The sequence below is a fragment of the Streptomyces sp. NPDC028722 genome (genome assembly GCF_040637655.1).
In the GTDB taxonomy this organism is placed as follows: Bacteria; Actinomycetota; Actinomycetes; order Streptomycetales; family Streptomycetaceae; genus Streptomyces.
Window position 1 is genome coordinate 1 of record NZ_JBEZWU010000015.1, and the last position, 113,334, is coordinate 113,334.

At 73.2% G+C, this 113,334-nt stretch carries 101 protein-coding genes and 1 pseudogene (1 of these 102 only partly in view); 60 read left to right on the forward strand and 42 right to left on the reverse strand.

From position 1 onward, the window contains the following. Positions 1–156, forward strand: a 156-nt coding sequence (locus AB0F03_RS22460; protein ID WP_361995132.1) for a hypothetical protein, incomplete at its 5' end; no start/stop codon positions are given. 49 nt (positions 157–205) lie between these two features. Here the strand turns inward: AB0F03_RS22460 and AB0F03_RS22465 are convergent. The 3 genes from AB0F03_RS22465 to AB0F03_RS22475 form a co-directional block, all read right to left on the reverse strand. After that, the gene (locus tag AB0F03_RS22465) at positions 206–2,488 is read right to left on the reverse strand and encodes an FtsX-like permease family protein (protein ID WP_361994752.1); all 2,283 of its coding nucleotides are present in this window, start codon (positions 2,486–2,488) and stop codon (positions 206–208) included. Positions 2,489–2,591: 103 nt separating this feature from the next. Further along, positions 2,592–3,344 carry an ABC transporter ATP-binding protein gene (locus AB0F03_RS22470; protein WP_361994755.1) on the reverse strand — a complete coding sequence of 251 codons (753 nt, stop codon included), beginning with the start codon at positions 3,342–3,344 and terminating at the stop codon, positions 2,592–2,594. Beyond that, on the reverse strand, positions 3,341–3,847 hold the full coding sequence (locus AB0F03_RS22475) for a PadR family transcriptional regulator (RefSeq protein ID WP_361994758.1): 507 nt from the start codon (positions 3,845–3,847) through the stop codon (positions 3,341–3,343). Before AB0F03_RS22475 ends, AB0F03_RS22470 begins: the two co-directional genes overlap by 4 nt. A 123-nt stretch (positions 3,848–3,970) precedes the next feature. On the opposite strand from AB0F03_RS22475, the gene AB0F03_RS22480 reads away from it, so the two are divergent. The 6 genes from AB0F03_RS22480 to AB0F03_RS22505 all read left to right on the forward strand — a co-directional run bounded on the left by AB0F03_RS22480 (position 3,971) and on the right by AB0F03_RS22505 (position 11,905). Further along, the gene (locus AB0F03_RS22480) at positions 3,971–5,242 is read left to right on the forward strand and encodes an ABC transporter substrate-binding protein (RefSeq protein WP_361994761.1); all 1,272 of its coding nucleotides are present in this window, start codon (positions 3,971–3,973) and stop codon (positions 5,240–5,242) included. Positions 5,243–5,411: 169 nt separating this feature from the next. Further along, the gene (locus AB0F03_RS22485; protein ID WP_361994764.1) at positions 5,412–7,037 is read left to right on the forward strand and encodes a glycoside hydrolase family 13 protein; all 1,626 of its coding nucleotides are present in this window, start codon (positions 5,412–5,414) and stop codon (positions 7,035–7,037) included. A gap of 36 nt (positions 7,038–7,073) precedes the next feature. Next, positions 7,074–8,399 (forward strand): ABC transporter substrate-binding protein, encoded by a 1,326-nt coding sequence (locus AB0F03_RS22490; protein ID WP_361994767.1) that lies wholly within the window; start codon positions 7,074–7,076, stop codon positions 8,397–8,399. 8 nt (positions 8,400–8,407) lie between these two features. Beyond that, positions 8,408–9,769, forward strand: a complete 1,362-nt coding sequence (locus AB0F03_RS22495; RefSeq protein WP_361994770.1) for an ABC transporter permease subunit — start codon at positions 8,408–8,410, stop codon at positions 9,767–9,769. Next, positions 9,766–10,605 carry a carbohydrate ABC transporter permease gene (locus AB0F03_RS22500; protein WP_361994773.1) on the forward strand — a complete coding sequence of 280 codons (840 nt, stop codon included), beginning with the start codon at positions 9,766–9,768 and terminating at the stop codon, positions 10,603–10,605. The genes AB0F03_RS22495 and AB0F03_RS22500 overlap by 4 nt, the downstream gene beginning before the upstream one ends. Positions 10,606–10,813: 208 nt before the next feature. Beyond that, positions 10,814–11,905, forward strand: coding sequence for an LLM class flavin-dependent oxidoreductase (locus AB0F03_RS22505; protein ID WP_361994776.1), 1,092 nt, complete (start codon positions 10,814–10,816; stop codon positions 11,903–11,905). A gap of 108 nt (positions 11,906–12,013) precedes the next feature. Here the strand turns inward: AB0F03_RS22505 and AB0F03_RS22510 are convergent, their stop codons facing one another. Further along, positions 12,014–13,120 carry a prephenate dehydrogenase gene (locus AB0F03_RS22510; protein WP_361994779.1) on the reverse strand — a complete coding sequence of 369 codons (1,107 nt, stop codon included), beginning with the start codon at positions 13,118–13,120 and terminating at the stop codon, positions 12,014–12,016. Between the two features lie 319 nt (positions 13,121–13,439). On the opposite strand from AB0F03_RS22510, the gene AB0F03_RS22515 reads away from it, so the two are divergent. The 7 genes from AB0F03_RS22515 to AB0F03_RS22545 all read left to right on the forward strand — a co-directional run bounded on the left by AB0F03_RS22515 (position 13,440) and on the right by AB0F03_RS22545 (position 21,247). Continuing rightward, complete coding sequence (locus AB0F03_RS22515; RefSeq protein ID WP_361994782.1) at positions 13,440–13,940, forward strand: flavin reductase family protein; 501 nt, start codon at positions 13,440–13,442, stop codon at positions 13,938–13,940. A gap of 48 nt (positions 13,941–13,988) precedes the next feature. Further along, positions 13,989–15,506 carry an FAD-binding oxidoreductase gene (locus AB0F03_RS22520; protein WP_361994785.1) on the forward strand — a complete coding sequence of 506 codons (1,518 nt, stop codon included), beginning with the start codon at positions 13,989–13,991 and terminating at the stop codon, positions 15,504–15,506. 42 nt (positions 15,507–15,548) lie between these two features. Beyond that, positions 15,549–16,760 (forward strand): acyl-CoA dehydrogenase family protein, encoded by a 1,212-nt coding sequence (locus AB0F03_RS22525; protein ID WP_361994788.1) that lies wholly within the window; start codon positions 15,549–15,551, stop codon positions 16,758–16,760. Then, complete coding sequence (locus tag AB0F03_RS22530; RefSeq protein ID WP_361994791.1) at positions 16,757–18,427, forward strand: AMP-binding protein; 1,671 nt, start codon at positions 16,757–16,759, stop codon at positions 18,425–18,427. The genes AB0F03_RS22525 and AB0F03_RS22530 overlap by 4 nt, the downstream gene beginning before the upstream one ends. Before the next feature lies 1 nt (position 18,428). Further along, positions 18,429–18,920 (forward strand): flavin reductase family protein, encoded by a 492-nt coding sequence (locus tag AB0F03_RS22535; RefSeq protein ID WP_361994794.1) that lies wholly within the window; start codon positions 18,429–18,431, stop codon positions 18,918–18,920. A gap of 61 nt (positions 18,921–18,981) precedes the next feature. Continuing rightward, complete coding sequence (locus AB0F03_RS22540) at positions 18,982–19,965, forward strand: LLM class flavin-dependent oxidoreductase (RefSeq protein ID WP_361994796.1); 984 nt, start codon at positions 18,982–18,984, stop codon at positions 19,963–19,965. 64 nt (positions 19,966–20,029) lie between these two features. Further along, positions 20,030–21,247: a styrene monooxygenase/indole monooxygenase family protein gene (locus AB0F03_RS22545; protein ID WP_361994799.1), complete on the forward strand. Its 1,218-nt coding sequence runs from the start codon at positions 20,030–20,032 to the stop codon at positions 21,245–21,247. Between the two features lie 11 nt (positions 21,248–21,258). On the opposite strand, the gene AB0F03_RS22550 is transcribed toward AB0F03_RS22545, so the two are convergent. Beyond that, positions 21,259–21,888: a TetR/AcrR family transcriptional regulator gene (locus AB0F03_RS22550; RefSeq protein WP_361994802.1), complete on the reverse strand. Its 630-nt coding sequence runs from the start codon at positions 21,886–21,888 to the stop codon at positions 21,259–21,261. Positions 21,889–22,093: 205 nt separating this feature from the next. Between AB0F03_RS22550 and AB0F03_RS22555 the strand changes: the two genes are divergently transcribed. Beyond that, the gene (locus tag AB0F03_RS22555; protein WP_361994805.1) at positions 22,094–23,617 is read left to right on the forward strand and encodes an MFS transporter; all 1,524 of its coding nucleotides are present in this window, start codon (positions 22,094–22,096) and stop codon (positions 23,615–23,617) included. A gap of 107 nt (positions 23,618–23,724) precedes the next feature. Here the strand turns inward: AB0F03_RS22555 and AB0F03_RS22560 are convergent, their stop codons facing one another. The 9 genes from AB0F03_RS22560 to tkt form a co-directional block, all read right to left on the reverse strand. Continuing rightward, positions 23,725–24,537: a class II aldolase/adducin family protein gene (locus AB0F03_RS22560; protein WP_361994807.1), complete on the reverse strand. Its 813-nt coding sequence runs from the start codon at positions 24,535–24,537 to the stop codon at positions 23,725–23,727. 87 nt (positions 24,538–24,624) lie between these two features. Next, a complete protein-coding gene (locus AB0F03_RS22565) occupies positions 24,625–26,142 on the reverse strand; it encodes an FAD/NAD(P)-binding protein (protein WP_361994810.1) in 1,518 nt (505 codons plus the stop codon). Positions 26,143–26,427: 285 nt separating this feature from the next. Next, entirely contained in the window at positions 26,428–27,420 is a 993-nt protein-coding gene (locus tag AB0F03_RS22570) for a helix-turn-helix domain-containing protein (RefSeq protein ID WP_361994813.1), read from the reverse strand. A gap of 420 nt (positions 27,421–27,840) precedes the next feature. Then, complete coding sequence (locus tag AB0F03_RS22575; RefSeq protein ID WP_361994816.1) at positions 27,841–28,506, reverse strand: SDR family NAD(P)-dependent oxidoreductase; 666 nt, start codon at positions 28,504–28,506, stop codon at positions 27,841–27,843. Between the two features lie 266 nt (positions 28,507–28,772). Continuing rightward, positions 28,773–29,555: a 6-phosphogluconolactonase gene (gene pgl, locus AB0F03_RS22580; protein WP_361994819.1), complete on the reverse strand. Its 783-nt coding sequence runs from the start codon at positions 29,553–29,555 to the stop codon at positions 28,773–28,775. Continuing rightward, a complete protein-coding gene (gene opcA, locus AB0F03_RS22585; protein WP_361994822.1) occupies positions 29,552–30,613 on the reverse strand; it encodes a glucose-6-phosphate dehydrogenase assembly protein OpcA in 1,062 nt (353 codons plus the stop codon). Before opcA ends, pgl begins: the two co-directional genes overlap by 4 nt. Beyond that, complete coding sequence (gene zwf / locus AB0F03_RS22590; protein ID WP_361994825.1) at positions 30,610–32,148, reverse strand: glucose-6-phosphate dehydrogenase; 1,539 nt, start codon at positions 32,146–32,148, stop codon at positions 30,610–30,612. The genes opcA and zwf overlap by 4 nt, the downstream gene beginning before the upstream one ends. A 1-nt stretch (position 32,149) precedes the next feature. Then, on the reverse strand, positions 32,150–33,268 hold the full coding sequence (tal, locus tag AB0F03_RS22595) for a transaldolase (protein ID WP_361994828.1): 1,119 nt from the start codon (positions 33,266–33,268) through the stop codon (positions 32,150–32,152). A gap of 33 nt (positions 33,269–33,301) precedes the next feature. After that, positions 33,302–35,389, reverse strand: coding sequence for a transketolase (gene tkt / locus AB0F03_RS22600; protein ID WP_361994831.1), 2,088 nt, complete (start codon positions 35,387–35,389; stop codon positions 33,302–33,304). Between the two features lie 390 nt (positions 35,390–35,779). On the opposite strand from tkt, the gene AB0F03_RS22605 reads away from it, so the two are divergent. From AB0F03_RS22605 to AB0F03_RS22620, 4 genes and pseudogenes are all read left to right on the forward strand, one after another. Further along, on the forward strand, positions 35,780–36,733 hold the full coding sequence (locus tag AB0F03_RS22605) for a heme o synthase (RefSeq protein ID WP_361995134.1): 954 nt from the start codon (positions 35,780–35,782) through the stop codon (positions 36,731–36,733). A 90-nt stretch (positions 36,734–36,823) separates the two neighbouring features. Then, complete coding sequence (locus AB0F03_RS22610; protein WP_361994834.1) at positions 36,824–37,168, forward strand: hypothetical protein; 345 nt, start codon at positions 36,824–36,826, stop codon at positions 37,166–37,168. An 870-nt stretch (positions 37,169–38,038) separates the two neighbouring features. Beyond that, a complete protein-coding gene (locus tag AB0F03_RS22615) occupies positions 38,039–39,145 on the forward strand; it encodes an amidohydrolase family protein (protein ID WP_361994837.1) in 1,107 nt (368 codons plus the stop codon). Positions 39,146–39,184: 39 nt separating this feature from the next. Then, positions 39,185–39,921: pseudogene (locus AB0F03_RS22620) on the forward strand (nucleotidyltransferase domain-containing protein). 1 nt (position 39,922) lies between these two features. Here AB0F03_RS22620 and AB0F03_RS22625 read toward each other — a convergent pair. From AB0F03_RS22625 to AB0F03_RS22640, 4 genes are read right to left on the reverse strand one after another with little or no spacing between them, the layout of a single operon-like run. After that, positions 39,923–40,933, reverse strand: a complete 1,011-nt coding sequence (locus AB0F03_RS22625) for a COX15/CtaA family protein (RefSeq protein WP_361994840.1) — start codon at positions 40,931–40,933, stop codon at positions 39,923–39,925. A 34-nt stretch (positions 40,934–40,967) separates the two neighbouring features. Beyond that, on the reverse strand, positions 40,968–41,684 hold the full coding sequence (locus tag AB0F03_RS22630) for an ABC transporter permease (protein WP_361995135.1): 717 nt from the start codon (positions 41,682–41,684) through the stop codon (positions 40,968–40,970). A gap of 50 nt (positions 41,685–41,734) precedes the next feature. Continuing rightward, entirely contained in the window at positions 41,735–42,658 is a 924-nt protein-coding gene (locus AB0F03_RS22635; protein WP_361994843.1) for an ABC transporter ATP-binding protein, read from the reverse strand. 31 nt (positions 42,659–42,689) lie between these two features. Further along, entirely contained in the window at positions 42,690–43,505 is an 816-nt protein-coding gene (locus AB0F03_RS22640) for an AAC(3) family N-acetyltransferase (RefSeq protein ID WP_361994846.1), read from the reverse strand. 184 nt (positions 43,506–43,689) lie between these two features. Between AB0F03_RS22640 and AB0F03_RS22645 the strand changes: the two genes are divergently transcribed. From AB0F03_RS22645 to dapD, 9 genes are all read left to right on the forward strand, one after another. Further along, positions 43,690–44,424, forward strand: a complete 735-nt coding sequence (locus AB0F03_RS22645; RefSeq protein ID WP_361994849.1) for a metalloregulator ArsR/SmtB family transcription factor — start codon at positions 43,690–43,692, stop codon at positions 44,422–44,424. Next, a complete protein-coding gene (sufB, locus tag AB0F03_RS22650) occupies positions 44,421–45,842 on the forward strand; it encodes a Fe-S cluster assembly protein SufB (RefSeq protein WP_361994851.1) in 1,422 nt (473 codons plus the stop codon). The genes AB0F03_RS22645 and sufB overlap by 4 nt, the downstream gene beginning before the upstream one ends. 53 nt (positions 45,843–45,895) lie before the next feature. Further along, the gene (gene sufD / locus AB0F03_RS22655) at positions 45,896–47,116 is read left to right on the forward strand and encodes a Fe-S cluster assembly protein SufD (RefSeq protein WP_361994854.1); all 1,221 of its coding nucleotides are present in this window, start codon (positions 45,896–45,898) and stop codon (positions 47,114–47,116) included. Further along, positions 47,113–47,430 carry a non-heme iron oxygenase ferredoxin subunit gene (locus AB0F03_RS22660; protein ID WP_361994857.1) on the forward strand — a complete coding sequence of 106 codons (318 nt, stop codon included), beginning with the start codon at positions 47,113–47,115 and terminating at the stop codon, positions 47,428–47,430. The genes sufD and AB0F03_RS22660 overlap by 4 nt, the downstream gene beginning before the upstream one ends. Before the next feature lie 7 nt (positions 47,431–47,437). Beyond that, a complete protein-coding gene (gene sufC / locus AB0F03_RS22665) occupies positions 47,438–48,202 on the forward strand; it encodes a Fe-S cluster assembly ATPase SufC (RefSeq protein ID WP_361994860.1) in 765 nt (254 codons plus the stop codon). Next, on the forward strand, positions 48,199–49,455 hold the full coding sequence (locus tag AB0F03_RS22670; RefSeq protein WP_361994863.1) for a cysteine desulfurase: 1,257 nt from the start codon (positions 48,199–48,201) through the stop codon (positions 49,453–49,455). The genes sufC and AB0F03_RS22670 overlap by 4 nt, the downstream gene beginning before the upstream one ends. A 16-nt stretch (positions 49,456–49,471) precedes the next feature. Beyond that, a complete protein-coding gene (gene sufU, locus AB0F03_RS22675; RefSeq protein WP_356823091.1) occupies positions 49,472–49,939 on the forward strand; it encodes a Fe-S cluster assembly sulfur transfer protein SufU in 468 nt (155 codons plus the stop codon). After that, positions 49,936–50,268, forward strand: a complete 333-nt coding sequence (locus AB0F03_RS22680; RefSeq protein ID WP_361994866.1) for a metal-sulfur cluster assembly factor — start codon at positions 49,936–49,938, stop codon at positions 50,266–50,268. The genes sufU and AB0F03_RS22680 overlap by 4 nt, the downstream gene beginning before the upstream one ends. A 132-nt stretch (positions 50,269–50,400) precedes the next feature. Beyond that, entirely contained in the window at positions 50,401–51,387 is a 987-nt protein-coding gene (gene dapD / locus AB0F03_RS22685; RefSeq protein ID WP_361994869.1) for a 2,3,4,5-tetrahydropyridine-2,6-dicarboxylate N-succinyltransferase, read from the forward strand. 130 nt (positions 51,388–51,517) lie between these two features. Here the strand turns inward: dapD and dapA are convergent, their stop codons facing one another. Beyond that, positions 51,518–52,432, reverse strand: coding sequence for a 4-hydroxy-tetrahydrodipicolinate synthase (dapA, locus tag AB0F03_RS22690; RefSeq protein WP_361994872.1), 915 nt, complete (start codon positions 52,430–52,432; stop codon positions 51,518–51,520). Positions 52,433–52,603: 171 nt separating this feature from the next. Here dapA and AB0F03_RS22695 point away from each other — a divergent pair, with 171 nt between their 5' ends. Both AB0F03_RS22695 and AB0F03_RS22700 read left to right on the forward strand, forming a co-directional pair. Then, on the forward strand, positions 52,604–52,744 hold the full coding sequence (locus AB0F03_RS22695) for a hypothetical protein (protein WP_361994875.1): 141 nt from the start codon (positions 52,604–52,606) through the stop codon (positions 52,742–52,744). 290 nt (positions 52,745–53,034) lie between these two features. Then, the gene (locus AB0F03_RS22700; RefSeq protein WP_361994877.1) at positions 53,035–53,571 is read left to right on the forward strand and encodes a DUF3618 domain-containing protein; all 537 of its coding nucleotides are present in this window, start codon (positions 53,035–53,037) and stop codon (positions 53,569–53,571) included. A 75-nt stretch (positions 53,572–53,646) separates the two neighbouring features. Here the strand turns inward: AB0F03_RS22700 and AB0F03_RS22705 are convergent, their stop codons facing one another. Beyond that, the gene (locus AB0F03_RS22705; protein WP_361994880.1) at positions 53,647–55,473 is read right to left on the reverse strand and encodes an endonuclease/exonuclease/phosphatase family protein; all 1,827 of its coding nucleotides are present in this window, start codon (positions 55,471–55,473) and stop codon (positions 53,647–53,649) included. Between the two features lie 265 nt (positions 55,474–55,738). On the opposite strand from AB0F03_RS22705, the gene AB0F03_RS22710 reads away from it, so the two are divergent. The 3 genes from AB0F03_RS22710 (at position 55,739) to AB0F03_RS22720 (ending at position 59,560) form a co-directional block, all read left to right on the forward strand. Then, the gene (locus AB0F03_RS22710; RefSeq protein ID WP_361994883.1) at positions 55,739–57,166 is read left to right on the forward strand and encodes a hypothetical protein; all 1,428 of its coding nucleotides are present in this window, start codon (positions 55,739–55,741) and stop codon (positions 57,164–57,166) included. A gap of 186 nt (positions 57,167–57,352) precedes the next feature. Further along, positions 57,353–58,804 (forward strand): alkaline phosphatase PhoX, encoded by a 1,452-nt coding sequence (locus AB0F03_RS22715; RefSeq protein WP_361994886.1) that lies wholly within the window; start codon positions 57,353–57,355, stop codon positions 58,802–58,804. Positions 58,805–58,981: 177 nt separating this feature from the next. Further along, complete coding sequence (locus AB0F03_RS22720) at positions 58,982–59,560, forward strand: helix-turn-helix domain-containing protein (RefSeq protein ID WP_361994889.1); 579 nt, start codon at positions 58,982–58,984, stop codon at positions 59,558–59,560. Positions 59,561–59,728: 168 nt separating this feature from the next. On the opposite strand, the gene AB0F03_RS22725 is transcribed toward AB0F03_RS22720, so the two are convergent. Both AB0F03_RS22725 and AB0F03_RS22730 read right to left on the reverse strand, forming a co-directional pair. After that, complete coding sequence (locus AB0F03_RS22725) at positions 59,729–60,919, reverse strand: TerD family protein (protein ID WP_361994892.1); 1,191 nt, start codon at positions 60,917–60,919, stop codon at positions 59,729–59,731. Between the two features lie 114 nt (positions 60,920–61,033). Next, a complete protein-coding gene (locus AB0F03_RS22730; protein ID WP_361994895.1) occupies positions 61,034–61,843 on the reverse strand; it encodes an NAD(P)-dependent oxidoreductase in 810 nt (269 codons plus the stop codon). A 237-nt stretch (positions 61,844–62,080) separates the two neighbouring features. Between AB0F03_RS22730 and AB0F03_RS22735 the strand changes: the two genes are divergently transcribed. Then, entirely contained in the window at positions 62,081–63,022 is a 942-nt protein-coding gene (locus tag AB0F03_RS22735) for a 5-dehydro-4-deoxyglucarate dehydratase (protein ID WP_361994898.1), read from the forward strand. Next, positions 63,019–64,221, forward strand: a complete 1,203-nt coding sequence (locus AB0F03_RS22740) for a hypothetical protein (protein ID WP_361994901.1) — start codon at positions 63,019–63,021, stop codon at positions 64,219–64,221. Before AB0F03_RS22735 ends, AB0F03_RS22740 begins: the two co-directional genes overlap by 4 nt. On the opposite strand, the gene AB0F03_RS22745 is transcribed toward AB0F03_RS22740, so the two are convergent. Continuing rightward, positions 64,119–65,351 carry an MFS transporter gene (locus tag AB0F03_RS22745; protein WP_361994904.1) on the reverse strand — a complete coding sequence of 411 codons (1,233 nt, stop codon included), beginning with the start codon at positions 65,349–65,351 and terminating at the stop codon, positions 64,119–64,121. The genes AB0F03_RS22740 and AB0F03_RS22745 overlap by 103 nt on opposite strands. A gap of 140 nt (positions 65,352–65,491) precedes the next feature. On the opposite strand from AB0F03_RS22745, the gene AB0F03_RS22750 reads away from it, so the two are divergent. The 14 genes from AB0F03_RS22750 (at position 65,492) to AB0F03_RS22815 (ending at position 80,710) form a co-directional block, all read left to right on the forward strand. Next, the gene (locus AB0F03_RS22750) at positions 65,492–66,073 is read left to right on the forward strand and encodes a TIGR03086 family metal-binding protein (RefSeq protein WP_361994907.1); all 582 of its coding nucleotides are present in this window, start codon (positions 65,492–65,494) and stop codon (positions 66,071–66,073) included. Between the two features lie 271 nt (positions 66,074–66,344). Continuing rightward, the gene (locus AB0F03_RS22755) at positions 66,345–67,106 is read left to right on the forward strand and encodes an MBL fold metallo-hydrolase (protein ID WP_361994910.1); all 762 of its coding nucleotides are present in this window, start codon (positions 66,345–66,347) and stop codon (positions 67,104–67,106) included. Positions 67,107–67,237: 131 nt separating this feature from the next. Next, complete coding sequence (locus tag AB0F03_RS22760; protein WP_361994913.1) at positions 67,238–67,894, forward strand: GntR family transcriptional regulator; 657 nt, start codon at positions 67,238–67,240, stop codon at positions 67,892–67,894. Continuing rightward, positions 67,891–68,802, forward strand: coding sequence for a dihydrodipicolinate synthase family protein (locus tag AB0F03_RS22765; protein ID WP_361994916.1), 912 nt, complete (start codon positions 67,891–67,893; stop codon positions 68,800–68,802). Before AB0F03_RS22760 ends, AB0F03_RS22765 begins: the two co-directional genes overlap by 4 nt. After that, positions 68,799–70,532, forward strand: coding sequence for an L-arabinonate dehydratase (araD, locus tag AB0F03_RS22770; protein ID WP_361994919.1), 1,734 nt, complete (start codon positions 68,799–68,801; stop codon positions 70,530–70,532). The genes AB0F03_RS22765 and araD overlap by 4 nt, the downstream gene beginning before the upstream one ends. 116 nt (positions 70,533–70,648) lie before the next feature. Then, a complete protein-coding gene (locus AB0F03_RS22775; RefSeq protein WP_361994922.1) occupies positions 70,649–71,584 on the forward strand; it encodes a sugar ABC transporter permease in 936 nt (311 codons plus the stop codon). Beyond that, complete coding sequence (locus tag AB0F03_RS22780; protein ID WP_361994925.1) at positions 71,581–72,465, forward strand: carbohydrate ABC transporter permease; 885 nt, start codon at positions 71,581–71,583, stop codon at positions 72,463–72,465. The genes AB0F03_RS22775 and AB0F03_RS22780 overlap by 4 nt, the downstream gene beginning before the upstream one ends. 58 nt (positions 72,466–72,523) lie before the next feature. Next, positions 72,524–73,666, forward strand: a complete 1,143-nt coding sequence (locus tag AB0F03_RS22785) for a Gfo/Idh/MocA family oxidoreductase (RefSeq protein WP_361994928.1) — start codon at positions 72,524–72,526, stop codon at positions 73,664–73,666. Further along, entirely contained in the window at positions 73,663–74,508 is an 846-nt protein-coding gene (locus AB0F03_RS22790; protein ID WP_361994931.1) for a PmoA family protein, read from the forward strand. Before AB0F03_RS22785 ends, AB0F03_RS22790 begins: the two co-directional genes overlap by 4 nt. A gap of 155 nt (positions 74,509–74,663) precedes the next feature. Continuing rightward, entirely contained in the window at positions 74,664–76,004 is a 1,341-nt protein-coding gene (locus AB0F03_RS22795; protein ID WP_361994934.1) for a sugar ABC transporter substrate-binding protein, read from the forward strand. Positions 76,005–76,134: 130 nt separating this feature from the next. Beyond that, the gene (locus tag AB0F03_RS22800; protein ID WP_361994937.1) at positions 76,135–76,935 is read left to right on the forward strand and encodes a rhamnogalacturonan acetylesterase; all 801 of its coding nucleotides are present in this window, start codon (positions 76,135–76,137) and stop codon (positions 76,933–76,935) included. Between the two features lie 24 nt (positions 76,936–76,959). Further along, a complete protein-coding gene (locus AB0F03_RS22805) occupies positions 76,960–78,285 on the forward strand; it encodes a pectate lyase (protein WP_361994940.1) in 1,326 nt (441 codons plus the stop codon). Between the two features lie 71 nt (positions 78,286–78,356). Further along, on the forward strand, positions 78,357–79,463 hold the full coding sequence (locus tag AB0F03_RS22810; RefSeq protein WP_361994943.1) for a pectinesterase family protein: 1,107 nt from the start codon (positions 78,357–78,359) through the stop codon (positions 79,461–79,463). Positions 79,464–79,810: 347 nt separating this feature from the next. Then, a complete protein-coding gene (locus AB0F03_RS22815) occupies positions 79,811–80,710 on the forward strand; it encodes a M28 family metallopeptidase (RefSeq protein ID WP_361994946.1) in 900 nt (299 codons plus the stop codon). Between the two features lie 62 nt (positions 80,711–80,772). Here the strand turns inward: AB0F03_RS22815 and AB0F03_RS22820 are convergent, their stop codons facing one another. Genes AB0F03_RS22820 through AB0F03_RS22850 form a run of 7 tightly spaced genes read right to left on the reverse strand, consistent with a single transcriptional unit; the run spans position 80,773 to position 91,223 of the window. After that, entirely contained in the window at positions 80,773–83,112 is a 2,340-nt protein-coding gene (locus tag AB0F03_RS22820) for an amino acid adenylation domain-containing protein (RefSeq protein WP_361994949.1), read from the reverse strand. Between the two features lie 44 nt (positions 83,113–83,156). After that, positions 83,157–83,585: a nuclear transport factor 2 family protein gene (locus AB0F03_RS22825; RefSeq protein WP_361994952.1), complete on the reverse strand. Its 429-nt coding sequence runs from the start codon at positions 83,583–83,585 to the stop codon at positions 83,157–83,159. Between the two features lie 41 nt (positions 83,586–83,626). After that, positions 83,627–84,868 (reverse strand): polyketide synthase, encoded by a 1,242-nt coding sequence (locus AB0F03_RS22830; RefSeq protein WP_361994955.1) that lies wholly within the window; start codon positions 84,866–84,868, stop codon positions 83,627–83,629. 11 nt (positions 84,869–84,879) lie between these two features. Next, the gene (locus AB0F03_RS22835) at positions 84,880–85,893 is read right to left on the reverse strand and encodes a zinc-binding dehydrogenase (RefSeq protein WP_361994958.1); all 1,014 of its coding nucleotides are present in this window, start codon (positions 85,891–85,893) and stop codon (positions 84,880–84,882) included. Positions 85,894–85,915: 22 nt separating this feature from the next. Next, the gene (locus AB0F03_RS22840; protein ID WP_361994961.1) at positions 85,916–89,980 is read right to left on the reverse strand and encodes an amino acid adenylation domain-containing protein; all 4,065 of its coding nucleotides are present in this window, start codon (positions 89,978–89,980) and stop codon (positions 85,916–85,918) included. Continuing rightward, positions 89,977–90,285, reverse strand: coding sequence for an acyl carrier protein (locus tag AB0F03_RS22845; protein ID WP_361994964.1), 309 nt, complete (start codon positions 90,283–90,285; stop codon positions 89,977–89,979). Before AB0F03_RS22845 ends, AB0F03_RS22840 begins: the two co-directional genes overlap by 4 nt. Beyond that, a complete protein-coding gene (locus tag AB0F03_RS22850; RefSeq protein ID WP_361994967.1) occupies positions 90,282–91,223 on the reverse strand; it encodes a 2-dehydropantoate 2-reductase in 942 nt (313 codons plus the stop codon). The genes AB0F03_RS22845 and AB0F03_RS22850 overlap by 4 nt, the downstream gene beginning before the upstream one ends. Before the next feature lie 703 nt (positions 91,224–91,926). On the opposite strand from AB0F03_RS22850, the gene AB0F03_RS22855 reads away from it, so the two are divergent. The 6 genes from AB0F03_RS22855 to AB0F03_RS22880 all read left to right on the forward strand — a co-directional run bounded on the left by AB0F03_RS22855 (position 91,927) and on the right by AB0F03_RS22880 (position 96,870). Beyond that, entirely contained in the window at positions 91,927–92,244 is a 318-nt protein-coding gene (locus AB0F03_RS22855) for an acyl carrier protein (protein WP_361994969.1), read from the forward strand. A 122-nt stretch (positions 92,245–92,366) separates the two neighbouring features. Then, positions 92,367–93,440 (forward strand): SAM-dependent methyltransferase, encoded by a 1,074-nt coding sequence (locus tag AB0F03_RS22860; RefSeq protein WP_361994971.1) that lies wholly within the window; start codon positions 92,367–92,369, stop codon positions 93,438–93,440. Continuing rightward, positions 93,440–93,826 (forward strand): cupin domain-containing protein, encoded by a 387-nt coding sequence (locus AB0F03_RS22865; protein ID WP_361994973.1) that lies wholly within the window; start codon positions 93,440–93,442, stop codon positions 93,824–93,826. Before AB0F03_RS22860 ends, AB0F03_RS22865 begins: the two co-directional genes overlap by 1 nt. After that, complete coding sequence (locus AB0F03_RS22870; protein ID WP_361994975.1) at positions 93,823–94,911, forward strand: histidinol-phosphate transaminase; 1,089 nt, start codon at positions 93,823–93,825, stop codon at positions 94,909–94,911. Before AB0F03_RS22865 ends, AB0F03_RS22870 begins: the two co-directional genes overlap by 4 nt. A 67-nt stretch (positions 94,912–94,978) precedes the next feature. After that, a complete protein-coding gene (locus tag AB0F03_RS22875; RefSeq protein WP_361994977.1) occupies positions 94,979–96,022 on the forward strand; it encodes a methyltransferase in 1,044 nt (347 codons plus the stop codon). After that, positions 96,019–96,870: a hypothetical protein gene (locus AB0F03_RS22880; protein ID WP_361994979.1), complete on the forward strand. Its 852-nt coding sequence runs from the start codon at positions 96,019–96,021 to the stop codon at positions 96,868–96,870. Before AB0F03_RS22875 ends, AB0F03_RS22880 begins: the two co-directional genes overlap by 4 nt. Before the next feature lie 253 nt (positions 96,871–97,123). Here the strand turns inward: AB0F03_RS22880 and AB0F03_RS22885 are convergent, their stop codons facing one another. The 4 genes from AB0F03_RS22885 to AB0F03_RS22900 are packed head-to-tail and all read right to left on the reverse strand — an operon-like array spanning position 97,124 to position 100,930. After that, positions 97,124–97,834, reverse strand: a complete 711-nt coding sequence (locus AB0F03_RS22885; protein ID WP_361994981.1) for an alpha/beta fold hydrolase — start codon at positions 97,832–97,834, stop codon at positions 97,124–97,126. After that, positions 97,831–99,222 carry a class I adenylate-forming enzyme family protein gene (locus tag AB0F03_RS22890; RefSeq protein ID WP_361994983.1) on the reverse strand — a complete coding sequence of 464 codons (1,392 nt, stop codon included), beginning with the start codon at positions 99,220–99,222 and terminating at the stop codon, positions 97,831–97,833. Before AB0F03_RS22890 ends, AB0F03_RS22885 begins: the two co-directional genes overlap by 4 nt. Further along, the gene (locus tag AB0F03_RS22895) at positions 99,219–99,767 is read right to left on the reverse strand and encodes a polyketide synthase (protein WP_361994985.1); all 549 of its coding nucleotides are present in this window, start codon (positions 99,765–99,767) and stop codon (positions 99,219–99,221) included. The genes AB0F03_RS22890 and AB0F03_RS22895 overlap by 4 nt, the downstream gene beginning before the upstream one ends. After that, complete coding sequence (locus AB0F03_RS22900) at positions 99,764–100,930, reverse strand: beta-ketoacyl synthase N-terminal-like domain-containing protein (protein ID WP_361994986.1); 1,167 nt, start codon at positions 100,928–100,930, stop codon at positions 99,764–99,766. Before AB0F03_RS22900 ends, AB0F03_RS22895 begins: the two co-directional genes overlap by 4 nt. A 268-nt stretch (positions 100,931–101,198) precedes the next feature. On the opposite strand from AB0F03_RS22900, the gene AB0F03_RS22905 reads away from it, so the two are divergent. Further along, positions 101,199–101,996 carry an HAD family acid phosphatase gene (locus AB0F03_RS22905; protein ID WP_361994988.1) on the forward strand — a complete coding sequence of 266 codons (798 nt, stop codon included), beginning with the start codon at positions 101,199–101,201 and terminating at the stop codon, positions 101,994–101,996. Between the two features lie 139 nt (positions 101,997–102,135). On the opposite strand, the gene AB0F03_RS22910 is transcribed toward AB0F03_RS22905, so the two are convergent. The 5 genes from AB0F03_RS22910 to AB0F03_RS22930 form a co-directional block, all read right to left on the reverse strand. Next, a complete protein-coding gene (locus AB0F03_RS22910) occupies positions 102,136–102,996 on the reverse strand; it encodes a hypothetical protein (RefSeq protein ID WP_361994990.1) in 861 nt (286 codons plus the stop codon). Then, positions 102,993–103,562 carry a SigE family RNA polymerase sigma factor gene (locus AB0F03_RS22915; RefSeq protein ID WP_361994992.1) on the reverse strand — a complete coding sequence of 190 codons (570 nt, stop codon included), beginning with the start codon at positions 103,560–103,562 and terminating at the stop codon, positions 102,993–102,995. The genes AB0F03_RS22910 and AB0F03_RS22915 overlap by 4 nt, the downstream gene beginning before the upstream one ends. Before the next feature lie 205 nt (positions 103,563–103,767). Next, positions 103,768–105,228, reverse strand: coding sequence for a penicillin-binding transpeptidase domain-containing protein (locus AB0F03_RS22920; protein WP_361994994.1), 1,461 nt, complete (start codon positions 105,226–105,228; stop codon positions 103,768–103,770). Between the two features lie 109 nt (positions 105,229–105,337). Continuing rightward, complete coding sequence (locus AB0F03_RS22925) at positions 105,338–105,808, reverse strand: GNAT family N-acetyltransferase (protein WP_361994996.1); 471 nt, start codon at positions 105,806–105,808, stop codon at positions 105,338–105,340. 49 nt (positions 105,809–105,857) lie between these two features. After that, positions 105,858–106,628 (reverse strand): IclR family transcriptional regulator, encoded by a 771-nt coding sequence (locus AB0F03_RS22930; protein ID WP_361994998.1) that lies wholly within the window; start codon positions 106,626–106,628, stop codon positions 105,858–105,860. 131 nt (positions 106,629–106,759) lie between these two features. Between AB0F03_RS22930 and AB0F03_RS22935 the strand changes: the two genes are divergently transcribed. From AB0F03_RS22935 to AB0F03_RS22950, 4 genes are all read left to right on the forward strand, one after another. Next, positions 106,760–108,289, forward strand: a complete 1,530-nt coding sequence (locus AB0F03_RS22935; protein WP_361995000.1) for an aldehyde dehydrogenase (NADP(+)) — start codon at positions 106,760–106,762, stop codon at positions 108,287–108,289. A 311-nt stretch (positions 108,290–108,600) separates the two neighbouring features. Beyond that, on the forward strand, positions 108,601–109,107 hold the full coding sequence (locus tag AB0F03_RS22940) for a GNAT family N-acetyltransferase (protein WP_361995002.1): 507 nt from the start codon (positions 108,601–108,603) through the stop codon (positions 109,105–109,107). Between the two features lie 75 nt (positions 109,108–109,182). Beyond that, the gene (locus AB0F03_RS22945) at positions 109,183–109,902 is read left to right on the forward strand and encodes a DsbA family oxidoreductase (protein WP_361995004.1); all 720 of its coding nucleotides are present in this window, start codon (positions 109,183–109,185) and stop codon (positions 109,900–109,902) included. A 96-nt stretch (positions 109,903–109,998) separates the two neighbouring features. Further along, entirely contained in the window at positions 109,999–111,060 is a 1,062-nt protein-coding gene (locus AB0F03_RS22950; protein ID WP_361995006.1) for an aminotransferase class V-fold PLP-dependent enzyme, read from the forward strand. 59 nt (positions 111,061–111,119) lie between these two features. Here the strand turns inward: AB0F03_RS22950 and thpD are convergent, their stop codons facing one another. The 3 genes in view from thpD to ectB are tightly spaced (at most 23 nt apart) and all read right to left on the reverse strand, a layout consistent with a single transcriptional unit that may run on beyond the window. Continuing rightward, positions 111,120–112,019, reverse strand: a complete 900-nt coding sequence (thpD, locus tag AB0F03_RS22955) for an ectoine hydroxylase (RefSeq protein WP_361995137.1) — start codon at positions 112,017–112,019, stop codon at positions 111,120–111,122. After that, positions 112,016–112,420: an ectoine synthase gene (locus AB0F03_RS22960; RefSeq protein ID WP_361995008.1), complete on the reverse strand. Its 405-nt coding sequence runs from the start codon at positions 112,418–112,420 to the stop codon at positions 112,016–112,018. Before AB0F03_RS22960 ends, thpD begins: the two co-directional genes overlap by 4 nt. 23 nt (positions 112,421–112,443) lie before the next feature. Then, a protein-coding gene (ectB, locus tag AB0F03_RS22965) for a diaminobutyrate--2-oxoglutarate transaminase (RefSeq protein WP_361995010.1) crosses the window boundary here: on the reverse strand, positions 112,444–113,334 show its 3' portion. The gene runs 381 nt beyond the window's last position; the window shows 891 of its 1,272 coding nt (coding positions 382–1,272); the start codon falls outside the window, past its right edge; the stop codon is at positions 112,444–112,446.

Genomic DNA, 113,334 nt, shown 5'->3' on the forward strand with positions numbered 1-113,334 from the left:
AACATCGACTCCTTCGACCAGTGGGGCGTGGAACTGGGCAAGGTCCTCGCCAAACGCGTCGAACCCGCCCTCACCGAAGGCACCGACGTCCCCGGCCTCGACCCTTCCACCACGGCCCTCGTCGCCACCTACCGGGAGCTGCGCGGCCGGAGCTGAGAGATCGCGGCGCCGTCCGGCCCGGCGGGACCGTTCCTCCGGGCCGGGCTCAGCCCACCGCGCTCAGCGTGTCCGCGAGGCGCCGGCGGGCCGCCCGGGCCGCCGGCAGCGCGGCCAGCGCCGCCGCGCCCAGCACCGCGGCCGAGCCCAGCAGGAGCAGCACCCCCGGCGCGGGGTACTGGGCGATCCCGGAGCCGATCCCGCTGGAGCCGCCCTGGGCGTCGATCAGCCGGCGGGCCAGCGGCAGCCCCAGGACCATGGCGGCGACGGCCGCCGCCAGGGTCGTACAGCTCGTCGCGGTGACGGCGATCCCGGTGATCTGCCGCGGTGACATCCCGATCGCCCGGAGCGCCAGCACGTCCCGCTCACCCTCGCGGACGGTGCCGCCGATCGCGGTGAGCAGCTCGACCAGACCGATGAGGGCCAGTACGGCGATCAGCCCGGCGACCACCGCGCGCAGGGGGGACAGCCCGTCGGCGGGGTTCGTCACGGGATGTACGTCCAGGTGGCCCCGGCCGGCCGCGGTGAGCGCGGCGGCCACCCGCCGCGGGTCGGCGCCGGGGCGCAGCCGCAGTTCCCAGAAGGCCGCGGACACACCCGGGTCGTTCTCGCGGAGGGTGTCCAGGGACGTGGTCACGACCCGCCCGGCGTTCTGCGGCTCGATGCTGCGGCCCACGATGTGCAGGATCTGCGGCCGGTCGCCCACCGTCATCCGCACCCAGTCCCCGACCCGCGCGTGCAGCAGGTCGAGCAGGCCCTGACCGGCCACCGCCTCGTCCGGCCCGTGGGGGGCACGGCCCTCGGCGAGGACACGGGGACAGGGCTCCGCCCGGGTGCCGATGCCGCGCAGGGCGATGGTCCCGGTCTGCCCGGGGACCAGCGCGGCCACCTCGACGCCCGGGTAGGCGGCGGCGACCCGGGGATCGCTGGTCAGCAGGGCCCGTAGGCCGGACGGGGCCGGCGCGCCGTCCGAGCGGACCGTGAGCGCCGTGGGCAGGCCCATCCGCTCGGGGCTGCTGTGGAAGCGGTCGAGCGTGGTCCACGCGCTGAGCGCGACCACGATCAGCAGCAGCGGCAGTGTCAGCCGGGCCACGGTGGCCAGGGACCGGCCGCGCCCGGCGAACGCCTTGTGGCAGCCGAGGACCAGCGCGGCCGGCAGCCTCAGGCCCAGCGCCCGCCGGGCCGGCCCGGTCAGCCGGCCGCCCGCCGGACCGGCCGGCCGCGGCACCGGGACCGGCGGCACCCGCCCCGCCCGCCAGGCCGCGAGCCCCGTGGTCAGGGCGATGAACAGCACCGCGCCCACCGGCACCGCGGACAGCGCCACGGTGTGCCCGGGCAGCCCCTGCCACACGCCCACGGCGTCGCCGAGCCGTCCCGGGACCCGGCTGCCCAGCGCCTCGGTGAGCGCCGCCGCGGCCACGGCGCCGAGCAGCGCGTACGCCAGGTGCTGGAGCAGGAAGATCCGTACGACCTGGCCGGGGGTGAAGCCGATCGCCTTCAGTACCGACAGGTCCCGCAGATGGCCGCGGATGCGGGTGGCGATCGCGCCGTGCACCGCGAACCCGGCGGCGATCAGGGCACCCAGCCCGAACAGCCCGAGCACCTGGCCCAGCAGGCGGTTCTCGCCCTGCGCCGCGGCGCGGGCCTGCTGCCAGGTCGAGACCTCGCCGACCACGCCCGCGCCCAGGACGGTGACGGCGCGCTGCACGGCGTAGTCCGTGTCGCCCGGATCGTCGAGCCGCAGCCCGACGACCTGGCCGCCGGGGGCGCGTACCGCGGACGGCAGCGCCCACACCAGCCCCGGCTGCTCGCCCGGGCGGTAGGGGGGTTCGGCGCTGTCCGCGACGCCCTCGACGGTCAGGGTGCGGGCGGTGCCCGGCAGGGTGAGGGTGTCCCCGGGTTCGGCCAGCAGGGCGCGGGCCAGGCTGCTCTCCAGCACCACGCCGTCCGGCGCGGCCGGGTCCAGCCAGCGCCCGGCGGTCAGCAGCGGCCGGCCGACGGAGGGCGGGCGCGGGGTGCCGCGCAGCTCCACGGCGGCCCGGGCACCGCGGGCGGCGACGGTGGCGGACTTGGTGCGGTAGGGGCCGGCGACCGCGGTGACGCCGTCCAGCCGGGCCACGGCGCGCGCGTCGGCGGCCGGAGTGGTGTGCAGCCACACGTGTGCCCCGCGGGTCTCGGCGAAGGTCCGCTGCCAGGGGTTCGTGGCGTACCCGAACAGGGCGGTGGCGAACAGCAGCGAGGTGACGATGCCGGCGGTCGCCAGCACCAGGAACAGCGCCTCGCCGCGGTGCGTGCGCAGATCGGAGTGCGCCCAGCGCAGAGCGGCCCGCACCCGCCTCAGCCCCTCAGTCCGGCCCGTGCCGGCGGCCACCCCGTCGGTCCCGGGCGGCTCGGGGCGGGGTGTCCCGCCGGCGGGCGGGTGCGCGGTCGGTCCATCAGTCCCTCAGCTCCAGTACGGCGGAGATGCCGCCGCGCCGGGACGACGGGGTGCCGTCCAGGGTCGCGTCGTCGGCTATGCGGCCGTCGAAGAAGCTGATCACCCGGTCGGCGGCGCTGGCCAGCCGGGCGTCATGGGTGACCAGGACGATGCTCTGCCCGCGTCCGTGGAAGCGGGACAGCAGCCGCATGACCTCGCGGGTGCCCTTGCTGTCGAGGCTGCCGGCCGGCTCGTCCGCGAGGAGCAGCGGCGGATGGTTGACCAGCGCCCGGGCCAGCGCGACACGCTGCTGCTCGCCGCCGGACAGCTCGCCCGGCATGCTGCGCTCCTTGCCCTCCAGGCCCAGCTCGGCGAGGAGTTCCGCGCGCTCGGCGCGGGCCTTCCTCGGCGGGACACCGGCCAGCAGCGCGGGCAGCTCGACGTTGTCGGCGACCGACAGGTTCGACACCAGGTTGAAGAACTGGAAGACGATCCCGATGGACTTCCTGCGCTCCACCGCCCACCGGGCCTCGCCGAAGGAGTCCGTGCACCGGCCGTCGAGCCAGATGCTGCCCGCGTCCGGCCGCTGAAGGCCGCCGAGCAGGTGCAGCAGCGTCGACTTGCCGGCACCGGACGGGCCGGTGATCGCCACGAACTCGCCGCGCGCCACGGACAGGCCGACCCCGCGCACGGCACGCGCGGGCGCGCCCTCGCCGTGGTGGGTCTTCACCAGGCCCTCGGCCCGCAGCACGGGGGCGGCGTGCTCGCTCATTCCAGTTCCTCCTGGCACCGCTCCAGCCAGTCGAGGTCCGCCTGGAGGTGCAGCATCGCGCCCTCGATCAGCAGTTGGGCGATTCGGTTGTCCCGGTCCTCGGCCGCGGCCAGCTTCGACAGGACGCGCATGGTGTTGAGGTACTGGCGCCGCTGCCGGTTGATCAGGGCGATCTGGTCGGCGAGGCCGGTCTGCGGGGCGAGGGCGAGCTTCATGAAGAACTCGTCCCGCACCCGCGGCTCGTCCTCGGTCTCCTCGAACCAGACGTGCAGTGCCTCACGTCCGGCCTCGGTGAGGCGGTAGACCTTCTTGTTGGGCCGGCTCGACTGCTCGACGTCCTCGCCCTCGATCAGCCCGGACTTCTCCAGGCGGCCGAGGGTGACGTAGACCTGGCCGACGTTCGGCTGAGGGTACGCGGAGCCCAGCAGTTGCTCAAGGTCCTGCTTCAGCTCGTAGCCGTGGGCCGGGCCGCGGGCGAGGAGTGCCAGGAGGGGCAGGCGCACGCGTGCTGTCCTCCTGTCTGCCGCATGTGCTCCAGGCCCTAGTATCGCGCATACCTAACAGGTATACATGGCCTCTGTCCCCGGGCGAAGACGCCCGTGGTGCCGGTGTACAGGGAGGAACCTATGCGGTGGATGCGCGCCGCCGGTAGGGGCCTTCTCGTACTCGTGGTGATCACGGCAGGGTACGTGGCCTCCGGTGCCCGCGCCGACGAGGCCGCCCGCAGCGGTCGCGGCCCGCTCACCCTGGCCACCGCCGGGGACCTCACCGGCTATCTCGGCCCGCTGCTGCGGGGCTGGAACCGCACCCATCCCGGGGAGCGGGTCACCCTCGTCGAACTGCCGGACTCCGCCGACGAGACGCACGCGCAGATGACGACCGACCTGCGCGGCGGCGACCGGGGCCGGTTCGACGTCCTCAACATCGACGTGGACTGGACCTCGGAGTTCGCGGCGGCCGGCTGGATCAGCCCGCTGCCCCGCGACCGCTTCCCGCTGCGCAGCTTCCTGCCGCCGGTGGTGGACACGGCGACGTACGGCGGCCGGCTGTACGCGGTGCCTTACGTCACGAACGCCGGGCTGCTCCTGTACCGCAAGGACGTCCTCGCGAAGGAGGGCGTGCCCCCGCCGCGCACCTGGGCCGAACTGGAGCACCACGCGCGGACCATCGCGCCGAAGTACGGGCTCGGCGGCTACGCGGGCCAGTTCCTGCCCTACGAGGGACTCACGGTGAACGCGGCCGAGGCCGTGTACTCGGCCGGCGGCACGATCCTCGGCGGCGAGGGCAGACGCGTCACCGTCGACTCCGCCGCGGCCCGCGAGGGCATCGGCTTCCTCGCCCGCGGCGTCCGCGAGGGCTGGATACCGAAGCAGGCGCTGACGTACAAGGAGGAGGAGTCCAAGCAGGCCTTCCAGGACGGCAGACTGCTCTTCCTGCGCAACTGGCCCTACGCGTACGCCGTCGCCTCGGCCGCGGGCTCGAAGGTCGCCGGGCGGATCGGCGCCGTACCCCTGCCCGGGCCCGACGGGCCGGGGACGAGCGTCCTCGGCGGGTCGAATCTCGCGGTCAACGCCCACGCCCGGCACCCCGACTCCGCCGCGCGGCTGATCGCCTACCTCACCAGCGCGCCCGTCCAGCGCGAGGTGCTCGTGCGGGGCGCGCTGCCGCCGGTGCGCGCCGCGCTGTACGAGGATCCCGCGCTGGTGCGCCGGTTCCCCTACCTGCCGACCCTGCGCACCGCGGTCGTGACCGCCCGGCCGCGCCCCCGGAGCCCGCACTACGACCAGGTCAGCCTGGCCGTGCAGGCGGTCGTGCAGGACGCGCTCACCGGGCGGCAGACGCCCGGGCAGGCCGTGCGCCGGCTGGCGCGCGAACTCGACACCATCGCCCGTCGATAGTTACATGTTAGGTAACGCAGCCATCACGACTGCGTTCGTCCTGCGGTAATTTGCCCGCATTCATCCAGGCAACCGGCCAGTAGTTTCTCGTCATTTCGTTGACACCTCTGCGTCTCACCTACCTAACATGCATGCATAACAGCCCCCTTCAGAGACAGGTTCCACAGGGTTGAACAGGCATCATTGGTGGCGGGACGCGGTGATCTACCAGGTCTACGTCCGCAGCTTCCTGGACAGCACCGGTGACGGCATCGGCGATCTCGCCGGCGTCCGGGCCGGGCTCCCGTACCTCAAAAAGCTCGGCGTCGACGGTATCTGGCTGAGCCCGTTCTACCCCTCGCCGCAGCACGACCACGGCTACGACGTGGCCGACTACTGCGACGTCGACCCGGTCTTCGGCGACCTCACCGAGTTCGACCTGCTGATGGCCGCGGCCCGGCGGCTCGGCATCAGGGTGCTCCTCGACATCGTCCCCAACCACTGCTCCAGCGAGCACCCCTGGTTCCGCGCCGCCCTGGCCGCCGGACCCGGCAGCCCGGCCCGCGCCCGCTTCCACTTCGCCGACGGCCGGGGCCCCGACGGCAGCGAGCCGCCCAACAACTGGCACGCCATGTTCGGCGGGCCGGCCTGGTCCCGGGTCACGGAGCCGGACGGCCGCCCCGGCCAGTGGTACCTGCACATGTTCACCCCCGAACAGCCCGACTGGAACTGGCGCGACCCCGAGGTGCCCGCCGAGTTCGAACGCGTCCTGCGCTTCTGGCTCGACCGGGGAGTGGACGGCTTCCGCATCGATGTCGCCGCCGGGCTGTACAAGCACCCCGCGCTGCCCGACTCCGACGACCCGCAGGCCGACGCCCGCACCCGCGACTCGGTCAACCCCCTCGCCTGGAACCAGCCCGAGGTGCACGACGTGTGGCGCCACTGGCGCGCCGTCTGCGAGGAGTACACCGGCCGCGACGGCCGCGAACGCCTCCTGGTCGGCGAGGTCTCCGTCCCCACCGCCCGCGAACACGCCCTCTACGTCCGCCCCGACGAACTCCACCAGGCCTTCTTCTTCGACCTGCTCGGCGCCGCCTGGGACGCCGACGCCTTCCGCAAGGTCATCTCGGAGGCCATGCAGGACATCGCCGGCACCGGCTCCACCGTCACCTGGGTCCTCAACAACCACGACCAGGTCCGCACCGTCACCCGCTACGGCGAACCCGCCACCGAGGGCAGCGGCCTGGGCGCCGCCCGCGCCCGCGCCGCCGCGCTGCTGATGCTGGCGCTGCCCGGCGCCGCGTACATCTACCAGGGCGAGGAACTGGGCCTGCCCGAGGTCGTCGACCTGCCCGACGACGTGCTCACCGACCCGATCTTCCGGCGCACCGGCAGCCGCGCCCGCATCCGCGACGGCTGCCGGGTGCCGCTGCCCTGGTCCGGGCAGGCCTCGCCGTTCGGCTTCACCTCCGGCGCGGAGGGCGCCAAACCCTGGCTGCCCCAGCCGTCGTACTTCGCCGAGTACGCCACCGAACGGGCCCTCGCCGACACCCGCTCCTTCTGGCACCTGTACCGCGACGGACTCCAGCTGCGGCACTCGCTGCCCCAGCTGGGCGAGGGCCCCCTGCGCTGGCTCGACACCCCGCCCGGGGTCCTCGGCTTCGTCCGCGGCGACGGCCTCGTCTGCGCCGTCAACTTCGGTACGGCCCCCACCCCCGCGCCGGTCCCCGGCGCCCCCCTGCTCTCCAGCGACGGCTCCTGCCCGCCCGGCGTCCTGCCCGGCTCCACGGCCGCCTGGTGGCTGACCGGCCTCTGATCCTCGCCAATCCCCCTTCCGAAAGGTCCGTCAACGATGATGCGACGACGCACGACCCTGCTCACCGGCTGCACCGCCCTCGCACTCGCCCTCGGCGCCACCGCCTGCGGCGGCGGACCGGTCTCCGCGGGCGGCGGTGACAAGGCCCTCGACGGCCAGACGGTCACCGTGGCCGGTGTCTGGTCCGGCAGCGAACAGAAGAACTTCCAGAAGGTGCTGGACGCCTTCACCGAGAAGACCGGCGCCAGAACACAGTTCGTGTCCACCGGCGACAACGTCTCCACCGTCGTCGGCAGCAAGATCGAGGGCGGCAACGCACCCGACGTCGTGATGGTCCCGCAGGTCGGCGTCCTCCAGCAGTTCGCGAAGAAGGGCTGGCTCACGCCGCTCTCGCCGGACGCCCGGCGGACCGTCGACGCCGACTACGCCCCCGTGTGGAAGAAGTACGGCAGCGTCGACGGCACCCTCTACGGCCTCTACTTCAAGGCCGCCCACAAGTCGACCGTCTGGTACAGCCCCGAAGCGCTCACGGCGGCCGGGGTCCGGCCGCCGAAGACGTACGACGAGCTGCTGAAGGCCGGGCACACCGTCTCCGACTCCGGGCTCGCCGCCTTCGCGGTCGCCGGACAGGACGGCTGGACCCTCACCGACTGGTTCGAGAACGTCTACCTCTCCCAGGCCGGCCCCCGGAAGTACGACGCCCTCGCCGCCCACACCCTCAAGTGGACCGACCCCAGCGTCGTGCAGGCCCTGACCACCCTCGGCAAGCTGTTCAAGGACAAGCAGCTCGTCGCCGGCGGCCGGAACGAGGCCCTGAACACCGACTTCCCCGGCTCCGTGGAGAAGGTCTTCGGCCCCAAGCCCCAGGCCGGCATGGTCTACGAGGGCGACTTCGTCGCCGGTGTCGCCCACGACCAGTACGGCAAGGCCATCGGCAAGGACGCGGACTTCTTCCCCTTCCCCGCGGTCGGCGGCGGCAGCGCACCCGTCGTCAGCGGCGGTGACGCGGCGGTCGTCCTCAAGGACGCCAAGAACGCCAAGGCCGGCATGAAGCTGCTGGAATACCTGGCGACCCCCGAGGCGGCGGCCGTGTGGGCGAAGGCGGGCGGCTTCCTGTCGCCGAACAGGAAGCTCGGCCTCGACCGGTACGGCGACGACGTCACCCGCGCCACCGCCAAGTCCCTCGTCGGCGCCGGGAACTCGGTCCGCTTCGACATGTCCGACCAGGCACCGGCCGCCTTCGGCGGCACCAAGGGCGCCGGCGAGTGGAAGCTCCTCCAGGACTTCCTGCGCGACCCCTCCGACCCCCGGGGGACCGCCGCGAAGCTGGAGTCCGCCGCCGCCAAGGCCTACCGGAACTGAGCCGCGCCATGACCGCCACCACTGTCGAGAAACAGCAGGCGGGCCCGCGGGCCGCCGCCGGCCCGGCGCGCGTGCGCCGCGGCCGGCGGCGCGCCGGGCTGATAGCCCTGCTCTTCGTCCTCCCCGCGCTGCTCCTGCTCGGTGCGCTCGTCGTCTACCCGGTGCTGTTCTCCGTCGGCCGGAGCTTCTTCGACGCCTCCGGCACCCGGTTCGTCGGCGGCGGCAACTACGCCGAGATGTTCCGTGACCCGGCCACCCTCAAGGCCATCCGCAACACCGTCGTCTGGGTGGTCGTCGCCCCCGCCCTGCTCACCGGGCTCGGCCTCATCCTGGCCGTCCTGGTGGAGAAGGTCCGCTGGGCCACCGCCTTCAAGCTGCTGCTCTTCATGCCGATGGCCGTGTCCTTCCTCGCCGCCGGCATCATCTTCCGCCTCGCCTACGACGCGGACCCGGACAAGGGCGTGCTGAACGCCGCCGTCGTCTCCGTCCACGACGCCTTCAAGGGGACCTCGACGTACCCGACGGCCCGCGGGCGCACCGGAGTGCTCACCCAGGACCGGGACGGCTCCTACCGCACGAGCACGAGCGCCACCCCGGGCGAGACGGTGACCCTCCCGATGGTCGGCGTCCTGCCCGGTGACCTGCCACGCAACGCCGCACCCGCGGCCGCCGCGGCCGGCACCAAGGCCGCCCCCGGCGACCTGCGCGGAGTCGTCTACCTGGACTTCACCCCCGGCGGGGGCGGCAAGCAGGGCAAGGTCGACCCGCGGGAGAGCGGGCTGCCCGGGATGAGGGTGGAGGCGGTACGCGACGGCAGGACGGTCGCGAGCACGGCCACCGCGGCCGACGGCTCCTTCCGCTTCACCGGCCTGCGCGACGGCTCGTACACGGTCCGGCTGCCCGCCGCCAACTTCGCCCCGCCCTACCAGGGCGTCTCCTGGCTCGGCCCCACCCTCGTCACCCCGGCGATCATCGGTGCCTACCTGTGGATCTGGACCGGCTTCGCCATGGTGCTCATCGGCGCCGGGCTGTCCACCCTCCCGCGCGACGCCCTGGAGGCCGCCCGCATGGACGGCGCGAACGAGTGGCAGATCTTCCGCCGGATCACCGTCCCGCTGCTCGCGCCCGTGCTCACCGTCGTCTTCGTGACCCTCGTCATCAACGTGATGAAGGTCTTCGACCTCGTCTACGTCATCGCGCCCGGCCCGGTCCAGGAGGACGCCACCGTCCTCGCCACCCAGATGTGGCTGGTGTCGTTCGGCGGCGGCAACAACCAGGGTCTCGGCAGCGCCCTGGGCGTCCTGCTGCTGCTCCTCGTCGTCCCCGCGATGGTGTTCAACGTCCGCCGTTTCCGAAGGAGTCAGCGATGAACGCGATCAGGCGCGGCCTGGGCAGCGGCCTGGTGCAGGCCTTCCTGGTGGTCGTCGGGCTGGTCTGGCTGACCCCGCTCGCCGGACTGTTCCTGTCCTCCCTGCGCTCGGCCCAGGACACGGCCCGGGGCGGCTGGTGGACCGCCCTGGCCGACCCCGGCCGGCTCTCCTTCGACAACTACACGGCGCTGTTGAAGAACGCGGGCATCACCCAGGCGTTCTGGAACACCGTGCTGATCTCGGTGCCCGCCACCACCCTGGTCGTCGTCATCGCGGCCCTCGCCGGGTACGCCTTCGCCTGGCTGGACTTCCCGCTCCGGGAGCCCCTCTTCCTGCTCGTGGTGGCCCTGCTGGTGGTGCCGGTGCAGATCGGCCTGCTGCCGGTGGCCAAACTGTTCGGCGCGCTCGGTCTGTTCGGCACGATCCCCGGGGTCGTCCTCTTCCACGTGGCGTACGGCCTGCCCTTCGCCGTCTTCCTGCTGCGCAACTACTTCGCGGAGATGCCGAAGGAGATGCTGGAGGCGGCCCGGATGGACGGCGGCACCGAGTGGCGCATCTTCACCCGGCTGGTGCTGCCGGTGGGCCGTCCGGCGATCGCCTCGCTCGCCATCTTCCAGTTCCTGTGGGTGTGGAACGACATGCTGGTCGCCCTGCTCTTCGCCGACAGCTCCGCCCAGCCGCTGACAGTTCAACTCCAGTCACAGATACGGCAGTTCGGCAGCAATATCGACGTGCTGGCGCCGGGCGCGTTCCTGTCGCTGATCGTGCCGGTGGTCGTGTTCTTCGCGTTCCAGCGGCACTTCGTGCAGGGGGTGATGGCCGGCTCGGTCAAGTGACGCGGGATGATCTCCGGCCAACCTGGGCCCCCGAGCGGACCCTTTCCGGCCCCTCTCCGCGCCCGGCCGGAGAGGGGCTCCGACCCCTCCGGCCGGGGGAGACGGCCGTCGGCGGACCCGGCCGTCTCTCCTCAACAGCCGTAAAAAACAGGTCACTTGACGAATCCGGCCGGGAATAGCCGGCGACGGCCCCCCGGTTCCTGCGGACATGACTGAGCCAATCAGCGACCCCGTCCGGGGCAGTGCGCAGGGAACCGCTCCCGTCCCGTTGTCCGTTCTGGACCTGGTGGCCCTCGGCGAGGGGAACACGGCCCACCAGGCGCTGGCAGCCTCCCAGCGGCTCGCCCGCCTGGTCGAGTCCCGTGGATTCCTGCGGTACTGGGTCGCGGAGCACCATTCCATGCCCGGCATCTCCAGCAGCAGCCCCGCCGTCATCCTCGCCCACCTCGCGGCCCACACCCGGCGGCTGCGGCTGGGTTCGGGCGGCGTGATGCTGCCCAACCACGCCCCCCTCGTCGTCGCCGAGCAGTTCGGCACCCTGGAGGCCCTCGCCCCGGGCCGGATCGACCTCGGCCTCGGACGCGCGCCCGGCACGGACGGGGCCACGGCGGCGGCCCTGCGCCGGACCGGCGGCACACCCGGCGCCGGTGACGACTTCCCCGCCGAGGTGCGGGAACTCATCGGCTTCCTGCGGGGCGACTTCCCCGACCGTCACCCCTACCGCGGTGTCCACGCCGTCCCCGGCCCGGTGCAGGGACACACCGCACACCCGCAGGTCTGGCTGCTCGGCTCCTCCGGCTTCTCCGCCCGCCTCGCCGGGGAACTCGGACTGCCGTTCGCCTTCGCCCACCACTTCTCCGCGCACAACACGCTGCCCGCGCTGGAGCTGTACCGCAGCACCTTCCGCCCCTCCGCCGTCCTCGCCGAGCCGTATGTGACGCTCGGCGTCTTCGCGTTCGCCGGTGACGACCCCGGGGAGGCCCGCCGGCAGGCACTCACCGGCGCGCTCGCCACCGTACGGCTGCGCAGCGGGCGGCCCGGGCTCATCCCGACACCCGAGGAGGCCGAGGCCCACGTCTTCACCGAGCGGGAGACGGCCGTCCTCGGCGGCTGGCTCGACAACGCGCTGTACGGAACGGCGGACGAGGTCACCGCCGGCCTGGACGAACTCCGGAAGCGGACCGGCGCGGACGAGCTGATGCTGGCCATGAACTCCCACAGCCTGGACTTCCGGGTGCGCTCCTACGAGCTGATCTCCGACGCGTACGGACTGCCGGACGGCACCCCGGCCGACGGCTGACGGCACCCCGGCTGACGGCACACGGCTGACGGCTGACGGCTGACGGCACACGGAAAGGCCCTGGTCCCGCCCAGAGGCGACCAGGGCCCTCGTACGGACGGCCGCGGCTCAGCGGACGGCGGCCACCGACACCCGCCAGCCGTCGGCGGCGAGCCGCCGGCGCATCGACTCGGCGGCGGCCGGCGACGCCGCCAGACTCGCCGACAGCTCCGTCGACGCCCCCGACCAGGAGAGCCGGATGCCCTCCGTGCCGATGCCGGACTCCTCGGCCGCGTGCAGCAGCCGGTCCACCTCGCCGGGCCGGCCGGCCAGCGCAACCGTCAGCGTCACCTCACCGGCCGGAACCCCGCCACCCGGCTCGTACACCGCCGCCCAGCCCTCCCGGCCCCGGACCAGCAGATCCCGGAGCACGGCCAGCGCGTTTTCGGCGTCCTCGGCACCGGGACCGGCCACCGCCAGCGCGTGCAGGGCCCGGGTGAGCGCCTCCAGATCCTTCGTCAGGGCCTGGAGGATCTCCACGAGCGCCGGCGCGTTGGAGCGGACGATGTCCGTCCACAGCCCGGGGTCACCGCCCGCCACCCGGATCACGTCCCGTACCCCCCGGCCCGCCAGCCGCAGCTCCTGCCCGGGCGCCTCCCCCAGCCGCGCCGCCATCAGGGACGCCACCAGATGGGGTGCGTGCGAGACCAGGGCGACCGCGCGGTCGTGCGCGTGCGGCTCCATCACCACGGGAACGGCCCCGCACAGCGACACGGCGGCCAGCACCGCGTTGAGGGCGTCGGGGCAGGTCTGCGGTCCGGGCGTCAGGATCCACGGACGGTCCTCGAACAGATCGGCGCGCGCGGCCAGCGGACCGGAACGCTCACTTCCCGCCATGGGATGGCCGCCGACGAACAGGTCCGGCTCCGGGGCGCCGCACGCGACGGCCAGCGCGGTGGGCGCCTTGACGCTCGCCACGTCGGTGTAGGCCCGGGCCAGCCCGCCGCGCTGGTGCCGCCCCAGCACCCGGGCGACCAGGCCCGGCGGTACGGCGATCACGGCGAGGTCCACGGGGCCGTCGGGCAGCGCGACCGTGCCCGCTCCCCGCGCGGCGGCGACCCGTGCCGCCGACTCGTCCGCGTCGATCAGGTGCACACGCACGCCGCGGCGGCTCAGCGCCAGGCCGGCCGACGTGCCGATGAGTCCGGTTCCCACCACTGCCGCGGTGCGGATCACTGGTTCCCCCTCTGCTGCCCGGATCATCCGTGAGCGGGAGCGCCTCCTCCCGCCGGGCGCGGGCCCGGCGGCCACCGCCGTACACCCGCGCCGGTCGCAGTGTGTCCCGGGAACCGGGCCCCGCAGGCGGCCAGCCGCGCACGGCAAGTGCCGCATCCGCGCATGTCCGGCGTTCGCGAACGCGACAGAGCACATGCGCGAGCACGGCACCGCGCGCCCGCCCCGGTTCGTACCTTCGTCTCGCCGGAGGCCGCCCCACGGCCGCCGGACGCCCACCCGGGTCCGCCCGAAGGCCGGCACACGACGGAGAGGATGAGCAGTGGAACTCGATCTGCGTACGGTGATGCGGCACTTCGCCACCGGTGTGGGCGTGGTGAGCACCTGGACCGAGGAACCCGGCGCGCCCGGCGGGCGGCGCCATGACGCCATCACGGTCAACTCGCTGATCCCCGTGTCGTCCGACCCCCCGCTCGTCGCGCTCTCCCTGCGGCACGGGTCGGCCTTCCTGGCGGATCTGCTGACGGCCGGCACCTGGGGCGTGTCGATCCTGGCCGCGGACGGGGCGGACACCGCGAGGACCCTGGCCCGCTCCCGGGAGAACCGGGCCGAGGCGCTGCGCACGCTGCCCGCCTCCCCGGGCCGGCACACCGGCGCCCTGCTGCTGGACGGCCCCGGCTGGATGGAGTGCGCGCTGGCCGAGTCCCTCACCGTCGGCGACCACCTGATGGTGATCGGCACCGTGCTGGCCACCGGCGTACGCGCCCCCCAGGACCCGCTCGTGTTCCTGCACGGCTCGCTCACCTCCGCCTCCGCCGCCTGACGGACCACCGACCGCCCGACCAGGACCCGACCGTCCAGGGAGACCAGCATGTCCGAACTGTCCACAGCCGTAGACAGCCCCGTCGCCACCGGCTCCGTCCCCGGGTCCGCCGCGCTGCGCGCCGCGCTCGACGCGGCCGGCCGCGTCCTGGGCGAGGAGCGGGTGGCGCGCCCCGCGGGCGACGCCGCGCGGACCCGGCTCCTCGGCCCCAACACCAGCCTCTTCCGCTCCCGCCGGGTCGCCGCCGTGCTGCGACCCACCACCGCCGAGCAGGTCGGCGAGATCGTGGAGCTGTTCTCCCGCGAACCGGACTCCGGGAGCCTGCACGCGATCAGCACGGGACGCAACTGGGGCCTGGGCTCCCGCGAACCGGCCGAGGACGACGCCGTGGTCCTGGACCTCGGCGGACTGGACCGGGTGCGGGCCCTGGACCTGGACGCCGGCTGGGCCGTCGTGGAACCGGGCGTCACCCAGGGAGGGCTCTCCCGGCTGCTGGCCCACACCCCCCGGATGGTCAACGTCACCGTCTCCGCCGCGGCCACCAGCATCATCGGCAACGCCCTCGACCGCGGCGTCGGCCTGCGCGGCCAGCGCACCGAGGACCTCGCCGGCCTGGAGGTGGTCCTGCCCGGCGGCGAGACGGTCCGGGTGGGCTGGTGGCCCGGCGCGGGACGCACCGCGCCGGTCTACCCCCACGGCCTGGGCCCCTCCACGCTGCCGCTCTTCGTCCAGTCCAACCTGGGCGTGGTCACCGCGGCCGTGATCCGGCTGCCCGCCCGGCCCGAGGCGCTGCGCGTGACCCGCCTCGGCTTCCCGGCCCCGGCGCTCGCCGAGGTCACCGACACCGTGCGCCGCTGGGTCGCCCAGGGACTGACCCGGGGCGTCCCGCGGATCTACGACCCGGCGGCCGGGGCGTCGTACGGCGGCGCCGAGGGGGAGTGGGCGGTGCACCTGCCGGTCGACGGCACCGCCGAGTCGGTGGCGGCCCTCACCGGCATCCTGACCGCGGAGGCGCGCCGCTCCGGCCTGTTCACCGAGATCTCCGCCACCGACGGCGCCGACCCGGCCCGCCCCCACCACGAGGTGACCCGCCTGGTGGAACGCGCGTACGCCGGTGACCCGGACATCACCGACACCCTCTTCCGCGCCAAGATGGGCGTGGGCGCCGACAAGGTCGACCCGGAGGCCGGGTTCCTGTTCTTCCTGCCCCTGCTGCCGTTCACCGGCGAGGCCGTCGCACACGCGGACCGGCTGCTGCGGGAAGCGGCGCAGGCCACCGGCGTACGGCTCTCGGCGACCCTGCACCTGCTCGGTCCCGACCTCATCGACTGCGTGGTGGCGATGAAGTTCCCCCACGAGGACGACGCGGCCGCGCGGGCGCACCGGGCGCTGGACCTGCTGTACGCGTCGTTCGCCGACGCCGGTTTCGCGCCGTACCGGCTGGACGTCGACCACGCCGGACAGCGGGACGCGCTGGCCGTCGACGCCGCGGCCGTCGCCCTCACCCGCCGGCTCAAGGCAGTGCTCGACCCGAACAACGCCATCGCCGCGGGACGTTACCGCTGACCGCCGGACACCACCGGACACGAGTGAGACAGGGGACTTCGCATGGTCACATCACAGGCGCCTGCCACCGGGCGCCCCGCCACCTCCCGGCCCGTCACCGCGGACGAACTGTTCCGCCGGGCCCGGGACCTCGTCCCGGTGCTGCGGGCCGCCTCCGAGGACATCGAACGCGCCCGCCGGCTGCCGCCCGCGGTGGTCCAGCAGCTCCGTGACGCCGGGGTGTTCCGGATGGGCGTGCCGGTCGAGCAGGGCGGCCCGGGACTCGACTCCGTCCAGCAGACGGAGGTCGTGGAGACCCTCGCCCGCGGGGACGCCTCCGCCGCGTGGTGCGCCATGATCGGCATGGACACGCCGCTGTACGCCCAGTTCCTGCCCGAGTCCGTCGCCCGCGACGAACTGAGCGACCCGGACATCATCACCGCGGGACTGATCCTGCCCCTGGGCAGGGCGGAGCGGGCGCCCGGCGGCTACCGGGTGACCGGGCGCTGGCAGTTCGGCAGCGGGATCACCCACGCCGACTGGGTGGTGGCCGGCTGCTTCGTCCACCGGGACGGCCGGCCGGAGCCCGGACCGGACGGGGCACCGGGCCACTGGCGCATCATGCTGGCCCGCCGTGAGGAGTTCGAGGTCCTCGACACCTGGCGCACCACCGGACTGGCCGGCAGCGGCAGCTGCGACTACCAGGCCCAGGACCTGTTCGTACCGGAACGGCACTCCTTCAGCCTGGGCTCCCCGCGCGTCCCCGGGCCGCACGCCACCCCGGAGGCCATCCTGCGCAACATGCCCGGCGTGCCGCTGGGCGTGGCCCGGGCCGCCCTGGACCACGTACGCGAACTGGCCGCCGGCCGCACCGACCGCGCCACCGCCACGCCCTGGGCCGACACCTACCGGGTGCAGCTGGCCGTCGCGGAGTCGGAGATGGAACTGGGCGCGGCCCGGCACGCCGTCTACGGCAGCCTGCGCCGGCAGACGCAGATCATCGAGGCGGGCGGCGAACTCGGCCCCGACGACCGGGTGGACACCGTCCTCGCGCGCGTCAACGCCTTCCGGGTGGCCCGCACCCTCGTCAGCCGGCTCTACGACCTGATGGCGACCACCGCCGTCTACCGCCCCTCGCCGCTGGACCGGTGGCTGCGCGACCTGACCACGATGCGCCAGCACGTCATCGCCCAGGACCAGGTCCTCCAGTCGGCCGGCGCGCACCTGCTCGGCGGCACCCCGCACAACCCGTTCAGCCTGGGCATCGTGGCATGAGCGGGCACCCGCGCACCGCAGCCGCCGGCCCCGGCACGGCGACGGCACCGGCCGCCCCGGCGGTGCTGCACGGCGGGGCGCTGCCCGACCCGCCGGTCCGCACGCTGGGCGAGGCGCTGCTGCGCGCCGCCCGCAGCCCGCACGGTGTCGTCCTGATCGACGGGGAGGGCGCCGCGACGCGCCGGTCCTACGGCGAGCTGTACGACGACGCGGCCCGCGTGCACGCGGCACTGGCCGCCGCCGGGGCGGCCACCGGGGCGCGGGTGATCCTGCGGACCGCGGACACCGCCGGCCTGCTCACCGCCTTCTGGGCGTGTGTGCTGGGCGGCCTGGTGCCGCTGCCGCTGCCGCCCGGCACCGGGGCGGACGGCCTCGCCGAGGCCGCCGACGCGGTGGGGGAGGCGTGGCTCGTCGGCGACGACATCCCCGCCGGACCGCCGCCGGGGCTGCGCCCGCTCGGTCCGGTCGGCGCGCTGCGGGCGGCCCGCCCCGGCGCACTCCGGCCGGCCGCCGCCCGGCCGGAGGACCCGGCGGTGCTCACGCTCACCTCGGGCAGCGGCGGCCGGCCCAAGGCGGTGCCGCTGACCCACCGGAACGTGATCGGCCGAGCCCACGCCACGGCCCTCGCCCGCGGACTGGACGGCACCACCCGCAGCCTGAACTGGATGCCGCTCGACCACGTCAGCGGGATCGTCATGTTCCATGTGCGCGACGTCTTCCTCGGCTGCCACCAGGTGCACGCCGACACCGCGTGGGTCCGGGCCGACCCGCTGCGCTGGCTGGACCTGGCCGACGCCGAGCGGATCGACACCACCTGGGCGCCCGGCCCCGCCTTCGCGGTCGTCACCGACCGGCTCGCGCTCCGGCCGCACCGGTCCTGGGACCTGAGCCGGCTGCGCTACGTCATGAACGGCGGCGCACCGGTCAAGGACCGCGTCGTCCGCCGCTTCGTGGCGGCACTGGCCCCGCACGGACTGCCGCCGACGGCCGTGCACCCCGGCTGGGGCATGCCGGAGACCGCCTCGGGAGTCGTCGACAGCGTCTTCCGGCCCGGTGACGGCCCGCCGCGGCGCTTCGTGCCGGTCGGCGTCCCGCATCCCGGGGTGTCCGTGCGGGTCGTGGACGAGCGCGGCCGGGTGGTGCCGGCGGGCACCACGGGCCGGCTCCAGGTCAGCGGGGTACCGGTGACCGGCACCTACCTGGAGGGCGGCACGGTGCGCCCGGCCCCGCTGTCCGCCGACGGCTGGCTGGTCACCGACGACCTCGCCTTCGTGGCGGACGGCGAACTGGTCGTGACGGGCCGGGCCGACGGTCTCGTCGAGACGGACGGCGGCTCCTGGTACGGCCACGAGATCGAGGACGCGGTCGAGGAACTGCCGTGCGTGCTGCCGGCGTCCGCGGTCGCCCGCGTCCTCGACGCCGGCGACGCGGGAGCCGGCGGCCTCGCGGTGTTCTTCCGGCCCCGCCCCGGGACCGTGCCCGGCGAGGCGGAGGAGCTGGTGCGGGAGCGGGTGCGGAGCCGCTTCGGCGCCCGCGCGGCCCATGTGGAGGCGCTCACCGAACACGACCTGCCGAGGACGGCCACCGGCAAGCTCCGCCGGTCGGTACTGGCCGCCCGGCTGCCCGGTGCCCGGCGTGGGCCGCGGCACCCCGAACGAGAGGCCTGACGTGTCCCTGGACCTGAGCGCGACGATGCGTACGTTCGCCACCGGGCTCACCGTCGTGACGACCTTCGCGGAGGAGGAGGGCGCGCGCCGGCACGACGCGGTGGTGGTCCGCTCCTTCACCTCCGTCTCCCTCGAACCGCCGCTGGTCTCCCTGGCCGTCCCCCGCGACTCCGACGTCCTCACCACGCTGCTCGGCACGGGCGTGTGGGCGGTGTCGATCCTCGACGTGGCCGGCGTCGACCTCGCCCAGGCCCTGGAGGGCGACCGGGAGGCCCGGGCCAGGGCCTTGCTGACCTGCGCGACCTCACCGGGACCCGGTACCGGAGCACTGGTGCTGGACGCCCCGGGCTGGCTGGAGTGCCGCCTGTACGGCCGGCACGACACCGGGGACCACACCGTGCTCATCGGTGAGGTGCTGGCCACCGGCGGCCGGTACCGGCGCCCCCCTCTGGTGTCGGTCAACGGCACTCTGCGCGTCCTCTCCGAAGCCTGACCCGCCGGGACCAGGCCCCCCGGCTCCCGGCTGAACCGTGACCGAACCCCCAGGAGGAACCGTGAAATTCGGCATCTGGCTCGACTTCCGCAACCCCGGGCGCTGGCGGCAGCCCTGGGCCGAGGTGTACGAGGAGAACCTCTCGCTGGCGACCGACGCCGAGGAGCTGGGGTTCGAGTCCGTATGGCTCTCCGAGCACCACCTGACCGACGACGGCTATCTGCCCTCCCTCTTCCCGGCGCTGGCGGCCATCGCCACCCGCACCAGCCGCGTCCGGCTGGGCACCGCCATGCTGCTGGCGAGCCTCACCCACCCGCTGCGGCTCGCCGAGGACGCGGCCGTCACCGACCTGCTCTCCGGCGGCCGGCTGGAACTGGGCCTGGCCCCCGGCTACCGCGAGAAGGAGTTCGAGGCCCTCGGCGTGGAGCGCGCCGAGCGCGGGGCCCGCACCGAGGAGACGGTGGAGATCCTGCGCAAGGCCTGGGACGGCGAGCCGTTCTCCCACTCCGGCCGGCACTTCACCGTCGACGACGTCGTGGTCACCCCCGTGCCCGACCGCCACCCGCCGTTGTGGATCGGCGGCGGCGGGAAGGCCGCCGCGCTCCGGGCCGGCCGGCACGGCCTGCGGTTCCTGCCCGACCTCGGCACCTCCCCGGAGATCCTCGACCTGTACCGGCGGACCCTCGCCGAGCACGGCCACGACCCGGCCCGGTTCGGTGTCACGGCCATCGTCACCCCCGGCGTCTACGTCTGCGAGGACGCCGAGGAGGGCTGGCAGGAGATCAGGGAGCACTACTGGTACCTGCTCGACAAGTTCCAGGAGTGGTTCGGCAACCCCGGCCTGCCCTCCGTCGACGACCTGCCGCGCGAGCTGTTCCTCGTGGGCCCGCCCGACCTCGTCGCGGAAGGGCTGCGCGACCGGGTCAAGCCCCTGGGCGACGTGGAACGGGTCATCTTCTTCGGCCGGGCGCCCGGCCTGCCCGCCGACCGGGCCCGCCGCTCGCTGCGGCTCTTCGCCGAGCACGTCATCCCCCAGTTCGGCTGAGGCGGCGGCCCCGGCGCCGGCGCCCCGCCGTCCCCTCGTACGACGTCCACCACGAAGGAGCACCATGCCAGACATCGCCATCGTCGGATCAGGCGTCTCCGGCCTGCACCTGGCACTGCGGTTGCAGCAGGCCGGGGTGAGCACCACGGTCTACGCCGAGCGCAGTCCCGAGGAGGTCGCCGCCGGCCGCCCGCTCAGCCTCCCGGTGCGCTTCGGCCACACCGTCCGGCGCGAGCGGGAGCTGGGCGTCGCCCACTGGGACCAGCCGGAGAACCACACCCTCGGCGTGCGTCTCGTCGCACCCGGGGACATCCACTTCCTCGGCCGCCTCGACGCGCCCGCGAGCGGCATCGACCTGCGGCTCTATCTGCCGCGGCTGACCGCCGACTACCTGGAGCGCGGCGGCCGGCTGGAGGTGCTGGCGCCGGACGCGGCCGAGATCGACCGCGTCTCCCGCCACCACGACCTGGTCGTGGTGGCGAGCGGGCGCGTCGCGCGCACCGGGCTGTTCCCGCGTGACCCGGAGCGCTCGCCGTACACCGAGCCCCAGCGGATCCTGACCGCCGGGCTGTTCCACGGCATAGCGCCCGTCGAACCGGGCCACATCCACTTCCAGGTCTCCGAGGCCGGCGAGATCTTCTCCACCCGGATCCTCACCGCCGACGGGCCGGTCCACGGCATGGTGGTGGAGGCACTGCCCGGCGGCCCGCTGGAGCAGCTCGCGTCCTACGACCACGCGGGCGACCGGGCCGGCTTCGAGAAGACCCTGCTCGGCCTGGTCGGCGAGTACGCGCCGGAGCTGCGCGAGCGCATCACGGACAGCGAGTTCGGGATCATCCGCCCCGGCGACGTGATCCAGGGCGGCCTCACCCCGACGGTGCGCCGCGGCTGGGCCACACTGCCCTCGGGCCGGGTGGCGCTGGCCCTCGGCGACGCCTGGGTGCTCAACGACCCGCTGACCGGGCAGGGCGCCAACCTCGGCTCGCGCAGCGCGTTCGAGCTGGCCCGGCTGATCCTGGCCGGCGGCCCGTTCGACGCCGGGTTCGCCGAGCGGGCGAGCGAGGAGCTGTGGCGGATCGCGGAGCCGGTCGTCGCCTGGTCCAACCTGAACATCGGGCCGCCGCCGGAGCACCTGGGCGCCGTCTTCGCGACGGCCACCGGTGACCAGCGGGTCGCGGACGCGTTCGTCGCCAACTTCAACCACCCCGCGACGATGTGGGAGGCCATCAGGTCGCCCGAGGCCACCCGGTCCTGGCTGGAGAGGACCACGGCCGCCGGCTGACCCGCGCCCTCTCAGGCGGCCGGCGAGGCGCCGACGAGGGGACCGGCCGGGGCGTTCCAGGCGGACATCGCCATCTCCACCAGGCCGTGCAACTGCGCGCGATCCGCCCCGTCGCGCGCCTGGACCGACAGCCCGTTGAGGAAGGTGGCGTAGAAGGCGGCGATCCGGTCCGTGTCCGTGTCCGGGGCGAGTTCTCCCGCGTCCCTGGCGGCGTCGAGGCGCTCCCTGATCATGTCCTTGGTGCGGGCACGGCAGCGCAGGGCGAAATCGCGGACCGACTCGTGGTCCTCGGTGCAGTTGGTGGCGGCGAGCACGATCATGCAGCCGCGCGGCTTGTCCTGCGCGGTGAACCGGTCGACGCTCGTGTGCAGCAGCGCCGCGACGGCCTCGCGGACGGTGGGCGCGGCGTCCATCTCCCGGCGCGAGGCCTCGGACTCGGTGCGTTCGTAGAGCCCGACGGCCTCCCGGAACAACTGTTCCTTGTTCTTGAAGGCGGCATACAGGCTGGGCGGGTTGATGCCCATGGCGGCACTGAGGTCGGTGGTCGACGTGGTGGCGTAACCACGCTCCCAGAAGACCAGCATGGCCGTGTGCAGCGCCGCGTCGCGATCGAAGGCGCGGGGGCGTCCGGTGCGGGCCACTTGCCCTCCTTGACGGCGGATCAGCCGATCGTTAGCTTCATGTGTAGAGGTTAGTACAGAAGTCGCGGCGCCCGCTCCCCCCGGTACGGACGGGCGTGCGGCCACTTCGTCCTGCGTCGACTCTACGGTCCACCCGCCTCCCCGCCCACCCTCCCCCGGGCGGGCGGCGGCGGGACGGCGTTCAATCCCGAAGGAGATCCGGTTCATGGCTATCGCGGACGACGTCCCGGCGGACGGCGCCTCACCCGGCGCGGGCGCGCAGCCGCCCGTACGCTGGGGCCTGCGCGAATGGCTGATGCTCGTGGTGGTGTGCGGCGCCTTCTCGCTCGACGCCCTCGACAACATCATGGTGGGCATCGCCACCCCCCAGATCAAGGACGAGTTCGACATGAGCACGTCCGCCGCGCAATGGGTGGTGAGCGCCTACGTCCTCGGCTTCGGCGGCTTCCTGCTGCTCGGCGGACGCATGGCCGACCTGCTCGGCAGGCGGCGCGTGTTCCTGACCGGCCTCACCGTCCTCGCGGCCGGTTCGCTGGCCGGTTCCCTGGCCACCAGCGGCTTCGTGGTGATCGTCGGCCGGCTGGTGATGGGCATCGGCGCCGCGCTGACCGCGCCCTCCGCCCTGTCCATCGTGGTCGGCAACTTCCCCGAGGGACCGCAGCGCAACCGCGCCCTCGGCATCTACACGGCCTGCGGCGCCGTCGGATACTCCATCGGCGTCGTCGTCGGCGGCGCCCTCACCCAGGCCAGCTGGCGCTGGACCTTCGCGCTCTCCGTACCGGTCGCCGTCGCGGCCCTGATCGGCGCCCTGGTGCTGGTCCCCAGGGACCCCGCGCACGACGGCACCAAGCGCCACTACGACGCCGGCGGCGCCATCACCGTCACCGCCGCCATGCTGCTGCTGGTCTACGGCATCGTGCAGGCCCCCGCCGAGGGCTGGCTCTCCGGCCGCACCCTGGGCGTCCTCGCGGTCGCGGCCGTGCTGCTCGCCGCCTTCGCGGTCATCGAGTCGCGCTCCCCGCAGCCGCTGCTCCGCCTCGGCCTGCTGCGCAACAAGTCGCTGGTCGGAGCCAGCCTGATCGCCGCCGCCATCCTCGGCACCTACATGAGCTACCAGTTCGTCGGCAGCCTCTACCTCCAGACCTACCGCGGCTGGTCCCCGCTGAGGATGGCCTTCGCCTTCCTGCCGATCGGCCTCATGATCCTCACCTTCGCGCCGCGTGCCGGCAACTGGCTCGGCCGCACCGGGCTGCGCTGGCCGATCTTCGGCGGCATGTTCGCCTACGCCGTGGCCTTCCTGCTCTTCCTGCGGGTCGGTGAGGGCTCCTCGTACTGGGCGATGATCCTGCCCAGCATGGTGCTGATCGGCATCGGCTTCCCGTTCGCCTTCACCGCCGCCAACGTGCAGGCCACCAACGGGGTCGACGAGTCCGAACAGGGCCTCGCCGCGGGCATCCTCCAGACCGGGTACCAGGTGGGGGCCGCGGTGGTGCTCGCCGTCGTGACCGTGCGCATGGGCAACGAGGACGACGTCAGCGACCGGCCCGCCCTGCTCTCCGGCTACCACCAGGGCACCTGGGTGATCATCGTCATCGCCGCCGTGTCGGCCCTCGCGGTGCCGCTCGCGGCGCTGGCCGGCCGCCGGCGCACCGGCGCCGCCCCGGCCGCACAGCCCCCGGCGGTCCTCGGCGAGCGGCCGGCGGAGTCGGCCGGACGGTCCGCGGGCTGACGCCCGGTACCGGACCCCGGCGGCGGGGCCCGGCACGGCACGAGGCCGCCCCCCGCGCGGGGGGCGGCCTCTTCCGCGCGGTGCTCACCGGCGGCGGTGCCGCGCGGTCACTCCTCCAGCAGGTCGGGCTGCTCGTGGACGATCTCGTCCCACAGCAGCTGGAAGCTGAACCAGCCCAGGTGCCGGTCCCCGAAGCCGTCGCGGGCCGCCAGCGCCTGCTCGTGGCTCATGGGCTCCGGCCGCCCGGCCGCCGCCGCCAGCAGCTGCACCTGGGCGGCGGCCTCGTAGGTGAAGAACCAGTGCACCGCCTCGTCCACCGAGCCGCCGACGGTGATCAGCCCGTGGTGGCGCAGCAGGATCGCCCGGTGGCCGCCAAGCCGGGCGGCGATGTCCTCGCCCTGGGCCAGGCTGATGGACGGGCCCTCGTAGTCGCCGTAGAGGACCTGGTCCTGGTAGAAGGCGGCGGACTCCTGGTCGAGGGGCTCCAGCAGCCGGCCGAGCGCGCCGAGGGCCCGCGAGTGCGGGGTGTGCCCGTGGGCCGCGGCGGTGGCGCCCGGGGCGGCCCGGTGGATGGCGGAGTGGATCACGAACGCGCTGGGGTTCACGCGGTGGTGTCCCTCGACGACCCGGCCCTCGGAGTCCACCAGGATCAGGTCACGGACCTTCACCCGGCTGAACGGGACACCGAACGGGTTCACCCAGAACCGGTCCGCGTCCTCAGGGTCGCGCACCGAGATGTGCCCCGAGACGCCCTCCCCGTAGCCGTACTTGCCGAACAGCCGCAGGGCGGCGGTCAGGCGCTGCTTGCGGTGCCTGCGGTCGTCCGCCACGGAGTCGAAGACCGGCTCCGTGGGCAGCGGCAGCCCGGTGTGGGTGTCCGCGAGGTAACCCGCCCGTTCACGCGTGGTGGTGTCACTCATCAGGTAACTCCTCGAATCGTCAGTGATCGCCCGGCCCGGGCGGGCCGGGGCACGGGCCCGGCGGCCGGCTGCCGCCGGACCGCACGCTCACACGGGCTGCATGGAGTCCGCGGACCCGACGGTGCTGCGGGCCGCGTCCCGGCGGACGGCGTCGGCGATGTCGACGGCGCGGTCCACCAGGGAGGGCACCCCGAAGGTGAAGAACAGCGATCCGGCGGCGAGGTCGCCCAGGGCGTAGATCCGCCGGTCGGTCCCGCCACCGGTGCGCAGTCCGCTGGTGGCCCGGGCGACGGCGAGCCCGCCGCGCGGATGCCGCGACGCGAGGCCCCGACCGGTGAGCGAGTCGATCAGTGCGGCGGCGGCCGGCGGGACGCGGTGCGCGGGCGGGCTCACCGCGTTGACGACGACGTCGGCGTGCCGGACGCCGTCCCCGCCCCGCACCCGGAAGCCCCCGGCGGGTCCGGGGTCGATCCGCTCCAGCCCGCGCAGGACGTGGAGCCGCCCGCTCTCCGCCTGCTGGAGCAGCGTCGCGGCGCTGGCCGGCGGCATGGGGCAGCACAGGCTCATGATCGTCCGGTAGTGGTCGCGCAGCAGCCGCGTCCGGTCCTGCTCGGGGAGCAGCGGCCACACGTCCGGCCCGGTGTCCGGGACGGCGCGCTGAAGGATGCGCAGCCCCGGGTCGGGGTCGTCGACCATGCCGAGCTGCCGGCGCAGCCGGGCGACGGGCTCCTCGGCGCCGCCCGCGGCGATCTCCCGCGTGACCGTGTCGAAGCGGGAACCGGCGGCCGACAGCTCGGTCCGCATGAGGGCGACGGCCTCGTCCAGGGACAGCCGTTCGCCCCGCGCCGCCATCGTGCGGAAGTGCGCCGCGGTGAAGAACCGCAGCTCGTGCTCCACCGGGCGCTGCCGGATGCCGGGCAGCACACCCCGCCGGGAGGCCAGGACGACCTCCCCGGTGTGCCCGGCGGCGGTGAGGGACAGGACGACGTCCACGGCGGTCAGCCCGCTGCCCAGCACGACCACCCGGTCCCGTTGACCGATGCCGGCCAGCTGCCGCACCACCGGGTAGGGATCGGCGACGAAGCCCGGGGCGCCGGCGAGACCGTGCGGGTCGGCCGGCACCCCGGTGCCGACGCACAGCACGACGTGGTCCAGGGCGAAGGCGGCCCGGTCCGCGGTGTACGCGAGCAGGGAGCCGTCCTCGCGGACCAGCTCGGTGACGGCCTCGCGCACCAGCTGGATCCGGCTGCCCAGGGCAGCGAGCCGGGTCAGCGCGCTGCGGGCGCACTGCTCCAGATAGTCGCCGTAGAGGGCACGCGGCGGGAACGGGATGCCCGACCGCGCGTCCACGTGGTCGGGCTGCGCGCCCAGGACGACCTCGCGCGCCGTCAGCCAGCGGGCGAAGTGGGCCGGATCGCCGGCGCGCACGGTCATGTCCTCGGGCGGGGCGTTCACCCGCAGGACGGCCGAGTCCGGCTGATAGGCGCGTCCGCGCCACAGGTGCGCGGACGGATCGAACACGGTGACGGACCGCGGAACGTCCTCGTGCCGGCTGAGGGCGTCGAGGAGGCAGACCGCGGACGCACCCCCTCCGACTATTCCCATTCTCGTCGGAATCGGCATGTACGGAACCCCCGTTCCATGGTGCGGGCGACTTCTGCCCTTCTTCCGGCAACAGTCGATGGAATCGGCCGGTGCGAATCGGCCGCGCTGCGTGAAGAAACGGAATGCGCACCGTGCGAAAGCACGGCCTCATTCTTCTGACTTCCGGACACCGTCCCTGGCGCGTGCACGCATACGCGTTGACGGATTCGCGCACGGGCGGGCGCGGCGGCCACGGCGGACCACCGCGCCCGGGATGCGGGGACGGAGGGAGACGACCCGGAGGAATCAGGCGCGCGACGACAGGGACTGCCTGCGCCACTCGCGGGGCGTCAGGCCGTAGCGCTCCCGGAAGAGCTTGCTGAAGTGCGACGCGCTGTCCAGCCCCCAGCGCTCGGCGACGCCCGCGACCGTCAGATGCGCGGTGCGCGGATCGGCCAGGTCGTCCCGGCATCGTGCCAGCCGCTCGTTGCGGATCCACAGGGCGGGGCTGGTGTTCTCCTCCTGGAAGAGCAGCTGGAGGTAGCGCAGCGAGATGTTGTGGCTCCTGGCCAGCAGGCCGGGGCTCAGTTCGGGACAGTTCAGGCGGGCGCGCGCGAACGTCTTGACGCGGTGCAGCAGCGCCTGGCGGGCCGCGGCGGGATCCCGGCCCGCGGTGCCCAGCTTCTCCGCGCACACGGCGGTGACCAGGCTGGCGACACTGCTGCCCAGCTGGTCGGCGACCGCGGTGTCGAACTCGGCCATGTGCGGGGCCGCGCTGCGCAGCAGGCCGGCGAGCAGCACGCTCGCCCCCTTCGCGCCGCACCAGACGGCCGCCCCCAGGGGGTGTTCGAGCCCGGCCCTGAGGTCCACCAGACGGTGGTCGAACTTCACGCTCACCATGTGGATGGGGCGCCGCATGGACATGCGGAAGGGACGGGAGCTGTCGTAGGAGAACAGGTTGCCGGTCCGGGCGACGGCCGTGCGCTCGCCCTGGCTGAGCCGGACCTCGCCGTCCAGGACGCAGGTGAGGTAGAGCGGGGTGAAGGTGGCCTTGCCGGCCAGGCGTGCGGTGCGCTCGACGGAGTGCGGACCGGCCTGGACCGCGGCGAGCTGGACGGTGCCGAAGGTGCCGGAGGCGATGGCTCCGTGGAAGTCACCGGGCTCCGTCCGGTAGACGTGCAGTGGCCCGCACGCGTCGGCCACCATGTCCCCCCAGCTGTGGAAGCTGTGCCGCAGCCGCGACTCCTGTGTGCGCAGAACCCGCACCGGCCCCCGTGAGTCGATCAGCCCGGTCTTCATGACCGGTGTCCTGCCGGAACCGACCCGGGTATGCCTACGCCTCGTCGTAAGCGGGGCATGAAAACTCCTTTCCTGATGCCATGCAAACGGGTAGGAGCAGTACCGCATGACATTCTGTGCCAGCGCCCCGCTCGGCTGGCAGTGACGTTCACGCCATGGTCAAAGACACAAAGGCTGACGCTGTGTACCGCCTGCCGACCGGGCGGGCATCCACCCTGTGCGCAGGGTAGTTAATGGAGAATTCATGTCGCGGAACACCGCAGGCCGCGGGCCGGGGACGACACGCATGTGGTGATGGAGGAGATCGAGCCGCGTGTGCCGGTTCGGGCCGGGTGTGCCACCGGGTACCGGCACGCCGTGACAGGTCGGCCGGAAAGGCTTTCTTGACGTCATGGCGTGCCGGTGCAGACGGCCGGTGCGCTACGTCGCGGGGACGCCGCCGTGCACGACCTCGTGCTCCCAGGCCTCCCGGGGCTGGTTGTGCAGTCGCCAGTAGTGCTCGGCGATGTCGTCGGGGTCGAAGGCGGTGCCGGGGGCGACCGCCCCGGGCACGGTCACCGAGGCCACGTGGACACCTGCCGGACCGTACTCCGCATCGAGCAGGCCGACCAGGGTGCGGAGCCCGTATTTGCCGAGGCCGAGACTGACGTAGCCCGGATCGGGACGGGGCATACCGCCGGTGACCAGGATCGATCCGTGCCCCCGGGCGGCCATGCCCGGAGCCACGCGGACGGCGGTGCTCAGCGCGCCGACCACGTTGACGGCCCAGGCGTCCAGCTGCCCCCGCGCGTCGAGTTCACCCGGGGCGTCCCGGCGGATCAGGGCCGCGTTGTAGACGGCCGCGTCGATCGGCCCGAGTTCCTCCGCGGCCCGGTCCAGCGCGGAGTGCAGCGCTGCCTCGTCCGTGCTGTCGGCGGTGAGCGCCAGGACCTTCCGGCCGCCGCTTGCGATCTCCGCGGCCACGCGGCTCACGGTCTCCTTGCGGCGCGCGATCACCGCGACCGAGAAGCCCGCCCGCGCGAACCGGTCGGCGACGGACTTCCCGATCCCTGGCCCCGCACCGACCACCACTGCTGTCGGCACCATCAACTCCCTTGCCTCTGAGGACGGTTACCAGCGGAGCGTACGTCCCGGGAGCGGTGAAACACCTGCGCCTCGGGGACCGGACCACCCGGACGGGGGAGGGACGGTCACGGAGCGTGGCGATGGGCCCCGGCCCGCCCGGCGCGCTCGGCCACCCGGGCTCCGACGGGTTCCGGACACCGCAACAGCGGGACGGGAGGACGGCGGGACGGCGGAACAGCACCGGGGCGGCGGGAGAGTCCCCGCCGCCCCGGTGGAGCGTCACATCCTCACGGCGAAGCCGGTGGATACAGCGACCGCGGCAACTGCGAGGCCGCCGCGGTGTCCAGCAGCCACAGCGTGCGGGACCGGCCGTGCGCGCCCGCCGCCGGTGCCTGCACCTCGCCCGCGCCCGACAGGGCGATCGCCACGGCCTCCGCCTTGTCCTCGCCGGCCGCGAGGAGCCACACCTCGCGCGCCGAGCGGATCGCCGGGAGCGTCAGGGAGATCCGGGTCGGCGGGGGCTTGGGCGCGCCGTGCACGCCGACCACCGTGCGCTCGGTCTCCCGTACGGCCGGCAGCTCCGGGAAGAGCGAGGCCACGTGGGTGTCCGGGCCGACGCCCAGCACGAGGACGTCGAAGGACGGCACCGAGCCGTGGTCCTCGGGGCCGGCCGCCTTCGCCAGCTCCGCCGCGTACGCCTCGGCCGCCGCCTCGGCGTCCGCACCGTACGGGCCGTCGGAGGCGGGCATGGCGTGCACGCGCTCCGGGTCCAGCGGCACCGAGTCCAGCAGGGCCTCGCGGGCCTGCGTGACGTTGCGCTCGGGATCGCCCTCGGGGAGGAACCGCTCGTCGCCCCACCACAGGTCCAGGCGTCCCCAGTCGATGGCGTCCCGCGCGGGCGACGCCGCCAGCGCGGCCAGCAGACCGTTGCCGTTGCGGCCGCCCGTGAGGACCACGGACGCGGTGCCCCGGGAGGCCTGCGCGTCCACGATCTTCGTGATCAGACGGGCCGCGGCGGCCTGCGCCATCAGCTCCTTGTCGCGGTGGACGACCAGCTGCGGTGTGTTCACTTCGCCGCCGCCTTCCTCGCCGGTGCCTTCTTCGCGGTCTTGGCCGCCGCCTTCTTCGCGGGCGCCTTCGCGGCCTCCTCGACCGGCTGCGGCTCGGCCACGGGCGCGTCGGCCGCCGCCTGCTGCTCCGGAACCGTCGTCAGCCGTTCCACGCCGTAGCGCAGCGCCGACGCGTAGGTGTCGTCCGGGTCCAGCCGGCGCAGCTCCTCCGCGATCAGCTCGGCGGTGTCCCGCCGCTTCAGCGCCACCGCGCGGGCCGGCTGGCCCTCGATGGTCAGCGTGGCCAGCGAGCCGTCGGCCCGGTCCAGCACGATCGGCCCCTGACTGGTGTCCATGCGGACCGCCGTCAGACCGGGACCGGACGACAGCGACCGCCTCACGGGCACGTCCAGCCGGTCCGCGAGCCACATCGCCAGCAGCTCGCAGCTCGGGTTGAACTCCTCGCCCTCCACCTCGACGGCCGTCACCCGGCAGGTGACCTGGTCCAGGGCGGCCGCCAGCATCGAGCGCCAGGGCGTGATCCGGGTCCAGGACAGGTCGGTGTCGCCGGGCTCGTAGGCGTCGGCGCGGGCCGACAGCTCCCGCACCGGATGCTCGGCGGCATAGCTGTCGGTGACCCGGCGCTGGGCCAGGGCGCCCAGCGGGTCCTTCGCCGGGTCCAGCGGGGCGGCCACCGGCCACCACACGACCACCGGGGCGTCCGGCAGCAGCAGGGGCAGGACGACGGAGTCGGCGTGGTCGGCGACCTCGCCGTGCAGCCGCAGGACGACCGTCTCGCCGGTGCCCGCCTCCACGCCCACCCGTACCTCGGCGTCCAGACGTGAGGACGTACGGTCGCGGGGGCCGCGGGACACCCGCTTGATGACCACCAGCGTGCGCGAGGGGTGCTCGCGCGAGGCGTCGTTGGCGGCCTTCAGGGCGTCGTAGGCGTTCTCCTCGTCGGTGACGATGACAAGGGTGAGGACCATGCCGACGGCGGGGGTGCCGATGGCGCGGCGGCCCTTGACGAGCGCCTTGTTGATCTCTCCGGCGGTGGTGTCGGTCAGGTCTATCTTCATGGCCGGCGCCAGCTCCGTCCGTCTCGTGCGAGCATCTCGTCCGCCTCGGCGGGGCCCCAGGTCCCCGACCTGTACTGCGCGGGCCTGCCGTGCTCGTCCCAGTACTCCTCGATCGGGTCGAGGATCTTCCAGGACAGCTCGACCTCCTCCGTGCGCGGGAAGAGGTTGGCGTCGCCGAGCAGCACGTCCAGGATCAGCCGCTCGTACGCCTCCGGGCTGGACTCCGTGAACGACTCGCCGTAGGCGAAGTCCATGGACACGTCCCGGATCTCCATCGAGGTGCCCGGCACCTTCGAGCCGAACCGGACCGTGATGCCCTCGTCGGGCTGGACGCGGATGACGATCGCGTTCGAACCCAGCTCCTCCGTCGCCGTGTGGTCGAAGGGGGAGTGCGGGGCCCGCTGGAAGACGACCGCGATCTCGGTGACGCGGCGGCCGAGCCGCTTGCCGGTGCGCAGGTAGAAGGGGACGCCCGCCCAGCGGCGGTTGTCGATGCCCAGCTTGACCGCCGCGTACGTGTCGGTCTTCGACTTGGGGTCGATGCCGTCCTCTTCGAGGTAGCCGATGACCTTCTGGCCGCCCTGCCAGCCGGCCGCGTACTGCCCGCGCACGGTGCTGCGGCCCAGGTCCTTCGGCAGCCGTACGGCACCGAGCACCTTGGTCTTCTCCGCGGCCAGCGCGTCCGCGCCGAAGGAGGAGGGCTCCTCCATCGCGGTCAGCGCGAGCAGTTGGAGGAGGTGGTTCTGGATGACGTCGCGGGCGGCGCCGATGCCGTCGTAGTAGCCGGCCCGGCCGCCGATGCCGATGTCCTCGGCCATGGTGATCTGCACGTGGTCCACGAAGGACCGGTTCCAGATCGGCTCGAACATCGTGTTGGCGAAGCGCAGCGCCAGGATGTTCTGGACGGTCTCCTTGCCGAGGTAGTGGTCGATCCGGAACACCTGCTCCGGCTCGAACACCTCGTGGACGACCTTGTTCAGCTCCTCGGCCGACTTCAGGTCGTGCCCGAAGGGCTTCTCGATGACCGCGCGCCGCCAGGAACCGCCCGACTGGTCGGCCAGGCCGTGCTTCTTCAGCTGCTGGATGACCACCGGGAAGGAACGGGGCGGCACCGACAGGTAGAAGGCGAAGTTGCCGCCCGTGCCCTGTGCCTTGTCCAGCTCCTCGATGGTGGCGCGCAGCCGCTCGAAGGCCTCGTCGTCGTCGAAGCTGCCCTGGACGAAGCGCATCCCCTGGATGAGCTGCTGCCAGACCTCCTCGCGGAACGGGGTGCGCGAGTGCTCCTTGACCGCGTCGTGCACGACCTGGGCGAAGTCCTCGTGCTCCCAGTCGCGGCGGGCGAAGCCCACCAGCGAGAAGCCCGGCGGCAGCAGACCACGGTTGGCGAGGTCGTACACCGCGGGCATCAGTTTCTTGCGGGACAGGTCGCCCGTGACGCCGAAGATGACCAGGCCCGACGGCCCCGCGATGCGCGGGAGCCGCCGGTCGGCCGGGTCACGAAGCGGGTTCGCTCCGGAACCGGAAACGGGTGACAACTCAGCCCTCCGAGGGGGCAAGGCGCTCGAGCTCCGCCTGGGTCGACTTCAGAAGGTCGTTCCAGGACGCCTCGAACTTCTCGACGCCCTCCTCCTCCAGAACGCGTACGACGTCGTCGTAGGCGATGCCGAGCTTCTCCAGCGCGTCGAGGTCCGCACGCGCCTGCTCGTAGGTGCCGGCGATGGTGTTGCCGCGGATCTCGCCGTGGTCCTCGGTGGCCTCCAGCGTGGCCTCCGGCATGGTGTTGACCGTGTTCGGCGCGACCAGCTCGGTGACGTACAGGGTGTCCGGGTACGCCGGGTCCTTCACGCCGGTCGACGCCCACAGCGGACGCTGCTTGTTGGCGCCCGCGTTCTCCAGCGCGCTCCAGCGGTCGGAGGAGAAGACCTCCTCGTACGCCTGGTAGGCGAGGCGCGCGTTGGCGAGGGCCGCCTTGCCGCGCAGCCCCTTGGCCTCGTCGGTGCCGATCTCGTCCAGGCGCTTGTCGATCTCGGTGTCCACGCGGGACACGAAGAAGGACGCCACGGAGTGGATCTTCGACAGGTCCAGGCCGCGCTCCTTGGCCTTCTCCAGGCCGGTGAGGTAGGCGTCCATGACCGCGCGGTAGCGCTCCAGGGAGAAGATCAGCGTGACGTTGACGCTGATGCCGCGGCCGATGACCTCGCTGATCGCCGGGACGCCCGCCAGGGTGGCCGGGATCTTGATGAGGGTGTTCGGCCGGTCGACCAGCCAGGCCAGCTGCTTGGCCTCGGCGACGGTCGCGTGCTCGTCGTGGGCCAGCCGCGGGTCGACCTCGATGGAGACCCGGCCGTCCTGGCCGTCGGTGGCGTCGAAGACCGGGCGCAGGATGTCGGCGGCGTCACGGACGTCCGCCGTGGTGATCATGCGGATGGCCTCTTCGACCGTGACCTTGCGGGCGGCGAGGTCCGACAGCTGCTGGTCGTAGCCGTCGCCCTGCGAGATCGCCTTCTGGAAGATCGTCGGGTTGGTGGTGACGCCGACGACGTGCTGCTGGTCGATCAGCTCGGCGAGGTTGCCGGACGTGATCCGCTTGCGCGACAGGTCGTCCAGCCAGATCGCGACGCCTTCTTCGGAGAGGCGCTTGAGTGCGTCTGTCATGGAATTACATCTCCTACGTGTCGTATGTGAGCGTCAGCGCTGGGCGGCGGCGAGGGATTCCCTCGCCTTGGCGGCCACGTTCTCGGCCGTGAAACCGAACTCGCGGAAGAGCACCTTGGCATCGGCGGACGCACCGAAGTGCTCCAGGGAGACGATGCGGCCGGCGTCCCCGACGTACTTGTGCCAGGTGAGCCCGACGCCCGCCTCCACGGCGACTCGGGCCTTCACGGACGACGGCAGCACGGACTCCCGGTACCCCTCGTCCTGCTGCTCGAACCACTCCACCGACGGCATCGACACGACCCGGGTGGGAACGCCGTCGGCCTGGAGCTGCTCACGCGCCTCCACCGCCACATGCACCTCGGAACCGGTGGCGATCAGGATGACCTGCGCCTCACCGCCGTCGGCCTCGAACAGGACGTAGCCGCCGCGGGCGGCGCCCTCGTTGGGCTCGTAGGCCGGCACACCCTGGCGGGTCAGCGCGAGGCCGTGCGGCTGGCCCTTGCCGAACTCCTTGGTCCAGCGGCGGAGGATCTCGCGCCAGGCGATCACCGTCTCGTTGGCGTCCGCCGGGCGGACGATGTTCAGACCCGGGATCGCGCGCAGCGAGGCCAGGTGCTCCACCGGCTGGTGGGTCGGACCGTCCTCGCCGAGACCGATGGAGTCGTGCGTCCACACGAACGTCACCGGCAGGTGCATGAGCGCCGACAGCCGGACCGCGTTGCGCATGTAGTCGGAGAACACCAGGAAGGTGCCGCCGTAGACGCGCGTGTTGCCGTGCAGCGTGATGCCGTTCAGCTCCGCGCCCATGGAGTGCTCACGGATGCCGAAGTGGATCGTGCGGCCGTACGGGTTGGCCTCGGGCAGCGGGTTGCCCTCGGGCAGGAACGAGCTGTTCTTGTCGATCGTGGTGTTGTTCGACCCGGCGAGGTCGGCGGAGCCGCCCCACAGCTCGGGGATCACCGCGCCGAGCGCCTGGAGCACCTTGCCGGACGCGGCGCGCGTCGCGACGGCCTTGCCGGGCTCGAAGACCGGGAGCTTCTCCTCCCAGCCGGTGGGCAGCTCACCCTTGGCGATCCGGTCGAACTCGGCGGCGCGCTCGGCGTTGCCGTCGCGCCACTCCTGGAACGACTTCTCCCACTCGGCCTTGGCCTGCCGGCCCCGGTCGAGCGCCTCGCGGGTGTGGGCGAGGACCTCGTCGGCGACCTCGAACGTCCGCTCCGGGTCGAAGCCGAGGACACGCTTGGTGGCCGCGACCTCCTCCTCGCCGAGGGCCGAACCGTGCGCGGCCTCGGTGTTCTGCGCGTCCGGCGCCGGCCAGGCGATGATCGAGCGCATCGCGATGAAGGACGGCCGGTCGGTGACCCGCTTGGCCTCCTGGATCGCGGCGAAGATCGCCTTCGGGTCCAGGTCGCCGTTCTCCTGCGCCGCGACCCGCTGGACGTGCCAGCCGTAGGCCTCGTACCGCTTCACGGTGTCCTCGGACACGGCCGTCTCGGTGTCGCCCTCGATCGAGATGTGGTTGTCGTCCCACAGCAGGACCAGGTTGCCGAGCTTCTGGTGCCCGGCCATCGAGGACGCCTCGGCGGAGATGCCCTCCTGGAGGCAGCCGTCACCGGCGATGCAGTAGATGAAGTGGTCGAAGGGCGACTCGCCGGCGGGTGCGTCCGGGTCGAACAGGCCGCGCTCGTACCGGGAGGCCATCGCCATGCCGACCGCGTTGGCGACACCCTGGCCCAGCGGGCCCGTGGTGGTCTCCACGCCCCTGGTGTGCCCGTACTCCGGGTGACCGGGGGTCTTGGAGCCCCAGGTCCGGAAGGACTTCAGGTCGTCCAGCTCCAGGCCGAAGCCGGCCAGGTAGAGCTGGGTGTAGAGGGTCAGGGACGTGTGGCCGGCGGACAGCACGAAGCGGTCGCGGCCGACCCACTCCGGGTCGGCCGGGTCGTGCCGCATCACCTTCTGGAAGAGCGTGTACGCGGCCGGGGCCAGGCTCATCGCCGTACCGGGATGGCCGTTGCCGACCTTCTGTACGGCGTCTGCGGCCAGGACGCGGGCGGTGTCGACGGCCCGCTGGTCCAGCTCGGTCCACTCGAGGTCTGTGGTGGTCGGCTTGGTGCTCACCCTGGGTCAGGGCTCCTCTCCACATGTCGGTCGCCGGTCGTCGGGGCATACGCCCACCCGGCCGCCGGCGTGCTTGTCGCCCACCGGCCGTTGTCGAGCCTACCCCCGTGAGGACGTGCGTTTTTTCGAGTGTTTACAGACTGCCGGGAGTCGGTGGGATCCGCCTCCCGACCGGCCGGGAAGGCAGGTGGCACATGAATACGGAGCCGCTCATCTGACTGCTCAATCGAGCCTCTGTACGCACGTCCGGCGTGTCCCGCCGACGGCCCCGTCAACACGACCCCACCCCCGCGAAGGCCGGGGTACGGGCAACGTCTAAAGTGGCGTGGTACGCGCGAGCCCTCACCCCCGCTTCCCATGGGGAGGCTCGCTGGGATGTCTCTGTCAGGGGTGTGCGTGACGGCCGTCGAATCCCGTCCAGCGGGTGTGCTCGGTGCGAGCCAGGGCCCGGTTCATCGGCCGTTCGGGGCCCGTGTCAAGGCGTTCGTGGCGCTGACCAAGCCGCGGATCATCGAACTGCTGCTCATCACCACCGTCCCGGTGATGTTCCTGGCCCAGCAGGGCGTGCCCGACCTGAAGCTGGTGCTGCTGACCTGCGTCGGCGGCTACCTCTCCGCGGGCGGCGCCAACGCGCTGAACATGTACATCGACCGGGACATCGACGCCCTGATGGACCGCACCTCCCAGCGTCCGCTGGTGACCGGCATGGTGAGCCCGCGCGAGTGCCTGGCCTTCGGCATCACCCTCGCGGTCGTCTCCACCCTGCTCTTCGGCCTGACCGTCAACTGGCTGTCTGCCTGGCTGTCCCTCGGCGCGCTCCTCTTCTACGTCATCGTCTACACGATGCTCCTCAAGCGGCGTACGTCCCAGAACATCGTGTGGGGCGGCATCGCGGGCTGCATGCCGGTGCTGATCGGCTGGTCGGCCGTGACCGACTCGCTCTCCTGGGCCCCGCTGATCCTCTTCCTGGTGATCTTCTTCTGGACGCCGCCGCACTACTGGCCGCTGTCCATGAAGGTCAAGGACGACTACGCGCGCGTGGGCGTGCCCATGCTGCCGGTCATCGCCTCCAACAAGGTCGTCGCCCGGCAGATCGTCCTCTACAGCTGGGTCATGGTCGCCGTCTCCCTGCTGCTCACCCCGCTCGGCTACACCGGCTGGTTCTACACGGCGGTCGCGCTGGCCTCGGGCGGCTGGTGGCTGTGGGAGGCGCACGCTCTCCAGAACCGGGCGAAGGCCGAGGTCGCGGGCGCGAAGCTGAAGGAGATGCGGCTCTTCCACTGGTCGATCACCTACGTGTCCCTGCTGTTCGTGGCGGTCGCGGTGGACCCGTTCCTGCGCTGAGCCCCTGCACGGACGACGGGAGGGGTGCGTGGCCAAGGCCACGCACCCCTCCCGTCGCCGTTCGATCTACCCGTCGGTAGCATCCTGGCCATGGCAGACACGCAGCAGGTTGACCCGAAGGCCGACGCCAGGACCGAGCGCACGGTGGCGAAGCTCGCCCGGCGGATCAGCGCCTTCTCCAAGGCCCACGGTGGTGCCGAGGGCCAGGTGGCCTACCTCGGCCAGCGCGGCGCCCGCATCGTCCTCGTCGGCGAGGACGGCGGCTGGGGGGACCTGGTGGCCCCCACGTTCGCCGTCGCCGAGCAGGCGGTGCGCGCGTCCGGGATCACGGTCCACGAGACCTTCGACGGCGAGTTCGCGGCGAAGGTACGCACGGGCCCCTACGAGTGGAAGCGGATGGCCGGCATCCAGGTGGGCGGCCCCACCAACGCCTGAACCGCACGGCCCGGGGCCGCGCGGGCGCCCGCGAGCCGTGCCGCCGGCGACCGGCACGCGCGGGCGTGGCCGGCATACGTGGAGCGTCCCGCCAGCGGCCGGCACGCGCGGGAGCGTCCGTCCGCAACCGGGCATGTGCGGACCGCCCCGCCGGTGGCCCCCCTGTGCGGGGCTGCCCGCATGGGCGCCAACCGGCCTCCGGCGCCGGGTCCGCCCCGGAGCCTTGGCGATGGCTGAGCCGTGACCCCGCCGTCGCGCGGGGGTCCGCGGAACGGCCTGTCCGCAGCCTGCGCGCGTGGAGCGACCTGCGCGCGTGGCGGTCTCCGGCGCCGGGTCCGGCTTGCGGTCGCTGAGCCGCAGGCCCCGCGCCGGGCCCGCGGTCTGCCCGCGCACGGCCCGTACGCGCGGCGCGCCCCTCACGCGGGTCGCGGCCTGCGGCCTCTGCGACGGCTGAGCCGCGGCCCCGCCCGCGCGCGCAGCTTGCGTGCGCTGAGTGGCCTGCGCACGTGGCGGTCTGCGGCGCCGGTTCCGGCCTGCGGCCTCTGCGGCGGCTGAGCTGTGGCCCGCCGTCGCGCGGGGGTTCGCGGAGCGGCCCGTCCCGCAGCCCGCATGGGCGGGGCGGCCCGCGCGGGTCGCGGTCTGTGGCGCCGGGCTCGGCTCGCGGTCTCCGCGGTGGCTGAGCCGCGGTGCCGCGTCGCGCGGGGGCCACCGAGCGGCCCGCCCGCAGCCCGCACGGCGGAGCGCCGCGTCGCGGCCCGCGGCGCCGGGGTCGGCCGCGCGCGCCGCGGCCCCCGGGCCGCGACCTCCGGCCCCGGTCACCCGTTAGGACGGGCAAGGCAGTACAGCGCGTGTCCTCACGGGGGAGCCGGAATGATCGAGACGCCGTCCCTCGTGGACCAGTACTGCCACGGCGTACTGCGGACGGAGCTGGGTCTCGGCACCTTCGAGGCGCAGCTGTCCCGCACCGAGGGGGCCCCGGCGCCGGGCACCACCCTCTTCGACACGCAGACCGGTTTCGCCGTACGCCGCTGGTGCCCGCCCCTGCTCGGCCTCGAACCCCACTGCGCGCCCGCCCGTTATCTGGCCCGGCGCCGGGAACTGGGCGCCGTGGAGGCGGGCCGCAGGCTGCTGCGGGGGACCGGCATCACCACCTACCTGGTCGACACGGGCCTGCCCGGGGACCTCACCGGCCCCGCCGAGATGGCTTCCGCGGGGAACGCGGAGGCCCGGGAGATCGTCCGTCTGGAGCCGCTCGCCGAGCAGGTCGCCGACACCTCCGGGACCGTCGAGTCCTTCCTCGCCAACCTCGCCGAGTCCGTGCACGGAGCCGCGGCGACCGCCGTCGCCTTCACCTCCGTCGCGGGCCTGCGCCACGGCCTGGCCCTCGCGCCGGAACCGCCGGGGCCGGGGGAGGTACGCGGCGCGGCGGGCCGCTGGCTGGCCGGACGGCGGGCCGGCGGCGCGCTCACGGACCCCGTGCTGCTGCGGCACCTGCTGTGGAACGCGGTCGCCTCGGGCCTGCCCCTCCAGCTGCACACGGGCCTCGGCGAGCCCGGCTCGCGCGTCGACCGCACCGACCCGGTCCTGCTCACCGACTTCGTCCGGGCCACGGCCGGCCTCGGCACCGACCTCGTCCTGCTGCACGGCTACCCGTACCACCGGCACACCGCCCACCTGGCCGGCGTCTTCCCGCACGTGTACGCCGACTCCGGCGCCGCTCTGGTGCGCACCGGCGCCCGTGCCGCCGCCGTCCTCGCCGAGACCCTGGAGCTGGCCCCCTTCGGCAAGATCCTCTTCTCCACCGGCGCCCATGGCCTGCCCGAACTCCACGTCGTCGGCGCCCACCTCTTCCGCGAGGCGCTCTCCCGCGTCCTGGGCACCTGGGTCGCCGAGGGCGCGTGGGTCCGGGCGGACGCCCAGCGCGTGGCCCGGCTGATCGCGGCGGACAACGCGCGCCGGGTGTACGGGCTGGGATGAGGCTGTACCGCCGTACGCCCGGCCACGCAGACTGGGGCGATGCAGACCGACGCCCTGCTCGACCGCTTCCTGCGCGACCTCGCGTCCCTCCGCCCCCTCGCGCTGTGGGCCCACGGCTCCCTGGCCGGCGGGGACTACCGCGAGGGACGCAGCGACCTGGATCTCATCGCCGTACTCCCCGGGCCGCTCGGCCTCGGGCGGATCCGGCAGGTGGCCCGCCTGCACCGCCGGCTGCGCGGCACGCCGCTCGCCGCCAAGCTCCATTGCAGCTATCTGACCCCGGACCCCTGGACGACCCCGGGCGGAAGCATCTCACCTGGGCGCACGACGGACTGCTGCACCGGCCCGTCACCCCCGTCACCCGGCGTGAGCTGCACACCTTCGGCCGGGTGCTGCACGGGCGGGGACCGGAGGCGCTGCTGCCCGCGGTGCCGGACCGGCAGCTCACCGACTTCGTCGTCCGCGACCAGCGCGATTTCTGGCGGCCGGCGGTGGACCGGCCCCGGCGGTGGCGACAGGACGTGTGGGTCGACCTGGGCCTGCTGACGTACTCCCGGGCGGGTGTCACCCTGCGCGAGGGGCGGCTGATCACCAAGAAGGAGGCGCTCGGCGAGCTGCCCGCACTGGGCGCGCCTCCCGAGGTCGTCAAGGACATCGCCCGGCGGCGCTACGGCACACCCGCCCCGTCGGACCCCGCCCGGCGGGCCCGCCGCGCCGCGCTGACCCGCGCCTACCTGGGACCGGCGATCGACGCCCTCGTGGCCGCGTACGGATGAGTCAGGCGCGGGAGCCGACCGTCACCTCGGCGGCGGGACCCGGCAGGTCCGCCGCGAGCGCCGGGCGTTCCCGCAGCGACAGCAGGACGCGCAGGACCCAGATCCACATCACGGCGGCGCCCGTCATGTGCGCGGCGACCAGGGCCTCGGGGAGGTGGGTGAAGTACTGGACGTACCCGAGGGCGCCCTGGCACAGCAGGATGACGAACAGCTCCCGCGTCCGCGCGGCCGGCTCCTTCGGGGCGTCCACCGCCTTCAGCACGAACCACAGCGCGAAGGTCAGCGTGACCACGATCCAGGCGAGCACCGCGTGCAGCTTGGCGACGGTCTCCCAGTCGATCGGGATGCGCTCGACCTCGTTGGAGTCACCGGCGTGCGGCCCGGCCCCGGTCACCACCGTGCCCACCGCGATGAGCAGCGCCGACGCGGCGACCAGGACCCACACCAGCTGCCGCACCGCCGCGCCGACCAGCGGACGCGGGGCGCCGTCGCCCTCCCGGGCGCGCTGCCACGTCAGGGTGGCGACGGCGATCAGCGCCGAGGAGAGCAGGAAGTGCGCGGCGACCGTGTACGGGTTGAGGCCGACCAGCACCACGACGCCGCCGAGGACGGCGTTGCCCATGACCACCCAGAACTGGGCCCAGCCCAGCCGGGTCAGGGTGCGCCGCCACGGCTTCTGGGCGCGGGCCGCGACGATGGCCCAGCCGACGGCCGCGCACAGCACGTACGTCAGCATGCGGTTGCCGAACTCCACGACCCCGTGGAAGCCCATGGCCCGGGTGGTGGTCAGCGAGTCGTCGGTGCAGGTGGGCCAGGTCGGGCAGCCCAGCCCGGAGCCGGTCAGGCGGACGGCGCCGCCGGTCACGACGATGACCACCGACATCACGAGCGCGGCGAGCGCCGCCCGTCGGACGGTCCGGGGATCCGGGGTCCAGTGGTCGGCGATGAGGGCGAGCGGGTTGCGCAGGGCGGCCCGGGCGTCGGCGCGGTTCAGCTTTGGCACGTCCACCATCGTAGGCCGCCGCTTGTGCACGCGTTCACGAGGGTCACTCCCAGCGGAAGAATTTTCCGGCCGCGGCGAGCCCCGCCACCGCCCACACGGCGAGGACACCGAGGTCGCCCCAGGGCATGCCGGCGCCGTGCTGGAGCACGTCCCGCAGCCCGTCGGACAGGGCGGAGATCGGCAGCAGGCCGAGCACCTGCTGTCCCGCCGGACCGAACTTCTCCAGCGGGACGATCACCCCGCCGCCCACGAGCAGCAGCAGGAAGACCAGGTTGGCGGCGGCCAGCGTGGCTTCCGCCTTCAGTGTGCCGGCCATCAGCAGGCCGAGGCCCGAGAACGCCGCCGTGCCCAGGAGCAGCAGCAGGAACACCGCGAACGGGTTGCCGTGCGGGGACCAGCCGAGGGCGAGGGCGATCGCCGTCAGCAGGATCACCTGGAGGACCTCCGTGAACAGCACCGACAGCGTCTTCGCGGTCATCAGGCCCCAGCGCGGCAGCGGGGAGGAGGCGAGCCGTTTCAGGACGCCGTAGCGGCGCTCGAAGCCCGTCCCGATGGCCTGGCCGGTGAACGCCGTCGACATCACGGCGAGCGCGAGGATGCCGGGGGCGAGGAAGGCGACGGCCTCGCCCGCGCCGGTGTCCACGATGTCGACCGTGCTGAAGAGCACCAGCAGCAGGGCCGGGATGACGACCGTCAGCAGCAGCTGCTCGCCGTTGCGCAGCAGCATCCTGGTCTCCAGTGCCGCCTGCGCCGCGATCATGCGGGGGAGCGGGGCGGCTCCGGGGGCGGGGGTGTAGGTACCCGTGGTGGTCACGCGCGCAGCTCCTTGCCGGTCAGCTCCAGGAAGACGTCCTCCAGTGTGTGCCGCTCCACCGAGATCCGGTCCGGCATCACCCCGTGCTGGGCGCACCAGGAGGTCACCGTGGCCAGCAGCTGCGGGTCGACCTTGCCGGTGACGCGGTAGCTGCCCGGGGTCAGCTCGGCGGCCGTGCAGTCGGCCGGGAGCGCCTTGAGCAGGGAGCCGACGTCGAGGCCGGGGCGGCCGGTGAAGCGCAGGGTGTTCTCGGCGCCGCCCCGGCACAGCTCCTCGGGGGAGCCCTGGGCGATGACCCGGCCGCCGTCGATGATCGCCACGTCGTCGGCCAGCTGTTCGGCCTCGTCCATGTGGTGGGTGGTGAGGATCACCGAGACGCCGTCGGCACGCAGGTCCCGGACCAGGTCCCAGGTGGCGCGGCGGGCCTGCGGGTCGAGCCCGGCGGTCGGCTCGTCCAGGAACACCAGTTCCGGGCGGCCCACGACGGCCATGGCGAGCGCCAGCCGCTGCTGCTGGCCGCCGGACAGCCGGCGGTAGCCGGTCCGGCCGCAGGAGCCGAGGCCGAGGCGTTCGATCAGGGCGTCGACGTCCAGCGGATGGGCGTGCAGCCGCGCGATGTGCCGCAGCATCTCGTCGGCGCGGGCGCCGGAGTAGACCCCGCCGGACTGGAGCATCACGCCGATGCGGGGCCGCAGCCGCGCGGACTGCCGTACCGGGTCGAGTCCGAGGACGCGCACCGTGCCGCCGTCCGGCTTCCGGTACCCCTCGCAGGTCTCGACGGTCGTCGTCTTCCCCGCCCCGTTGGGGCCGAGTACGGCGGTCACGCCCGGCTGGGCCACCAGGTCGAGGCCGTTCACCGCGGTCTTCGTGCCGTACCGCTTCACCAGGGCCTGGATCTGGACCACGGGCTCACTTCGCATGGGTCCAGAGTCTAGGGAGAGCGCCGGCCCGTCAGGCGGCCGGGTGCGGGAAGTCCTCCTCCCGGGGACGGTGCAGCGGCAGCCACCGCTCGGCGTAGGCCACGGCGTCCGCCACGGGGAACAGCCGTACGTCCGCCGCGCCCACCGTGCCGCGCACCACGGGCCGGTCCCGTTCGAAGTCGTGTCCCAGCTCGTCGAACCGGGCGGAGTCGATCGACACCTCGGTCACGGTCTCCCAGCCGCCGCCGGGGGCGGGCCGGCCGACCCGCACGCGCGGTGCCGGTGTCCGGTACTCGGCGAGGTGGAAGGCGGTGCAGGAGTCGTAGCCCGCGCCGAGCAGCAGCACCCGGGCGCCCCGTTCCTCCAGCCGGGCCAGGGGGCTGCGCTCGCCCAGCCGGCAGTCGGGGGCATGGCCGCCGGTGATCTCCCGCGCGTGCCGGCCGAGTGCCGCGAAGGAGGTCTGCGGGTGGGCGCTGCGCAGGGCGCCGGGCCAGGTCCGCACCGTCTCGGGGATCACGCCGATCCCGAGCGTGGGTGTGGTCCGGGGGGCGTACGGGGGCATGGTGGTGCGGATCCGGTCCCACCACTCCTCGGGCACCGGGGGCCTGCGCCACGACGCGGGGTCGGACAGCTGGGCGGAGTGGGCGGGGACGACGAGCGTGCCGGACGGGCCGAGCGCGTCGAGGAGGCCCTGGACGACCGCGACGGCCCCGCCGTTGACCCAGCCGAGGGAGCTGAGGGAGGAATGCGCGAGGAGGATCTCGCCGGTCTCGACACCGAGCAGCCGCAGGCCCGCGGCGATGTCGTCCCGGGTGACAAGAGGGCCGGTGGGAAGGGGTGTGGGCATGGTCGGGGAGTCTTCCCGACGGGGCGGGGCGCCGCCACCGGTTTGCTCGGCGGGAACACCCCCCGGTGCGCGGCCGGAGATCATATCCGCAGGTCGGATTAGGTTCACCTAAGTGACGCAGGGCACCGCTCGGTGATCCGGACGCCGCTTGTCAGTCTCCGCGGAATTACGCAACAATGGCGTTGTGAAAAACGTCGGCGAGGCTCGGGAGACCCCGGTGGGGACCCCGCAGGAGGAGCTAGCGACCGGTGAGCGCTCGACGCGCAACCGGGTCGCGCGGTCCATCCTGGACCACGGGCCGTCGACCGTCGCGGAACTCGCCGGCCGGCTGGGACTCACCCAGGCGGCCGTACGGCGTCACCTGGACGCGCTGGTGGCCGACGACGTCGTGGAGGCACGCGAACAGCGGGTCTACGGCGCGCGCACGCGCGGGCGCCCCGCCAAGGTCTTCGCGCTCACCGACTGCGGCCGGGACGCCTTCGACCAGTCCTACGACAAGCTCGCCGCGGACGCGCTCCGCTGGATCGCCGAGCAGGGCGGCGGCGCCGAGGCGGTCGCCGCCTTCGCCCGCGCCCGGATCACCGCGCAGGCGAGCGCGTACCGCGAGGCGATCGAGGCCGCAGGCCCCGACAAGCGCGCCGAAGCGCTCGCCAGGGCCCTGAGCGCCGACGGGTACGCTGCTACGGCGCGCAGCGCACCGGTCGGCGAGCAGCTCTGCCAGCACCACTGCCCGGTCGCCCACGTCGCGGAACAGTTTCCGCAGCTGTGCGAGGCGGAGACCGAGGTCTTCGCGGAGCTTCTGGGTACCCATGTCCAGCGACTGGCGACCATCGCCCACGGCGACGGCGTCTGCACGACGTTCATCCCCGAGATTTCCACTGACGCACCTGCAAGCACGGCCGGGAGGAACCCCGCATGACTCTCCCCACGGAGACTGCTCACCCCGAACTCGAGGGCCTGGGCAAGTACGAATACGGCTGGGCCGACTCCGACGTGGCCGGTGCCTCCGCCAGGCGCGGCCTGAACGAGGACGTCGTCCGTGACATCTCGGGCAAGAAGTCCGAGCCGGAGTGGATGACGAAGCTGCGCCTGAAGGGCCTGAAGCTCTTCGAGAAGAAGCCCATGCCCAACTGGGGCTCGGACCTCTCGGGCATCGACTTCGACAACATCAAGTACTTCGTGCGCTCCACGGAGAAGCAGGCGGCGTCCTGGGAGGACCTGCCCGAGGACATCAAGAACACCTACGACAAGCTGGGCATCCCGGAGGCCGAGAAGCAGCGCCTCGTCGCCGGTGTCGCCGCCCAGTACGAGTCGGAGGTCGTCTACCACCAGATCCGCGAGGACCTGGAGGAGCAGGGCGTCATCTTCCTCGACACCGACACCGCCCTGAAGGAGCACCCCGAGCTCTTCAAGGAGTACTTCGGCACGGTCATCCCCGTCGGCGACAACAAGTTCGCGTCGCTGAACAGCGCGGTGTGGTCCGGCGGCTCCTTCATCTACGTGCCGAAGGGCGTGCACGTCGAGATCCCGCTCCAGGCCTACTTCCGTATCAACACGGAGAACATGGGCCAGTTCGAGCGGACGCTGATCATCGTCGACGAGGGTGCCTACGTGCACTACGTCGAGGGCTGCACGGCCCCGATCTACAAGTCGGACTCGCTGCACAGCGCGGTCGTCGAGATCATCGTCAAGAAGAACGCCCGCTGCCGTTACACGACCATCCAGAACTGGTCGAACAACGTCTACAACCTGGTCACCAAGCGCGCCGTGGCCTACGAGGGCGCGACCATGGAGTGGGTCGACGGCAACATCGGCTCCAAGGTGACGATGAAGTACCCGGCCGTCTACCTGATGGGCGAGCACGCCAAGGGCGAGACCCTCTCCATCGCGTTCGCGGGCGAGGGCCAGCACCAGGACGCCGGCGCCAAGATGGTGCACATGGCGCCGAACACGTCGTCCAACATCGTCTCCAAGTCCGTGGCGCGCGGCGGCGGCCGCACGTCGTACCGCGGCCTGATCGAGATCGGCGAGGGCGCCGCGGGCTCCAAGTCGAACGTGCTGTGCGACGCCCTGCTGGTGGACACGATCTCCCGGTCGGACACGTACCCGTACGTCGACGTCCGCGAGGACGACGTGTCCATGGGCCACGAGGCCACCGTCTCCAAGGTCTCCGACGACCAGCTCTTCTACCTGATGAGCCGCGGTCTCTCCGAGGACGAGGCCATGGCGATGATCGTGCGCGGCTTCGTCGAGCCGATCGCCAAGGAGCTGCCCATGGAGTACGCGCTGGAGCTGAACCGGCTGATCGAGCTTCAGATGGAAGGCGCGGTCGGCTGACCCGCCCCATCACCGGCAGACGTCTCACTCAGAAAGAGAGCACTACGACAGCCATGGCTGAGGCCCAGAACTCCCCCACTCTCGGCTCCGCTCGAGCGGGGGGACCCCCGCCGGCGGGTTCCACCACCGCCGGCTCGATCGCGGTCGCCGCGGAGTCGACCGTCGTCTCGCGCATGAGCGCGCCCCCGTCCTTCGACGTGACGGACTTCCCGGTCCCGCACGGCCGCGAGGAGGAATGGCGGTTCACCCCGCTGGAGCGGCTGCGCGGACTGCACGACGGCACCGCGGTCGCCGACGGCGACGGTGTGAAGGTCGACGTCCGGGCCCCCGAGGGCGTCACCGTCGAGACCGTCGGCCGTGACGACGCGCGGATCGGCAGGGCGGGCACCCCGGTCGACCGGATCGCCGCGCAGGCGTACTCCGCGTTCGAGAAGGCCTCGGTCGTGACCGTGGCGAAGGAGACCGTCCTCACCGAGCCGATCCGCATCGCGGTGCACGGCCAGGGGGGCACCGCCTTCGCCCACCAGGTGATCGAGCTGGGCGCCTTCGCCGAGGCCGTCGTGGTGATCGACCACACCGGTGACGCGGTACTCGCCGCCAACGTCGACTACGTCCTCGGCGACGGCGCGAAGCTGACCGTGGTCAGCGTCCAGGACTGGGACGACAAGGCCGTCCACGTCGCCCAGCACAACACGCTGATCGGCCGCGACGCCTCCTTCAAGTCCGTGGTCCTCACCTTCGGCGGCGACGTCGTCCGCCTGCACCCGCGCGTGGCGTACGCCGGCCCCGGCGGCGCGGCCGAGCTGTTCGGCCTGTACTTCACCGACGCCGGACAGCACCAGGAGCACCGCCTGCTGGTCACCCACAACGCCCCGCACTGCACGTCGAACGTCGTCTACAAGGGCGCGCTCCAGGGTGAGCAGGCGCACGCGGTCTGGATCGGTGACGTGCTCATCGAGGCCAGCGCCGAGGGCACGGACACCTACGAGATGAACCGCAACCTGGTCCTCACGGACGGCGCGCGCGTCGACTCGGTGCCGAACCTGGAGATCGAGACCGGCGAGATCGTCGGCGCCGGCCACGCCTCCGCCACCGGCCGCTTCGACGACGAGCAGCTCTTCTACCTGATGGCCCGCGGCATCCCCGAGCACGAGGCGCGCCGCCTGGTGGTCCGCGGCTTCTTCGCCGAGCTGATCCAGCAGATCGGTGTCACCGACATCGAGGAGCGCCTGCTCGCCAGGATCGAGGACGAGCTGGAGGCCGCGGTCGCATGACCTTCGTACGCGTCTGCGGGCTGGGCGAACTGGCCGAGGACACCCCCAAGCGCGTGGAGATAGACAGCACGCCGGTCTCGGTCGTCAGGACCGGCGGCGAGGTGTTCGCCATCCACGACATCTGCTCCCATGCGAACGTCTCCCTCTCCGAGGGGGAGGTGGAGGACTGCCAGATCGAGTGCTGGCTGCACGGCTCCGCCTTCGACCTGCGCACCGGCAAGCCGTCCGGCCTCCCCGCGACGCGCCCCGTCCCCGTATACCCCGTAAAGATCGAAGGGGACGACGTTCTCGTCTCCCTCACCCAGGAGTCCTGAGGCACCCATGGCAACGCTTGAAATCCGAGACCTGCACGTCACCGTCGAGGCCGACAACGCCACGAAGGAGATCCTCAAGGGCGTCGACCTCACCGTGAAGCAGGGCGAGACGCACGCCATCATGGGCCCCAACGGCTCCGGCAAGTCGACGCTCGCCTACTCGCTGGCGGGTCACCCGAAGTACACGATCACCAGCGGCACCGTCACCCTCGACGGTGAGGACGTCCTGGCGATGTCCGTCGACGAGCGCGCCCGCGCGGGCCTGTTCCTGGCGATGCAGTACCCCGTCGAGATCCCCGGCGTCTCGGTCTCCAACTTCCTGCGCACCTCCGCCACCGCCGTCCGCGGCGAGGCCCCCAAGCTGCGCACCTGGGTGAAGGAGGTCAAGGAGGCCATGGAGCGTCTCCACATGGACCCGTCCTTCGCCGAGCGCAACGTCAACGAGGGCTTCTCCGGCGGTGAGAAGAAGCGCCACGAGATCCTCCAGCTGGAGCTGCTCAGGCCGAAGTTCGCGATCCTCGACGAGACCGACTCCGGCCTCGACGTCGACGCTCTCCGCATCGTCTCCGAGGGCGTCAACCGCGTCCACGGAACCGGCGAGGTCGGCACCCTGCTGATCACGCACTACACGCGCATCCTGCGCTACATCAAGCCCGACCACGTCCACGTCTTCACCGCCGGCCGCATCGTCGAGTCGGGCGGCCCGGAGCTGGCGGACAAGCTGGAGAACGAGGGCTACGAGGCATACGTGAAGGGTGGCGCATCCGCGTGACACAGCTGCCGGGCCTCCTCGACACCGAGGCGATCCGCAAGGACTTCCCCATCCTGGACCGCGTGGTCCACGACGGCCGGAAGCTCGTGTACCTGGACAACGCGGCGACCAGCCAGAAGCCGCGCCAGGTGCTGGACGCCCTGAGCGAGTACTACGAGTGCTACAACGCCAACGTCCACCGCGGTGTGCATGTGCTCGCCGAGGAGGCCACGGCGCTGTACGAGGGCGCGCGCGACAAGGTCGCGGAGTTCATCAACGCGCCCAGCCGCGACGAGGTGATCTTCACCAAGAACGCCTCCGAGTCGCTGAACCTCGTGGCGAACATGCTGGGCTGGGCAGACGAGCCCTACCGTGTGGACCACGAGACCGAGATCGTCATCACGGAGATGGAGCACCACTCCAACATCGTGCCGTGGCAGCTGCTGTCGCAGCGCACGGGCGCGAAGCTGAAGTGGTTCGGCCTCACCGACGACGGCCGCCTGGACCTGTCCAACATCGACGAGATCATCACCGAGAAGACGAAGATCGTCTCCTTCGTGCTGGTGTCGAACATCCTGGGCACGGTCAACCCGGTCGAGGCGATAATCCGCCGCGCCCAGGAGGTCGGTGCGCTGGTCTGCATCGACGCCTCCCAGGCCGCGCCCCACATGCCCCTGGACGTGCAGGCCCTCCAGGCCGACTTCGTGGCCTTCACCGGCCACAAGATGTGCGGCCCGACGGGCATCGGTGTCCTGTGGGGCCGCCAGGAGCTGCTGGAGGACCTTCCCCCCTTCCTGGGCGGCGGCGAGATGATCGAGACCGTCTCGATGCACTCGTCCACGTACGCCCCGGCGCCCCACAAGTTCGAGGCGGGCACGCCCCCGATCGCGCAGGCGGTCGGTCTCGGCGCGGCGATCGACTACCTGAACGCGATCGGCATGGACCGGATCCTCGCCCATGAGCACGCGCTGACGGAGTACGCGGTGCAGCGCCTGGCACAGGTGCCGGACCTGCGCATCATCGGCCCGACGACGGCCGAGGACCGGGGCGCGGCGATCTCCTTCGCCCTCGGTGACATCCACCCGCACGACGTGGGCCAGGTCCTCGACGAGGAGGGCATCGCGGTCCGGGTCGGGCACCACTGCGCCCGTCCGGTCTGCCTGCGCTACGGAATTCCTGCGACCACGCGAGCGTCGTTCTATCTGTACTCCACGCCGGGCGAGATCGACGCACTGGTCGACGGTCTGGAGCACGTACGGAACTTCTTCGGCTGAGGGGCGTGCTGAAAAGGTGAAGCTGGACTCGATGTACCAGGAAGTCATCCTGGACCACTACAAGAACCCGCACGGGCGTGGTCTGAGGGACGGCGACGCCGAGGTGCACCATGTGAACCCGACGTGCGGCGACGAGATCACCCTCCGCGTGAAGTACGAGGGCTCGAAGATCACGGACGTCTCCTACGAGGGCCAGGGCTGCTCCATCAGCCAGGCCAGCGCGTCGGTCCTCAACGAGCTGCTGGTCGGCAAGGAACTCGCCGAGGCGCAGAAGATCCAGGAGACCTTCCTGGAGCTGATGCAGTCCAAGGGCCGGGTCGAGCCCGACGACGCGATGGAGGAGGTCCTGGAGGACGCGGTCGCGTTCGCCGGTGTCTCCAAGTACCCCGCGCGGGTCAAGTGCGCCCTCCTGAGCTGGATGGCGTGGAAGGACGCGACGGCCCAGGCGCTGAACGGCGCCGACGCCGAAAGGAAGACCGCATGAGCGACACCGTCGAGATGAAGCCGGCCTCGGAGGAGGAACTCCGTGAGGCCCTGATGGACGTGGTCGACCCCGAGCTGGGCATCGACGTCGTCAACCTGGGCCTGATCTACGGCATCCACGTCGACGACGCGAACATCGCGACGATCGACATGACCCTGACCTCGGCGGCCTGCCCGCTGACGGACGTCATCGAGGACCAGGCGAAGTCCGCGACGGACGGCCTGGTCAACGAGCTGCGCATCAACTGGGTGTGGATGCCGCCGTGGGGCCCGGACAAGATCACGGACGAGGGCCGCGACCAGCTGAGGGCACTCGGCTTCAACGTCTGAACCACCTGCCCTTCGCGGTGGAGCGCGGGAGAGGGGCCACGGCGGCGCGCCGTGGCCCCTTCCGCGTGCCCGGACAACCGGCACGTGGGACGCGGTTCGCTCTCGGTGGCCCGCCCGCGTTAGGTTTTCCCCATGACCGACTCTGCTTCCCGTACCACCGGCGCCGTCGCCGCCGGCCTCGCCACGATCGCCTCCGACGGCACCGTGCTCGACACCTGGTTCCCGGCCCCCGAGCTGGTCGAGGAGCCCGGCCCCGCCGGCACCGAGCGGCTGACCGCCGAGCAGGCGGCGCAGCTGCTGGGCGGCGGAGCGACCGCGGCGACCGGCCCGGACGCCCGCCGGGGCGTCGAGGTGGTCGCGGTCCGCACGGTCATCGCCTCGCTGGACGACAAGCCGATCGACGCGCACGACGTCTACCTGCGCCTGCACCTGCTCTCGCACCGCCTGGTCCGGCCGCACGGCCAGAGCCTGGACGGCCTCTTCGGTCACCTCGCCAACGTCGCCTGGACCTCGCTCGGCCCGGTCGCCGTGGACGACATCGAGAAGGTGCGCCTGAACGCCCGCGCCGAGGGCCTGCACCTCCAGGTGACCTCGATCGACAAGTTCCCGCGCATGACGGACTACGTCGTGCCCAAGGGCGTGCGCATCGCCGACGCCGACCGGGTCCGCCTGGGCGCGCACCTCGCGGCGGGCACCACCGTCATGCACGAGGGCTTCGTCAACTTCAACGCCGGCACCCTCGGCACGTCGATGGTCGAGGGCCGCATCTCCGCGGGCGTCGTGATCGGCGACGGCTCGGACATCGGCGGCGGCGCCTCCACCATGGGCACCCTGTCCGGCGGCGGCAACGTGATCATCTCCATCGGCGAGCGCTGCCTGATCGGCGCCGAGGCGGGCGTCGGTATCGCGCTCGGCGACGAGTGCGTGGTCGAGGCCGGCCTGTACATCACCGCGGGCACCCGCGTCACCATGCCCGACGGCCAGATCGTCAAGGCCCGCGAGCTGAGCGGCGCCTCGAACATCCTCTTCCGCCGCAACTCGGTCACCGGCACCGTCGAGGCCCGCCCGAACAACGCGGTCTGGGGCGGCCTGAACGACATCCTGCACAGCCACAACTGACGCACCGACAGCCCGAGCGCCCCCGCCGGTATCCCGGCGCGGGGCGCTCCGTCGTGTCCGGGGGCCGGACGACAGGTGCGCCCGGGGGAACGGAAGGTGACGGCGGACGGCCAGGCGCGGGACGCGCCGATCACGCACCCACGAGTGTCCCGTACCGCGCCAGCAGCTCGTCGGCCGCCTCCCGGCCGGCGGGCAGCAGCGGTGCGCGCACCGGGCCCGCGGGCAGCCCGAGGCGGGCGAGCAGGGCCTTCGCGGTGACCGTGCCGGGCAGCTCCGCGCCCGTCATCGCCTCGGTCAACGGCACGGCGGCCAGCTGGAGCCGGGTCGCGCGGGCGGTGTCGCCCGCGTCGTACGCGTCCAGGATCGCGGCCATGTGCGCCGGTACGGCGTTCGCGACCGTGCTGACACAGCCCGCCGCGCCGACCGCGTACAGCGCCAGCACGTGCTCGTCGCAGCCCGCGTAGTACGCCAGCCCGGTCCGCGCCAGCACCTTCTGGGTGCCGAGGAAGTCGTAGGAGCAGTCCTTGACGGCCACGATCCGCGGGTGTGCCGCGAGGCGGATCATGGTGTCCGGCTCGATCCGGGTGCCGGTGCGGCCCGGGATGTCGTAGAGCATCACGGGCAGTCCGCTCCCGTCCGCGACCTGGAGGAAGTGGGCGGTCACGGCCTCCTGCGGGGGCCGGCTGTAGTACGGCGTCACCACCAGCACGCCGTCGGCGCCCGCCGCGCCGGCCGCTCGCGCCAGCTCCACCGTGTGCCGGGTGTCCGCGGTGCCCACGCCCGCGACCAGCGCCGCCCGGTCGCCGACCGCCTCCCGCACGGCCGCGACGAGCCGCGCCTTCTCGTCGTCCGTGGTGGTGGGCGACTCGCCGGTGGTGCCGTTGAGGACCAGGCCGTCGCACCCCTCGGCCACCAGGCGCACGGCCAGCCGCTGGGCGCCCGCCAGGTCGAGGGCACCCTCCTCGGTGAACGGTGTGATCATCGCGCACAGGGAGCGGCCGAAGGGCGGGGCCGGCTCGCGCGAGGGGGTCATGGTCATGGTCATGGGAGCAGTCTCGGCCCCACGTCCATGAAGCTCTACTTAATTTCTCTACGGGGTATTGATAAGCATTACTGAGGGAGGGGCGGGTCCGTCGCTCGTCATGTGTCGCACTCGGCCCCTTATGGGTCACTATGGCCGGAGGGTCACCTACGTCGTCAGGTCACGGGAGGCGCCATGAAGCTCGGCAAGGCACCGGCCACCGGCACCGCCGAGGAGCGGCCGCTCGGCCACGGGGAGGAACCGCGGTCCTGCCCGGAGGCCGGCCGTCCGGGACCGGCCGGGCCGGCCCGCGAAGAGGCCCCGGCCGCCCGATGAGGCCGCGGCTCCCGGCCGAACGCCCCACGGAGCCGCCGACGGGACACAGGAGTGTTCCCGGGCGTCGCGAGGGGCCGCCGGCCGTGACCGTGATCCCGTACGTACGGGCGGCGGGCGGCGGGCGGCGGGCGGCCCGCGCCGGCCCCCACAGCACGCCGTACCGGGCGCGGCGGCGGACCGCCGGACGCCGCCGGAAGCACTCGGCCGCGTCCCGCCGCTCCGCCCGCACCCGGGAGGACGCCCGGCGGTGCCGGGGCGGACGCCGACGCGATCAGGGAAAGGGCACACCGATGACGGACATGAACCCGCAGGGTTCGGGCGCCAAGGGCCCCGACGAGCTGCGGCAGCAGATCGAACAGAACAGGAGCCGACTCGGTGACACCGTCGCCCAGTTGGCGTACCGGGCCGATGTGAAGGGCCGGGCCCGGGCGCGGGCCGCCGACCTGAAGGACAAGGCCGGCGCCATGACCGTGCAGCTGCGCGAGAGCGCCGCGCACGCGGGGCACGGCGTGCAGGGCCGGGCGGCCCGGGCGGGGCACCTGGTCCAGGACCGTGCCGTGCGGGCCGGCCACGGCGCGCAGGAACGTGTGACGCGGGCCGGGCATGTGGTGCAGGAGCGGGCCGTGGAGAGCGGGCACTCCCTCCAGGACCGGGCGGCGCGGGCCGGCCGGACCATGCGGGACGACCCGCGGGTACCGGGCCCGCTGCGGTCCGCCGTGGGCGGCGCGCGGCGGCACCCGGGGCCCGCGCTGATCGCGGGCGCGGCGGTCGCCGCCGCGGTCGTCACCACAGCCGTGCTCTGGCGCCGGGCCGGCCGCCACGGGTGAGCGCGCCCCGGCGGTGCCGGAGCGGGGTACGGCGGGGCCGGCCGGACGCGATGTCCGGCCGGCCCCGCCGCCGTGTCACGGACGGAACCGCAGCACCTGCGGGTCGTGGTCGCTGATCTGGTCGTTGAACTCCGAGTTGACGTGCACGCTGTCGTACTCGAAGTCGCAGCCGCGCCGGACCGCCGGGCTGATCAGGATCTGGTCCAGGACCTGCTCGTTGCCCTGGTAGTCGTAGGTGTACCGCTCGCTCCTGGGCAGCGACTTGATCGCCGACCACAGTTCGCCGTCGCCCTCGAGGATCTTCGCGGTGTCGGAGAACTCGAAGTCGTTCATGTCGCCGAGCGCGATGACGTCCGCGTTCTTCTGCGCGGACAGGATGTCCTTGACGAACGCGTTCACCGCGGTGGCCTGCGCGTGCCGCTGGATCTCCGAGCTGCGCACCGGCGGCTGGTACTGCGCGGCCAGACCCTGGTCGCCCCCCTTGGAGTTGAGGTGGTTGGCGATCACGAAGACGGTCCGGCCGTGGAAGACGAACTCGCCGGCGAGCGGCTTGCGGCTGTTCTTCCAGGCCGCGTTCGCCGGGTCGATCCGGCCCGGGGAGATCGTCAGCTGCGCCTTGCCGCGCACCTTGGTGACGCCGGCCGCGGTGGTCGCGTCGCCGCCCGCGCGGTCCGTGAAGGACACCCGCTCGGGGTTGAACAGGAACACCTGGCGGATGTTGCCGCCGGGCTCGCCGCCGTCCTGGTCGTTGACCGGGTCGATCGTGCGCCAGTCGTACGTGGGGCCGCCCGCCGCGGCGATCGCGTCGATCAGCTTGCGCACGGTCTCCCCAGAGCCGACCGTGCCGTCGTCCTTGGCGCCATTGTCGTCCTGGATCTCCTCCAGGGACACGATGTCGGGCGAGCGCAGGTTGTTCACGATCGCGGAGGCGTGGGCGGCGAAGGTGGTGTCCGACGGGTCGAGGTTCTCGACGTTGTACGTCGCCACCGCCAGCTCGCCGCCCGACTGCCGGCGGGTCGTCTCGCGCTGGAGGCCACCGCTCTCCAGGGTGCCGAGCGTGCTCGCCACCAGGGTGTAGCCGCCGAACTGGTTGAAGTCCAGTGGGCCGGTGGTGGTGCCGCCCAGGGTGTCCCCGACGTTCGCCTTCGGGAAGTCGGCGGTGGCGCCCAGCGACTGTATCTGGAGCCGGCCGGTGTTCTGGGAGTCGTAGGAGCCGTACACCGTGCCGCCGCGGCGGCTGCGGTGCTCGTGCGGCTTCACCGTGACCCACAGCTCGCTGTACGGGTCGGTCGCGGTGACCACCCGGGCGTCCTGGACCCGGACGGTCATGCCCTCCAGGGACTCGTAGTAGTCCAGGGCGTACGCCGACGGGTCGAGGGTGAGGCCGTTGACGGAGCCGTTCGCCGCGGTGTCGCCGGCCGGGCTGTACGCGTCCGGCACCGTGTTCTCGTCGACGACGGTCGCCGCCGGGACGGTGTTGCCGGAGGAGACGGTGGTGACCGCCGGCTTGGTGATCTCCGTCACCGACTGGTTGCCGGACGAGGTGCCGCCCGGGACGTACTCGGAGACCGTGCCGGTCACCGTCACCGAGTCGCCGACGGCGGCCTTCGGCGCGGAGCTGGTGAAGACGAACACACCTTCGCTGGTCGCGGGGTTGTCGTCGGGGGTGGCGTCCTGCATCCAGAAGCCTTTGGAGGAGCCGTACGTGCGCGTGGCCGTGACGATGCCGGGCACGTCCGTCACCTTCTGCCCGGCGAACGGGGACACCCGGGTCGTGCCCTGGATGTCGTGGATGCGCACCGCGTCGGCGTGCGCGGGCGAGGTGAGGACGACGGCCGACGCGGCGGAACAGACGGCGGCGACGGTGAGCGCGGCGAGGCGCGCGGAAGACCTGCTCGGCAAGGGATCCCTCCGGGGACGTGCGTGAGCGCCGGGACGAGGGTGGAACGGGAGCGTGCCGGGCCGGTGGCCCTCCGTGACACGCGCAGAGCCGAGTGAACAGTTGTCCCCCCAACTTCTACGCGCGTCAATCTCCTGCCTGGCGCGGGAAGTTGTCAAGGTTTCGGCCATGTACGGCGGCCGGCGCGGAGATGAACCGGGTGGCATGGGTGGAAATCCGTCTAGGCTGAGGGGTTGAGTCCGTTCACGGTCCGAGGAGAACCAGCCGATGTCAGACAGCTCCCCCCTGCCGCCGGCGCGACTGCGCCCCGAAGCGGAGCTGGCGCGTGCCGCGCTGTCCACGCCGTTGCTCTCCCGGGCGGTCCGGCTCGCCCGCTGGGCCGGGCCCGGCACCCGCGTGGACGCCGGCGGCTCGCTGGCCGAGGAGCAGCTGCCGGCCGCCGTCGAACTGCTGGGCCTCGGCGGCGACGACGCCGCCGCCGAGGCCGGCGAGGCCTGGCGTGCCGCCGTGGACACCGGACTGATCGAGATCGTGGACGAGGAGGCCGGCACCGTCCGGGCGGGTGAGGAGCTGAAGCTGCTCACCGCCGGTTCCCCGCAGGACGTGCTCGCCGTGTGGCTGGCCGCGCTGGAGACCACGCTCGCCGACGCGAGCGTGCCCGATCTGGAGGGTCTGGTCGACGCGTTGGAGCAGGGTGGCGAGGTCGATTTCTCGTCACTCGGCTGGGACCCGGAGGCCGAGGCGGAGTTCCTCGACGGAGTCCTCGGCAACCTGTACCTCCTGACCGTCGGTGAGGGCAATCCCGGTGGGGACCCCGTGCCGCTGCCCGCCCTCGCCGCCTCGGTGATTCTGCCCAGCGGGACGGGTGAACCCACCAACGACGTCCTTGAACAGGTGTCCGACGCGATGATGCGGCTGGACGACCAGTTCCGGGTGCTGGAACCGGTCGGGCTGGTGGAGTACCAGCCGGTGGACGAGGCGCTGCTGGTGGACGCCGACGAGGAGCCCGCCGCGCCGGTGGACGACACCGACGTCTCCCGCTACGGCATGGTCCGGCTCACCCCGCTCGGCGTGTACGGGCTGCGGGCGCGGCTGCTGGAGGCCGGCTTCGAGGCGCCCGCCGTCGGTGACCTGGCCGACGGGAGCGCGGACGCGCTGCTCGACGGCACCGCCCGGTACGGGCAGCACGCCGCGCAGGCCGAGACCGAGCAGTGGCTCGGCCGTCGCGAACCCCTCGCCGCGGCACGGGAGTTGCTGGCGGCGGCGCGGGGCGCGGACGCCGGGGCGCCGCTGCGCAGGCTCCGCTGCCAGCAGGCGCTGTCGCTGGTGGGCATCGAGGCCGAACCCGCGCTGCGGGAGGTGCTGGACGACCCCGAACTGGGCGGACTCGCCCGGGTGTGGCTGAGCGAGCGGGGCGCCGCCGAGGTGCCGGCACCGTCGCAGGACATGGTGTTCTGGCTCACCGTCGACACGGTGGCCGCGCAGCTGGCGGCCGAGGGCAACTCCGAGGAACTCCAGGCCCTGGTCGAGGGGCTGGCCTCCCGGCACAGCGGGTTCTTCGCCGCCGCCTGGCGGGTGGAGCACCCCGCCACCGCGGACGTGCTCGAGGCGATGGGACGGCTGCACCCGGACAAGAAGGTGGCGAAGGAGGCACGCAAGGCCGCGTTCAAGGCCCGTTCCCAGCAGGCGAGTTGAGACACGGCCGGTGGCGGTGCCGACCTGGGCTTTGACCGGCCATGGGGCGGTGCGTACGGGTTCTTGAACAGGGAGCGCCGAAGTAGCCCGGCGTTCAGCCCGTGTTCACCGCCGGGCGGGAGCGTGTGCGCCGAACCGAGGCCCGCCACCCTCCACGGCACCGCCACCGTCGTCACAGGAGACACCATGTCGCTCACCCGCAGGGACTTCGCCAGAAAATCCGCGATCACCGGTGCCGGGGTCGCCCTGGCGGGCAGCGTCGGCGCGCTCGCCACCGCGCCGAACGCCCTGGCCGCCACGGAAACCGACGGCGCGGAGACGCGGCCCGGGCACGGCGACCACCACCACGGCGTCGGCTACGGCCCGCTGATCGCCGACCCGGACGGCATCCTCGCCCTGCCCGCGGGCTTCGCGTACGACATCGTCACCTACAGCGGCAGGACGAAGCTGGAGTCCGGCGAGTTCACCCCGTCCAACCACGACGGCACCTCCACCTTCGACGGGCCCCGCGGCGCCACCCTCCTGGTGAACAACCACGAGCTGAAGGGCCCGCGCGCCAACTGGGAGTACCCGGTGCCGCTCACCGAGGGCCTGGTCTACGACCCCGCCGCCGCCGGTGGCTGCACCGTCGTCGAGGTCCGCCGCGGCCATGTCGCCGAGTGGGTCGGCATCGCCGGCACCTCCACCAACTGCGCGGGCGGCAACACCCCGTGGGGCACCTGGCTGACCTGCGAGGAGACCGAGGACAAGGCCGGCCAGAACGGCATGACCAAGGACCACGGCTACGTCTTCGAGGTCGACCCGGAGGACCGCCGGGCCAACCGCGACCCGAAGCCGGTCAAGGCCCTCGGCCGCTACGCCCACGAGGCCGTCGTCGTCGACCCCCGGCGCGGCCACCTGTACCTCACCGAGGACGCCGCCGGCCCCAACGGCCTGTTCTACCGCTGGGCCCCGCCGGAGGGCTTCCGCCACGGCCGCGGCCGGCTGCGCACCCTCGCCGACGACGCGGGCGTGCTCCAGGCCTTCAAGTGCTTCGACTCCGGCGGCAAGTTCGTCGACGACCTCTCCCGCGCCACGAAGATCGGCACCGTCTACGGCGTCGACTGGGTGGACGTCCCGGACCGCGACGCCCGGACGGTCTCCACCCGCAAGCAGTTCACCGACGGCCAGATCACCCGCGCCCGCAAGCTGGAGGGCATGTGGTGGGGTGACGGCGGCGTCTACGTCGTCTCCTCCTTCGCCCGCGCGGAGAGCCCGGTCCAGCACGACGGCCAGGTCTGGTTCTACGACCCCAAGCGCCGCACGCTGACCCTGAAGGTCCTGTTCGGCGTGAACCCGGACCCGTCCGCCGACGGCGCCTTCGACGGCCCCGACAACATCACCGTCTCGCCGTACGGCGGCCTGGTCATCGCCGAGGACGGCGAGGGTGTCCAGCACCTGTTCGGCGCCACCGAGAGCGGCCGGACCTACCCGATCGCCCGCAACGAGATGAACATGGGCACCGCCGAGGAGCCGGAGTACAGCGAGTTCACCGGCGTCACCTTCTCGCCCGACGGCAGGACCCTGTTCGCCAACATCCAGACGCCGGGCATCATGCTCGCCATCACCGGCCCCTGGAAGCGGCAGAAGCGCGGCTGACCCGCACGCCGCACATCGAGCGCCCGCGACGTCCCGCGGCCCCCTGCCGGAGTGGCTCCCACTCCTCGTGGGGGGCCGCGGCTCCGTCTCCCGCCCGGACGGTACGGCCCGGCCGGCGGGCGCTCGGTAGAATCCGGGGGAAGCCGCCGGTCCGGCGGTCGGGCAGGGAGTTGCTGGATGACGCGGGTCAGACCCATGCGCGCGGACGCCCGGCGCAACCACGAACGCCTGCTGGCGGTGGCGGCGGAGGTCTTCGCCGAGCAGGGGGAGAACGCGTCGCTCGACCGGATCGCCAGACGGGCGGGCGTCGGCTCGGGCACGCTCTACCGGCACTTCCCGACCCGGCAGGCGCTGCTGGAGGCGGCGTACGTCGACCGGATCGAGGCACTGGGCAGGCGGGCCGACGAACTCGCCGGGGAGCTGCCGCCGGGTGAGGCGCTGACGGAGTGGCTGACCGAGCTGTGCCTCGCCACGATCCAGTTGCGGGGCATGAAGGCGCTGCTGGGGGCGGCGGTCACGGACGGCGCCCCGACGGCGCCGACGGCGTGCGGTGTGGCGTGCGGTACGGCCGTGAAGGGCGCGGCGGGCCGGCTGGTGGGGGCGGCGCAGGCGGACGGCGTGGTGCGGGCCGACCTGGAGCCGGTCGAGGTCCTGCGGCTGGCGCACGGGATGGCGACGGCGTCGGAGCTGGCGGACGAACCCGACAGGGAGATCCGCCGCTGCCTGACCCTGCTGACGGAGGGCCTGCGGCCGTAGCCCCGCGCGCGAAGGGGCGCGGGGAACCGCGCGAGCGGCCCCCACGGCGCCGCGCCCGGGGAACGAGCCGCTCTGCCACGGGGCACACCGGCCACGCGCCCGGGAACGGGCCGGCGTGCCCGGCGGCACCCCGGCCCCTTGCCGCACCCCGGCGCCGTGTCCGGCGCGCTACAGCGCCTTCGCCCCCGGTCCCACCATGTTCCGTACCGTGCGCGCCTTCACGAAGTCGCCCAGTGCCGTCATGTCCCACTCGCCGGAGAACTGCCGGACCAGCTTGGCCATCAGCACGCCGGTCTGCGGTTCGGCGCCGGTGAGGTCGAAGCGGACCAGCTCCTCGTCGGTCGCGGCGTCGACGAGGCGGCAGTAGGCCTTCGCGACCTCCGTGAACTTCTGGCCGGAGAAGGAGTTCACCGTGAAGACCAGGCCGGAGACCTCCTGGGGGAGGCGGCCGAGGTCCACCACGATGACCTCGTCGTCGCCCCCGCCCTCGCCGGTGAGGTTGTCCCCGGAGTGCTTGACCGAGCCGTCCAGGATCGTCAGCCTGCCGAAGTAGCAGCTGTCGATGTGGTCGCGCCGCGGCCCGTAGGCGATGACCGAGGCGTCCAGGTCGATGTCCCTGCCGCGGAACGCCGGCTCCCAGCCGAGGCCCATCCGCACCTGGGAGAGCAGCGGCCGGCCGCCCTTGACCAGGGACACGGTCTGCTGCTTCGCCAGGCTGACCCGGCCCTTGTCCAGGTTGATCTTGCCCGCGCCCGGTGCGGGGGCGGCGGGCGACGCGGACACGGACGCGGCTGCGGCCGGGGTCGCGGCCGGAGCCGTGGGCGCGACCGGAGCGGAAGCCGGGGGCGCGGCCGGGGCCGGGGCGGGCTCCTCCACCGTCACCCCGAAGTCCGTCGCGATGCCGGCCAGCCCGTCGGCGTACCCCTGGCCGACGGCGCGCGCCTTCCACGCGCCGCCCCGGCGGTAGACCTCCACGACCACCAGCGCCGTCTCGGCGCCGAGCTGCGGCGGGGTGAACGTGGCCAGCACCGCGCCGCCGTCCGCGTCCCTGATCGTCGCCGTCGGCTCGACGCCCTGGAAGGTCCGGCCGGCCGCGTCCGGACTGGCCGTGACGACGATCTTCTCGATGTCCGGCGGCACGGCGGCGGTGTCGACCGTGACCGCGTCCGGGGCCGAGCCGCCACCGGAGCGGTAGGTCACGCCCGGGCCCGCCGGCTGGTTGTAGAAGATGAAGTCGTCGTCGGAACGCACCTTGCCGTCGGCGCTGAGCAGCAGGCCCGACACGTCGAGCCGCACCGGAGCGGCGACGTCCACCGTCACGCGCGTGGCCGAGAGGGAGATGTTCGAGCCAGGGGTCATAGCTGTCATGCCGGGTGAACGAACGACACCGCTTTACCGTTCCCTTACCGGCCGAACGGGTCACCGCACCACCGCCACGACGGCCGCCCCCGGCTCCTCGGCGCCGCCGCGGCCTCAGTACGGCCAGATCGGCGGGTCGTTCACGAAGTGCCCGCCCAGGTGGGTGTGGGCCGGGTTCCCGGGGTCGGGCTCGCCCTGTTCGGCGATCAGCTTCGCGGCGTACGGCTCGGAGTCGTCCCGCGGCTCGTAGCCCAGCGCCCGCGCGCTGCCCAGGTCCCACCACAGGCGCGTGTTGGCGGAGGAGCCGTAGACCACCGTGTGGCCGACGTCCTCGGCGGTCAGGGCCGCGTGGAACAGGCGGGCACCGTCGGCCGGGCTCATCCACACCGAGAGCATGCGGACGCTGGTCGGCTCCGGGAAGCAGGAGCCGATGCGCACCGAGACCGTCTCCAGGCCGTGCTTGTCCCAGTAGAGCTGGGCCAGGTCCTCGCCGAAGCACTTCGACAGGCCGTAGAAGGTGTCCGGGCGGCGCGGGGTGGCGACGGGGATCAGCGGCTCGCCCGCGCGCGGGGCCGGGGTGAAGCCGACGGCGTGGTTGGAGGAGGCGAACACGATCCGCCGCACACCTTCCTGGCGGGCGGCCTCGTACAGGTTGTAGGTGCCCTCGATGTTCGACCGCAGGATCTTCCCGAAGGATGCTTCCAGGGAGATGCCCGCGAGATGCAGGACGGCGTCCACGCCCCGCACCGCCTCGCGCAGCGCCTCGGTGTCGGTGAGGTCCGCGGTGATCGCGTCCGGCGCGTCCTCGACGGGGCGCACGTCGAACAGGCGCAGCGTGTAGCCGTACTCCGGCAGCAGGGACCGCATCAGGGTGCCGAGCCCGCCGGCGGCACCGGTGAGCAGGAGGGTACGGGGAGCGGGCATCCTTCGATCTCCTTGGGTCCTCGGTGCCGCTGCCACACACCGCGTGCGTGGACAGTATTCACATGCTTGGACACGCTAGGGAGCGGCGACGTACCCCGTCAAGTGGCCCGTGACAGGGTCAAATCCGTTGCCGTGGTGCCCGTTCGCCCGCTTGACCCGCTCCGAAGGCGACCCGTAGCGTGAGATTGTTCAGAAACATGGACGACGATCAGAAGCATGCACCGACAGGGAGCGCCTGTGACGCCAGCCCCTCTCGCCGCCCGGCTCCGTGACCCGAGCGGGCCGCTCTTCTTCCCCGTCACGGCCTACGGCCCCGGCGGCTCACTCGACCTCGACGTCTACCGCACCCACGTGCGCCGGGGCGTCGCGGCCGGTGCCGCCGCCGTGTTCGCCTGCTGCGGCACCGGGGAGTTCCACGCGCTGCTGCCGGAGGAGTTCGAGGCCTGCGTGCGGGTGGCCGTCGAGGCGGCCGAGGGACGCGTCCCGGTCGTCGCGGGAGCCGGCTACGGCACCGCGCTCGCCGTGCGCTACGCGCGCCTCGCCGCGGACGCGGGCGCCGACGGCCTCCTCGCCATGCCGCCGTACCTCGTCCTGGCCGGCCAGAGCGGCCTGCTGCGGCACTACCGGGAGATCGCCGCGGCCACCGCCCTGCCCGTGATCGTCTACCAGCGCGACAACGCCGTCCTCACCCCGTCGACCGTGGTCGAACTCGCCCGCACCGACGGCGTCATCGGCCTCAAGGACGGCCTCGGCGACCTCGACCTCATGCAGCGCACCGTCAGCGCCGTCCGCACCGAGGTCCCCGGCGACTTCCTGTACTTCAACGGCCTGCCCACCGCCGAACAGACCCAGCTCGCCTATCGCGCGCTCGGCATCACCCTGTACTCCTCGGCCGTGTTCTGCTTCGCGCCGGAACTCGCCCTCGCCTTCCACCGGGCCCTGGAGACCGACGACCTGAGCACCGTCCACCGCCTCCTGGACGGCTTCTACCGCCCGTTCGTCGAACTGCGCGCCCAGGGCCGCGGATACGCCGTCTCCCTCGTCAAGGCCGGGGTACGGCTGCGCGGCCTGGACGTCGGCGAGGTGCGGCCCCCGCTGCACGAGCCGGCCGAGGACCACGTCAAACAACTCGCCCAGCTGATCGAACACGGCTACGCCCTGCTGGAGGAGGACGCGTGAAGGCGTCGGCGTTCGTGTACCCCTGGGACGTCAACGGGGACCCCGGGGCCCCCGCGCGCATCGCGGAACTCGGGGTCGGCCAGGTGACCCTCGCCGCCGCCTACCACTCCACCCGCGCCCTGACCCCCCGCCACCCCCGCCACCGCATCGTCACCGCCGAGTACGCGGCCGTCCTCTACCCGCCGGGCGGCCGCTGGGCCGGCAGAGGTCTGCGGCCCTACCCCGCCGGCCGCTGGGCCCCCGGCAACGCCTACGGCGAGGCCGCCGACGCCCTCGCCGCGGCCGGCCTGGAGGTGCACACCTGGGTCGTCCTGGCCCACAACTCCCGCCTCGGCGCCGAGCACCCCGACACCTCGGTCGTCAACGCCTACGGCGACCGCTACCCGTGGGCGCCCTGCATCGCCCAGCCCGCCACGCGCGCGTACCTGGTCGACCTGGCCGCCGAGGCCGCCGTACGCCCCGGCGCGCACGGCACCGAACTGGAGTCCCTCGGCTGGTACGGGCTGGCGCACCTGCACGCCCACGACAAGACGGCCGGCGTCGGCCTCGGCGAGGCCGGGCAGTACCTGATGTCGCTGTGCTTCTGCCCCTCCTGCCGCCCCGGCTACGGCGCACACGGCCTCGACGCCGACGAGCTGGCGGCGGACGTACGGACCGCGCTGGAACCGCTGTGGCGGGGTGCGGCGGACGACGAGGGCTGGCCGACCGTGGACAGACTCCTCGGGGCGGACACGGCGGCCGCCACGCGCGCGTGGCGCGACACCACCGCCCGCACCCTCCAGGAGGAGGCCGTCACCGCCGTACGCGCCGCCGCGCCCGACGGCTTCCAGGTGCTCCTGCACGCCGACCCGGTGTCCTACCACTGCGGCGCCAACGCCGGCGTCGACCCCGCCCGCATCCTCTCCGTCGCCGACGGCGTGGTGGTGCCCTGCACGGGCGGTACGGCCCTGCTGGCGCCGTTCGCCGCGCACGCGGGGGAGCGGACGGTGCTGGCCGCCAACCTCACGGTCGTCGCCGGGATGGGCGGCAGCCCCGGCGCCCTCGCCGCGGACGCGGCACGCGCGCATGCCGGGGGCGCGACGGAACTGCGGCTGTATCACGCCGGATTGGCGTCGGACGGGGACCTGGCGGCGGTGCGGGCGGCACTGGCCGCCCGCCGAGCCGGCGCGACCGCCGTCAGCAGCAGCGCCACGCCGTAGACCGGCAGCAGCACCCCGGGGCCGGCCAGTTCGACCAGGCCGGCCCCGAGGGCGAGCCCGAGCACGTTCGGGGCGAGGACCAGCGTGCCGGCGGTGGCCGTCACCCGGCCGAGCAGCGGGCCCGGCGTGCGGCGCTGCACGGCGGTGAGCACGGCGACCAGCACACAGGGCAGCCCCAGACCGGACGCGACGCCGGACACCAGGACCACCGCGTCCGACGGCACGGCCCGCGCGATCGCCGCGGCCCCCGTCAGCGCGATCCCGGCCGCCGCGAGCCGGTGCTCGCCGAACCGCCGCAGCGCGGGCCCGGCGAGCAGCCCGGCCACCACCGAACCGGCCCCCTGGGCGGCGTACAGCACACCCGTGTAGGCGGGGGAGTGGCCGAGGCGGCCGACGACGGCGTACACGGTCGCGCTGCCGAGCGAGGTCAGCAGCATCGTCGTACCGCCCGCCCGGACCAGCGTGCGCAGCTCCGGCTGCGCCCACAGATGCCGGACGCCCTGCGCGGTCCGTCTCCGCCAGCCGTCACCTGACCGGACGGGCGGCTCCTCCCGCACGCGCAGCAGCGCGCACAGCCCGGCCGCGACGACGAACGTGGCCGCGTCCAGACCGGCCACCGCCGGGCCGCCGCAGGCCGCGTACAAGGCCGCCCCGGTCAGCGGGGCGACCAGCTTCATGCCCTCCGTGACGGTCATCCGCAGCCCGTTGAAGTCGCCGAGGAGATCCGGGCCGACGGCGGCGGCGACCAGGGCCGACTCTGCCGCGTCGTGGACCGCTTCGGCGGCGCCGTACAGGAACAGCACGGCGAACAGCAGCCACAAGCGGCCGGCGGAACCGACGGCGAGCAGCACGAGGAGCAGGCCCGCCAGCCCCAGGTCCAGCCCGACGAGCAGGGGTCTGCGGCGCGTCCGGTCGGCGAGCGTGCCCAGGGCCGGCCCCGCCAGGGTGGGCGCCCACAGGGCGAGCGGGCACAGGGCGGCCAGGCCGTCCGACCCGGTGAGGTCCTTCACCCACACACCCGAGGCCAGCCACAGCGCGGAGGTACCGAACGCGGACACCACCACACCGGCGAGATACAGCCCCGCCGTACGATCCCGCAGCACACGCACCGCGGTCCAGGAAGTCGTCATACCGGCTCATCGTGCGGATAAGGCTCCCCCCGCCGGATCGGGAAAGTGCCGGATACCGGCAGCGCGCGGCCGATGAGTTCCGGGGCGCCGCCCGGTCAGCATTCCGTACGGGACAACCGGCACCGAGGGAGTGATGAGAGATGACCGGGGTGGATCTCGGCCCGCAGACCAGGATCGTGGCCCGGCTCGCCGGGTCCGTGACCGACGAGCAGATGACGGGCGCGACACCGTGCCCGGGCCTCGCGGTGCGGAACCTGCTGGGCCACCTGCTGACGCTGTCCGTGGCGTTCCGTGACGCCGCCCGCAAGGACCTCGGCCCGACGACCGACACCAGCCCGGACGCCCTCGTCCCGGACATCGGCCCCGGCTGGCGCGAGGAACTGCCCAGGGTGCTCGACGAGCTGGCCGGCGCCTGGCGCGAGCCGGCCGCCTGGACCGGCGACACCCGCGCCGGCGGGGTGGATCTGCCGGGCGCGGTCGCGGGCGCGGTCGTCGCCGACGAACTGGTGATCCACGGGTGGGACCTGGCCCGCGCCACCGGCCAGGACTACACCCCCGACCCGGCCGCCCTCGACGCGGCCCACGGCTTCCTGCGTGCCGCGGCCGGCGACCCGGGCCGCGGGAACGCGCCGTTCGGCCCGGTCGTCCCCGTCCCGGCGGACGCGCCCTTGCTGGACCGGACGGTGGGGCTGAGCGGGCGGGATCCGGGCTGGCGGCCGTAGGGGGAGCCGGACGGGCGGCACGGGCGCGGCGTGGGGTGCGGCGGCCGGTGGCCGGGCGACGTGGGGCCCGGCGCCCGGCGCACGGCGCACCGTGGGCCGGGCGGCGCGGGCCCGGATGACCGGGCGCGCGACCCCCGCGTACCGCGTACCGCGTACCGCGTGACGGATCCCGACGGGGCCGGTGGGGGCGGGCGGGGGCCCGGGGGCCGGATGGCGCCACGGGGTGCCCTTTCCGCGCCCCGGTCACGGTCCGCGTCGTACGCTCACTGCCATGCCCCTCACCCTCACCGTCCTCGGCACCGCCTCGCCGCACCCCGGTCCGGGCCGGCCGTGTTCCGGATATCTGCTGTCCGGCGGAGGTGCCGAGGTGTGGGTGGACGCGGGGCCCGGCACGTTCGCCGCGTTGCAGCAGTACACGGATCCCGCGCGGCTGACCGCGATCTGGGTCTCGCACCTGCACGCCGACCACAGCGCCGACCTGCTCGCCGCCGCCTACGCGTTCGCCTTCGGCGGGATGACCCCGCCCGCGCCGGTCCCGGTGTACGCCCCGCAGGACTGCGCCCGGCGCCTGGCCGGCTTCCTCGGACGTGCGGACGTCGGCTTCCTGAAGGACGTCCTCGACTTCCGGAGCCTGTACGACGGCCACGACGTCCGGCACTGGAACCTGCGCCTCACCGCGCGCGCCGTCGCCCACGGCACCGAGGCGTACGGGCTGCGCGCCGAGTGCCAGGGGAGCGTGTTCGCGTACTCGGGGGACAGCGGTCCCTGCCCCGCGCTCACCGAACTCGCCGCCCGCGCCGACCTGTTCCTGTGCGAGGCGGACCTCGGGGAACATCGCGAGGGCGAACACCCCGGGCAGGTTCATCTGACGCCCGAGGACGCCGGCCGCGTCGCCCATGACGCCCACGTGCGCGAACTGCTCGTCACGCATGTGGGGCCCACCCTCACCCGGGAGTCGGCCACCGCCCGGGCCGCCGCCGTCTCCCGCCGGCCCACCGGCACGGCCCGCGAGGGCGACCGGCACACCTTCTGACCCGCGTTCACCGGCCGTCGCGGCTTCCTCCGTCAGAAGCATTGACGAAACAGGCGCCCCCTCCTACCTTCGACGCGTCGTACTTCGTACGTCATATATGAGACGCGATATGTGAGATCCGAGAGGGCCGCATGACCTCTGTGCCCACCCCGATCCCGTCCCGCACGCAAGTCGTGCTCGACGCGATCAAGCACCGCATCCTCACCGGGGTGCTGACACCCGGTCAGGCCCTGGTCGAGACCGAGCTGGCCGCGCAGTTCGGGGTGTCCAAGACCCCGGTGCGCGAGGCCCTGAAGACCCTCGCCGGGACCGGTCTGGTCGTGATGAGCCAGTACAAGGGCGTCACGGTGCGCATGGTGGACGCGGACATGGCGCGCGAGGTGTACGACGTGCGGCTGCTGCTGGAACCGGAGGCCCTGCGGCGGGCGGTCGGGCGCGGCGCCTCCCTCGACGCCGCCCGCGACGCGCTCACCCGCGCCGACGGCGCCACCGACACCGCCGAACGCTCCCTGGCCAACCGCGAGTTCCACCGCGCCCTCTATCTGCCGTGCGGCAACCCGCTGCTCGGCCGGATGCTGGACGAGGTCCGCGACCAGGCCGCCCTCGTCTCCGCCGTGGCCTGGGCGGCCGACCCCTCCTGGGAACGGGAGGCCGCCGAGCACCGGGAGATCCTGCGGCTGGCGCTGGACGGAGACGCGGACGGCGCGGCGGGCGCCCTGCGCGCCCACATCGGGTCCTTCGTACGCCGTGCTTTCCCCGAGCTCCTCCCAGCGGAAGGTGATCAATGAGCAGCGTGACGTTCGAGTCCCGGCGGGCGGCGCTGGCCGACGTGGTGGCCATCCCGGTCACCCCGTTCGCCGAGGACGGCTCCGTCGACCGGGACACCCACCGGGCCCTGCTGCGCCGCCTGCTCGACGGCGGGATCACCACCCTCACCCCGAACGGCAACACCGGCGAGTTCTACGCCCTCACCCCCGAGGAGCGCCGCCTGGTCACGGAGTGGACCGTCGCGGAGGCCGGTGACCGCGCCACCGTCCTCGTCGGTGTCGGGCACGACCTGCCCACCGCGATCGCCTCCGCCCGGCACGCCCGCGACCTCGGCGCCGGCATGGTCATGGTCCACCAGCCGGTGCACCCGTACGTGTCGGCGGCCGGCTGGGTCGACTACCACCGCGCCATCGCCGAATCCGTCCCGGAGCTGGGCGTGGTGCCGTACCTGCGCAACGCCCAGCTGCCCGGCGCCCGCCTCGCCGAACTCGCCGGCCACTGCCCGAACGTCATCGGGGTCAAGTACGCCGTCCCGGACGCCGCCCGGTTCGCGGCCTTCGCCCGGGACGCGGGCCTGGACCGCTTCGTGTGGGTGGCGGGCCTCGCCGAACCGTACGCCCCCTCCTACTTCTCCGCCGGCGCCACCGGCTTCACCTCCGGGCTGGTGAACGTCGCCCCGGCCGTCTCCCGGAACATGCTCGAAGCGCTCCGCTGCGGTGACCATCCGGCCGCCATGAAGATCTGGGAGCAGATCCGCCGCTTCGAGGAGCTGCGGGCCGCGCACGGCAACGCCAACAACGTCACCGTCGTCAAGGAGGCGCTGGCCGCGCTCGGCCTGTGCCGCCGGGACGTCCGCCCGCCGAGCCGGCCGCTGCCCGAGGACGAGCGGGCCGAGGTCGCCGCCATCACCGCCGGGTGGTCGGTATGAACGCACCCCGCAGGAGTCCGCAGGACCTGAGGAGCCACCAGTGGTACGGCACCGACGGCCTGCGCTCCTTCAGCCACCGCGCCCGTACCCGTCAGCTCGGCTACCTGCCGGAGGAACACCTCGGCAAGCCGGTCATCGCGATCCTAAACACCTGGTCCGACATCAACCCCTGCCACGTCCACCTCCGCGACCGCGCCCAGGCCGTCAAGCGCGGGGTGTGGCAGGCGGGCGGTTTCCCGCTGGAGTTCCCGGTCTCCACCCTCAGCGAGACCTTCCAGAAACCCACCCCGATGCTCTACCGCAACATGCTCGCCATGGAGACCGAGGAGCTGCTGCGCTCGTACCCGGTCGACGGCGCGGTGCTGATGGGCGGCTGCGACAAGTCCACCCCCGCCCTGCTGATGGGCGCCGCCTCCGTGGACCTGCCCGCCGTGTTCGTGCCGGCCGGGCCCATGCTCCCGGGGCACTGGCGGGGCGAGGTCCTGGGCTCGGGCACCGACATGTGGAAGTACTGGGACGACAGGCGGGCCGGCCTCATCGGCGACTGCGAGATGACCGAGCTGGAGAGCGGTCTGGCCCGCTCACCCGGCCACTGCATGACCATGGGTACGGCGTCCACGCTGACGGCCGCCGCCGAGGCGCTCGGCGTGACCGTGCCGGGCGCGTCCAGCATCCCGGCGGTGGACTCCGGGCACGACCGGATGGCCGCCAGGGCCGGCCTGGCCGTCGTGGACCTGGTCCACCGGGACCGGAGACTGTCCCACATCCTCACCCAGGAGGCGTTCGAGGACGCGGTCACCACCGTGCTGGGCCTCGGCGGCTCCACCAACGCCGTGATCCATCTGATCGCCATGGCGGGCCGGGCGGGCGTACGGCTCACCCTGGACGACTTCGACCGCGTCGCCCGCACCGTCCCGGTCCTCGCCGACGTCCGTCCCGGCGGGCAGCGGTACCTGATGGAGGACTTCCACTTCGCCGGCGGTCTGCCCGGCTTCCTCTCCCGGATCACCGACCTGCTCCACCTGGACCGGCCGACCGTGGCGCACGACACCCTGCGCGAGCAGCTCGCGGGCGCCCGGGTCCACGACGACGACGTCATCCGGCCCCGGGACAACCCGGTCGCGAGCGAGGGCGGGGTCGCGGTGCTGCGCGGCAACCTCTGCCCGGACGGCGCCGTCGTCAAGCACATCGCCGCCGAGCCCCGCCTGCTCAAGCACACGGGTCCGGCCGTCGTCTTCGACGACTACCGGACCATGCAGCGCACCATCAACGACCCCTCGCTCGGCATCACCGCCGACAGCGTGCTGGTGCTGCGCAACGCCGGCCCCAAGGGCGGCCCGGGCATGCCCGAGTACGGCATGCTCCCCATCCCGGACCACCTGCTGAAGCAGGGCGTGCGGGACATGGTCCGTATCTCCGACGCCCGCATGAGCGGCACGAGTTACGGCGCCTGCGTCCTGCACGTCGCTCCGGAGTCGTACGTCGGCGGACCGCTGGCCCTGGTGCGCGACGGCGACCTCGTCACCCTGGACGTCGGAGCCCGCAATCTGCACCTCCACGTGGACGACGAGGAGCTGGAGCGCCGGCGGGCCGCGTGGACGCCGCCGCCCGCCCGGTTCGAGCGCGGCTACGGCGCCCTCTACGAGCAGCAGATCACGCAGGCCGACACCGGCTGCGACTTCGAGTTCCTCGCCCGTCCGGGCACGGTCCCGGACCCGTACGCCGGCTGACCGTCCCACCCGGGGCGGAGGCCCTCACCCATGTGTATGTAGCAAGCGCTTCCTACGGCCGGCCCCCGGTCCCAGCTCCACCCGCTGCACCCGCCCCCCGTGAACGGAGAACAGTCATGGCCCAAGCCGCAGCCGTGGCGAAACCGCCCGCGCCACCCGGGCGGCGCCGTGCCTCCGCGACCCCGCGCAGGCTGCCGTACCTGCTGATCGCCCCGGCGGCCCTGCTCATGCTGGGCTTCATCGCCTACCCGGTGCTCAACGTCTTCTACTACAGCCTTCAGGACTACAACCCCACCAAGCCGTGGCGGAACGGCTTCGCGGGCCTCGGCAACTTCGCCCAGGCCTTCGCCCACGACCCGCAGTTCTGGGACACGCTGATCTTCAGCGCCAAGTGGGTCGTGGTGGAGGTCGGGTTGCAGCTGCTGTTCGGCCTCGCCCTGGCGCTCATCGTCAACCAGACCTTCGTGGGGCGGGCGGTGGGCCGCGCCCTCGTCTTCTCGCCCTGGGCCGTCTCCGGCGTCCTCACCTCCGCGATCTGGGTGCTGCTGTACAACTCGCAGACCGGCGTGACCCGTTACCTCGCCGACGCGGGCCTCGGCTCCTACGGCACCAGCTGGCTGTCGGACACCTCCACGGTGTTCCCGGCGGCGGTGGCCGCCGACCTCTGGCGCGGCGTCCCGTTCTTCGCGATCCTCATCCTCGCCGACCTCCAGTCGGTCTCCCGGGACCTGTACGAGGCCGCCGAGGTCGACGGGGCGAGCCGGCTCGAGCAGTTCTGGCACATCACGCTGCCCCACCTGAAGGACGCGATCGTCCTCGCCACGCTGCTGCGCGCGGTGTGGGAGTTCAACAACGTCGACCTGCTCTACACCCTGACCGGCGGCGGCCCGGCCGGCGAGACCACCACGCTGCCGCTCTACATCGCCAAGACCAGCGTCGACGCCCACAACTTCGGCTACGCCTCCGCCCTGACGACGGTGGCGTTCGTCATCCTGCTCTTCTGCTCGGTCGCCTATCTGCGGCTGAGCAGGTTCGGAGGTGGGTCCAGGTGATCACCGAGATCGCTCCGGCACCCGAGCGCGTGGTGCCCGGGCCCGCGCCGGCCGGCCGGAAACGGCGGGCCTGGGACGAGGTGCCGCGCCGGCAGATCTACGTCCCGCTGGGCATCTACCTCCTCTTCACCCTGATCCCGTTCTACTGGATCCTGCTCTTCGCGCTCCGCCCGGCCGGCTCCACCTCGCTCGTGCCCTGGCCCATGACCTCCGAGCACTTCCGGAAGGTGTGGACCGAACGCGGCTTCGGCACCTACTTCACCAACAGCGTCTACGTCGGTGTCGCCACCCTGCTGCTGACCACCGTGGTCGCCCTGGCCGGCGGTTATGCCCTCGCCCGCTTCGACTTCCGGTTCAGACGCGGCTTCATGCTGGCCCTGCTGTGCTCCCAGTTCGTGCCGGGCGCGCTGCTGCTGGTGCCGCTGTTCCAGATCTTCGCCAAGCTGTCGATGATCAACTCCCTCGGCAGCGTCGTCCTCGCCGAGACCGTCTTCCAGCTGCCGCTGTCGATGATCCTGATCAGCGGGTTCATCCGGAACGTGCCCTACTCGCTGGAGGAGGCCGCCTGGGTGGACGGCTGCGACCGCTTCACCGCCTTCCGGATCGTCGTCCTGCCGCTGCTGCGGCCCGGGCTGATCGCCGTCGGCTCCTTCGCCTTCGTGCACGCCTGGAACCACTTCCTGTTCGCCCTGATGTTCCTCTCCGACGAGAGCAAGCAGACCGTCCCGGTCGGCCTCGACACCCTGATGAGCGCCGACAGCGTCGACCTGGGCGCCCTGGCGGCGGGCGGCATCATCGCCGCCGTACCCGTGGTGATCGTGTTCGCGTTCATCCAGAAGTGGCTGATCACCGGCTTCAGCGCGGGGGCGGTGAAGGGATGACACGCCACCCGGTCACCTCCCTGCGGACGGCCCGCCGTGCGGGCGCGGGGAGGACCCCATGACCGCATCCGTCGTCCTGGCGGGCGCGCGCGGACACGGCCGCCGGCACCTGGACAACATCCGCCGCCTCCAGGCCCGGGGCACCGTCCAACTGGCCGGGATCTGCGAACTGTCCCCGCTCACCGCCGACGAGATCCCGGACGGCCTGGGCACACCGGAGCAGTCGGCCGACCTCGGGGCGCTCCTGGCGGCCACCGGTGCCCGGATCGCCGTCATCTGCACGCCGATCCCCACCCACACCGCGCTGGCCCTCACCGCCGCCGGGCACGGGGCACACATGCTGCTGGAGAAGCCGCCCGCGCCCTCCTACGCCGAGTTCCGCCGCATGGCCGACGGGGTCGCGAAGGCCGGCGTCGCCTGCCAGATCGGCTTCCAGTCGCTCGGCTCGCACGCCGTGCCCGCGATCCGCCGCCTCGTCGCGGAGGGCGCGATCGGCGAGGTCACCGGGGTCGGCGGGGCCGGCGCCTGGGCCCGCGACGAGGCCTACTACCGGCGCGCGCCCTGGGCGGGCCGGCGGCGCCTGCACGGCACCGACGTGGTCGACGGCGTGCTCACCAACCCCCTCGCGCACGCCGTCGCCACCGGCCTCGCCCTGCTCGGCACCACCCGCGCCGAGGACGTCACCAGAGTCGAGACCGAGCTGCTGCGCGCCAACGCCATCGAGTCCGACGACACCTCCTGCGTCCGCGTCCGCACCCCGCGCGGCCCGGTCACCGTCGCGGCGACCCTGTGCGCCGAACGGCCCGGTGAGCCGTACGTGGTGGTGCACGGGAGCGCCGGCCGGATCACCTTCTGGTACAAGCAGGACCGGGTGCTGCTCCAGCGGGCCGGCCACGGCCCCGAGGAGCTGGTGTACGGCCGCACGGACCTGCTGGAGAACCTGGCCGGGCACCTGGCCGGCGGCGACGGGCTGCTGGTGCCGCCGGTGGAGACGGGCGCCTTCATGCGGGTCGTGGAGGCCGTCCGGACGGCCCCCGACCCGGCACCGCTGCCCGGGCACGCCTGGCGGCTGCTGGCCGCCGAACGGCGCCGGATCGTGCCCGGCATCGAGGACCTGGTCGCGGCGGCGGCCGACCGACTCGCCCTCTACTCCGAACTGGGCGCCGACTGGGCGCCACCCGAAGAGGTGAGCACCCGATGACGTCGAAGGACACCCTGGTCCTGCGGGCCGCGGGCCGCCCGGTCGGCCGGTACGTCTTCCGGCCCGAGCTGCCCGCCCGGCTCTCCCCCCGCCCCTACCTGCACCCCGTCACCACCCTGGCCGGCACGGCGGTCACCGAGGTGTCCCCCGCCGACCACGCCCACCACCTCGGCGTCGGTGTCGCCGTTCCCGACGTCGAGGGGCACAACTTCTGGGGCGGGCGCACCTTCGTCCGGGACCGGGGGCCGGCCGAACTGGAGAACCACGGCGTCCAGCGGCACACCGGCTTCCGGCTGAGCGACCCCGACGGCTTCGTGGAGGAGCTGCGCTGGGCCGCCGCCGGGACCGAGCTGCTGCACGAGCGCCGTACCGTCGCCGTCACCGGGCTCACCGCCACCGCCTGGGCGCTGGACCTCACCTTCTCCCTCACCAACATCACCCCCGGCCCCCTGTCGATCGGCAGCCCCGCCACCAACGGGCGGCCCGGCGCGGCCTACGGCGGCTTCTTCTGGCGGGCCCGCAAGGAGGAGGGGACGCCACGGGTGTTCACCGCCGGCCGGGAGGGCGAGACGGAGGTGCACGGCACCCGCGCCGACTGGCTGGCACTGGCCGGCGCGGACTGGACGCTGGTCTTCGCCGGCGCCACCGGGGAGACCCGGCGGGACCCGTGGTTCGTGCGGGCCGCCGAGTACCCCGGGGCCGGCTCCTCCTTGGCGCACGGTGAGCGGCTGGCCCTCGCGCCCGGCGGGACCGTCGTACGGCGGATCGTCACCGTCGTCGCCGACGGCCGGCTGCGGCGGGACGAGGCGGCGGCCCTGGTCCGCAGGGCGGTCGGCCCATGAGCACGCCCGGCACCTGCACGAACCCCGGGGCGACCCCGACCAGGGGATCTTCCAGGTCAACGCCCCCGCCGGCAGGCCCGTCACACCACCGTCCCACCGCTTCACTCCTCCGTTGGATCCAGCAGAGAACCAGAAGAGAAGAAGAGAGCCGACCGATGAAGAGCAGCATCCGTAACCGCACCGGCAGACGGGCCGCCCCGGCCGCCGTCCTGGCCTCCGTCCTCGCCCTCGCCGCCGCCGCCTGCGGCGACAACGGCAGCGGCAGCGCGGGGGACAAGGGGGGCGAGGGCTCCGGCAAGGGCACGATCACGTTCTGGGACAACAACGGCGGTGTCCGCACCGACGTGTGGAAGCAGATCATCGCCGACTTCGAGAAGAAGTACCCCGACATCGAGGTCAAGTACGTCGGTGTGCCCGCCGCCGGCGTCCAGTCCAAGTACGACACCGCCATCCAGGGCGGCGGCCTGCCCGACGTCGGCGGCATCGGTACGGCCATGCTCGCCGAGGTCGCCGCGCAGGGCGCGCTGGAGCCGCTGGACGACCGGATCTCCGGCAGCTCCCTGGACGGCAGGCTCAACGCGACGTTCCTGGAGAGCGTGAAGGCCGCCGGCGGTACCGGCCGGACGTACACCGTGCCGACCTCCGCCAACAACGGCACGCTGTGGTACCGCACCGACCTGTTCGCGGCGGCCAGACTGGATCCGCCGACCACCTGGACGAAGTTCTACGCGGCGGCCGGCAAGCTCACCGACCGGGGCCGCAACCGCTTCGGGTACACCATCCGCGGCGGCGAGGGGTCCATCGCGCAGGCCCTGGACGCGATGTACGGGCAGAGCGGGATCACGTCCTTCTGGAAGGGCGACCGGACCACCGTCAACGACCCCAGGAACGTGGCCGCGCTGGAGAAGTACGCCGGCCTGTACAAGAAGGACACCCCGTCCGCCGACGTCAACAACGACTTCACCAAGATGGTCGCGCAGTGGGACTCCGGCACCATCGGGATGCTGAGCCACAACCTCGGGTCCTACGCCGACCACGAGAAGGCGCTGAAGGGCCGGTTCAAGGGCGTGCCCAACCCGACCCTGGACGACGGCACCCGGGTGCAGGTGTCCAACCCGGTCGACGGGCTCGCGCTGTTCCGGTCCAGTGCGCACAAGGCCGCCGCCTGGAAGTTCATCGAGTTCGCCGCCTCGCACGAGTCCAACAGCAGGTGGAACCGGGTCGCGGGACAGGTGCCGGCGAACACCGAGGCCGCGCGGGACGCGTGGGTGCGGGCGTCGGAGCCGACGAAGCTCGCCGCCGAGGCGCTGAACGGGGCCGACACCAAGGTCGTGCAGCTGCCGTACTACCTGCCGGACTGGAACACCCTCTCCAAGGCCGACAACGAGCCGAACTTCCAGAAGGTGCTGCTCGGCAGGCTGAGCGCGAAGGAGTTCCTGGACACGCTGGCCGACCAGCTCGACAAGGCCCAGGCCGACTGGAAGAAGAACCACTGAGCGCCCGGGCGGTTCCGGTCCGCGGGGGCCCGCCGCCGGCACCGGCCGGCCGCGCCCCCTCGGCGGAACCGCGACCCGGACACCGCACCGCACCCCTGGCAGGTTCCCCCGCGTCCGAAAGGCACCCCCTGTGTCCCTCACGCGCAGACAGCTCGGGCTCGCCGCTGTCGCCGCCGCCCCCCTCGCCCTCGGCGTGACCGGCACGGCCCGGGCCGCCGGGCACCGTACCCGCACCCTGTACATCGCCGGTGATTCCACGGCCGCCCCGAAGACCGCCGACGAGGCCCCGGAGACCGGATGGGGCATGGCACTGCCCTTCTTCCTCCACCAGGGCGTCGCCGTCGCCGACCACGCGGTGAACGGCCGCAGTTCGAAGAGCTTCCTGGACGAGGGCCGGCTCGACGCGGTCCTCGCCGTCATCCGGCCCGGTGACCTGCTGCTCGTCCAGTTCGCGCACAACGACGAGAAGGCCACCGACTCCGCCCGGTACACCGAGCCCTGGACGACGTACCAGGAGTGCCTGCGGCGGTACGTCACGGGCGCCCGGTCCCGCGGGGCCCGGCCCGTCCTCGCCACTCCTGTCGAGCGCCGCAGGTTCGACGCCGACGGCAACGCCCTGCCGACCCACGGCGACTACCCGGCGGCCATGCGGGCGCTGGCCGGGGAGGAGGGGGTGGCGCTGCTCGACATCGAGGCGCTCTCGCTCGCGCTGTGGCAGCGGCTCGGCGTGGAGGAGACGAAGACCTGCTTCAACTGGACCCGCACCGAGCAGGACAACACCCATTTCAACCCGTCGGGTGCCATCGCCGTGGCACGGCTCGTGGCGCGGGAGCTGCTGCGCACCCGGATGCTGGCCCGGCGCGACGTCGTCCGGCTGGACGAGGACGTCCCGGCGTCGTGGATCACCTGGCCGCCCGCACCGCAGTCCTGACCCGTCATCGAGGAGAGCCGCACCATGCGTACACTGAAATGTCATGGACGTGTCATAGCAGCGCTGGCCGGATGCACGGCCCTCGTGCTGTCCCTCACCGGCACCGCCGCCGCGTCCGGCACCGCCGCCGGCCACCGCACCGGCCCGGAGCGCCAGGTCCTGCCCGCCCGGGACGGCTGGGCGTCCTACGGCACCGGCACCACCGGCGGGGCCGCCGCCGACCCCGCGCACCTCTACACCGTCAGCACCTGGGAGCAGTTCAAGGCCGCCCTCGCCGACGGCGGCGGCGCACCGAAGATCGTCCGGGTGAAGGGGACGATCGACGCCGACGGGCCGGGCTGCGACTCGTTCGCCGTCCCCGGCTACGACCTCGCCACCTATCTGAAGACCTACGACCCGGCGGTCTGGGGGCGGGCGCGCACCCTCGACGACGAGCCCGACGACAGCCCCGAGGGCCTGCGCCGCGCCTCCGCGGCCCGCCAGGACGCCTTCATCGAGGCCGCCGTCCCCGCCAACACGACGATCGTCGGCATCGGCCGCGACGCCGGCTTCCAGGGCGCCAGCCTCCAGATCAAGGACGCCGACAACGTCATCGTCCGCAATCTGGCCTTCGAGAGCCCCCTCGACTGCTTCCCGCAGTGGGACCCGACCGACACCGCGGACGGCAACTGGAACTCCGAGTACGACAGTGCCGTTGTCCACGGGTCGGCCCATGTGTGGATCGACCACGACACCTTCACCGACGGTGATCACCCCGACAGCACCCTGCCGTCCTACTACGGCCGGATCTACGAACAGCACGACGGCGAGCTGGACATCGTCAAGGGAGCCGACTACGTCACCGCCTCCTGGAACGTCTTCGAGGACCACGACAAGACGATCCTCATCGGCAACAGCGACAGCGCCGCCACGGCCGCCGTCGACCGGGGGCACCTCAAGGTCACCTTCCACCACAACCTGTTCCGCGACCTGGTCGAGCGGGCCCCGCGCGTCCGCTTCGGGCAGGTGGACTCGTACAACAACCACTTCGTCGCCGGCGACGGCTACTCCTACAGCTACGGCATCGGCATCGAGTCGCAGCTCGTCGCCGAGCACAACGCGTTCACCCTGCCGGACGGCGCCACGGCCGGGTCGGTGCTGAAGAAGTGGAAGGACGCGCCGGTCACCGCCGCCGACAACTACGTCAACGGCGCGCCGGTGGACCTCGTCGCCGCCCACAACGCCCAGGTGCCCGGCGAGATCCTGCGGTCCGGGGCCGGCTGGACGCCGGTCCTGCGCACCCGGGTGGACCGGCCGCACGCCGTGCCCGCACGCGTCGACCACCGCGCGGGCGCCGGACGCCTGCGCTGACACCCCCCGGGGGGCCGGGCCCGGCCCCGACCCCGGCTCCCCGGCCGAGCCGCATCCGAAGGAGCACATCCATGCCCCTGTCCCGACGGGACTTCCTCACCGCGGGCGCCGTGGCCGCCGCCGCGCCCGGCCTCACGTCCGCCCCCGCCCGGGCCGCCGCCGTCCCGCGCCCGTTCGGCCGCTACGGAACCCCGGCCCGCCGCCTCACCCCGGACACCCTGTACGTCGACCCGCGCGGCCGGGGCGACTTCACCGCCGTCCAGGCCGCGGTGACCGCCGCCACCGGCAGCGGACGGACCCTGGTCATCGCGCCCGGCACCTACCGGGAGACGGTCACCGTCGACGCAGGCCGCACGGAGATGACGTGGATCGGCGCCTCGGAGAATCCCCGCGACGTCGTGATCGTGTACGACAACGCGGCCGGCACCCCCAAGCCGGGCGGCGGCACCTACGGCACCTCCGGCTCCGCGACGACGACCGTCCGGGCCGACGGCTTCACCGCCCGCTGGATCACCTTCGCCAACGACTGGCTGCGCGCCGCCCACCCGGACATCACCGGCACCCAGGCCGTCGCCGCCAAGGTGCAGGGCGACCGCGGCGCCTTCCTGCACTGCCGCTTCCTCGGCCACCAGGACACGCTGTACGCCGACTCCGCCGCCCTCGGCGTCCTCGCCCGCCAGTACTACGCGCACTGCCACATCGAGGGCGACGTCGACTTCGTCTTCGGCCGGGCCACCGCCGTCTACGAGGAATGCCACTTCCGCACCCTGGACCGCACCGACCTCGCGGCAGCCCCGTACGGCTTCGTCCTCGCGCCCTCCACGGCCGCCGTCGACCCGCGCGGTTACCTGGTCCTCGGCGGGCGGATCACCAGCGAGGCCCCGGACGGCTCCTACAAGCTGGCCCGTCCCTGGGTGCCCAGCTCCGACCCGACCGCCCGCCCGATGCTCACCGTCCGCGAGACCTGGCTCGGCGCGGGCATCGACACGGCCGCCCCCTACACCGACATGTCGGCCGCCCACCCCTGGCAGCGGCAGCGGTTCGCCGAGTACCGGAACCGGGGCCCGGGCGCGGTGATCACGGTCCCGGAGAACCGTCCCCAGCTCACCCGGGAGCAGGCCGCGTCGGCGACCGGGGCGGCCTGGCTGGGGGACTGGACGCCCTGGCGGAAGCACTGAGCGGACCCACCGCGCGGCGGCACAGAGGGCGGGCGGACCGGGCGTAGGAAACACGCCAGGAATTCCCGTCCTCTTCCGCTGCCGCCGTGGCCGCCGCGCGTGATTCCTGCGCGCATCCGGGCAGAAATTCGAGGGATATCACCCTGGCGGGAAAAGGGCGTCCCGTGGATTCCGTTTGTGAAGGCGATGGAAAAGGCGATGACGTCCGGCCGGGCGCCGTGAAATATTCGGGTCGATCACGGGGGATCCCCTGATCCGGAATATCACGCACCCGCACCGCAAAGGGGAAAAGCGCAGTGTCTCTCACATCCGTGCGTCCTGCCGTCATCGCAGCCTCCACCCTGTCCGTGCTGCTTCTGACAACGGCCGGTGTGCACGCCGAAGAGCCTGCTCAGGCAGGTGATGCGCCCGACATCTCCGTCACCGGGGTGATGCGGCACCTCGACGCGCTCCAGAAGATCTCCGACGCCCACCACGGCAACCGGGCCCACGGCACGGCCGGTTATCAGGCATCCGTTGCATACGTCCGGGGGAAACTGGAAGCCGCCGGATACAGAACCGCCCTCCAGCAATTCGAGTTCGGCGGGAAGAAAAGCTGGAATCTGATCGCCGACTGGCCGCACGGCGGACGTTCCGGAAAGGTGCTCATGGTCGGTGCGCACCTCGACTCGGTGGACACCGGCCCCGGAATCAACGACAACGGCTCCAGCGTCGGCGCCATCCTGGAGACGGCGCTGACGGTCTCCGCGAGGAAGGCCGCCCCCGCCCAGCACCTCCGGTTCGCCTTCTGGGGAACCGAGGAGGAGACCTACATCGGTTCCACGCACTACGTGAACAGCCTGCCGCCCGCCGAACTGTCCAGGATCAGCGCCTACCTGAACTTCGACATGATCGGCTCACCCAACCCCGGGTACTTCGTCTACGACCAGAGCCCCGAGGTCGCCCGGCACTTCAAGGCCTTCTTCGACGCCAAGGGCATCCCCACCGAGCCCGCCACCGCGCTCAACGGCCGCAGCGACCACGAGCCGTTCCTCGCCAAGGGCGTCCCGGTGGGCGGCATCTTCACCGGGTCCGCCGAGATCAAGACCCCGGAGCAGGCCGCGAAGTGGGGCGGGACCGCCGGCCGGGCCATGGACGCCTGCTACCACCTGGCCTGCGACACCCCCGCCAACATCGACCGGCACGCCCTCGACGTCAACAGCGACGCCGTCGCGGCGATGGTGTGGAAGCTCGGCGTGCGCGGCTAGCCGGGCGGAGAGCAGCCCGCGGACGCCCGGTGGTCCGGCCGGACCACCGGGCGCCCGCGCGGTCAGCGCGGCCCGCGTCCCCGGGGGCGCGCCGCCAGCCGGGCCAGCCGGTCGCGGTCCACCTTGCCGGTGGGACCGACCGGCAGGGCCGGCAGGACGAGCACATGCTCGGGCAGCATGTAGCTCGGCAGGACGCCGGCGAGACGGCGGCGGACCGACCCGCCGGACAGCTCCCGCTCCGCCGCCCCGGTGGCCACGGCCGCCACGATCTGCGGGCCGTCCTCACCGCGCAGCGTGGTGACCGCGCAGTCCACCACCCCCGGCACCCGCCGCAGCGCGGCCAGCACCTCGCCCAGCTCGATCCGGTAGCCGCGCACCTTGACCTGGTCGTCCCGGCGGCCCCGGAACTCCAGGTTGCCGTCGGCGCGCCACAGGGCCCGGTCGCCGGTGGCGTACATCCGCTCGCCCGCCAGACCGCTGACCGTGTCGGCCGTGAACTTCGCGGCCGTCAGCTCCGGTTCGCCCACGTACCCGTCGGCCACGGCCACACCCGCGATGTACAGGTCGCCCTCCACACCGACCGGCAGCGGCTTGCGGTCCTCGTCCAGGACGTAGTAGCGGGCGTTCTGGATCGGCCTGCCGTACGGCACGCTGGTCCACTGCGGGTCGATCGCGCCGACGTCGAAGTGGTTGGACCAGATCGTCGCCTCCGTCGCGCCGCCCAGCGCCACGACACGGGCCCCGGGGAAGCGGTCCCGGACCCGGTCGGGAAGGGTCAGCGGTACCCAGTCGCCGCTGAGGAAGACCAGCCGCAGACGGGGCGGCGGGGCGTCCCGCGGGGGGTCCTCGGCGAAGGACATCACCATGCTCAGCGCGGCCGGCGCCGAGTCCCAGAAGGTGACCGGTTCCCGCAGCATGATCTCCATGAGCCGCTCGCCGTCGGAGAGTTCGGCCGCCGGGACGACGCGCAGGCAGGCGCCCGCCGCCAGGACACCCAGCAGGTCGTACACCGACAGGTCGAAGGTCAGCGCGGTCACCCACAGCAGACAGTCGTCCGGCCCGACCGCGTACGTCTCGTTGACCCACTGGACGACGTTCACGGCGCTGCGGTGGCGCACCGAGACGCCCTTGGGCACACCGGTGGAACCCGAGGTGAAGATGACGTACGCGGTGTCACCGGCGCCGGGCCCGGCCGGCAGCGGCAGATCGCGGGCGGCCTCCACGTCGCTCCATGTGCTGATCACCGGCGCGTACGGCTCCGCGGCCGCCGCCGGTGCCGGACGCAGGACGACGTCGTAGCGGTCCCGCAGTACCGCAGGCCAGTCGCCGCCCCCGCGGCGGTGGATCTCCGCCCGCACCGGCACCCCGAGCCGGGCGGTCAGGGCGCCGAACCAGTCGGCGGGCACCCGCAGATGACCCGGGTCCCCGCCCTCACCCGGTTCCTCCAGGTCGGCCAGGACCACCGCCCCGCCGGGCGCCAGCGCGCCCAGCGCGTCCCGCAGCACGGACCGCAGGTACTCGAACCCCGGGAAGAACTGCGCGACGCTGGCCAGCACCACCACATCGGCGCCCGCCGGCGGCACGACGTCACCGAGCCCGTCGGCGGCGGCCCGCACGAACCGGGCACCCCCGCCGTACTCCCGGTCCGCCCGCTCGAGCGCCACGGACGACACGTCGACGCCCGTGTAGGCGGCGGCCCGGTCCCGCAGGGCGCAGGCGATCAGACCGGCACCGCAGCCCACCTCGACGACCCGGGGCCGGTCCGCCACCGACAGCACCAGGTCACGCACCCGCGCGACGTACGTCCCGATCTGCGCGTCGGAGACGCCGTCGGCCGGGTTCCGGTTGAAGCCCGAGGCGCGTGCCTGGTCCTCGTCCTCGGCGACGGTGTCCCACAGCAGTCCCACCGCCTCCGTGTCCAGCGGGTCGGGGGCCGGGGCCCGCAGATCCGTGCAGACCAGCCGGAGCCCGGTGCCCGCGAGGAGCCCGGCCTCCTCCGCGCGGCGCGCCAGGGCGTGTCCGGTGACGATCCAGCCGATGCCCAGCCGGCGCACGGGCGCGGCGATCCGCCCGGCCGGCCAGCGCGCGTCCAGCGGTACGTAGGCGGCGCCGGTGCGCAGCACCCCGAGGACCGCCCGCACACTGTCGTACGAGTTCTCGTGCAGGATGCCGACGAAAGCGCCCGGGCCCGCGCCCCGGCCGCGCAGGAAACGGGCGAGCAGACCGGAGTCGTCCCACAGCTGCCCGTACGTCCTGACCTCCCCCTCCCCGAGGCGGACGGCCGGGGCGTCCGGGTTCTCCCGTACGCGCCGCTCGATCAGGTCGACCAGGCTCACCCGGTCCTCGAACGGCCGTGCCGTGTCGTTCCACGCGGCCGGCGGCAGCTCCCAGGACTCTGCCATCTGCTCTGCCCTCCTTCGTTCAGGCCCGCTCGGGCGGCGGATCGTCAGATGACGCGGCCGTGCTCGGGGTTGTCGCGGTGGATGACCCGCTCCCGGATGCGCAGTTCACCGTCGACGCGCACCATGCGGTCCTCGACGCTGGAGGAGGAGAAGAAGCGCATCTGTTCCTCGGTGTCGGTCTGGGTCACCAGCGAGTAGTAGGTGACGCGCAGGCCGTCGTCCCCGGCCGGCTCGATCAGGAAGTGGTCGAACCAGTGCCGGGTGACCAGCCCCTCGTACATCGGGAGCATGCTCTTCATCTTGGCGCGCATCGCCTCGCGGCCCTCCACCTTCTCCCCGCGGTGCGGGTGGGCGACCGAACCGTCCTCGGTGAAGGTGGCCGTGAACCGCTCGATGTCCAGGTCGTCCAGGACGCGCATCTGGCGGGCGTAGAAGTCCTTGACCTCGATGTAGAGGTCGGCGTTGACGGACATGGGTGCTCCTTGCTGTGACTGGGTGCGGGAACGGGGGGCCGTCAGAGCGACGGTGCTTCCTCCAGGACGAGGAAGGCGTTGGTGCCGCCCACGCCGGCCGACATCAGGCCGGCCGTGCGGGGGCGGCCGTGCGCGGGCCAGGGACGGCCCTCGGGGAGGATGCCGAAACGCGCGCCGCGCCCGGTGAACTCCTCGATCGGGTCCTCGGTGTTGGGGGTCGCGGGCAGGAAGCCGCGGTCCATCGCGAGGCAGGTCTTGATCAGGGCCGCCATGCCGGCCGCGGTGTCGCAGTGGCCGACGGAGGCCTTCACCGAGCCCACCGCCACCGGCTCGCCCTCGGTGCCGAGCCCCTCGATCAGGGCGGTCGCCTCGATCTGGTCGTTCAGCGGGATGCCGACCCCGTGCGTCTCGACGTAGTCGACGTCGGTCCCGGTCAGGCCCGCCGCCTCCAGGGCCCGGCGCACCGCGCGGACCTTGCCGTCGACACCGGGGATGACGAAACCGGGCTTGGCACGGCCGTCGTTGGTGACGGCGCTGCCCCGGATGACGGCGTACACGGGATCGCCGTCGCGCAGCGCGTCGTCGAGCCGGCGCAGCAGGACGGCCCCGGAACCGTCACCCGGGACCACGCCGTTGTGCCGGCGGTCGAAGGGGCGCACGATGCCCTCGGTGGAGTAGATGCTGCGCGGGGTGCGCAGATAGGTGCCGTCGGCGTCCTCCTGGACGGCCACCGCCCCGGCCAGGGCGTAGTCACAGCTGTGCGCCCGCAGGCTCTGGCAGGCCAGATGGACGGCGACGGCCGAGGTGGCGCACGCCGAGTCCAGCATCAGCGACTCGCCCCACAGGTCCTGGAGGTAGGAGAAGTAGGGTCCGGCGAACGTCGGGTCGACGTGCACCACGTCGTCGAAGGCGGCCCGCGGCACGTGCTTGGTGCGGGCACAGCCCGCGTACACGGCGGTCCGGTCGGCGATCGCCGACAGCCGCACCCCGGCGTCCTCCGCCGCCTGCCACAGCGACTCCTGGAGGATGCCGTGCTGCGGGTCCAGGCCCTCGACGCCGACGAGCGCGCTGTCGTAGCGGTCCCGGTGCGGCGCGAGCCCCCAGGAGTGGACGCGCAGCCGGTCCCCGCCCAGGTCCTCCACGACCGGCACCGGCTCCCGCCGGAAGCAGTCGCGGCCCGCGACGAGGTTGTCCCAGAACGCCTCGACGTCGGGCGCCTCGGCGAAGCGCCCGCCCACGCCGATGACGGCCACCGGGTCGGAGCGCTTGGAGAGTTCAGACATGCGACCCTGCCTCAGTCGAAGGTGAGCGCGACCTTGACGACCCCGTCCCCGCGGTGGTGCGCCAGGTCGAAGGCGTCGGCGATGTTCTTGATGTCGAAGGTGTGGGTGATGTGGTCGTCGACGTGGATCGAGCCGCTCCCGATCAGGTCCAGGGCCGTGCGGAAGGAGGCGAGCCCCGGCTCCAGCTGGGCGCCGCCCACCGCGTGGATCAACTGCGCGTTGCGCACGAAGAGATGGGCGTACGGGATGCGCATGTCGTAGTCCTCGGGCATGCCGAAGAAACCCAGCCGGCCCCGCTGCCCGACCATCCGCATCGCGTGCTCGCGCGCCCCGTCGGTGCCGGCCGCCTCGATCACCAGGTCGGCGCCCGCGCCGCCGGTCAGCTCCATGACGACCTCCTCGGCGCTCCGCCCGGGGACGTGCGCGGTGGCGTCCGCGCCGAGCGCGCGCGCCACGGCCAGCCGGCCCGGTTCCAGGTCGACCGCGACGACCCGCTCGAAGCCGCGGTGCTTGAGCATCTGGAGGAACAGCAGGCCGGCCGAGCCGACGCCGACGACGGCGGCCGTCCGGCCCTCGGGCACAGGCTCCGGCCAGAACCGCTTCAGCGCGAACACGACGGTCCCGAGCTGCTGCGCCATCAGATGGACCGTCGGCGAGCCGGTGTCCGCCAGCGGCAGCAGGAACCGGTCGGCGATGGTCTGGTAGCGCGCGAACGACGCCATGTAGGCGTGGTTCGGCACGGTCAGCACGAGGTCGCCCGGCGCGAACCGCGCCGACCGGCTCTCCACGACCTGACCGACGCCCTCGTGCCCCGGATACCCCGCCGGGCAGGGGTAGGGGTGGTCCCGCATGTCCCGGAAGAACGGGGACTCGGCGCGCACCCGGTGCACATCGCTGCCGCAGATGGCGGCCACGGTGTTGCGGACCAGCACCTCGTCCTCGGACAGCTCCCGGAAGGCGACGTCCGCCACCTCCAGACGCCCGGGCTCGACGAGAACGGCGGCTTCGCCACGTACGTGCGGCATGCGGACCTTCCTTCGGGGATGTTCACGAGTGGTCGGCGCGGGCGGCGGGCGCCCAGGACAGGGGGTGGCCGGGCAGCCGCAGCCGGCGGGCCGGACCGTCCGGGGTCAGCCGCGCCCCGACGCCCTGGCACCACAGCGCCGCGAGGGCCCTGAGCAGGGCTTCGTCGTCCAGGTCCGTCGCCGGCAGCTCCAGGACGGCCACCTCGCCGAGCTGGTCGCGGGCGACCTGGAGCAGCTTGGCGGGCTCGGCCTCGGTGGCCAGGTGCGCCTGTCGCGGGGCGGGCCCGCCGGGGGTGACCGGGCCGAGCGCGGTGCTCCACAGCACGCCGGGGCGGCCGGGCAGGGGTACGGTCCCGGACGCGTCGGCCGCGTACCGGCGGCCCTCCTCGGCCCCGAGGGCCCCGCTCACCACGGCCGCCGCGATCCGGCCCGGGCCCGCGCCGAGCACCGCCGCCGGGGTCACCCCCCACCGGGCGAACCGGCCGGCGAGGCCCACCTGCCGCGCGAGGGCATCGGTGGTGCCGGCGCCGGCTTCCGTGAACGCGAACACCACGGCGGGGGCCGGTCCCGGGACGGGCGGCGCGGCCGGGTGGCCGGCACCGTCGCGCAGGGCCCGCACCGCCTGTTCCCGGCCGGTCACCACCACGGCGAACCGGTGCGCGAACCGCTCCCGGCCCCGGTCCAGGGTGTGCGCGACGTCAGCCAGTGCCACCCGCGGGTCCGCCTCCAGGTGAGCGGCCAGCCGCTCCCGGGCCGTGACGAGGGCCTGAGCGGTGACGGCGGACAGGGCGAGGACGTGGTGTCCGACCCCGTCCGTCCCGGGCCGCCGCTGCGGTGCCGCGTACGCGGGAGGCGTGCGCGGCGTGGGCTGCCGCCGTACGGCCGCCTCGGCGGGCACGGTCGCCGGGACGGCCGTGGGCCGGTGGGCGGTGGCGATCAGCCGGGCCTGGTCCTGGACGGTGACGTGCCGCAGCAGGTCGATGACCGGGACGTCGGCGCCGGTCGCCAGCCTCAGCTGTTCGCGCAGCTTCACCAGCAGCAGCGAATGGCCGCCCGCGTCGAAGAAGTTGCGGTCGGAACCGAAACCGTCGTGCCCCAGCACCGCCCGCCAGGCCGCCCGTACGCCGTCCAGGAGGGAGGCGGGGCCGGGAGCCGCGGCCGGGGCGGCCGGGGCCGGGGCGGCGGGGGCGGGCCTCAGGGCGTGTCCCCCTCGGTCCACGTCCGGCAGCCGGCGCCGGTCGATCTTGCCGGTCGGGGTGAGCGGCAGCTCGTCCACGAGCACCAGGTGGCTCGGAACGGCGAAGGCGGGCAGCCGCAGCTTGGCGTGCCGGCCGAGCACGTCGGCGTCCGTGCCGGGCGCGGCGACCGCGTAGGCGACGATCTCCTTCTCGCCGCGCCCGTTGACACGGGTGGTGACGAAGACCGACTCGACGGCCGGATGGGCGTCCAGCACGGCCTCCACCTCGCCGAGTTCGACGCGCTGACTGCGGATCTTGACCTGGTTGTCGTTGCGGCCGATGAACTCCAGCAGTCCGTCCGGCGTCCACCGCACCCGGTCGCCGGTGCGGTACAGCCGGGTGGTGCCGTCGGTGACGAAGCGGCCGGCGGTCAGTTCCGGCGCGTTCAGGTAGCCGTCGGCCAGGCCCGCACCGCCCAGCAGGAGTTCACCGGGCACACCGCGCGGGACCGGCCGGGTGCCGCCCTCCTGCACCACCCGCACCTCGGTGCCGGGCACCGGACGGCCGATGGGGACGGTGCGGGCGTCCGCCGTGACATCGGTGATCGCGAACCATGTCGAGGTGAAGGAGTTCTCGGTGGGGCCGTAGCTGTGCAGCAGCACCCCGGGACGGCTCCAGCGCAGGGCGCGGCGCATGTGCCGCGCGGAGATCAGCTCACCGCCGAAGTAGACGCGCCGCAGCGACTGGAGCGTGTCCGGGGCGTCCTCGATGATCCGGTTGAGCAGCGGTGTCGTCACCAGCAGGGTCGTCACCCCCCGCGCGCGGACGACCGCGCGCATCTCCCGGGGACTGAGCACCAGGTGCTTGTCGAGCACGACCAGTTCGGCGCCGTGCGTCAGCGCGCCCCAGATCTCGTAGCTGGCGCCGTCGAAGTTGAGCGGGCACAGCTGCGCGACCACGTCCGTCTCGTCCAGCGGGATGAAGTCGGGCCGCTGGAGGAGCCGGGCCAGCCCGCGGTGCGGCAGGACGACGCCCTTGGGCCGGCCGGTCGTACCGGAGGTGTAGAGCACGCACAGCGTTGACGCCTCGTCGTACGGGATCTCGGGCGCGGCCGGGCCACCCGTCCGCGCCGGTACCTCGTCCAGCCGTACGGCCGTGTCGCGGGGCACGTCGAGGGTGTGCCCGCAGTCCGGGTCGACGACGAGGACGGCCGGGCGGGCGTCGTCCACGATCAGCTGGAGCTGGGCCTCGGGGTAGGCCGGGTCGAGCGGCAGGTAGGCGGCCCCGGCCAGGGCGCAGGCCAGCCAGAACACCGGGGTGTCGAGGCCGGGGGGGAGGAGCAGGGCCACGGTGTCGCCGGGCCCGACGCCCCGCTCGTGCAGCCGGCCGGCCAGTTCCCCGGCGCGGGCGCCGAGTTCGCCGTAGGTGAGGACCCGGTCGCCGTGGCGTACGGCGACCGCGTCCGGGCGGTCGGCCGCGTGCCGCAGGACCAGCGCGGGGATGCCGGGCGCCGGCGCGGTGGCGGGCGCGCCGTGCGCGGCGACGCGGGACAGGCCCGGGTCGCACTCGGCGAGCAGATCGCCGCAGGAGGTGTCCGGGGCGGCCACCGCGCGGGCCAGCAGCTCGCGCAGCTCCTCGGTGAACAGCTCGGCGGTGGCGCGGCGGTAGCGGGCGGTGTCGTAGTACACGCACAGCCGGGTGCCGGCCGAGCCCTCCAGCACGTTGACCGAGAACTCGTACTTCGTCGTCTCGTCCGGATGGTCGAAACGGCGGACGGTGACCTCGCCGGCCCGCCACTCGTCCTCGTAGGCGGGCGTGTACATGAACGCCGTGCGCTCGGCGCCCGGGCCGTCCGACCGCTCGCTGCGGATCTCGCGCAGCCGCCGCACCGGCAGATGGGCGTGCTCCATCGCGTCGAGCATCCGCTCGCGCAGCCGGGCGGTCACGTCCGTGAAGCGGTCCCCGGGGTCCAGCCGGTCGCGGAGCGGCAGGACCCGGCTGAACAGGTCGACGCGCTCGGCGTCGGCGTCCCGGCGGCCGGCGAACACCATGCCGAGGACGCCCTCGGACTCGCCCGCCCACGCGTGCAGCAGCACTGACCAGGCCGCCAGGACCACCACGGCGGGGGAGCCGCGCCCGGCCGCGGCCAGGGCCTGGACGCCCGAGGCGACCTCGTCCGGCAGCCGCACCTCCACCCGGCCCGATGGCCCGGGAAAGCCGTCCTCGGGCACCAGGTCGTGCGGCGGCGCGAGGGAGGCGGGGGCGTCGTGCAGGACCGTGGCCCAGTACTCCTCGGCCTCGGCCACGGCCTCGGCCTCCGCCTCCGCGTCGGCATCCGTGCCGGTGCCGGTGCCGGTGCCGGTGCCGGTCCGGTCGACGGTCTCCGGGTCGCTCCGGTCCTCGGTGTCCGGCGCGGTGCGCGGTGCGGGACCCGGCTCACCCGCCGCCCGGGACCGGTACGCCGCCACCAGGTCCTCGGCGAGGATCCGGCTGGACCAGCCGTCGGAGACGATGTGATGCATCGTGACGGCCAGCAGGGCGCCGCCTTCCCCGGTCAGCAGGATCGCCCGCAGCAGGGGCGCCGTGCCGAGGTCGAAGGGCGCGCGGCCGGCGACGACCGCGCGGGCGAGGGCCTCGGCCCGGTCGTAACGGCCCGGCAGCCGGTCGGTGACGAAGGCCAGGGGCGGCTCCGCCTCGGTGCCGCGCCACAGCTCCCCGCCCTCGGTGAAGAAGGAACTCCGCAGCGCCGGATGTGCCCGCAGCACGTCACCGAGGGCCGCCCGCAGCGCCGGTACGTCGACGCCCGGGACGAACTCCAGGTCGACCGTGACGTTGTAGCGGTCGGATTCCGGTTCGCGCTGGCAGGCGAGCCAGACGTCCAGCTGCTCGGAGGAGGCCGGTGTCCTCACTTGGGGACCGCCACGTGCTCGCCGGCCGCGTCCGCCCGCAGGGTGCGCACCAGGCCGGCGACCGTGCGCACGGAGCGGAAGTGGACCGGGGTGAATTCGGCGTCCGTGATCGTCACACCGAAGCGCTGCTCGCACTGGGCGCGCAGCTCCACGAAGCCGAGGGAGTCCAGCCCCAGGACGTCCTGGAGTCCGTCGTCGTCCCCGATGCGCTCCGCGGGCACGTCCAGGAAGAGGTCCTCGACGAGGATCTCCTTCAGCGTCGCTTCCAGGGTTTCGGCCTGCTTCTCGCCCGAACCGACGGTCATGACGTTTCTCCCTTGCTGTAGGTGGATCGGTGCGGCGCGGGGGCCTCGGCGTGCCGTTCCCGATCCGCGGCCCGGCGCGCCAGCTCGGTGATCGCCGGCAGGGCCAGGTCGTGGTCCCGGGCGCGGCGCAGTACCGGCTCGGTGAGCGCGGCGAGTTCGGTCGGCCGGACACCGGCGGCCACGTCCCGGTGCAGGGAGGTGTCGGTCCGGCCGGGCAGGGTGGCGAGGGTGTGCAGCAGTTCCGGCTCGTCGACGGTGACGGCCTCGGCCGCCGCGACGGCACAGGCCTCGCGCGCCGCGCCGCGCAGCAGCGCCGCCAGTCCGGGCTGCCGGCGGACGGCGCCCAGGGGGCCGTCCGCCGCGGTGGTGGCCAGGGCCAGCGGCAGCAGGAGCACCAGCTTGCGCCACAGGACGCCGGCCGGGTCCGGCTCGGTGGTGCAGCCGATGCCCGCGTCCGCGAGGGCCGCGGTGACGCCGGCGCACACGGCCGGCGCGTCCTCGTCCGCCGCCAGGCTGACCTCGGCGAACAGGGAGTTCCACGTCACCCGGCCCGGCCCCGTCCGCTCCGCCTCGACGCGGATCGCGCCGACGATCTGGCGGGCGCCGAACCGCTCCCGCAGCAGGGCGGGGTGGTCGAGCCCGTTGAGCAACGGCACCACCGCGCCCGGCAGCGGGCCCGGACCGGTCCGGGACAGGGCGGCCTCGAGTGCCGGTGCCTTCACCGTCACCCACAGGACGTCGACCGGCTCGTCGAGCCGGCCCACCGCGCGGACCGGCACGGAGTGGTCGCCGCGCAGTCTGCTGTGGACGTCGATCACGCCGGAGTAGCGGGCCCGGGTGGACTCCCGCATCACCAGCGTGACGTCGTGGCCGCCGCGGGCCAGGGCCGCCCCGAGGGCGAGCCCCACTCCGCCGGCGCCCAGAATCGCATGCCTCAACACGTTTCCCGGAGCGTCTCGTGAGAACACCGGTGCCCCGCGTGGCCCGACCGCGCACGGCGGGCAGCCGAAAGGGACACCGGACGAAGGAAAGTAGAACGTGAAACGAAATGGCCGGCTACGGCCCGGAAGGGTCCGACGGCCGCGGGTCAGGCGGCCGAACACCCATGATTTTCAACGGAGTTCGGAAGTGACTCCGTCGACGTGTGCACACGGCCGATCGGCCGGTGCGTACTCCCCCGTGGCGGCGTAGATGATTCCCCCTGTCACGCCGGATCCAGATCACCGCCGAACGCGGTGCTGAATTACTGCGTTCACAAACGATTCAGACTGTAAGGGCGTCAACTTTCAGCCGTCAACCAGCTTTTCGGCCAACGGATGGCCGGTGCGCGCACCCGCGTGCGGGCTGATGACGCCAGGGGTCGATCATTTGGCCTGAGCAGGTACGACGGAGTGTGGCCGACAAACGACCCTTGACTGGCCCGATGACTGCTGCCTACGCTCCGACAACGGCAATCTGGCCGTTACGGCGAGCATTCGGCTCGGGGACCGAACCGGTCTGATCCACCGGTTGTGCGTCTGTTTCCACGGGGGATCAAGAAGAGAAAGCGCATCCAGTCACGCCCCTGCGTGCTGCCGTTCCACGGCTGCGCCGTATCCGGGGCGATGAACCGTGAGCCGCGATGACACGGGGGAATTCCTTATGACCGACGACGGTGTGAGAACACGTCCGGAACCGCCTGCCGCGGCACATTCCGGCGCGTCCGCGTCCATGCCCGCACCGACGATGACCGACCAGGTCAGAGTCGCTTGGACCGAGGTACTCGGGCATGACGATTTCGATGACGACACCCCTTTCCTCGAAGCGGGTGGCCATTCCTTGAAAGCCGCGCAGGTGCTGATCCGGCTCCGCCGGCAACTCGGTGTACGCCTGCCCAACCGGCTGTTCTTCGACCACCCCACCGTGCGCGAACTGGCGGCTGCCGTGGAACGTATCGCCACCACGTCGCCCCTCGCGTGATCGGCCGGCACCGAGACCGGAAAGTCGCCGGCACCGACCGCATTTTCGCCGGCTCCGACCGGAAAGTCGTCGGCCCCGACCGGGAAGCCATCGGCCCCGACTGAATCAGGAAGGCTCTTCTCGTGACCGCTCCCGTTTCCCGCGACGGCATCCAAGAGGCAAACGACGGTGTTCTCCTCCCCGCGGACTGGCGGGGAGGCGCGAAGACCCCGCTCGACGCCGACACCGCGTTCAACGGATTCATCTCCACGAACGTCGTTTTCGCCCTGGCCCAACTGGGCCTGTTCACCTGGTTCGACGACAACGGCCGGCTCGACATCCCGGATTACTGCCGGGCGGGACAGCTGGACGAAACCGTTCTGCGCCGGCTGCTGTCCGCCGCGGAGACATTCGGGTATCTCGTCCTGACCGGCGACACGGTCGCACCCACCCCCGCCTGGGACGAACTCCGCCGGAAGATAGGGTTCTTCACCTGGGGGGTGGGCGGATACCACGACGTGTTCGCGAACGCCGCGTCCCTCGCGCGCGGAGAACGCGTCTTCGGTACCGACGTCCTGCGCGACGAGGGCATGGTGGCGCTCGGCTCGGCCCAGGCCGACCTGGCGCTCATGCGGCACATCCTCGACGAGCAGATCGCCGCACTCGACTTCACCGTCCTCGCCGACCTCGGCAGCGGCATCAGCGAGCGCGTGTCCCGCCTGGTGAAGTCCCGCCCCGGAGCCCGCGGGCTGGGCCTGGACATCAGCGCGTCGGCCACACGGCTGGCCGCCGGCACCGTCGCACGCCACGGCCTGACCGACCGCGTCCAGCCGATCTGCGCCGACGTCCTCGACGTCCTCTTCCGGGGCCGCCGCATCGAGGGCGCCGACGAGGTCGACGTCGCGATGAGCTTCATGTTCCTGCACGACCTGCTGGTCGACCCCGGCACGCGCGGGGACGTCATCCCGGCACTGCGCAAGGCTTTTCCCCACGCGCACACCTTCCTGCTCGGCGACACCACCGTCCGCCCGCGCGGCGAGGGCGACACCCTGCCGGTGTTCTCCAGCGGCTTCGAGCTGGCGCACGCCCTGATGGGCGTCCCGATCTACACGCGCCAGGAGTACGAGAACCTCTTCCGCGAAGGCGGCCTGCACCTGCGCCGGACCATCCCCTTCGGCGCCCCGCACACCTACCTCTTCGTTCTGGAGGCCCAGTGATGAGCGACCGACGTCCGGGCGAGGCCGAGATCATCGGGGACCTGCCCATCCCGCTCGCCGTGGCCGGCCACCACCAGCCCGCGCCCTTCTACCTCACCGCCGACATGTTCGGCGGCCTGCCCGTGCAGCTCGCCGGCGGGGAACTGACCGGGCTGATCGGCAAGCCCGTCGCCGCGCCGCACACCCACCCGGTGGACGAGCTGTACCTGCTGGTGTCCCCCCACAAGGGCGGTGCCCGCATCGAGGTCCAGCTCGACGGCGTACGGCACGAACTGCTCTCGCCCGCCGTGATGCGCATCCCGGCCGGCAGCGAGCACTGCTTCCTGACCCTGGAGGCCGAGGTCGGCAGCTACTGCTTCGGTGTCCTGCTGGGTGACCATCAGTGACCCGGCCCCCCGCCGCCGACGGCAACGCGGCACCCGCCGGCCCCGGACAGCCGTTCAACACACGCGTCGCCGGAGCCGACGACCTGATCCGCCTGCACCTCAGCGAAAGCCCCTACGGCGCGGGCAAGGCGGCCCTGCGGGCGGCCGAGCGCGAGCTGGCCCGGGTGAACGTCTACCCGGACCCCGAGCGCCACGACCTGGTCCACGCCCTCGCCGAGCACTGGGACGTCACTCCGGACCACATCGCCGTGGCCAACGGCAGTGACGAACTCGTCCTGGCCACCGCCCTCACCCTCGGGGACCGCACCCGCCCCGGCCTCGTCACCGACGGCACGTTCCCCGGCTACCGCACCTGTCTGGAACTGACCGGACGCGGCTGCACCGCCGTACCGCCGGCCGGTACGGACGTCGACGTGGCGGCGTTCGCCGCGCGGTTGCCCGGGCACGGGATCGGCTACCTCTGCAACCCGCACAACCCCAGCGGCGCGGCCCACACCCGCGAGGAGCTGACCGCGCTGGCCGACGCCGCCGCGCGCAGCGGGGTCCCGCTGGTGTTCGACGAGGCGTACATGGAGTTCGCCGGCCCCGACGCCCCGCAGACCCGCGACCTGCTGGACGGGGACGCGCCGCTGCTCGCGCTGCGCACCTTCTCCAAGGCCTACGGACTGGCCGCGCTGCGCGTCGGCTACGCCGTCGGCCGGCCCGCGCTGATCGCCGTACTGCGGCAGACGCTGCGCGCCCTGCCGTTCAGCGTGAACCGGCTCGCCCAGGCGGCGGCCGTGGGCGCCCTCGGCGAGCAGGACTTCCTGGCCGGGGTGCGCCGGTCCACCGCCGAGCGGCGCCGCTGGTTCACCGCGGAACTGGACCGCCGCGGGCGCGCCCACCTGCCCTCCGTCACCAACTTCGTCGCGGTCGCCGCCCGGGACTGCGCGCTCGCGCAGGACCGGCTCGCCGCCGACCACGGCATTCTCGTTCGCAATGCCGGCCTGTTCGGATTTCCCGGATACCTGCGCACGTCGCTCGGCACCCAGGAAGACCTCGTCCGGTTCCTCGACGCCCTCGACGAGATCGAGAAAAACCCCTGAAACGCCTCCCGGATTCCTCGGGGACGCCCGGCGAAAACGCTGAACGAGAACGACAAGGAGCAATTGCGTGTTCCGTCAAGACCCGTTGAACACGATCCTGGCCCTGGGCTCCGGGTTCACGCCCACCGCCGTGCGCGTGACCGCGACCCTGCGCCTGCCCGACCTGGTGGAGCAGGGGCACCGGACCGTGTCCGCCCTGGCCGCCGAGACCGGCACCGACGAGCAGTCCCTGGGCCGCGTCCTGCACTACGTCAGCCTGCTGGGCCTGTTCACGCGGACCGAGGGCCCCGAGGGCGGGGAGACGGCCTACGAGCTGACCGACGTGGGCCGGGTGCTGCTCGGCGACCACCCGAGCAACCTGCGCCGCTGGCTGGACCACGAGGACCCCAGCCGGGCGATGGAGGCCCGCTTCGAGCCCGCCATCGCGCTGCTCATGGACGCCGTACGCACCGGCGCGCCGGTGTACGAGCAGGCGCACGGCCGGCCCTTCTGGGCGGACCTGGAGGCCCACCCGGACATCGAGAAGTCGTTCAACGCGGGCATCGCCCGCATCGCCAACCGGCTCGTCCCCGAACTGGCCCGCATCTACGACTGGTCCTCCGTCCGGCACGTGGTCGACGTCGGCGGCGGCAACGGCTCCCTGCTGCTGAAGCTGCTCACCGAGCACCCGGCGCTGCGGGGCACGCTGCTGGAGCTGGAGAGCGTGGTCGAGGAGGCCAGGGGGACGGTGTCCCCGGTGGCCGACCGCTGCGAACTGGTCGCGGGCAGCTTCTTCGACCCGATGCCGGCCGGCGGCGACGTCTACCTGATCGCCAACACCCTCCACAACTGGAGCGACCGCGACGCCGGCCGCATCCTCGGCCGCTGCGCCGAGGCCCTGGAACCCGGCGGCCGGGTCGTCGTCGTGGAGCGGCTGCTGGACAGCGGCAAGGATCCGGTGATGGCGAGCTACGCCGACCTGCTGATGCTGGTACTGCTCGGCGGGCGCGAGCGCAGCCAGGAGGACCTGCGCGCCCTCGGCGGCGCGGTGGGCCTCACCCTGACGGACGCGCGGAAGTTCGAACTGCCCGGTCACTGGCTGATCGAGTTCACCAAGGGAGGGACACGGTGAAGCGCTCGCTGAACCCCGACGAGCCCAACGCGCTGCTGTCGTACGACTTCGACCGGGGCAGCAACTACGAGAGCGTCCTGCATCTCACCGAGGCCCTCGGCGCGCTGGTCCCGGAGAGCGAGACCGAACACCCTGACCAGCGCTTCTTCCAGGTGGCGCACCTCATCACCGAGTACGCCTGGGTGCAGATCCACTACGAGCTGCGCCGCGCCCTCACCCACCTGGACCACGACCGCCACGCGCAGGCGGTGCGGCTGTTCGACCGGGCCACCGCGCTGAGCGAGATCACCGTGCAGGCGGTACGGCTGATCACCGACCATCTGCCGCAGCACGGCCTGCTGATGATGCGCAACGCCCTGCCCGAGGACGCCACCGGACTGGACTCGCCCGGCTACCGCAACCTGCGGCGCGTGGCCCGGCCGGTGTGGAAGGCGTACGAGCAGGCGGTGGAACGCGCCGGGCTCTCCCTCCAGGACGTGATCGCCCAGCAGGACGACGGCTACACCGGCCCCGGTTCGCCGCAGGCGCAGGCCCTGGCCCTGGTCCGCGAGGCGATGCTGCGGCTGGACGGCAGTGTCCTCGGCTGGAAGCAGCACCACCTGATCATGGTGTGGTCCCAGCTGGGCGGCCAGCCCGGTCTGCGCAAGGAGAGCGCCGAGACGGACGCGGCCGGGCTGCCGCAGAGCCTGGGCGGCCGGTCACTGGCCACGCTGGAGGCCCGCTCCCAGCTGACGTTGTTCCCGGAGCTGTGGCGGGCGGCGGAGGAGGCCTACTGGCTGCTCGGCACCCGGCACGACACCGACGCCCCGGTGCGCGGCGGCGGGAACGGCTGCCCGGTACAGCACTGACCCGGCCGTACGGACGAGCGGGCCGTCACCCCACCCGGGGCGGCGGCCCGCTCGCCGCCGTGGTTCCCCGGCCCGCTCGCCGCCGTGGTTCCCCGGCCCGCCGGTGGCCCCTGCGGCGCGCTTCCGGGGCTGCCGGTGGTCGCCCGGTGCCGTTCCGGGGCCGCCGGTGGTCCATGCGGCGCCGTGTCCGGCCGGACGGCGGCCCGCCCGTCGTCCCGGGTCCCGAATCCCGGGTCCCGGGTCAGTGGTCTGCTCACCCGTGGGCGAGGTCCAGGAGGCGGGCCGTGACCTCCTCGAAGCGCTCGTGCGGGAAGAAGTGACCGCCTTCGAAGCCCTCCACGCGGTGTCCGCCGCGCGTGTACTGCCGCCAGCCGGCCATCACCTCGGGAGGGGTGTCCGGGTCGCCGGTGCCGTACCAGCTGACGAGGCCGCTCTCCAGCGGCTCCGGCACGGGGTCGGGGCGGTGCCCGGCGACCAGCGCGAGGTCACCGCGGATGACCGGCACGAACTGGTGCCGCATCGGGGACCGGCGCAGCTCCGGCGGGATGCGGCCGTGGCCGGCCAGCGCGTCGAGGAGGGCGTCGTCGTCACCCCGGCCGAGCAGACGGCCGTACGGGGAGCCGCCGAGCAGATGCGGCGGGCGGGTCGCGGCCACGACGACGAACGCGGGGGCAGGCCGGCCGAGCGCGTGCAGGGCGCGGGCGGTCTCGTAGGCCAGCAGGCCGCCCATGCTGTGGCCGAACAGCGCGTACCTGCCCGGCGGGTCGACGCGGTGGGCGAGGTCGGCGGCGGCGTCCCGCAGTGTCGCCGGCCGGGGCTCCCGGGAGCGCAGACCCTTGCCCGCGGTCTCCAGCGGCAGCGCCCGCAGTCCCGGCGGCAGCTCGCGCCGCCAGCGCACGAAGCTGCGGGCGGAGCCGCCGGCGTGCGGCACGCAGTACAGGGTGAGCGGTTCCGGCGCCGTCACTTGTGGTGCTCGCCGGCGCGCAGGTGCCGGACGCGGACCGTCAGCGGCAGTTCGTTGCGGGTCAGCAGGGACCGCAGGTGGCGCCGCAGCTCCGCCTCCGTGGGGGGTACGGCGGCGTCCACGTAGACGTCGAGCTCCACCATCGCGGAGTCGTCGTCGCCCGCGATCCTGGTCGCCGCGCGGACCACGCCGGGCAGCGACTCGGCGGCCCGGCGCACGGTCGCGGTGGACACCTTCTCGCCGCGCACCACCGCGAAGTCCGACGAGCGGCCGTGGACGTACACGTACCCGTCGTCGTCCACGTGCCCCATGTCGCCGGTGGCCAGCAGGTCCGGCTCGATCAGATCACCGCGCTTGGACGGCGCCGGCTCGCCGACCCGGCGCCGGTAGACGGTGTCGGAGCGCACCAGCAGCTCCCGCTCCCCGGTGCCGGAGGGGCGGGTGAGGACCTCGACGCCGGCCAGGGGCAGCCCGACCGAGCCGTGCCGGTGCGGTGGTTCACGGTGCGCGGCGAGCGTGGACACGCGCGGTCCGGCCTCGGTGAGCCCGTAGGTCACGTACAGGCCCAGCTCCGGGTTGAGCTTGAGCAGCCGGGAGACGTACGACGGATCGAGGGCCTGGCCGCCGACGGTGAGCGTGCGCAGCGGCGCGGGCAGTTCACCGCCCGCGGCGACGACCGACTTCACCAGGCTCGGGGTGAGGGAGGAGAGGGTGACGCCCCGGGCGGTGACCGTCTCCAGGTGGTCGGCCACCGAGAACGGCGGTCCCGCCATGACCAGGCGGGAGCCGCTGACCAGCCCGCCGAGGACCTGGGCCACCAGCGCGAAGGAGTAGTAGACGGGCAGGCTGACCAGCGCGGTGTCGTCCGGCCGCTGGCCGATGGAACGGCTGTGGCGGCGGGCGTTGCGCAGCAGGGCGTCCATCCGGTGCAGACAGCCGGTGGCCATGCCGGAGGTGCCGGAACTCATCAGGACGACGTGGCCCGGCCCGTGGTGCCGGTACGGCCAGTCGGTGAAGACGCCGATGTCGGCGCCGCCGGCGCGGGTGACGTTGGTGACGCCCTCGGTCCTGACCGCCGCCCGCACCAGCGCGCAGGCGCCCAGTTCGCGGGCCACCTCACGGACCCGGGTGGCCGGGGTCGAGGGGGACAGCAGCACGGGGGTGTGCCCGGCGAGGGAGACGGCGAAGAAGAACCGCAGGGCGCGGAGGCCGTTCGGCAGGGCGATGACGACGACCGCGCCGGGCGGGGCGGGCAGCGCGGCGAACCGGTCCACCAGCGCGGACAGTTCCGGTGGGTCCTGGGTCGGCGACACCTCTTCGGTACGGGTGAGGAAGTCGGCGACCATGGTGGGGTCGAGGTGCTGTTCCGTCGTGTTCTGCGCGGTCATGTTCTCCGGGGCCTCCGCGTGGGCGCCGGCCCACTGACGACCAGGCAGTGCGCCCGGTGCTTGCCTTCGTCGGTCGTGGTGTGGGTGACGACCAGGACGTGTGCCGCGCCGGGCGGGTCGCCGAACAGCCAGTCGCCGCACAGGGCCCGGGCCGGTGCCACGGCCGCCGCGAGCGGCATGGGCAGCATCGACACCGGGCCGTGGAAGCCGAACGCCGAACAGACCGTGCCGGCCAGGGAGCCCGGCCCGGCACCGGCGAACCGCATGGGGGAGAGCCGGCCGCGCGGGACGGCGTCGGCGAGCGCGCGCATGGTGTGCCGCGTGGCGTGCTCGCTCACCCCGATCAGGCCCACCTCGGCGGGCCGGTCCGGTGCGGCGTCCCCGCACTCCGCCAGAGCGGCCGCCACCGCCTCGGCCAGCAGCCAGGCCACCGGGTCGGCGTAGACCCCGGCGATCCGGCGCCGGACCGTGCCCGGGTCGTCGGTCTCGACACCGGCCGCGCCGGTGACCACGGCGCCCTCGGGGCACCACTGGGTGTGGTTCACGCGGTGCTCCCTTCCGGGGCCGACAGGACGAGGCAGGTGTTGAAACCGCCGAAGCCCAGGGTGAGGCTGATGCCCAGGGAGCCGGTGACCTCGCGGCCGGCGCCGGCCGCCAGAGGCACGGTCAGCTCCGGCATGACGGCTCGGGTGTTCAGGACCGGGGGCACGCTGCCGTGGCGCAGCGCGAGGAGCAGGGCGATGGCCTCCAGGGCACCGGTGGCGCCGAGGGTGTGGCCGAGGGCGGGCTTGGTGGCGAAGACGACGGGGTGCGGGGCGGTGCCGAAGACGGTGCGGTAACAGGCCGCCTCCGCCGTGTCGTTGGCGCGGGTCCCGGTGCCGTGGGCGTTGATCACGGCGATGTCGCCGGGGCGGGCCCCGGCCCGGGCCAGGGCGTGCCGGACGGCGAGGACCGCCCCGGCTCCGGTCTCGTCGGGGGCGGTCGGCCCGGTGCCGTCGTTGGAGGCGCCCCAGCCGGCCAGCTCGCCCAGGACGCGGGCGCCGCGGGCCGCGGCGGCGGCCGGGGTCTCCAGCAGCAGGAAGCCGGCACCCTCGCCGAAGAGGGTGCCGTCGCGGCCGGTGTCGAAGGGGCGGACGGTGCCGGAGGCGGAGAGGGTGCCGAGCGCCCGGTGGCCGAGGAGCTTGCCCGCGGTCAGCAGGTCGATGCCGCCGCACAGGCAGCGTTCGGCCTCGCCGCGGGTGAGCAGGGCGGCCCCGGTCAGCACGGCGTCGGCGCCGGAGGAGCAGGCGGTGCTCACCGAGACGGACCGGGCCACACCGAGCTGCCGGGCGACGGCGGCGGTCAGGGCGTGCGGCGGGGTCTCGGCGGCGTCGTCCAGGTGGGGGCCGAGGCTGCTGCCGAGGACGAGGGTGTCGACGTCCCCGGCGGGGCAGCCGGCGTGGCGCAGGGCGGCGGACGCGGTGGTCACGGCGAGCCGGACCTGACGCCGGGACGGGCTGCCGTCCGCGGTGCCGTCCGCGGTGCCGTCCGTCAGGAGGGCGGCGGCGGGCGCGGGCAGCGGGCCGTCGCCCGGGAGGGGCCGTATCCCGGCGCGGCCGTCCCTCAGATGCTGCCAGACCTCGTCGAGGCCGTCACCGAGCGCCGTCGTCCAGCCCATTCCGGTGATGCGTACGGCCCGGTCGTGGTCGGTGACGCGGAAACCCCCCAATTAATCCCCCAAGTGCAGTGATAAATGCGCCGGTCCGAGCACGGTATGACCACGATCTGCCGACCGGGATTTTATTTGCAATACGAAATCTTATGTTAAACGACGGGGTTATGGGGTGGCAAGGGAGGTGAGCAGCGAGAGCTTGACGGTCCGTCAGGCCGGCGCGGTGCGCGTATCGATCGGGTAAAAATGCTCGCCGTCCGCGTGTGATGCGCGTAGACAGTGCGTGACCTGGTACATCACTCTCATCCACCGATCCGGAGAATTCATGAGGAAGTCCCTCAGGGCGGCTGCCGCCGGCGCCGCCTGTGTCGTCGCCGGCGCGGCGCTCTACGGCGCGGGCGCGGCCACCGCCGGCCAGTCGACGGCGAACTCCACCCACGAGCCCTACAACATAGGCCTCTTGGAGAAGGACATCGACACGTACTACGGCACCACAGCGGACAGTCACGGCGTCTACCAGGCGTCCCCCGACAGCCCGTACGCCAAGGACCTGGCGCGCATCGACGCCGACGCCAGGACCGCCATCGACAAGGCCGCCCGCAAGGCGCACCACCGGGGCGAGAAGCCGGCCGTCGTCTTCGACATCGACGACACGCTGCTGCTCAGCCTCGACTACGAGAAGCGCTACAACTACACCTACGACGGCACCACCTGGGCCGACTACGTGAACCGCGCCGACCGCCCGGCCGTCTTCGGCAGCCCGGAGCTGGTGCGCTACGCCGCGTCCCGGGGCGTCGAGGTGTTCTACAACTCCGGTCTCAGCGAGGCCCAGCGCACCGCGGCCGTGGCGAACCTGAAGAAGGTCGGCGCCGATGTGAACCTCGACGCCGGCCACATGTTCCTCAAGGACAAGGCCGCTCCGCCGGCCTATCTGAAGGACTGCGCCACCCCGGGCACCTGGACCTGCACGACCGTGCAGTACAAGGCGGGCACCCGCAGGCACATCGAGGAGGACCTCGGGTACGACATCGTCGCCGACTTCGGCGACCAGTACTCGGACCTGGACGGCGGCTACGCGGACCGCACGTACAAGCTGCCGAACCCGACGTACTTCGTCTCCTGACGGTCCGTCCCCCGTCCGCTCGGCCGCAGGTCCTGAGCAGGCGCTCGTACGCGGTTCCCGTCACCGGCAGCACCGTGCCGTGGCGGGGGCCGGCGGGGCAGCTCGTGGCAGCCGAGAGGTTCGATGCCGGCCGCCCGGCTCAGGAGCCGCCGTCCCCGGTGCCGTGCGGGGCGAAGTCGCCGGCCACGGCCCGGTCGTGGCCGTCCGCCGTGCCCGTCATGGTGTACGAGTCGTCCTTCGCGTCCCGGCCACCGCGCGCGTGGTCGTACTGCCCCGCGAACACCCACCGGCCCGCCGGCACCGTACGCCCCTCCTTCAGGGTCCAGGTGTAGACGAGGAAGCCGTCCCGCTCCTCGACGCTCTGGCTGAAGTCCGCCTCGGGGAGGGAGCGCCAGGCGCCCGCCGACGCCACCCCACCCGTCTGGGCGATCCTCAGCCGGACGGTGAGCGCGGTGAGCGGCTCCGTCGTCCTCAGGGTCAGATCGCTCTGGGCCCAGAAGTCGTTGCTGTGCGGGTCCACGGAACCGTCCGACCACAGCGGGCCGTCCTGCTCGGCGCGCGCAACCGGCGGCCGGGCCGGAGCGGTGGCGCCCGGCGTGCGGGAAGCGGACGGCGCCGGCGTACGGGACGGCCCGGTGCTGTGCCGGCCGGGCGTCGGCCGCGCCGTGGCGGACGGCCGGGCCGGCGCGTCCGGGGACCGGGCCGGCGCCGGTGCCGAGGACGGTGACGCGGCCACGGTCCGCCGCGCCGGCGGTGCGTCCTTCACCGCGGACGCCACCGCGTACCCGGCGACCGCGAGCATCCCGGCCACCGCCGCGGTGGCGGTGGCCACCCGGAACCAGCCGGCCACCGGCGGCCGTCCGGCCCGGTGGCCGGACCGGGACGGCGCGGCCATGCCCCGCTCCACGCGCGCCAGGATGCGCGCCCGGTCGGGTTCGTGGGCGCCGGCCGCCTCGTGCAGCCGGGCGCGCAGCTCGTCGTGCACGTCCTGCTGCCTCATCGGTCCCTTCCTCCGCTCTCGCCGCCCCCGGCCGCCATCGCCGCGCGCACCCGCCGCGGATCGTGCCGCGGGCCGAGCAGCCGCTGGAGTTCGGCCATGCCCTTGGACGTCTGGCTCTTCACCGTACCCACCGAGACCCCGAGCGCCAGCGCGGTGTCCTTCTCCGACAGGTCGAAGGCGTGCCGCAGCACCACGCACGCCCGCTTCCGGAACGGCAGCCTGCGCAGCGCCTCCTGGACGTCCACCACGCCGGCGACGTCCGGGCCGTCGGTCCGCTCCTCGCCGCGCGACCAGAAGAGCGCGATCCGCCGCCGCTCGCGCACCGCGCCGCGGATCCGGGTGCGGGCCAGGTTGGCCACCACACCCCGGGCGTACGCGGCCGGACGGTCGGCCGCGCGCACCCGGTCCCAGCGGTGCCACAGCGCCAGCAGCGCGTCCGCCGCGAGGTCGTCGGCCGCGTCCGCCTCACCGGTCAGCAGGTGCGCCAGCCGGGCGAGTTCGGCGTAGTGCCGTTCGAAGAAGGCGCGGAACTCCGCGGAGGCGGCGTCGTCCACGACTGTGCCCACGGGTGACCTCTTCTCGGTACGGCTCGTGAGTGTCATGTAAATGACAGGCGAGGGTCCGGAGGAGCACCCGGACGGAGATCCGGAAGCGTAACAGTGATCGTTTCGTGTCCTTGTGCGGGGGGCCGGACACCGTGTGGCCGGCCGAACCTGACTGTGGCACACCACGGCCCCCCGCACGAGAGGGCGAACGCACCGGGCGGACCGCCTACTTCAGCGCCGCCCGCATCATCACCCTCGCGACCGGCGCCGCCAGGCCGTTGCCGCTGACCTCCGAGCGCGCCGCGTCCGACTGCTCGACCATCACCGCGACGGCGACCTCCTTGCCGCTGCTGTCGGACCTGCCGTACGAGGTGAACCAGGCGTACGGCGTCTTGCTGTTGTTCTCGCCGTGCTGGGCGGTACCGGTCTTGCCGCCGACGGTCACCCCGTCGATCAGCGCGTTCGTGCCGGTGCCGTCCTTCACCACCGTCTCCATCGCCGACCGGAGCTGCTCGGCGGTGGCGGAGCCGAGGACCTGCTCGGTGCCGGCGGCTCCGGCGTCGTCGTAGTTCTTCACCACATCACCGCCACCGTCGGTGGTCCGGGACACCATGTGCGGCGAGACCAGCTTGCCGTCGTTGGCGATGGTCGCGGACACCATGGCCATCTGGAGAGGGGTGGCCGTGACGTCGAACTGGCCGATGCCGGACAGCGCCGTCTGCGCCTTGTCCATGCCGGAGGGATAGACGCTGGCGTAAGCCCGCACCGGCACGTCCTGCCGGTCGTCGTCGAAGCCGAACTTCTCGGCCATGGCCCGTACCTTGTCCTGCCCGAGCTGGACGGCCATGTGAGCGAAGACGTTGTTGCAGGAGTACTGGAGGGCGACCCGGATCGAGGCGTTCCGGCACGGAGCCGACCTGTTCTCGTTCGGCAGCGCCCGCACCGTCCCCGGCAGCGTGTAGGGGTCGGGGCTGTCGGTGTGCTCGTCCACGTTCCGGTACAGCCCGTCCTCCAGCGCGGCGGCCGCCACGACCAGCTTGAACGTCGAGCCCGGCGGCAGCGGCTGGCGCAGCGCGCGGTTGGTGAGCGGCTTCTCCTTGTCCGCCGTGAGCCGCTTCCAGGCGGCGCCGGCGGTGTTGGCGTCGGTGAGGGAGGAGGGGTCGTACGACGGCGTCGAGACCACGGCGAGGATCCTGCCGGTCCTCGGATCGAGCGCGACGGCCGCGCCCTTGTTGTCACCGAGCGCGCGGTAGGCCGCCTTCTGCACGGCCGGGTCGATCGTCGTGATGACGTCGCCCGGCTCGGCGCGCTCCCCGGTGACCGTGTCCAGCACGGTCTTGAGCCGGGTGTCGGTGCCGTTGAGCAGGTCGTGGTAGATGCCCTCCAGCTGGGTGGGGGCGTAGGCCTGCGAGGCGTAGCCCGTCACCGCCGCGTAGAGCCTGCCGTCCGTGTACGTCCGTCGGTACGCGAGGTCGCTCCCCTTCGTCCGGGCCGAGCCGGTGATCGCGTTCCCGGCCACGATGATGTTCCCCAGGGGCCGCGAGTACGTCTCGATCGCGTTCCGCCGGTTGTCGTTGTCTTCCGCGAGGGCCTTGCCGTCGTAGAACTGCACCCAGGTCGCCCTGACCAGCAGAGCGAGCACGAGCAGCAGCGCGAAGACGGACGCCCGCCTGATCGTCTTGTTCATCCCGCCCGGAAGACGAGCGGGGGCGGGGCGATCGTTCCCGTACGCCCCGTTTTCTCATGCCCCGTTCATCCCCGCGCGTCCTCGCGCAGCCCTCCGCCGGAGCTCTCGCTCAGCTCTCCAGGAGGAGGACGATCTCCTCGATGTCCCGCCCCCGCGCGTTCGCGAATCCCCGGGCCCGGGCCGTCTCCCGGAAGCCGCACTTCGCCAGCACCCGCAGCGAGCCGGCGTTGTCGGCCGCGGCCCGCGCGTACAACGGCCGTTCGGGAACCTCGGCGAGCAGCGCCCGCAGGGCCGCCGTCGCCAGCCCCCGGCCCCAGTCGGCGCGGTCGATCCAGTACGTCACCTCGCGCCCGCCCGGCTCGCCGTAGGCGACCGTGCTGCCGACCACCCGCCCGTCGGCGAGCACCGTGCGGCACACGGCGTCGGACGCCCGGAGCCGCTGCCACCAGGTGTCGAAGGCGGCCCGGTCGCCGTGGTCGTCGGGGCCGAAGGCGGCCATCCGGAGGGACTCCGGGTCGGTCATCTGCCCGAAGAACACCGGCAGGTCGTCGTCCTCGACAGGGCGCAGCACGATCTTCATGGAATCCGAGCCTACGACCCCGCGGGCGCGCGGGTCCGGGTGCCGGGGCTCAGAGCCTGCGGGTCGCCAGCGTCAGCCGGTCCCGCGCGTCGAACAGCGCGTCCTTGATCAGCTGTTCGTGGGCGGCCGTCAGCCGGGCCACCGGCACCGAGCAGCTGATGGCGTCCCGCGCCGGGGTGCGGTAGGGGATCGCCACGCCGAAGCAGCGCAGGCCCAGCGTGTTCTCCTCGCGGTCGACCGCGAAGCCCTGCTCCCGGACCTGGTGCAGCTCCTCGATGAGCTTCTCCCGGTCGGTGATGGTGTGTTCGGTGAGGGCGGGCAGCGTCCGCGGCAGCAGCGCGCGGACCTGCTCGTCGGTGCAGGTGGCGAGGATGGCCTTGCCCAGGGAGGTGGAGTGGGCGGGCAGCCGGCGGCCGACGCGGGTGAAGGGGCGCAGGTAGTGCTGGGACTGGCGGGTGGCGAGGTAGACGACGTTGGTGCCGTCGAGCCGGGCCAGGTGGATGGTCTCCGTGGTGTCGTCGGAGAGCCGGTCCAGGGTGGGGCGGGCGGCGGCCACCACCTCGTCGCCGTCGATGTACGACGTGCCGACCAGCAGCGCGCGCACCCCGATGCCGTACCGCGTGCCCGTCGCGTCGGTCTCCACCCAGCCCAGCTCCACGAGCGTGCGCAGCAGCATGTACAGGCTGGACTTGGGGTACCCCACCGCCTCCTGGACGGCCGCGAGGGAGTGCATACCGGGCTTGCCGGCGAAGTACTCCAGCAGTTCGACCGTCCGTACCGCGGACTTGACCTGCGCCCCGCCTGTCTCGCCAGCCGACATCGCGCTTGACCCCTTCAATCGCCGGGAAATAGTCTCCGAGCAGCGTATTCATCATCAGAGACAGCGTTCAGTATATCGAACGCGGCTGATGGTTGACCCCCGTAATGCGGCCTTAACTGGAGGGACCCGCGGTGGCAGCAGCACCAGTCTGGAGTGTCGACCCGCGCACCGGGAAGCAGCGTGAACAGGTCGCGGTGGAGGCCACGGCCCAGGAGGTGGACGCGGCGGTCCGGGCGGCGGGCGCCGCGCGCGGCGCCCTCGCCGACCGCGCGGTCCGCGCCGCCTTCCTGCGCTCGGCCGCCGAGGGCCTGGAGGCGGCCCGGGACGCCCTGGTGGAGACCGCCGACGCCGAGACCGCGCTCGGTCCGGCCCGGCTCACCGGCGAACTCGCCCGCACCGCCTACCAGCTGCGGGCCTTCGCCGGCATCGTCGACGAGGGCGCCTTCCTCGACGTCATCATCAACCACCCCGACGACACCGCGACCCCGCCCGTCCCGGACCTGCGGCGCTACAAGGTGCCGCTCGGCGTCGTCGCCGTCTACTCCGCGTCCAACTTCCCGTTCGCCTTCTCCGTCGCCGGCGGGGACACCGCGAGCGCGCTGGCCGCGGGCTGCCCGGTCGTCGTCAAGGCGCACCCCGACCACCCGGCCCTGTCCGAACTGGTCGCCGGGGTGCTGCGCCGGGCCGCCGCCGGGCACGGCATCCCCGAGGGCGTCGTCGGCCTCGTGCACGGCTTCGAGGCGGGCATCGAGCTGATCCGGCACCCGCTGGTCGCGGCGGCCGGCTTCACCGGTTCGGTACGCGGCGGCCGGGCGCTCTTCGACGCCGCCGCCGCGCGTCCCGTGCCCATCCCCTTCCACGGCGAACTGGGCTCGCTGAACCCGGTGCTGGTGACCGAGGCCGCCGCGGCCGAGCGGGCCGAGGAGATCGGCGGCGGGCTCGCCGGGTCGATGACCCTCGGCACCGGCCAGTTCTGCGTCAAGCCCGGCCTGGTGCTGGTGCCGTCCGGCACGGGTGGCGACCGGCTGGTGAAGTCCCTGGCCGACGCCGTCGGCGACAGCGAGCCCGGGGTGCTGCTCGACCACCGCATGCGGGACAACTTCGTCGCCGGGGTGCGCGAGCGGGCCGGCCTGGAGGGCGTGGAGTCCCCGGTGCCGCCGGGTCCGGGCGGCGAGCACACGGTCAGCCCCGGGTTCCTCACCGTGCCGGCGAGCCGGCTCACCGAGGAGGGGGCGTACGACCTGCTGCTGGAGGAGTGCTTCGGACCGGTCACCGTGGTGGTCCGGTACGAGGACGACGGCGAGGCGACGGCGGTGCTGTCGCGGCTGCCGGGCAACCTGACGGCGACCGTACAGGTGTCCTCCGAGGAGGCCGCCGGCCACGGCCGGGGGCCGGAACTGCTCGCCGAACTGACCCCGCTGGCCGGGCGGGTGCTGGTCAACGGGTGGCCGACGGGGGTGGCCGTGGCACCGGCCCAGCACCATGGCGGCCCGTACCCGGCGACCACCTCCACCTCCACCTCGGTGGGAGGCACGGCCGTCGAACGCTGGCTGCGACCGGTCGTCTACCAGAACGCGCCGGAGGCGCTGCTGCCCGCGGAACTCCGCGACGACAACCCCCTGGGACTTCCCCGGCGGTTCAACGGGGTCCTGGTGCGTTAGCAGCGCGGGCCGCGGGATCCGCCGATGGGGTCCCGCGCCCCTCAGGAGGCCGCCGGGCCGCGAGTTCCCGGGCCGGCGGCCACCACCGGCGCACTGCGACCGCCGGTGCCGCGCGGACCCGGTGCGCCCACACCCCGCTGCCGCCCGAACGGTGCGCCGTCCGCCCCGACACCCGCCGCCGGCGGTCTCGGCACCGCCGACTCGCTCCGCGCCCACCTGGTCCGCCGCACCGGTCCCGCCCCGAGCGCCTGCCGGGCCCGGTGCGGCCGGCCCGGCGGAACCGGACCGCGGCCGGCCGCGTCCCCCGTAGCATGATCAGTAACCGTGTGACAGGCGGCCGGGTGATCCGCACCGCCCTGGCCGCAGAGGCCGAGACGATCGCCGCGCTGCACCACCGGGCCCGCTCGACGTACTACCCCGACGGCCTCCCGGACGACGGCACCGACTGGACCGCCGCCTGGCGCAGTGCCGTCGAACGCCCCGACGGCCAGGTGCTGTGCGTCGTGGACCAGGGTGCGATCACCGGCATCGCCTCCTTCCGGCCCCCGCAGGACGGCCCGGCGGACACGGTGAAGCTGTTCCAGTTCCACGTCGACCCCGACCGCTGGCGCACCGGCATCGGTACGCAGCTGCACGCGGCCTGCGTCGAGCAGTGGCGCGCCGACGGCCGGCGCCGGGCCGTCCTCGACGTCCACGTGGACAACCACCGCGCCCAGGCCTTCTACGCCCGCCAGGGCTGGGTGCCGGACCCCGCCGCTCCGCTCGCCCCCGGTGACCACCACCTCTTCCTGCGCCTGTCCGTACCGGCCGGGGAATGAAACCACCTGCTTGAACGTTCACGTACTGATCGGGGAGCACCCCCGCGTCCGTACGAACCGGAGAGAGCCGAACACATGCGCGTCGAGATCTGGAGCGACATCGCCTGCCCGTGGTGCTACGTGGGCAAGGCCCGCTTCGAGAAGGCGCTGGCCGCCTTCCCGCACCGCGACCAGGTCGAGGTGGTGCACCGCTCCTTCGAGCTGGACCCGGACCGGGCCAAGGGCGACGCGCAGCCCGTGATCACGATGCTCACCCGGAAGTACGGCATGAGCGAGGCGCAGGCCGAGGCGGGGGAGGACAACCTGGGCGCCCAGGCCGCCGCCGAGGGCCTGCCCTACCGCACCCGGGGCCGCGACCACGGCAACACCTTCGACCTGCACCGCCTGCTGCACCTCGCCAGGGAGCAGGGCCGGCACGACGAACTCCTCGCGATCCTCTACCGGGCCAACTTCGCCGAGGAGCGGTCCGTGTTCACCGAGGGCGACGAACGCCTGGTGGAGCTGGCCACCGAGGCCGGACTGGACGCCGGGCGGGTCCGCGCGGTGCTCGCCGACCCGGACGCGTACGCCGGCGACGTCCGCGCCGACGAGCGGGAGGCCGCCCGGCTCGGCGCGACCGGCGTCCCCTTCTTCGTCCTCGACCGCACCTACGGCGTCTCCGGCGCCCAGAGCGCCGAGGTCTTCAGCCGGGCCCTGACCCAGGCCTGGGGCGAGCGCGCCCCGCTGGAGCCGGTCGGCGCACAGGACGCGCGGGCCTGCGGCCCGGACGGGTGCGCGCTGCCGCCGCACAGCTGAGAAATCGCGGGCCGGGCGCGGGTGCGAGGACAGCTCAGCGGAGCCACGCGGGAAATCGCCGTGGACGGGGGCCCCGGACCGCCGCACAGTGGAGCCATGGAGACCACGGAGACGTTCGAGAGCCTCGTCCGCGCCGAGTTCAGCCCGAAGAGCATCTACCTCAACACCGCGAGCAACGGCCTGCTGCCCGCCCGCACCGTCGCCGCCCTCCGGGACGCGGCGCTGCTGCGCGCCGAGGGCCGGCCCCTGCTCCCGCTGTACGACGACGTGGAGGGGGCCCGGGCCGCCTACGCCCGGCTCGTCGGCGTCCCGGAGAGCCGGGTCGCCGCCGGTGCCACCGTCGCCGCGCACACCGGCGTGATCGCCGCCTCGCTGCCCGCCGGCGCCGAGGTCCTCACCGCCGAGAGCGACTTCACGTCCGTGCTGAACCCCTTCCACGTCCGCGGCGACCTCAAGGTCCGTACCGTCCCGCTGGAACGGATCGCCGAATCCGTCCGGCCGGGCACCGCGCTCGTCGCGGTCAGCGCCGTCCAGTCCACCGACGGCCGGCTCGCCGACCTGCCCGCCCTGCGCGAGGCCGCCCACGCGCACGGCGCCCGCACCTACGTCGACTTCTCCCAGGCCGCCGGCTGGCTGCCGGTGGACGCCGGCGCCCACGACTTCACCGCCTCGGTCGCCTACAAGTGGCTCCTCGGCCCGCACGGCGCGGCCTTCCTCACGGTCCCCGAGGACTTCGGCGGACTCGTCCCCGTCCTCGCCGGCTGGGTCGCGGCCGAAGAGCCGTGGGACAGCTGCTACGGCCCGGTGGGCGAACTCGCCCACTCCGCCCGCCGGTTCGACCTGAGCCACGCCCTCTTCAGCTACGCCGGGCTGCGCCCCTCCCTCGAACTGATCGAGGAACTGGGGCTGTCCGCCGTCCACGCGCACGCGGTGGGGCTCGCCGACCGGTTCCGGGCCGGGCTCGCGGACCTGGGCCACGAGCCCCTGCCGGCGCCCGGCTCGGCGGTCGTCTCCGTGCCCGCACTGGGCTCCCGGCAGCAGGGGCTGAGCGAGGCGGGCATCGAGGTCTCCGACCGCGCCGGCAACCTGCGCGCGTCCTTCCACCTCTACAACACCGCCGAGGACGTGGACCGCCTGCTTCAGGCACTGGCCGGCTGACACGGCCGGGCCGGGGCCTCCCCGTCCCACGGGAGGCCCCGGCCCGGTGGCCCGTGACGTCACCGCACGGGGGTGAAGTCCCGCGCTCCGATGAACTCCGGCCTGCGCACCGGCGCCGCGAACGGCTCCACCGCCGTGTTCTCCACGCTGTTGAACACGATGAAGACGTTGCTGCGCGGGAACGGCGTGATGTTGTCGCCGGAGCCGTGCATGCAGTTGCAGTCGAACCAGGTCGCCGACCCGGCCGCGCCGGTGAACAGCCGGATGCCGTGCTCGCCCGCCAGCGCGGTCAGCGCCTCGTCCGACGGGGTGCCCGCGTCCTGCATCTGCAACGACCGCTTGTAGTTGTCCTCGGGCGTGGCGCCGGCACAGCCCAGGAACGTCCGGTGCGACCCGGGCATGATCATCAGGCCGCCGTTGGTGTCGTGGTTCTCGGTCAGCGCGATCGAGACGGACACCGTGCGCATGTTCGGCAGGCCGTCCTCGGCGTGCCAGGTCTCGAAGTCCGAGTGCCAGTAGAAGCCGCTCGCGCCGAAGCCCGGCTTGACGTTGATCCGGGACTGGTGGACGTACACGTCCGACCCGAGGATCTGCCGGGCCCGGCCGACCACCCGCGGATCGCGCACCAGGTCCGCGAACACCTCGCTGATCCGGTGCACCTCGAAGACCGAGCGGATCTCCTCGGTCCTCGGCTCCACGACGGAGCGCTCGTCGGCGCGGATCGCCGGATCGGCGACCAGCCGGTCCAGCTCACGCCGGTAGACCCCGACCTCGTCGGGGGTGATCAGCTGGTCGACGGTGAGGAAGCCGTCCCGTTCGTACGCCTGGAGTTCGGCCTGTGGGATCGGCCCCGGGGTGTCAGGGGAGCCCCAGAGGACGGGGTCCTGGCGGGGAACGGCGACCTCGCCGGTGCCGCGGGTGGGGTACAGGTCCGTGACGGTCGCGGTGGTCATCGTCAGACCTCCTCGGGCTCGGTGAGCAGCGGGTAGACGCCGTTCTCGTCGTGGTCCTCCCGCCCGGTCACCGGCGGGTTGAACACGCAGATGCAGTGGAAGTCCTCCTTGACGCGCAGCGTGTGCCGCTCGTGCCCGTCGAGGAGGTACATGGTGCCGGGGGTGATCGTGTACGTCTTCCCGGTCTCCTGGTCGGTCAGTTCGGCCTCGCCCCGGGTGCAGACGACGGCCTCGACGTGGTTGGCGTACCACATCGACGTCTCGGTCCCGGCGTACAGGATCGTCTCGTGCAGGGAGAAGCCGACCCGCTCCTCGGCGAGGACGATCCGCTTGCTCTCCCAGGTGCCGGACTTCGCCTTGACGTGCCGGTCGGTGCCCTCGATGTCCTCGAACGATCGGACGATCATGGTGTGAGTCTCCTCCTCGCGGGTCAGGCGGTCTCGCGGACGGCGCGGGCGAGGACGCTCAGGCCCTCGTCCAGCTCCTCCGGGGTGATGGTCAGCGCGGGCAGCAGCTTGACGACCTCGCCCTCGGGCCCGGACGTCTCGATGAGCAGGCCGAGTTCGAAGGCGCGCCGGGCCACCCGGCCGGCCCGCTCCTTGTCACGGAACTCCAGGCCCCACACCAGACCGCGCCCGCGGTACTCGCGCACGTCGGCGAGGTTCTCCTCGGTGATGGCGATCAGTGCCTGCTCGACCTGCTCGCCACGGCTCCGCGTCTGCTTCTCCATGGCCGCGCCGTCGGCCCAGTACGCCTCCAGGGCGGCGGTGGCGGTGACGAAGGCGGGATTGTTGCCGCGGAAGGTGCCGTTGTGCTCGCCGGGCTCCCAGACGTCCAGCTCGGGCCGGAACAGGCACAGCGACATCGGCAGCCCGTACCCGCTGATCGACTTGGAGACGGTGACGATGTCCGGCGTGATACCGGCCTCCTCGAAGGAGAAGAAGGCGCCGGTACGGCCGCAGCCCATCTGGATGTCGTCGACGATCAGCAGCATGTCCTGGCGCTCGCACAACTCCTTGAGCGCGCGCAGCCATTCGGGTCGGGCGACGTTGATGCCGCCCTCGCCCTGGACGGTCTCCACGATCACCGCGGCGGGCTTGTTCAGGCCGGAGCCCTGGTCCTCCAGCAGCCGCTCGAACCACAGGAAGTCCGGGACCTTGCCGTCGAAGTAGTTGTCGAACGGCATCGGGGTGCCGTGCACCAGGGGGACACCGGCGCCGGCCCGCTTGAAGGCGTTGCCGGTGACGGCGAGGGAGCCCAGCGACATGCCGTGGAAGGCGTTGGTGAACGACACGATCGCCTCGCGCCCCTTCACCTTGCG

What these genes read in the sequence shown, in the direction of transcription:
- sufB (WP_361994851.1), top strand. Translation starts at nt 44,421, where the DNA reads ATGACTCTCCCCACGGAGACTGCTCACCCCGAACTCGAGGGCCTGGGC.
- AB0F03_RS22825 (WP_361994952.1), bottom strand. Translation starts at nt 83,585, where the DNA reads ATGTCCGTCAACGCCGACCTCTACATCGAGGTCAAGGACTTCTACGCC.
- AB0F03_RS22490 (WP_361994767.1), top strand. Translation starts at nt 7,074, where the DNA reads ATGATGCGACGACGCACGACCCTGCTCACCGGCTGCACCGCCCTCGCA.
- AB0F03_RS22855 (WP_361994969.1), top strand. Translation starts at nt 91,927, where the DNA reads ATGACCGACGACGGTGTGAGAACACGTCCGGAACCGCCTGCCGCGGCA.
- AB0F03_RS22640 (WP_361994846.1), bottom strand. Translation starts at nt 43,505, where the DNA reads ATGCCCACACCCCTTCCCACCGGCCCTCTTGTCACCCGGGACGACATC.
- AB0F03_RS22950 (WP_361995006.1), top strand. Translation starts at nt 109,999, where the DNA reads ATGGAGACCACGGAGACGTTCGAGAGCCTCGTCCGCGCCGAGTTCAGC.
- sufC (WP_361994860.1), top strand. Translation starts at nt 47,438, where the DNA reads ATGGCAACGCTTGAAATCCGAGACCTGCACGTCACCGTCGAGGCCGAC.
- AB0F03_RS22795 (WP_361994934.1), top strand. Translation starts at nt 74,664, where the DNA reads ATGAAGAGCAGCATCCGTAACCGCACCGGCAGACGGGCCGCCCCGGCC.
- AB0F03_RS22530 (WP_361994791.1), top strand. Translation starts at nt 16,757, where the DNA reads ATGAGCGGGCACCCGCGCACCGCAGCCGCCGGCCCCGGCACGGCGACG.
- AB0F03_RS22790 (WP_361994931.1), top strand. Translation starts at nt 73,663, where the DNA reads ATGACGTCGAAGGACACCCTGGTCCTGCGGGCCGCGGGCCGCCCGGTC.
- AB0F03_RS22835 (WP_361994958.1), bottom strand. Translation starts at nt 85,893, where the DNA reads ATGCCGCACGTACGTGGCGAAGCCGCCGTTCTCGTCGAGCCCGGGCGT.
- AB0F03_RS22555 (WP_361994805.1), top strand. Translation starts at nt 22,094, where the DNA reads ATGGCTATCGCGGACGACGTCCCGGCGGACGGCGCCTCACCCGGCGCG.
- araD (WP_361994919.1), top strand. Translation starts at nt 68,799, where the DNA reads ATGAACGCACCCCGCAGGAGTCCGCAGGACCTGAGGAGCCACCAGTGG.
- AB0F03_RS22495 (WP_361994770.1), top strand. Translation starts at nt 8,408, where the DNA reads ATGACCGCCACCACTGTCGAGAAACAGCAGGCGGGCCCGCGGGCCGCC.
- dapA (WP_361994872.1), bottom strand. Translation starts at nt 52,432, where the DNA reads ATGACCATGACCATGACCCCCTCGCGCGAGCCGGCCCCGCCCTTCGGC.
- AB0F03_RS22745 (WP_361994904.1), bottom strand. Translation starts at nt 65,351, where the DNA reads ATGACGACTTCCTGGACCGCGGTGCGTGTGCTGCGGGATCGTACGGCG.
- AB0F03_RS22615 (WP_361994837.1), top strand. Translation starts at nt 38,039, where the DNA reads ATGATCGAGACGCCGTCCCTCGTGGACCAGTACTGCCACGGCGTACTG.
- AB0F03_RS22715 (WP_361994886.1), top strand. Translation starts at nt 57,353, where the DNA reads ATGTCGCTCACCCGCAGGGACTTCGCCAGAAAATCCGCGATCACCGGT.
- AB0F03_RS22505 (WP_361994776.1), top strand. Translation starts at nt 10,814, where the DNA reads ATGACTGAGCCAATCAGCGACCCCGTCCGGGGCAGTGCGCAGGGAACC.
- AB0F03_RS22710 (WP_361994883.1), top strand. Translation starts at nt 55,739, where the DNA reads ATGTCAGACAGCTCCCCCCTGCCGCCGGCGCGACTGCGCCCCGAAGCG.
- AB0F03_RS22755 (WP_361994910.1), top strand. Translation starts at nt 66,345, where the DNA reads ATGCCCCTCACCCTCACCGTCCTCGGCACCGCCTCGCCGCACCCCGGT.
- AB0F03_RS22785 (WP_361994928.1), top strand. Translation starts at nt 72,524, where the DNA reads ATGACCGCATCCGTCGTCCTGGCGGGCGCGCGCGGACACGGCCGCCGG.
- AB0F03_RS22660 (WP_361994857.1), top strand. Translation starts at nt 47,113, where the DNA reads ATGACCTTCGTACGCGTCTGCGGGCTGGGCGAACTGGCCGAGGACACC.
- AB0F03_RS22575 (WP_361994816.1), bottom strand. Translation starts at nt 28,506, where the DNA reads ATGGTGCCGACAGCAGTGGTGGTCGGTGCGGGGCCAGGGATCGGGAAG.
- AB0F03_RS22700 (WP_361994877.1), top strand. Translation starts at nt 53,035, where the DNA reads ATGACGGACATGAACCCGCAGGGTTCGGGCGCCAAGGGCCCCGACGAG.
- AB0F03_RS22720 (WP_361994889.1), top strand. Translation starts at nt 58,982, where the DNA reads ATGACGCGGGTCAGACCCATGCGCGCGGACGCCCGGCGCAACCACGAA.
- AB0F03_RS22525 (WP_361994788.1), top strand. Translation starts at nt 15,549, where the DNA reads ATGGTCACATCACAGGCGCCTGCCACCGGGCGCCCCGCCACCTCCCGG.
- AB0F03_RS22695 (WP_361994875.1), top strand. Translation starts at nt 52,604, where the DNA reads ATGAAGCTCGGCAAGGCACCGGCCACCGGCACCGCCGAGGAGCGGCCG.
- AB0F03_RS22635 (WP_361994843.1), bottom strand. Translation starts at nt 42,658, where the DNA reads ATGCGAAGTGAGCCCGTGGTCCAGATCCAGGCCCTGGTGAAGCGGTAC.
- AB0F03_RS22730 (WP_361994895.1), bottom strand. Translation starts at nt 61,843, where the DNA reads ATGCCCGCTCCCCGTACCCTCCTGCTCACCGGTGCCGCCGGCGGGCTC.
- AB0F03_RS22820 (WP_361994949.1), bottom strand. Translation starts at nt 83,112, where the DNA reads ATGGCAGAGTCCTGGGAGCTGCCGCCGGCCGCGTGGAACGACACGGCA.
- AB0F03_RS22775 (WP_361994922.1), top strand. Translation starts at nt 70,649, where the DNA reads ATGGCCCAAGCCGCAGCCGTGGCGAAACCGCCCGCGCCACCCGGGCGG.
- AB0F03_RS22750 (WP_361994907.1), top strand. Translation starts at nt 65,492, where the DNA reads ATGACCGGGGTGGATCTCGGCCCGCAGACCAGGATCGTGGCCCGGCTC.
- AB0F03_RS22940 (WP_361995002.1), top strand. Translation starts at nt 108,601, where the DNA reads ATGATCAGTAACCGTGTGACAGGCGGCCGGGTGATCCGCACCGCCCTG.
- AB0F03_RS22480 (WP_361994761.1), top strand. Translation starts at nt 3,971, where the DNA reads ATGCGGTGGATGCGCGCCGCCGGTAGGGGCCTTCTCGTACTCGTGGTG.
- AB0F03_RS22500 (WP_361994773.1), top strand. Translation starts at nt 9,766, where the DNA reads ATGAACGCGATCAGGCGCGGCCTGGGCAGCGGCCTGGTGCAGGCCTTC.
- AB0F03_RS22810 (WP_361994943.1), top strand. Translation starts at nt 78,357, where the DNA reads ATGCCCCTGTCCCGACGGGACTTCCTCACCGCGGGCGCCGTGGCCGCC.
- AB0F03_RS22725 (WP_361994892.1), bottom strand. Translation starts at nt 60,919, where the DNA reads ATGACCCCTGGCTCGAACATCTCCCTCTCGGCCACGCGCGTGACGGTG.
- AB0F03_RS22920 (WP_361994994.1), bottom strand. Translation starts at nt 105,228, where the DNA reads ATGAACAAGACGATCAGGCGGGCGTCCGTCTTCGCGCTGCTGCTCGTG.
- sufD (WP_361994854.1), top strand. Translation starts at nt 45,896, where the DNA reads ATGGCTGAGGCCCAGAACTCCCCCACTCTCGGCTCCGCTCGAGCGGGG.
- AB0F03_RS22930 (WP_361994998.1), bottom strand. Translation starts at nt 106,628, where the DNA reads ATGTCGGCTGGCGAGACAGGCGGGGCGCAGGTCAAGTCCGCGGTACGG.
- AB0F03_RS22625 (WP_361994840.1), bottom strand. Translation starts at nt 40,933, where the DNA reads ATGGTGGACGTGCCAAAGCTGAACCGCGCCGACGCCCGGGCCGCCCTG.
- AB0F03_RS22570 (WP_361994813.1), bottom strand. Translation starts at nt 27,420, where the DNA reads ATGAAGACCGGGCTGATCGACTCACGGGGGCCGGTGCGGGTTCTGCGC.
- AB0F03_RS22865 (WP_361994973.1), top strand. Translation starts at nt 93,440, where the DNA reads ATGAGCGACCGACGTCCGGGCGAGGCCGAGATCATCGGGGACCTGCCC.
- AB0F03_RS22890 (WP_361994983.1), bottom strand. Translation starts at nt 99,222, where the DNA reads ATGACCGCGCAGAACACGACGGAACAGCACCTCGACCCCACCATGGTC.
- AB0F03_RS22470 (WP_361994755.1), bottom strand. Translation starts at nt 3,344, where the DNA reads ATGAGCGAGCACGCCGCCCCCGTGCTGCGGGCCGAGGGCCTGGTGAAG.
- opcA (WP_361994822.1), bottom strand. Translation starts at nt 30,613, where the DNA reads ATGAAGATAGACCTGACCGACACCACCGCCGGAGAGATCAACAAGGCG.
- AB0F03_RS22960 (WP_361995008.1), bottom strand. Translation starts at nt 112,420, where the DNA reads ATGATCGTCCGATCGTTCGAGGACATCGAGGGCACCGACCGGCACGTC.
- AB0F03_RS22845 (WP_361994964.1), bottom strand. Translation starts at nt 90,285, where the DNA reads ATGACCGTCGGTTCGGGCGAGAAGCAGGCCGAAACCCTGGAAGCGACG.
- AB0F03_RS22545 (WP_361994799.1), top strand. Translation starts at nt 20,030, where the DNA reads ATGCCAGACATCGCCATCGTCGGATCAGGCGTCTCCGGCCTGCACCTG.
- AB0F03_RS22805 (WP_361994940.1), top strand. Translation starts at nt 76,960, where the DNA reads ATGCGTACACTGAAATGTCATGGACGTGTCATAGCAGCGCTGGCCGGA.
- AB0F03_RS22905 (WP_361994988.1), top strand. Translation starts at nt 101,199, where the DNA reads ATGAGGAAGTCCCTCAGGGCGGCTGCCGCCGGCGCCGCCTGTGTCGTC.
- AB0F03_RS22760 (WP_361994913.1), top strand. Translation starts at nt 67,238, where the DNA reads ATGACCTCTGTGCCCACCCCGATCCCGTCCCGCACGCAAGTCGTGCTC.
- AB0F03_RS22910 (WP_361994990.1), bottom strand. Translation starts at nt 102,996, where the DNA reads ATGAGGCAGCAGGACGTGCACGACGAGCTGCGCGCCCGGCTGCACGAG.
- AB0F03_RS22680 (WP_361994866.1), top strand. Translation starts at nt 49,936, where the DNA reads ATGAGCGACACCGTCGAGATGAAGCCGGCCTCGGAGGAGGAACTCCGT.
- AB0F03_RS22765 (WP_361994916.1), top strand. Translation starts at nt 67,891, where the DNA reads ATGAGCAGCGTGACGTTCGAGTCCCGGCGGGCGGCGCTGGCCGACGTG.
- AB0F03_RS22925 (WP_361994996.1), bottom strand. Translation starts at nt 105,808, where the DNA reads ATGAAGATCGTGCTGCGCCCTGTCGAGGACGACGACCTGCCGGTGTTC.
- AB0F03_RS22520 (WP_361994785.1), top strand. Translation starts at nt 13,989, where the DNA reads ATGTCCGAACTGTCCACAGCCGTAGACAGCCCCGTCGCCACCGGCTCC.
- tal (WP_361994828.1), bottom strand. Translation starts at nt 33,268, where the DNA reads ATGACAGACGCACTCAAGCGCCTCTCCGAAGAAGGCGTCGCGATCTGG.
- AB0F03_RS22560 (WP_361994807.1), bottom strand. Translation starts at nt 24,537, where the DNA reads ATGAGTGACACCACCACGCGTGAACGGGCGGGTTACCTCGCGGACACC.
- AB0F03_RS22565 (WP_361994810.1), bottom strand. Translation starts at nt 26,142, where the DNA reads ATGGGAATAGTCGGAGGGGGTGCGTCCGCGGTCTGCCTCCTCGACGCC.
- AB0F03_RS22830 (WP_361994955.1), bottom strand. Translation starts at nt 84,868, where the DNA reads ATGTCTGAACTCTCCAAGCGCTCCGACCCGGTGGCCGTCATCGGCGTG.
- AB0F03_RS22610 (WP_361994834.1), top strand. Translation starts at nt 36,824, where the DNA reads ATGGCAGACACGCAGCAGGTTGACCCGAAGGCCGACGCCAGGACCGAG.
- AB0F03_RS22945 (WP_361995004.1), top strand. Translation starts at nt 109,183, where the DNA reads ATGCGCGTCGAGATCTGGAGCGACATCGCCTGCCCGTGGTGCTACGTG.
- dapD (WP_361994869.1), top strand. Translation starts at nt 50,401, where the DNA reads ATGACCGACTCTGCTTCCCGTACCACCGGCGCCGTCGCCGCCGGCCTC.
- AB0F03_RS22630 (WP_361995135.1), bottom strand. Translation starts at nt 41,684, where the DNA reads ATGATCGCGGCGCAGGCGGCACTGGAGACCAGGATGCTGCTGCGCAAC.